The 87187-nt window shown below is 69.9% G+C and carries 84 protein-coding genes and 2 tRNA genes (1 of these 86 only partly in view); 59 read left to right on the top strand and 27 right to left on the bottom strand.

The window, feature by feature from the left end:
- The first annotated feature begins 237 nt into the window (after positions 1 to 237).
- Both ACH4TV_RS07600 and ACH4TV_RS07595 read left to right on the top strand, forming a co-directional pair.
- The gene (locus ACH4TV_RS07600; protein WP_398395155.1) at positions 238 to 2436 is read left to right on the top strand and encodes a polysaccharide deacetylase family protein; all 2199 of its coding nucleotides are present in this window, start codon (positions 238 to 240) and stop codon (positions 2434 to 2436) included.
- The gene (locus tag ACH4TV_RS07595; RefSeq protein ID WP_398395153.1) at positions 2433 to 3686 is read left to right on the top strand and encodes an acyltransferase; all 1254 of its coding nucleotides are present in this window, start codon (positions 2433 to 2435) and stop codon (positions 3684 to 3686) included. The genes ACH4TV_RS07600 and ACH4TV_RS07595 overlap by 4 nt, the downstream gene beginning before the upstream one ends.
- A gap of 71 nt (positions 3687 to 3757) precedes the next feature.
- Here ACH4TV_RS07595 and ACH4TV_RS07590 read toward each other — a convergent pair whose 3' ends face one another.
- Together ACH4TV_RS07590 and ACH4TV_RS07585 are read right to left on the bottom strand one after the other, a co-directional pair.
- Positions 3758 to 4561: a phosphatidate cytidylyltransferase gene (locus ACH4TV_RS07590; protein WP_398395151.1), complete on the bottom strand. Its 804-nt coding sequence runs from the start codon at positions 4559 to 4561 to the stop codon at positions 3758 to 3760.
- Positions 4558 to 6336 carry an aminotransferase class I/II-fold pyridoxal phosphate-dependent enzyme gene (locus ACH4TV_RS07585; protein WP_398395149.1) on the bottom strand — a complete coding sequence of 593 codons (1779 nt, stop codon included), beginning with the start codon at positions 6334 to 6336 and terminating at the stop codon, positions 4558 to 4560. The genes ACH4TV_RS07590 and ACH4TV_RS07585 overlap by 4 nt, the downstream gene beginning before the upstream one ends.
- A 402-nt stretch (positions 6337 to 6738) precedes the next feature.
- On the opposite strand from ACH4TV_RS07585, the gene ACH4TV_RS07580 reads away from it, so the two are divergent.
- The 8 genes from ACH4TV_RS07580 (at position 6739) to ACH4TV_RS07545 (ending at position 17262) form a co-directional block, all read left to right on the top strand.
- On the top strand, positions 6739 to 8121 hold the full coding sequence (locus tag ACH4TV_RS07580) for a nitrate/nitrite transporter (protein WP_398395147.1): 1383 nt from the start codon (positions 6739 to 6741) through the stop codon (positions 8119 to 8121).
- Positions 8122 to 8270: 149 nt separating this feature from the next.
- On the top strand, positions 8271 to 9428 hold the full coding sequence (locus ACH4TV_RS07575; protein WP_398395145.1) for a uroporphyrinogen-III synthase: 1158 nt from the start codon (positions 8271 to 8273) through the stop codon (positions 9426 to 9428).
- 693 nt (positions 9429 to 10121) lie between these two features.
- Complete coding sequence (locus tag ACH4TV_RS07570) at positions 10122 to 10721, top strand: CGNR zinc finger domain-containing protein (RefSeq protein WP_398395143.1); 600 nt, start codon at positions 10122 to 10124, stop codon at positions 10719 to 10721.
- 348 nt (positions 10722 to 11069) lie between these two features.
- Complete coding sequence (locus tag ACH4TV_RS07565; protein ID WP_044471680.1) at positions 11070 to 11591, top strand: sigma-70 family RNA polymerase sigma factor; 522 nt, start codon at positions 11070 to 11072, stop codon at positions 11589 to 11591.
- Positions 11592 to 11638: 47 nt separating this feature from the next.
- Entirely contained in the window at positions 11639 to 12427 is a 789-nt protein-coding gene (locus ACH4TV_RS07560) for an anti-sigma factor family protein (protein WP_398395141.1), read from the top strand.
- Between the two features lie 149 nt (positions 12428 to 12576).
- Positions 12577 to 14898: a HelD family protein gene (locus tag ACH4TV_RS07555; RefSeq protein ID WP_398395139.1), complete on the top strand. Its 2322-nt coding sequence runs from the start codon at positions 12577 to 12579 to the stop codon at positions 14896 to 14898.
- Between the two features lie 290 nt (positions 14899 to 15188).
- Complete coding sequence (locus tag ACH4TV_RS07550) at positions 15189 to 16619, top strand: NAD-dependent malic enzyme (protein WP_398395137.1); 1431 nt, start codon at positions 15189 to 15191, stop codon at positions 16617 to 16619.
- 361 nt (positions 16620 to 16980) lie between these two features.
- Complete coding sequence (locus ACH4TV_RS07545) at positions 16981 to 17262, top strand: HU family DNA-binding protein (protein ID WP_037692421.1); 282 nt, start codon at positions 16981 to 16983, stop codon at positions 17260 to 17262.
- A 165-nt stretch (positions 17263 to 17427) separates the two neighbouring features.
- On the opposite strand, the gene murA is transcribed toward ACH4TV_RS07545, so the two are convergent.
- Positions 17428 to 18774: a UDP-N-acetylglucosamine 1-carboxyvinyltransferase gene (murA, locus tag ACH4TV_RS07540; RefSeq protein ID WP_398395135.1), complete on the bottom strand. Its 1347-nt coding sequence runs from the start codon at positions 18772 to 18774 to the stop codon at positions 17428 to 17430.
- Between the two features lie 302 nt (positions 18775 to 19076).
- Here murA and ACH4TV_RS07535 point away from each other — a divergent pair, with 302 nt between their 5' ends.
- The 12 genes from ACH4TV_RS07535 to ACH4TV_RS07480 all read left to right on the top strand — a co-directional run bounded on the left by ACH4TV_RS07535 (position 19077) and on the right by ACH4TV_RS07480 (position 31845).
- Complete coding sequence (locus ACH4TV_RS07535) at positions 19077 to 19652, top strand: YqgE/AlgH family protein (RefSeq protein ID WP_398395133.1); 576 nt, start codon at positions 19077 to 19079, stop codon at positions 19650 to 19652.
- 30 nt (positions 19653 to 19682) lie between these two features.
- Entirely contained in the window at positions 19683 to 19979 is a 297-nt protein-coding gene (locus ACH4TV_RS07530; RefSeq protein WP_398395131.1) for a DUF3039 domain-containing protein, read from the top strand.
- 235 nt (positions 19980 to 20214) lie between these two features.
- Entirely contained in the window at positions 20215 to 21531 is a 1317-nt protein-coding gene (locus ACH4TV_RS07525) for an extracellular solute-binding protein (protein ID WP_398395129.1), read from the top strand.
- A 32-nt stretch (positions 21532 to 21563) separates the two neighbouring features.
- Positions 21564 to 22514, top strand: coding sequence for a carbohydrate ABC transporter permease (locus ACH4TV_RS07520; RefSeq protein ID WP_398395127.1), 951 nt, complete (start codon positions 21564 to 21566; stop codon positions 22512 to 22514).
- Positions 22514 to 23392: a carbohydrate ABC transporter permease gene (locus ACH4TV_RS07515; RefSeq protein WP_398395125.1), complete on the top strand. Its 879-nt coding sequence runs from the start codon at positions 22514 to 22516 to the stop codon at positions 23390 to 23392. Before ACH4TV_RS07520 ends, ACH4TV_RS07515 begins: the two co-directional genes overlap by 1 nt.
- Before the next feature lie 10 nt (positions 23393 to 23402).
- Positions 23403 to 25043, top strand: coding sequence for a beta-N-acetylhexosaminidase (locus ACH4TV_RS07510; RefSeq protein ID WP_398395416.1), 1641 nt, complete (start codon positions 23403 to 23405; stop codon positions 25041 to 25043).
- A gap of 281 nt (positions 25044 to 25324) precedes the next feature.
- A complete protein-coding gene (locus ACH4TV_RS07505) occupies positions 25325 to 26218 on the top strand; it encodes an FAD binding domain-containing protein (protein ID WP_398395123.1) in 894 nt (297 codons plus the stop codon).
- The gene (locus ACH4TV_RS07500; RefSeq protein ID WP_398395121.1) at positions 26215 to 27945 is read left to right on the top strand and encodes a 2Fe-2S iron-sulfur cluster-binding protein; all 1731 of its coding nucleotides are present in this window, start codon (positions 26215 to 26217) and stop codon (positions 27943 to 27945) included. The genes ACH4TV_RS07505 and ACH4TV_RS07500 overlap by 4 nt, the downstream gene beginning before the upstream one ends.
- Positions 27942 to 30251 carry a xanthine dehydrogenase family protein molybdopterin-binding subunit gene (locus ACH4TV_RS07495; RefSeq protein ID WP_398395119.1) on the top strand — a complete coding sequence of 770 codons (2310 nt, stop codon included), beginning with the start codon at positions 27942 to 27944 and terminating at the stop codon, positions 30249 to 30251. Before ACH4TV_RS07500 ends, ACH4TV_RS07495 begins: the two co-directional genes overlap by 4 nt.
- Entirely contained in the window at positions 30248 to 30391 is a 144-nt protein-coding gene (locus ACH4TV_RS07490) for a hypothetical protein (protein WP_398395117.1), read from the top strand. Before ACH4TV_RS07495 ends, ACH4TV_RS07490 begins: the two co-directional genes overlap by 4 nt.
- A 161-nt stretch (positions 30392 to 30552) precedes the next feature.
- Positions 30553 to 31362, top strand: a complete 810-nt coding sequence (locus ACH4TV_RS07485) for an SUKH-4 family immunity protein (protein ID WP_398395115.1) — start codon at positions 30553 to 30555, stop codon at positions 31360 to 31362.
- 75 nt (positions 31363 to 31437) lie between these two features.
- Positions 31438 to 31845 carry a hypothetical protein gene (locus ACH4TV_RS07480; protein ID WP_398395113.1) on the top strand — a complete coding sequence of 136 codons (408 nt, stop codon included), beginning with the start codon at positions 31438 to 31440 and terminating at the stop codon, positions 31843 to 31845.
- A gap of 106 nt (positions 31846 to 31951) precedes the next feature.
- Here ACH4TV_RS07480 and ACH4TV_RS07475 read toward each other — a convergent pair.
- Positions 31952 to 32026: transfer RNA gene (locus ACH4TV_RS07475), tRNA-Cys, on the bottom strand.
- A 209-nt stretch (positions 32027 to 32235) separates the two neighbouring features.
- Here ACH4TV_RS07475 and ACH4TV_RS07470 point away from each other — a divergent pair.
- The 6 genes from ACH4TV_RS07470 (at position 32236) to ACH4TV_RS07445 (ending at position 38091) form a co-directional block, all read left to right on the top strand.
- Positions 32236 to 33702 (top strand): MFS transporter, encoded by a 1467-nt coding sequence (locus ACH4TV_RS07470; RefSeq protein ID WP_398395111.1) that lies wholly within the window; start codon positions 32236 to 32238, stop codon positions 33700 to 33702.
- A 32-nt stretch (positions 33703 to 33734) separates the two neighbouring features.
- Entirely contained in the window at positions 33735 to 33932 is a 198-nt protein-coding gene (locus tag ACH4TV_RS07465; RefSeq protein WP_398395109.1) for a hypothetical protein, read from the top strand.
- Positions 33932 to 34300: a type II toxin-antitoxin system death-on-curing family toxin gene (locus tag ACH4TV_RS07460; RefSeq protein WP_398395107.1), complete on the top strand. Its 369-nt coding sequence runs from the start codon at positions 33932 to 33934 to the stop codon at positions 34298 to 34300. Before ACH4TV_RS07465 ends, ACH4TV_RS07460 begins: the two co-directional genes overlap by 1 nt.
- A gap of 164 nt (positions 34301 to 34464) precedes the next feature.
- Positions 34465 to 36264, top strand: a complete 1800-nt coding sequence (locus ACH4TV_RS07455; protein ID WP_398395105.1) for a DEAD/DEAH box helicase — start codon at positions 34465 to 34467, stop codon at positions 36262 to 36264.
- A 321-nt stretch (positions 36265 to 36585) separates the two neighbouring features.
- Positions 36586 to 37227, top strand: a complete 642-nt coding sequence (locus ACH4TV_RS07450; RefSeq protein ID WP_105974336.1) for an IclR family transcriptional regulator — start codon at positions 36586 to 36588, stop codon at positions 37225 to 37227.
- Positions 37228 to 37299: 72 nt separating this feature from the next.
- Positions 37300 to 38091 (top strand): S16 family serine protease, encoded by a 792-nt coding sequence (locus ACH4TV_RS07445; protein WP_398395103.1) that lies wholly within the window; start codon positions 37300 to 37302, stop codon positions 38089 to 38091.
- A 161-nt stretch (positions 38092 to 38252) separates the two neighbouring features.
- Here ACH4TV_RS07445 and ACH4TV_RS07440 read toward each other — a convergent pair whose 3' ends face one another.
- The gene (locus ACH4TV_RS07440; protein ID WP_398395101.1) at positions 38253 to 40058 is read right to left on the bottom strand and encodes an RICIN domain-containing protein; all 1806 of its coding nucleotides are present in this window, start codon (positions 40056 to 40058) and stop codon (positions 38253 to 38255) included.
- A gap of 201 nt (positions 40059 to 40259) precedes the next feature.
- Here ACH4TV_RS07440 and ACH4TV_RS07435 point away from each other — a divergent pair, with 201 nt between their 5' ends.
- Positions 40260 to 41297, top strand: a complete 1038-nt coding sequence (locus ACH4TV_RS07435) for a LacI family DNA-binding transcriptional regulator (protein WP_398395100.1) — start codon at positions 40260 to 40262, stop codon at positions 41295 to 41297.
- Between the two features lie 84 nt (positions 41298 to 41381).
- Here ACH4TV_RS07435 and ACH4TV_RS07430 read toward each other — a convergent pair whose 3' ends face one another.
- From ACH4TV_RS07430 to ACH4TV_RS07400, 7 genes are all read right to left on the bottom strand, one after another.
- A complete protein-coding gene (locus tag ACH4TV_RS07430) occupies positions 41382 to 41567 on the bottom strand; it encodes a hypothetical protein (RefSeq protein WP_398395098.1) in 186 nt (61 codons plus the stop codon).
- Positions 41568 to 41581: 14 nt separating this feature from the next.
- Positions 41582 to 42169, bottom strand: a complete 588-nt coding sequence (locus ACH4TV_RS07425) for an ArsR/SmtB family transcription factor (protein WP_398395096.1) — start codon at positions 42167 to 42169, stop codon at positions 41582 to 41584.
- 84 nt (positions 42170 to 42253) lie between these two features.
- Positions 42254 to 43213 (bottom strand): glycine betaine ABC transporter substrate-binding protein, encoded by a 960-nt coding sequence (locus ACH4TV_RS07420; protein ID WP_398395095.1) that lies wholly within the window; start codon positions 43211 to 43213, stop codon positions 42254 to 42256.
- Positions 43210 to 44004 (bottom strand): ABC transporter permease, encoded by a 795-nt coding sequence (locus tag ACH4TV_RS07415; protein ID WP_398395414.1) that lies wholly within the window; start codon positions 44002 to 44004, stop codon positions 43210 to 43212. Before ACH4TV_RS07415 ends, ACH4TV_RS07420 begins: the two co-directional genes overlap by 4 nt.
- Before the next feature lie 89 nt (positions 44005 to 44093).
- Positions 44094 to 45383, bottom strand: a complete 1290-nt coding sequence (locus ACH4TV_RS07410) for a betaine/proline/choline family ABC transporter ATP-binding protein (protein ID WP_398395093.1) — start codon at positions 45381 to 45383, stop codon at positions 44094 to 44096.
- Positions 45376 to 46023 carry an ABC transporter permease gene (locus tag ACH4TV_RS07405; protein WP_398395091.1) on the bottom strand — a complete coding sequence of 216 codons (648 nt, stop codon included), beginning with the start codon at positions 46021 to 46023 and terminating at the stop codon, positions 45376 to 45378. The genes ACH4TV_RS07410 and ACH4TV_RS07405 overlap by 8 nt, the downstream gene beginning before the upstream one ends.
- A gap of 28 nt (positions 46024 to 46051) precedes the next feature.
- Positions 46052 to 46528, bottom strand: coding sequence for an Lrp/AsnC family transcriptional regulator (locus ACH4TV_RS07400; protein WP_398395090.1), 477 nt, complete (start codon positions 46526 to 46528; stop codon positions 46052 to 46054).
- Positions 46529 to 46675: 147 nt separating this feature from the next.
- Between ACH4TV_RS07400 and hppD the strand changes: the two genes are divergently transcribed.
- Positions 46676 to 47821 (top strand): 4-hydroxyphenylpyruvate dioxygenase, encoded by a 1146-nt coding sequence (hppD, locus tag ACH4TV_RS07395; RefSeq protein ID WP_398395089.1) that lies wholly within the window; start codon positions 46676 to 46678, stop codon positions 47819 to 47821.
- Between the two features lie 32 nt (positions 47822 to 47853).
- Here the strand turns inward: hppD and ACH4TV_RS07390 are convergent, their stop codons facing one another.
- Complete coding sequence (locus ACH4TV_RS07390) at positions 47854 to 49236, bottom strand: tetratricopeptide repeat protein (protein WP_398395088.1); 1383 nt, start codon at positions 49234 to 49236, stop codon at positions 47854 to 47856.
- A gap of 92 nt (positions 49237 to 49328) precedes the next feature.
- On the opposite strand from ACH4TV_RS07390, the gene ACH4TV_RS07385 reads away from it, so the two are divergent.
- On the top strand, positions 49329 to 50735 hold the full coding sequence (locus ACH4TV_RS07385; RefSeq protein ID WP_398395087.1) for an FAD-binding oxidoreductase: 1407 nt from the start codon (positions 49329 to 49331) through the stop codon (positions 50733 to 50735).
- A 17-nt stretch (positions 50736 to 50752) separates the two neighbouring features.
- On the opposite strand, the gene ACH4TV_RS07380 is transcribed toward ACH4TV_RS07385, so the two are convergent.
- Positions 50753 to 51241 carry an SsgA family sporulation/cell division regulator gene (locus ACH4TV_RS07380; protein ID WP_398395412.1) on the bottom strand — a complete coding sequence of 163 codons (489 nt, stop codon included), beginning with the start codon at positions 51239 to 51241 and terminating at the stop codon, positions 50753 to 50755.
- 278 nt (positions 51242 to 51519) lie between these two features.
- On the opposite strand from ACH4TV_RS07380, the gene ACH4TV_RS07375 reads away from it, so the two are divergent.
- Both ACH4TV_RS07375 and ACH4TV_RS07370 read left to right on the top strand, forming a co-directional pair.
- Entirely contained in the window at positions 51520 to 52989 is a 1470-nt protein-coding gene (locus ACH4TV_RS07375) for an RDD family protein (protein ID WP_398395086.1), read from the top strand.
- A 132-nt stretch (positions 52990 to 53121) separates the two neighbouring features.
- A complete protein-coding gene (locus ACH4TV_RS07370; protein WP_398395085.1) occupies positions 53122 to 53757 on the top strand; it encodes an RDD family protein in 636 nt (211 codons plus the stop codon).
- Positions 53758 to 53855: 98 nt separating this feature from the next.
- On the opposite strand, the gene ACH4TV_RS07365 is transcribed toward ACH4TV_RS07370, so the two are convergent.
- Entirely contained in the window at positions 53856 to 54170 is a 315-nt protein-coding gene (locus tag ACH4TV_RS07365; RefSeq protein ID WP_398395084.1) for a hypothetical protein, read from the bottom strand.
- Between the two features lie 424 nt (positions 54171 to 54594).
- Here ACH4TV_RS07365 and ACH4TV_RS07360 point away from each other — a divergent pair, with 424 nt between their 5' ends.
- The 3 genes from ACH4TV_RS07360 (at position 54595) to ACH4TV_RS07350 (ending at position 57991) form a co-directional block, all read left to right on the top strand.
- Positions 54595 to 56940 carry an immune inhibitor A domain-containing protein gene (locus ACH4TV_RS07360; RefSeq protein WP_398395083.1) on the top strand — a complete coding sequence of 782 codons (2346 nt, stop codon included), beginning with the start codon at positions 54595 to 54597 and terminating at the stop codon, positions 56938 to 56940.
- Between the two features lie 121 nt (positions 56941 to 57061).
- On the top strand, positions 57062 to 57424 hold the full coding sequence (locus tag ACH4TV_RS07355; protein ID WP_398395082.1) for a hypothetical protein: 363 nt from the start codon (positions 57062 to 57064) through the stop codon (positions 57422 to 57424).
- An 81-nt stretch (positions 57425 to 57505) separates the two neighbouring features.
- Complete coding sequence (locus ACH4TV_RS07350) at positions 57506 to 57991, top strand: pyridoxamine 5'-phosphate oxidase family protein (RefSeq protein WP_398395080.1); 486 nt, start codon at positions 57506 to 57508, stop codon at positions 57989 to 57991.
- Between the two features lie 92 nt (positions 57992 to 58083).
- Here the strand turns inward: ACH4TV_RS07350 and ACH4TV_RS07345 are convergent, their stop codons facing one another.
- Together ACH4TV_RS07345 and ACH4TV_RS07340 are read right to left on the bottom strand one after the other, a co-directional pair.
- Positions 58084 to 58668 carry an isochorismatase family protein gene (locus tag ACH4TV_RS07345; protein ID WP_398395078.1) on the bottom strand — a complete coding sequence of 195 codons (585 nt, stop codon included), beginning with the start codon at positions 58666 to 58668 and terminating at the stop codon, positions 58084 to 58086.
- Between the two features lie 201 nt (positions 58669 to 58869).
- Positions 58870 to 60210: a nicotinate phosphoribosyltransferase gene (locus ACH4TV_RS07340; RefSeq protein ID WP_398395076.1), complete on the bottom strand. Its 1341-nt coding sequence runs from the start codon at positions 60208 to 60210 to the stop codon at positions 58870 to 58872.
- 101 nt (positions 60211 to 60311) lie between these two features.
- Between ACH4TV_RS07340 and clpS the strand changes: the two genes are divergently transcribed.
- From clpS to ACH4TV_RS07305, 7 genes are all read left to right on the top strand, one after another.
- Positions 60312 to 60629 carry an ATP-dependent Clp protease adapter ClpS gene (gene clpS / locus ACH4TV_RS07335; protein WP_398395074.1) on the top strand — a complete coding sequence of 106 codons (318 nt, stop codon included), beginning with the start codon at positions 60312 to 60314 and terminating at the stop codon, positions 60627 to 60629.
- Between the two features lie 12 nt (positions 60630 to 60641).
- Positions 60642 to 61247, top strand: coding sequence for a DUF2017 domain-containing protein (locus ACH4TV_RS07330; RefSeq protein ID WP_398395072.1), 606 nt, complete (start codon positions 60642 to 60644; stop codon positions 61245 to 61247).
- A gap of 279 nt (positions 61248 to 61526) precedes the next feature.
- Positions 61527 to 62960, top strand: a complete 1434-nt coding sequence (locus tag ACH4TV_RS07325; RefSeq protein ID WP_398395070.1) for an amino acid permease — start codon at positions 61527 to 61529, stop codon at positions 62958 to 62960.
- Positions 62961 to 63114: 154 nt separating this feature from the next.
- The gene (locus ACH4TV_RS07320) at positions 63115 to 63537 is read left to right on the top strand and encodes a Mov34/MPN/PAD-1 family protein (protein ID WP_398395068.1); all 423 of its coding nucleotides are present in this window, start codon (positions 63115 to 63117) and stop codon (positions 63535 to 63537) included.
- 79 nt (positions 63538 to 63616) lie between these two features.
- The gene (locus ACH4TV_RS07315) at positions 63617 to 63715 is read left to right on the top strand and encodes a putative leader peptide (RefSeq protein ID WP_330290648.1); all 99 of its coding nucleotides are present in this window, start codon (positions 63617 to 63619) and stop codon (positions 63713 to 63715) included.
- Between the two features lie 122 nt (positions 63716 to 63837).
- Positions 63838 to 64125 (top strand): MoaD/ThiS family protein, encoded by a 288-nt coding sequence (locus ACH4TV_RS07310; protein ID WP_398395066.1) that lies wholly within the window; start codon positions 63838 to 63840, stop codon positions 64123 to 64125.
- A 16-nt stretch (positions 64126 to 64141) separates the two neighbouring features.
- Positions 64142 to 65092: a cysteine synthase gene (locus ACH4TV_RS07305; protein WP_319090330.1), complete on the top strand. Its 951-nt coding sequence runs from the start codon at positions 64142 to 64144 to the stop codon at positions 65090 to 65092.
- 32 nt (positions 65093 to 65124) lie between these two features.
- Here the strand turns inward: ACH4TV_RS07305 and ACH4TV_RS07300 are convergent, their stop codons facing one another.
- Complete coding sequence (locus ACH4TV_RS07300; protein WP_398395064.1) at positions 65125 to 65592, bottom strand: type II toxin-antitoxin system PemK/MazF family toxin; 468 nt, start codon at positions 65590 to 65592, stop codon at positions 65125 to 65127.
- Positions 65593 to 65797: 205 nt separating this feature from the next.
- Here ACH4TV_RS07300 and ACH4TV_RS07295 point away from each other — a divergent pair, with 205 nt between their 5' ends.
- The gene (locus ACH4TV_RS07295; protein ID WP_398395062.1) at positions 65798 to 66550 is read left to right on the top strand and encodes an MBL fold metallo-hydrolase; all 753 of its coding nucleotides are present in this window, start codon (positions 65798 to 65800) and stop codon (positions 66548 to 66550) included.
- 76 nt (positions 66551 to 66626) lie between these two features.
- Here ACH4TV_RS07295 and ACH4TV_RS07290 read toward each other — a convergent pair whose 3' ends face one another.
- Positions 66627 to 67877 carry a PTS transporter subunit EIIC gene (locus ACH4TV_RS07290; protein ID WP_398395060.1) on the bottom strand — a complete coding sequence of 417 codons (1251 nt, stop codon included), beginning with the start codon at positions 67875 to 67877 and terminating at the stop codon, positions 66627 to 66629.
- A gap of 100 nt (positions 67878 to 67977) precedes the next feature.
- Between ACH4TV_RS07290 and ACH4TV_RS07285 the strand changes: the two genes are divergently transcribed.
- From ACH4TV_RS07285 to rdgB, 4 genes are all read left to right on the top strand, one after another.
- Complete coding sequence (locus tag ACH4TV_RS07285; RefSeq protein WP_398395058.1) at positions 67978 to 68316, top strand: glucose PTS transporter subunit EIIB; 339 nt, start codon at positions 67978 to 67980, stop codon at positions 68314 to 68316.
- A gap of 140 nt (positions 68317 to 68456) precedes the next feature.
- The gene (gene rph, locus ACH4TV_RS07280) at positions 68457 to 69194 is read left to right on the top strand and encodes a ribonuclease PH (RefSeq protein WP_398395057.1); all 738 of its coding nucleotides are present in this window, start codon (positions 68457 to 68459) and stop codon (positions 69192 to 69194) included.
- A 143-nt stretch (positions 69195 to 69337) separates the two neighbouring features.
- Positions 69338 to 69766: a hypothetical protein gene (locus tag ACH4TV_RS07275; protein WP_398395055.1), complete on the top strand. Its 429-nt coding sequence runs from the start codon at positions 69338 to 69340 to the stop codon at positions 69764 to 69766.
- A gap of 62 nt (positions 69767 to 69828) precedes the next feature.
- Positions 69829 to 70431 (top strand): RdgB/HAM1 family non-canonical purine NTP pyrophosphatase, encoded by a 603-nt coding sequence (gene rdgB, locus ACH4TV_RS07270; RefSeq protein ID WP_398395053.1) that lies wholly within the window; start codon positions 69829 to 69831, stop codon positions 70429 to 70431.
- Positions 70432 to 70486: 55 nt separating this feature from the next.
- On the opposite strand, the gene ACH4TV_RS07265 is transcribed toward rdgB, so the two are convergent.
- The 4 genes from ACH4TV_RS07265 to bcp form a co-directional block, all read right to left on the bottom strand.
- A tRNA-Leu gene (locus ACH4TV_RS07265) sits at positions 70487 to 70562 on the bottom strand.
- 10 nt (positions 70563 to 70572) lie between these two features.
- Positions 70573 to 71430 carry an HNH endonuclease signature motif containing protein gene (locus ACH4TV_RS07260; protein WP_398395051.1) on the bottom strand — a complete coding sequence of 286 codons (858 nt, stop codon included), beginning with the start codon at positions 71428 to 71430 and terminating at the stop codon, positions 70573 to 70575.
- The gene (locus ACH4TV_RS07255) at positions 71427 to 72053 is read right to left on the bottom strand and encodes an HNH endonuclease signature motif containing protein (RefSeq protein WP_398395049.1); all 627 of its coding nucleotides are present in this window, start codon (positions 72051 to 72053) and stop codon (positions 71427 to 71429) included. Before ACH4TV_RS07255 ends, ACH4TV_RS07260 begins: the two co-directional genes overlap by 4 nt.
- Before the next feature lie 164 nt (positions 72054 to 72217).
- A complete protein-coding gene (gene bcp, locus ACH4TV_RS07250) occupies positions 72218 to 72685 on the bottom strand; it encodes a thioredoxin-dependent thiol peroxidase (protein ID WP_398395048.1) in 468 nt (155 codons plus the stop codon).
- 160 nt (positions 72686 to 72845) lie between these two features.
- On the opposite strand from bcp, the gene ACH4TV_RS07245 reads away from it, so the two are divergent.
- Together ACH4TV_RS07245 and ACH4TV_RS07240 are read left to right on the top strand one after the other, a co-directional pair.
- Entirely contained in the window at positions 72846 to 73178 is a 333-nt protein-coding gene (locus ACH4TV_RS07245; protein WP_398395046.1) for a DUF3618 domain-containing protein, read from the top strand.
- Between the two features lie 21 nt (positions 73179 to 73199).
- Positions 73200 to 73556, top strand: a complete 357-nt coding sequence (locus tag ACH4TV_RS07240) for a GroES family chaperonin (RefSeq protein ID WP_398395044.1) — start codon at positions 73200 to 73202, stop codon at positions 73554 to 73556.
- Positions 73557 to 73664: 108 nt separating this feature from the next.
- On the opposite strand, the gene ACH4TV_RS07235 is transcribed toward ACH4TV_RS07240, so the two are convergent.
- Positions 73665 to 76124, bottom strand: a complete 2460-nt coding sequence (locus ACH4TV_RS07235) for a transglycosylase domain-containing protein (RefSeq protein WP_398395042.1) — start codon at positions 76122 to 76124, stop codon at positions 73665 to 73667.
- Between the two features lie 245 nt (positions 76125 to 76369).
- Between ACH4TV_RS07235 and ACH4TV_RS07230 the strand changes: the two genes are divergently transcribed.
- The 4 genes from ACH4TV_RS07230 to ACH4TV_RS07215 all read left to right on the top strand — a co-directional run bounded on the left by ACH4TV_RS07230 (position 76370) and on the right by ACH4TV_RS07215 (position 79839).
- A complete protein-coding gene (locus ACH4TV_RS07230) occupies positions 76370 to 77170 on the top strand; it encodes an ABC transporter permease (RefSeq protein ID WP_398395040.1) in 801 nt (266 codons plus the stop codon).
- A gap of 106 nt (positions 77171 to 77276) precedes the next feature.
- Positions 77277 to 78083, top strand: a complete 807-nt coding sequence (locus ACH4TV_RS07225; protein ID WP_398395410.1) for an ABC transporter permease — start codon at positions 77277 to 77279, stop codon at positions 78081 to 78083.
- Between the two features lie 5 nt (positions 78084 to 78088).
- Positions 78089 to 79078: an ATP-binding cassette domain-containing protein gene (locus ACH4TV_RS07220; RefSeq protein WP_398395038.1), complete on the top strand. Its 990-nt coding sequence runs from the start codon at positions 78089 to 78091 to the stop codon at positions 79076 to 79078.
- A 59-nt stretch (positions 79079 to 79137) separates the two neighbouring features.
- Positions 79138 to 79839, top strand: a complete 702-nt coding sequence (locus tag ACH4TV_RS07215; RefSeq protein ID WP_398395036.1) for a DUF1707 domain-containing protein — start codon at positions 79138 to 79140, stop codon at positions 79837 to 79839.
- A 272-nt stretch (positions 79840 to 80111) separates the two neighbouring features.
- On the opposite strand, the gene ACH4TV_RS07210 is transcribed toward ACH4TV_RS07215, so the two are convergent.
- Positions 80112 to 81458, bottom strand: a complete 1347-nt coding sequence (locus ACH4TV_RS07210; protein ID WP_398395034.1) for an SGNH/GDSL hydrolase family protein — start codon at positions 81456 to 81458, stop codon at positions 80112 to 80114.
- A gap of 207 nt (positions 81459 to 81665) precedes the next feature.
- Here ACH4TV_RS07210 and ACH4TV_RS07205 point away from each other — a divergent pair, with 207 nt between their 5' ends.
- Both ACH4TV_RS07205 and ACH4TV_RS07200 read left to right on the top strand, forming a co-directional pair.
- Entirely contained in the window at positions 81666 to 83024 is a 1359-nt protein-coding gene (locus ACH4TV_RS07205; RefSeq protein WP_398395033.1) for a DUF445 domain-containing protein, read from the top strand.
- Between the two features lie 62 nt (positions 83025 to 83086).
- Positions 83087 to 83566: a hypothetical protein gene (locus ACH4TV_RS07200; RefSeq protein WP_398395031.1), complete on the top strand. Its 480-nt coding sequence runs from the start codon at positions 83087 to 83089 to the stop codon at positions 83564 to 83566.
- Here ACH4TV_RS07200 and ACH4TV_RS07195 read toward each other — a convergent pair.
- Positions 83563 to 84075 carry a hypothetical protein gene (locus ACH4TV_RS07195; RefSeq protein WP_398395029.1) on the bottom strand — a complete coding sequence of 171 codons (513 nt, stop codon included), beginning with the start codon at positions 84073 to 84075 and terminating at the stop codon, positions 83563 to 83565. The genes ACH4TV_RS07200 and ACH4TV_RS07195 overlap by 4 nt on opposite strands.
- 102 nt (positions 84076 to 84177) lie before the next feature.
- On the opposite strand from ACH4TV_RS07195, the gene ACH4TV_RS07190 reads away from it, so the two are divergent.
- Positions 84178 to 85146, top strand: coding sequence for a GlxA family transcriptional regulator (locus ACH4TV_RS07190; protein ID WP_398395027.1), 969 nt, complete (start codon positions 84178 to 84180; stop codon positions 85144 to 85146).
- Here the strand turns inward: ACH4TV_RS07190 and ACH4TV_RS07185 are convergent.
- The gene (locus ACH4TV_RS07185; RefSeq protein ID WP_398395025.1) at positions 85143 to 85550 is read right to left on the bottom strand and encodes a hypothetical protein; all 408 of its coding nucleotides are present in this window, start codon (positions 85548 to 85550) and stop codon (positions 85143 to 85145) included. The two genes, ACH4TV_RS07190 and ACH4TV_RS07185, sit on opposite strands and share 4 nt — an antisense overlap.
- A 68-nt stretch (positions 85551 to 85618) precedes the next feature.
- Between ACH4TV_RS07185 and ACH4TV_RS07180 the strand changes: the two genes are divergently transcribed.
- Together ACH4TV_RS07180 and ACH4TV_RS07175 are read left to right on the top strand one after the other, a co-directional pair.
- Positions 85619 to 86320: an alpha/beta fold hydrolase gene (locus tag ACH4TV_RS07180; protein WP_398395023.1), complete on the top strand. Its 702-nt coding sequence runs from the start codon at positions 85619 to 85621 to the stop codon at positions 86318 to 86320.
- 43 nt (positions 86321 to 86363) lie between these two features.
- Positions 86364 to 87187 carry the 5' end (the start) of a flavin monoamine oxidase family protein gene (locus ACH4TV_RS07175; protein ID WP_398395021.1) on the top strand. 1180 nt of this gene lie beyond the right edge of the window, so the window shows 824 of its 2004 coding nt (coding positions 1-824); its start codon is at positions 86364 to 86366; its stop codon lies off the right edge, out of view.

Genomic DNA, 87187 nt, shown 5'->3' with positions numbered 1-87187 from the left:
CCCGCGGCCCCCCCGCCCCCCCCCCCCCGCCCCCCCCCCCCGCCGGCGGGGGGCCCCCCGTTGGGTGCGGGGGGGGCGCCCGCCGGGGGCCGGGCCGCCCGCCCGCGGGGCCCCCCGGCAGTGGCTTCAAGTGCCGTCAGCGGTGCCCTAGCTGAGCCCGGTCGCTCTGCCCGAGAGAACACCTTCTGATCCGTTCTGATCCCTTCTGATCTCCTCGTCCCCGGAGAACAACCACTGATGGCATCCCGCACCCGCCGCCACGGCGCCCCGAACGGCGCCGGGGGCGCCGCCCGGCGCCGACGGCTGCCCATGCGCCTGCTGCTTCCCTCGCTCATCCTGGTCGCCCTGATGGCGATGCTGATGCTGCGCGGGTACGTGCACAGCGAAATCCTCGCCGACCACCGCATCCAGACCGAGGCCTCCGCCGACCGGGTTCCGGAGAAGATCCTGGAGGGCGGCCCGGTCATCGACACCAGAAGCGGCAAGGCCACCAGCCTGCAGATGCCCGACCATCGAATCGTCCTCACGTTCGACGACGGGCCGGACCCCAAGTGGACCCCCAAGGTCCTGGACGTCCTCAAGCAGTACCGCGCGCACGCCGTCTTCTTCGTCACCGGCACCATGGCCTCGCGCTACCCGGATCTCGTACAGCGCATGGTGGACGAGGGCCACGAGGTGGGCCTGCACACCTTCAACCACCCCGACCTCTCCTTCCAGTCGAAGAAACGAATCGACTGGGAGCTGTCCCAGAACCAGCTGGCCCTCGCCGGTGCGGCGGGCATCCGCACCTCGCTGTTCCGGCCGCCGTACTCCTCCTTCGCCGAGGCCATGGACAACAAGTCGTGGCCGGTCACGGAGTACATCGGCGAGCGCGGCTACATCACCGTCGTCAACAACACGGACAGCGAGGACTGGCGCAAGCCCGGCGTCGACGCGATCATCCGCGAGGCCACCCCCAAGGGCGGCAAGGGCGCGATCGTCCTCATGCACGACTCCGGCGGTGACCGCCACCAGACCGTCGAGGCACTCGACCGCTTCCTGCCCGACATGAAGAAGCAGGGGTACGAGTTCCAGAACCTCACCGAGGCCCTTCACGCGCCCAGCGCGCACACACCGGTAGCCGGCGTGGAGCTGGCGAAGGGTCAGGCGTGGACCTTCCTGGTCCGGGCCTCCGACGGGATCACCTCCGTACTGGTCGTCGGTCTCGCGATCATCGGTGTCCTCGTGTTCGCCCGGTTCGGCCTGATGCTGCTGCTCTCCGTCCTCCACGCCCGCCGCACCCGCCGCCCCGACTTCAGCTGGGGCCCGCCGATCACCGAACCGGTCTCGGTGCTCGTCCCGGCGTACAACGAGGCCAAGTGCATCGAGGCCACCGTGCGGTCGCTGATGCGGAGCGAGCATCCCATCGAGGTGATCGTCATCGACGACGGGTCGAGCGACGGCACGGCCCGCATCGTCGAGAACATGGGCCTGCCGAACGTACGCGTCGTGCGCCAGCTCAACGCGGGCAAGCCCGCCGCCCTCAACAGGGGCGTGGCGAACGCCCGGTACAACCTCATCGTGATGATGGACGGCGACACGGTCTTCGAACCGGGCACCGTCCGCGAACTCGTCCAGCCGTTCGGCGACCCGCGCGTGGGCGCCGTCGCCGGCAACGCCAAGGTCGGCAACAAGGACTCCCTGATCGGCGCCTGGCAGCACATCGAGTACGTGATGGGCTTCAACCTGGACCGCCGTATGTACGACGTCCTGGGCTGCATGCCGACGATCCCGGGCGCGGTGGGCGCGTTCCGTCGGTCGGCCCTGAAGCGGGTCGGCGGGATGAGCGACGACACGCTCGCCGAGGACACCGACATCACGATGGCCCTGCACCGCGACGGCTGGCGGGTCGTGTACGCGGAGAACGCCCGCGCCTGGACCGAGGCCCCGGAATCCGTCCAGCAGCTGTGGTCCCAGCGCTACCGCTGGTCGTACGGCACCATGCAGGCGATCTGGAAGCACCGCCGCTCCGTCATCGAACGGGGTCCCTCGGGCCGCTTCGGCCGCGTGGGCCTGCCCTTCGTGTCCCTGTTCATGGTGGTGGCACCGCTCCTCGCCCCCCTGATCGACGTGTTCCTGCTCTACGGGCTGGTGTTCGGCCCGACGGAGAAGACCGTCTTCGCCTGGCTGGGCGTCCTCGCCATCCAACTGATCTGCGCGGCCTACGCGTTCCGTCTCGACCGCGAGAAGATGACCCACCTGATCTCGCTGCCGCTGCAACAGATCCTCTACCGCCAGCTCATGTACGTCGTGCTGCTCCAGTCCTGGATCACCGCGCTCACCGGCGGCCGCCTGCGCTGGCAGAAACTCCGGCGCACCGGCGTCGTCGGGTCGGCACCGGACGCCGTACCGGCCGCCCGGGCGGGCGCCGGCGGCGACAGGAGGCCCGTGGCATGACGCAGCGACCTACGGCGGCCGCGACGCCGGCCGACCCGACGAGCACACCCTCGTACGGCGTTCCGCAGCAGCCGGCGGCGCCCGAGCCACCCGCCGCACCTCGGGCCCCGAAGCCGGGCCGCGACCGCTATCTCGACCTGCTCCGCAGCGTCGCCCTGGTCCGTGTCGTCGTGTACCACCTGTTCGGGTGGGCGTGGCTGACCGTGCTGTTCCCGTCCATGGGCGTGATGTTCGCGCTCGCCGGCTCTCTGATGGCCCGCTCGCTGAAGCGCCCGGCACTCGGGGTGATCCGGGGCCGCATCCGGCGGCTGCTGCCCCCGCTGTGGGCGTTCAGCGCCGTGGCGCTGACGCTGATGTTCCTGGGCGGCTGGAACCCGGCCAAGGATCCCGACCACGGCGGCACCTGGGGCCTGGTCGGGCTCCTCAACTACCTCGTCCCGATCGGCGCCCCGCCCTACCCGTGGAGCATCGGCTCCGAGTCCGGGATCCTGGAGAACACCTGGGCGGTCCAGGCGGCGGGCCCGCTCTGGTACCTGCGGGCCTACCTGTGGTTCGTGATCGCCTCGCCGCTGCTGCTGTGGGCGTTCCGCCGGGTCCCGTGGGCGACCCTGCTCGCTCCGCTGGCCCTGACGGCGGTCGTCGGCACGGGCCTGGTGAAGATCCCCGGTGAAACCGGCAACGCGGTGACCGACTTCGCGGTGTACGGCAGTTGCTGGGTGCTGGGCTTCGCCCATCACGAGGGTCTGCTGAAGAAGATCCCGCGCTATATGTCCGTATCCTGTGCGGCCCTGATCATGGCCTTCGGCATCTGGTGGGCCTCTGGCCACAAGGGCCCCGACGGCTGGGACCTGAACGACATCCCGCTGGCCCAGGCGACCTGGTCCTTCGGGTTCGTGGTGATCCTGCTCCAGTACTCCCCGTCCTGGCAGGAGCTGCCGGGCCGCCTGGCGAAGTGGGACAAGCTGGTCACGCTCTCCAACAACCGAGCGGTCACGATCTACCTGTGGCACAACCTCCTGATCATGGCCACGGTCCCCTTGATAGACCGCCTCTACGGACTCCCGTTCATGACCGACGGGATGATGTCCGCGCTGGACTCGTCGTACACGGTGCTGATGTTCCTCCTGGTCTGGCCCCTGATCGGCCTGACGATCCTGACACTGGGCTGGATCGAGGACGTCGCGGCGAAGCGGAGCCCACGGCTGTGGCCGAACGGGGCGAAGCGCGGGGGAGGGCGACGGAAGGGCTGAGGGGCGGGGAGATGGCCGGCCCGGCACCTTGGTGGGTGCCGGGTCTCTGTGCGCGGTCTCCGGTACCCGGGTCAGCGCAGGAGAAGCAGGACGGCCAGCGCGACGAGCAGCGAGTCGATCCGGTCCAGCAGGCCGCCGGAGCCGGGCAGCCAGCGGCCCGCGTCCTTTGCCTGTGCCCCTCTTTTGACCATGGATTCGAGAAGGTCGCCCGCCGGCCCTCCGACCGCCACAGCCACCGCCATGGGCCAGCTGAGCGCGGACAGCACGGCGAGCACGCCGAGACCGGCCGCGGCTCCGGCCAGGGTCCCGCTCCACCGCTTGGCCGGTGACAGGGGCGACAGCCGCGGCCCGCCCAGCCCTCGACCGGCGAAGTACGCCGCGATGTCGGCGATCGAGACGGCCACGAACAGTGCGAGCGCGCTCGCCCCGAGCGGCACCAGCGCGGCCAGCACACCCAGCCAGGCGAGCCCGAGCAGACCGGCGCAGAGCCGACGCAGGCCGTGGTCGGCATCGCCGGCCAGGAGCGGCACCGCGGCCACCACGAGCGCCCCGATCGCGACCGTACGGAACACCTGTCCGGGCGCCAGCCAGGCGGCCAGCACGACGGCCGCCACCGCCGCGGCCAGCACCGCCCGGTCCAGCCGGCCCAGGAGCATCAGCCCGCCGAACTCCATCACCGCGATCACGCCGACCGCGATGGCGAGGGCCGCGGTGCCCGGTCGCCCCCACCAGAAGGCACCGGTGACCAGCGGCACCCCGACCGCCCAGGCGCACCACCGGACCATCAGCTCGCGGCGCCTAGAGGCCGCGACCGCGACGCCGCCGAGCACCAGCGCTCCACCGAGGTAGGGCGCCAGGGAGGCCACGGTGATCACCGGGCGGCTCCGGCGGCCGGAACGCTCTCGATCCGGGAACCGAGTGAGGCCGAACGTGGCCGCAGTACCTCCAGCGCGGCCTGAAAGGCGGCCACGATGCGCGCGTTCTCGGCGGTGTCCTTGACCGCGATGCGCACGGTACGGCCCTGGTACTCCGGCGACAACGGCGACAGGTCGCGCAGGTACACGTCGTGACGGCGGCACTCGGTCACCACTTGTGCGGCACTGGGCCCGCCGGACGGCAGGGTCACGGCGAGGAAGTTCGCCACGGACTCTTCGACCACCACCTCCCCGTCCAGCCCGGCCAGGTCGGAGGCCAACTGCCGACGCAGCGCGTGGGTACGAAGCCAGCGGTCGCTGTAGTACGCCGGGTCGCGCAGGGCCGCCACCGCGGAGAGCTGCGCGGGGAGGCTGACCGGCCAGGGCGGCGTCCATCGGCGTAGCTGCGCCGCGGTGGTCGGCTCGGCCACCAGGTACGCGGCCCGCATGCCGGACAGCGCGTACATCTTGGACAGTGAGGTGCAGACCACGACTCGCGGGTCCGTCGCGGCGAGGCCGGCGAGCGAGTCGGCCAGGTCCACGTAGCCCAGGTACGCCTCGTCGATCCACCAGCGCGTCCGGGCCGGGGCGGCGGCGATCAGCGAGCGCAACTCCGCGGCCGGCGCATGGCGTCCGGTCGGATTGTTCGGGTTGACCACCACCACGAGGTCGTAGCGACCGGCCCGGACGGCAGTTGCCAGCCGGGCGCGATCGATCCGCCAGCCTTCCTCACGGCGCAACCGGAACCGGTCGACCCGGCATCCGATCACTCTCTCCGTGACATGGGCGTACTCGCCGTAGCCCGGATCCATCAGGAGCACCCTGCTCTCCGGGGTCAGCCACCGGCCGAACGCCCTGAAGATCAGGTCGGACGAACCGGCGCCGACCGAGAGCGTCTCCTCCGGCAACCCCCGGGCTGCGGCGATTTCCGCCAGCAGGCCCTCGGCACCGGTCGGCGGCGAGGTCCGGGCGGCCCAGGCCGGATCCTCCGTGAGCGCCGCCCGCACCCCGGGGGCCGGCGGGAACCAGGCATCCAGCACGTCGGCCGCGACGACCTGATGGCGCCGGTGCAGACTGCGGAAGTCCGTGCCGACGGCGGTGAACGAGGCGCCGCCGTGCTCACAGCCGTCCGGGCGGGGTGCGAACGGCATGTCCAGCCGCCAGTCCACCTCGGAGCGCAGCCGCTCCAGGGTGGTGCGGTAACGGTCCATCGTGGCCACCGTCAGCTCACTCACGCTCCCGGCCAGCACCTCGAACGTCACCGCACCGCTGTGGACGGTACGGCCGACGGGGCGCAGACCGGCGGCCAGGTACATGTCGAGCAGCTCACTGCGCCCCATCGCGACCATCCGACGACCGCCCCGGGAGGCGATCCAGCGCAGCGCCGCGTACATCAGCAGCGGTGCCGCCGCGCAGGCCCGCCAGCGCGGTTCGACGGTGAGGATGCGCACCTCGAACAGATCGCCCTCGGTCAGCAGCGGCAACTCGTCGCGGGTGAGGTACTTGTCCAGCGCGTACCGCCCCACCCAGGGCGGAGTCAGGCTGACAAAGCCGATCCGGACCGCTCCTCGCGCCGCGACCAGGTAGACGTTGTCCCCATCGAGCCCGTCGCGAAGCCGCCCTGTCGGATCCGGCGCATGCTGGCCCAGCTCCTGGGCGTACACCCGATGACGCAGTTCGTGGATCCACTCGAGATCCTCCGGTGTGGCAACGCGCAGCTGCAGATCACGACGCATGAGCACCTCTCTTGACGGGCCTGGGCGCTCCATCGTGGGGAACACGGGCCGACCGCGTCAGAGGCGAGCGACTCAGCCGCTGTGAGTACGCGTACTCAGACCGCAGCCGGTACGACCGCGATCTGGGGCCTGCCGTTCCCTGCGTGGGGTCGGAGAGGGCAACGGGACCCGCCGCCCCAAGAGTGGCCCATCTCATCCCCGCCCCGCTGACCACCGCTGGGAGGAGTTCGTAACATACGTATACGGGACCTCTCATCCCGCCTCCTCGCGGGGTGAGAGCAAAGTTCCCTTCCGGTCACCCACAGCCACAGTGCGGAAACGCGCTCTGCCTACCTTCGGGACTCATCACCGCTCAGCACCCCGCAAAGAACGACCCGAGTCCCGGAGCACCGTGGAGGCGTCATGACAGCCCCTAGTACAGCCCCCGCACCTGGTAGGGGAGGCCGCTGGATCGAGCACTGGGATCCTGAGGACGAGGCCTTCTGGAACGAGACCGGCGAGAAGGTCGCCAGGCGGAACCTGCTCTTCTCCGTGCTCTCCGAGCACATCGGTTTCTCCATCTGGACGCTGTGGTCCGTGATGGTGCTGTTCATGGGACCGGAATACGGGCTCACCCCGGCCGACAAGTTCTTCATCGTGTCGATGGCGACAGCCGTCGGTGCCATCGTCCGCGTCCCCTACACCTTCGCCGTCGCCCTCTTCGGCGGGCGGAACTGGACGATCGTCTCCGCGTCGCTGCTGCTCATCCCCACGATCGCCGCGTTCATCGTCATGGAGCCGGGGACGTCCTTCAACACGTTCCTCATCTGCGCGATGCTCGCCGGTATCGGTGGCGGCAACTTCGCCTCCAGCATGACCAACATCAACGCCTTCTTCCCGCTCAAGAAGAAGGGGTGGGCTCTCGGGCTCAACGCCGGCGGCGGCAACATCGGCGTCCCGGTCGTGCAGCTCATCGGCCTCGCGGTCATCGGCGCGAGCGGCGGGCCCCGGGTGCTGCTCGGGATCTACATCCCGTTCATCATCATCGCCACCGTCCTCGCCGCGCTCTACATGGACAACATCGCGCACCTGAAGAACGACACCGGCGCCGCCAAGGACGCCGTCAAGGACGCGCACACCTGGATCATGTCCTTCCTCTACATCGGGACGTTCGGGTCGTTCATCGGCTACAGCTTCGCCTTCGGCCTCGTCCTGCAGACCCAGTTCGGCCGTACGCCGCTCGAGTCGGCGTACGTCACCTTCATCGGCCCGCTGCTCGGCTCGCTGATCCGGCCCGTGGGCGGCGCCCTCGCGGACCGCTTCGGCGGGGCGAAGATCACGCTGTACAACTACGTCGGCATGGCCGCCGCCACCGGTGTCATCGTCGCCGCGTCCATGGAGAAGTCGCTGCCGCTGTTCACCACGGCGTTCATCGCCCTCTTCGTCCTCACCGGCCTCGGTAACGGCTCGACGTTCAAGATGATCCCCGGCATCTTCCACGCCAAGGCCCTCGCCAAGGGCCTGGAGGGCGAGGAGGCGGCTGCCTACGGCCGTCGCCTGTCCGGTGCCTCCATGGGGCTCATCGGTGCGGTCGGCGCGCTCGGCGGCCTCGGTATCAACCTCTCCCTTCGCCAGTCGTTCCTGAGCGTCGGGTCCGGCACCGGTGCCTTCGTCGCCTTCCTCGCCTTCTACGGGGTCTGCTTCCTGGTCACCTGGGCCGTATACCTTCGCCGCCCGGCCGGTGCACAGGCCACGGAGTCCACGTCCTCCGAGGCGAAGCCGCAGCTCAGCTACGCCGAGGTGTGACCTTCAGCCAAAGCGGCTTAAGTAACACCAGCGACACAAATCCGAACCGAGCCTGTCATGCATCATTGACAGGCTCGATCGGCATGCAGGTACAGCTGCCGTTGTTGTACTGCATGCACGCACGACTACTCGACTGCGGGACGAGAGCCATGTTCGACGAAGAGCGACCAGAACGACCGGACCACGGCCCCCTCGCGGGGTTCACCGTGGGCGTCACGGCCGCGCGTCGGGCCGACGAACTAGGAGTACTGCTCCAGCGGCGGGGTGCCGCCGTCATACACGCGCCCGCTCTGCGGATCGTGCCGCTCTCCGACGACAGCGAGCTGCTTGCCGCCACCAAGCAGCTCATCGACCAGGCCCCGGACATCGTCATCGCCACCACGGCCATCGGGTTCCGGGGCTGGATCGAGGCCGCCGACGGCTGGGGCCTCGGCGAGGACCTGCTCGCGTGTCTCCGTGAGGTCGAGCTGCTGGCGCGCGGCCCCAAGGTCAAGGGGTCCGTCCGGGCGGCCGGCCTCACGGAGGAGTGGTCGCCGTCCTCCGAGTCCATGGCCGAGGTGCTCGACCGGCTCCTGGAGGAGGGTGTCGAGGGGCGCCGTATCGCCATCCAGCTGCACGGCGAGCCCCTGCCCGGCTTTGTCGAGTCGCTGCGGGCCGCGGGCGCCGAGGTCGTCGGGGTGCCCGTCTACCGGTGGATGCCGCCGGAGGACATCGGCCCCGTCGACCGGCTGCTCGACGCCACCGTCTCGCGCGGCCTGGACGCGCTCACCTTCACCAGCGCGCCCGCCGCCGCCTCCCTCCTCTCCCGGGCGGAGGAGCGGGGCCTGCTCCCGGAACTCCTCGCCGCCCTCCATCACGACGTCCTGCCTGCCTGCGTCGGCCCGGTCACCGCGCTGCCGCTCCAGGCCCAGGGCGTCGACACGGTGTCTCCGGAACGGTTCCGGCTCGGCCCCCTCGTCCAGCTGCTCTGCAAGGAACTCCCGGCGCGGGCACGGGCGTTGCCCATCGCCGGGCACCGGGTCGAGATCCGCGGACACGCCGTCCTCGTGGACGGCGCCCTGCGCCCCGTACCGCCCGCCGGAATGTCCCTGCTGCGGGCCCTGTCCCGCCGGCCGGGGTGGGTCGTCGCCCGCGCCGAACTCCTGCGCGCCCTGCCCGGAGCGGGCCGTGACGAGCACGCCGTGGAGACGGCGATGGCCCGCCTGCGCACCGCCCTCGGCGCACCCAAACTGATCCAGACGGTCGTCAAACGCGGCTACCGCCTGGCCCTGGACCCGGCCGCCGACGCCAAGTACTCCGACGAATAATCCCTTCCACCGACGAGACAGGCCGAAGCCGTCCCCGACGGCACGGCCTGTACGCCGTCCCGGCCGCCCGAGGGCCCCGGGCCTGCGCGCCCGGCGCCGGGACCGCCGCTCCGGTCCGGGTCGCGACCGGGACACCGGGCGTGCCCGGCCACGAGAAGGGCCGGCCTGTCCCCGAGGGCATGGGCCGTACGGTGTTTCCGGCCGTCCGAGGGTCCCGGGTCTTCGCGCGCTCGGCGCCGGGACGGGCGCTCCGGTCCGGGTCGCGACCGGCGCATCGGGCGTGCCCGGCCACGAGAAGGGCCGGCCTGTCCCCGAGGGCATGGGCCGTACGGTGTTTCCGGCCGTCCGAGGGTCCCGGGTCTTCGCGCGCTCGGCGCCGGGACGGGCGCTCCGGTCCGGGTCGCGACCGGCGCATCGGGCGTGCCCGCCCACGAGAAGGGCCGGGCCGTCCCCGACGGCACGGCCCGTACGCCGTTCTCGGCCATCCGCCGCGGGTCCCCGGATCCGGGCGCGCGGTCCCACAAGGGCGCGTCCGCGTGCGGGACCGCTCACACGTCACCGCTACGACTCGGTACGAGGGGTTCCGGCCGTGAGGGCGGGCAGGCACTGTAGGGAGAGGGCGCGGTTACCGGGCCCTCTCCCTGGCATCTCACCTGCCCCGTACGGCGGCAACTCCTAGGCGGTGACAGGCACATGGCATCGGATACCACCGTGGCCACAGCCTCGTACGAGCTGCGTTTCGACGCCGGGCGGATCTGCCTGGACCTGCTGGCGACCACCCATCCCGAGGAACGGCTCGGCGCGGTCGAGCCGCTCTGTGGCTGGATCGCCGGGTCCGGACTCGTTCCGGCGGGCACGTCCCTGCGGCACGCCGGTGCCTCCTGGGTCGTGGAGTTCCGCGAACTGCGGGACCTGGTCGGCCGGTTGGTGCACAGTCCGCCGGCCGCCGATCCACGTCCCCTCGACCACGCCCTCGTCCGCCTCAACGAACTCGCCCGCACCGCGCCCCCGGCCCCCCGAGCGGTCCGCGCCGAGGACGGCACGCTCGTACGGGTGCTGCACGGGCCGCCAGACTGCGCGGCCCTGCTCGGCACGGTCGCCCGGGACGCCGTGGAACTGCTCACCGACCCCGCCGCGCGCGCGAGTCTGCGCCAGTGCGAGGGTGACAACTGTCCGATCGTCTACCTGGACACGTCCCGGGGCAGGCGGCGCAGATGGTGTTCGAGTGAGATCTGCGGCAACCGGGAACGGGTCGCGAGGCACCGGCGGCGCGCCGCCACCGCTCGCGCGTAGACCGGTCACAGATCGCCCATAGTGGTCCTGTCGGGCGGAATCGGACCTGTCAACTCCCGCAGGTTGCAGTGACGTTAGTAACACGCGCGTTTCCAGTCGGCGCGCCGCGGGCATCGCCGGGATCTTGCCAATGTGGCGGAAATGTAAAGCACTTGCGGCGGGAATGTGCCCCCATGTCCCCCACGTCGCGTCCAGATAAAGAAAGTTGTGGTCGCACGTTGAACATCCCGCACGCCACTTCCGTACCTCGGGGGGAGCGACCGGCCGGGGGAACCCGGGACAGCGGAGGTGGGCGTGCGCAAGTATTCCGTCGTGGCCAATGAACAAGCACCGAGGGCCCGACATCGCATGTCCCAGCCCTCGGAGCCCGACGAGGACCTGATGCGTGCGCTGTACCGAGAGCACGCGGGGCCCCTGCTGGCGTACGTCCTCAGACTGGTCGCCGGAGACCGGCAACGAGCCGAGGACGTCGTGCAGGAGACACTTATCCGGGCCTGGAAGAACGCCGGTCAGCTCAATCGGGCAACCGGTTCGGTACGCCCCTGGCTGGTGACGGTCGCCCGGCGCATCGTCATCGACGGCCACCGCAGCCGGCAGGCCCGGCCGCAGGAGGTGGACCCGTCGCCGCTGGAGGTCATCCCCGCGGAGGACGAGATCGACAAGGCGTTGTGGCTGATGACGTTGTCGGACGCGCTCGACGACCTGACCCCTGCCCACCGGGAGGTCCTGGTCGAGACCTATTTCAAGGGGCGTACCGTGAACGAAGCCGCCGAAACGCTGGGCATACCCAGCGGAACGGTGCGCTCACGGGTGTTCTACGCCCTGCGTTCGATGAAGCTCGCACTGGAGGAGCGGGGGGTGACGGCATGAGCATTTACGGGGGGTTCGGAGCGGGTAGTCCTGGTTCCATGCGAGGAATGCAGGGTTCCCAAGGCCCGAACGAACACGAAACCGTAGGCGCCTACGCCCTCGGCATCCTCGACGACGCGGAGGCCACGGCCTTCGAGGTCCACCTCGCCGGCTGCGAATGGTGCGCCCAGCAGCTCGACGAGCTCGCCGGGATGGAACCGATGCTGGCCGCCCTCGCGGACCTGCCCGGCTCCCAGGGCAGCCCCGCCATCGGCGAGTCGCTGTCCGCCCGCCCGAGTCCACAGCTGGCGATCCGGCTGGTCGACGAGGTCGCGGAACGCCGGGCAGGCAAGCGCCGCAAGGGCTTCTACCTGGTCGCCGCCGCGGCAGCCCTGATCATCGGCGGACCCGTCACCGTGTTCGCGACGACGGGCGGCAACACCGGTACCGAGGCCGCTCCCCTGCCGTCGGCGTCGTCGTCGACGAAGTCCACCGGCTCCGCCAAGGAAGCCTTCGATCTCATGAGCGACAGGGTCTCCGCCACCGACCCCACCACCAAGGTCACCGCGACCGTGGCGATGCAGGCGAAGGGCTGGGGCGTCGGCGCGGTCCTGGAGCTGGCGAACGTCAAGGGCCCGCTGAAGTGCTCCCTCATCGTCGTCGGCAAGGACGGCTCACGGGAGACGATGTCCAACTGGTCCGTCCCGGACCGGGGTTACGGCATCAAGGACGCCGCGACCGCCGAAGCGCGCGCCCCGCTCTACATCCACGGCGGAACCGCCTTCAACACCGACGAGATCGACCACTTCGAGATCGTCACCGCCACCGGCAAACAGCTCGTCGAGGTCGACGCCTGACCCCGTCGGCAGCACCGACACCACGCTCGCAGACCGCCCCAGGACGACTCGTACGTAGACTCGTACGGTGTCCTGGGGCGGACGCGTAGCCTCCCGGCCCCCAGGTCGCGTACGGTTGACGGCTGCCCAGCACGTCAGAAGGGGGCCCGGTGGCCGCTCAGGCTCAGCAGGAAACGGCGCTCGTACCGGTCGAGGACTCCTCAGTACAGGACTCCGTCCGAGACCGCGAGATCAGCGTCGAACAGGAACACCTGGACCGGGTGTACCAGCGCCTTGAGGAGAAGATCAACGAGGCCGAGTTCCTCATGCACGACGCGGCCAAACGAGGCCAGGTCGGCACGCCCGGCGCGCTCGCCGAACGGGACGCCCAGGTGTTCCGGGCGGGCATCCACCTCAACAGGCTGAACAACGAGTTCGAGGACTTCCTCTTCGGCCGTATCGACCTGTTGCGGGGCATGGACGGCAAGAAGGGCCCGGACGGCGCGTACACGGCCGTGGAGCCCGCGGAAGGGGCCGTACGCCCCGACAGCACCGCCGACATCGCCGAGACCCTCCACATCGGCCGTATCGGCGTCCTGGACGAGGACTACTCGCCCCTCGTCATCGACTGGCGCGCCCCGGCCGCCGCGCCCTTCTACCGCTCGACCCCGGTCGACCCGGGCCGCGTGGTCAGGCGCCGCGTCATCCGCTCCAAGGGCCGGCGTGTCCTCGGCGTCGAGGACGACCTGATGCGCCCCGAGCTCAAGGCGTCCCTGGACGGCCGCGAGCTCGCGGTGATCGGCGACGGCGCCCTGATGGCCGCCCTCGGCCAGGCCCGCAGCCACACCATGCGGGACATCGTGTCGTCCATCCAGGCCGAACAGGACCTGGTGATCCGCGCCCCCGCCGCCTCCGTGACGTATGTCGAGGGCGGCCCGGGAACAGGAAAGACAGCCGTCGCGCTCCACCGCGCGGCCTACCTCCTCTACCAGGACCGCCGCCGGTACGCGGGCGGCATCCTGATCGTCTCCCCGACGCCCCTTCTGGTGGCGTACACGGAGGGCGTCCTGCCCTCCCTCGGCGAGGAGGGCCAGGTCGCCATCCGCTCCATCGGCTCCCTGGTCGACGGCGCCGAGGCGACCCTGTACGACGCCCCGGCGGTGGCCCGCGCCAAGGGCTCGTACCGCATGCTGGAGGTGCTGCGGAAGGCCGCGCGGGGCGCCCTGGAGCACTACGACTCGCCGACTCCGACCACCCGTCTCAGGGTCGTCGCCTTCGGCCGCCGTATCGAACTGGAGGCTCCCGAACTCGGCCGCATCCGGCAGTCGGCGCTCGGCGGCACGGCCCCCGTCAACCTGCTGCGCCCCCGCGCCCGCAAGCTGCTCCTGGACGCCCTGTGGGCCCGCTCGGGCTCCCAGGGCCGGCACACGGACCCGGAGCTGGCCGCGGAACTGCGCTCGTCCTTCGACGAGGACGTCACGTCCGAGGACGACTTCATCGCGTTCCTGGACGCCTGGTGGCCCGAACTGACCCCCGCGTCGGTCCTCGCCGCCATGTCCGACGAACGCCGCCTCGGCCGCTGGGCCCGCCGCATCCTGAACCCGGGCGAGGTCCGCCGGGTCGCCCGCTCCCTCAAGCGCGAGGGCCTCTCGGTCCACGACGTGGCCATGCTGGACGAACTCCAGGCGATCCTGGGCACCCCGGCCCGCCCCCGCAAGAGGCGCGACCTGGACCCCATGGACCAGCTCAGCGGCCTCGAAGAGCTCATGCCGGTACGGGAGGAGACGCAGCGCGAACGGGCCGAGCGGCTCGCCGAGGAGCGCACCGAGTACGCCCACGTCATCGTCGACGAGGCCCAGGACCTCACGCCGATGCAGTGGCGCATGGTCGGCCGCCGCGGCCGGCACGCCACCTGGACGGTCGTCGGCGACCCGGCCCAGTCCTCCTGGTCCGACCCCGACGAGGCGGCCCAGTCCCGTGACGAGGCCCTGGGCAGCCGCCCCCGCCGCCGCTTCACCCTCACCGTCAACTACCGCAACCCGGCCGAGATCGCCGACCTGGCCGCCAAGGTCCTGGCCCTGGCCATGCCGGGCTCGGAGTCCCCGAGGGCGGTCCGCTCGACGGGCGTGGAACCACGTTTCGTGGCCGTCCGGGGCTCCCTGGCCAAGTCCGTCCACGAGGAGGCCGCCCGCCTCCTGGACCTCGTCGACGGCACCGTGGGCGTCGTCGTGGCCATGAACCGCCGCGAGGAGGCCGCCCGCTGGCTGGCGGACCTGGGGGACCGCGTGGTGGCCCTGGGCAGCCTGGAGGCCAAGGGACTGGAGTACGACGCCACAGTGGTCGTCTCCCCGGCCGAGATCGCCGACGAGAGCCCGGCCGGCCTGCGTGTCCTGTACGTGGCCCTGACCCGGGCCACCCAGCAGCTCACGGTCGTCTCGGCGGACCGCGACGAGCCCGATACGCGAGGGGTGCCAGATCTTCTGCGCGACTGAGGGCGATGGGAATTGCCTTACGGGGATCGTTTGTTACCGTTGACGTGGCACCGGCTCGATCCAAGCCCCCGGGCCCAACCTTCGTCGCTACGAGCGACCACTTGCCGCGAGGCGAGCATGGCGGGTCGGTGCCACTGAACATCAAGAGGTCCACGTCACCTGGTGACGTGGACCTCTTTTGTTGAGAACAAAACGTTCGCAATCGAGGCCCCGCTACCAGCTACTCAACGGTAGGTGCGACGATCGGACGGCAAACCAAGCATCAGGGTGAAAGCAGAAGGAAGTCGGCCATGGCAACGGCGCCCAGCGTCTCCTACTCGATCACGGTCCGGTTGGAGGTGCCCGCGAGCGGAACCGCGGTCTCTCAGATCACCACGGCCGTGGAGTCCCACGGAGGCTCGGTGACCGGCCTCGACGTCACCGCTTCCGGCCACGAACTGCTCCGGATCGACGTCACCATCGCGGCGACCTCGACCGCGCACGCCGACGAGATCGTCCAGCAGCTGCGCGGCATCGAGGGTGTCACCCTCGGCAAGGTCTCGGACCGTACGTTCCTCATGCACCTCGGCGGCAAGATCGAGATGCAGTCCAAGCATCCCATCCGCAACCGTGACGACCTCTCGATGATCTACACCCCGGGCGTGGCCCGCGTGTGCATGGCGATCGCCGAGAACCCCGAGGACGCCCGCCGCCTGACCATCAAGCGCAACACCGTCGCGGTCGTCACCGACGGCTCCGCGGTGCTCGGCCTCGGCAACATCGGCCCGATGGCCGCCATGCCGGTCATGGAGGGCAAGGCGGCCCTCTTCAAGCGCTTCGCCGACATCGACGCCTGGCCGATCTGCCTGGACACCCAGGACACCGACGAGATCGTCACGATCGTCAAGGCGATCGCCCCGGGCTTCGCCGGCATCAACCTGGAAGACATCTCGGCCCCGCGCTGCTTCGAGATCGAGGCCCGCCTCCGTGAGGCCCTCGACATCCCCGTCTTCCACGACGACCAGCACGGCACCGCGATCGTCGTCCTCGCCGCCCTCACCAACGCCCTGCGCGTCACGGGCAAGGCGATCGGTGACATCCGGGTCGTCATGTCCGGCGCCGGCGCGGCCGGTACGGCCATCCTCAAGCTGCTCATCGCCGCGGGCGTCAAGACCGCCGTCGTCGCCGACATCCAGGGCGTCGTCCACGCGGACCGCGCCGACCTGGTGAACGCCGCCCCGGACTCCCCGCTGCGCTGGATCGCCGACAACACCAACCTGGAGGGCCTCACCGGCACCCTCAAGGAGGCCGTGCGCGGCGCCGACGTCTTCATCGGTGTCTCGGCCCCGAACGTCATCGACGGCGACGACGTGGCCGCGATGGCGGACGGCGCGATTGTATTCGCGCTCGCGAATCCCGACCCCGAGGTCGAGCCGACGATCGCCCGCCAGACGGCCGCTGTGGTGGCCACGGGCCGCTCGGACTTCCCGAACCAGATCAACAACGTGCTGGTCTTCCCGGGTGTCTTCCGAGGCCTGCTCGACGCGCAGTCCCGCACCGTCAACACCGAGATGATGCTCGCGGCGGCCACCGCACTCGCGAACGTCGTCACCGAGGACGAGCTCAACCCGAACTACATCGTGCCCAGCGTCTTCAACGACAAGGTCGCGGGCGCGGTGGCCGGAGCGGTGCGGGAAGCCGCGAAGGCGGCCGCGGCGGCCGACGCCTCCTCGGGCGCCTGAGCACCGGGCCGGCACCGGCCCCGTACGGCATATGTGACGGTTACCACGGCCCCCCGTACCGGCGCGTCGGGGGCACCCCGCCCCCGTACGGCCCTAGGGTGGCCGCCAGGCTCAGCCTGTCGGCCCCCGGCCGTGACGCTTTCCAGGTGACTCCCAAGGGTGTCCGTATGACTCCCAGGGGTGCCGGATTGGCTTTCCCGCCGCAGGTGGGGGCAGGATGCGTCTTCGGGCGCGAGGGTCCGCGACGGACCCGGGTCCGGGGACTCACCGAGGACCCTGGCAGCATCGGCTTCGCTGTGCCCACCACGCGGCTCCGCCGCGGGGCACGCCTCAACAGCAAGAAGAACACGGGAGTAACGACATGAACCGCAGTGAGCTGGTGGCCGCGCTGGCCGACCGCGCCGAGGTGACCCGCAAGGACGCCGACGCCGTCCTGGCCGCGCTCGCCGAGACCGTCGGCGAGATCGTCGCCAAGGGCGACGAGAAGGTCACCATCCCCGGCTTCCTGACCTTCGAGCGCACCCACCGTGCCGCTCGCACCGCGCGCAACCCGCAGACCGGTGACCCGATCGACATCCCCGCCGGCTACAGCGTGAAGGTCTCCGCGGGCAGCAAGCTCAAGGAAGCGGCCAAGGGTAAGTAAGGGCGCCTGTTCGCGGTCCTGGCTTGGCGCCGTGGGCGACTGCCGGCCTGTTGTGGCTGGTCGCGCAGTTCCCCGCGCCCCTTCAGGGCGCTTCAGTTGACGCCGATGGGGCGGGTCACCCAAATTTGGGTGACCCGCCCCATCGCGTTCGTACGACTGGTGCTGCTAGCCGAGCGCCTTGCCCGGCAGCTCCACCTTCGCGCCGAGCTCGACCAGCTTCTCCATGAAGTTCTCGTAGCCCCGGTTGATCAGGTCGATGCCGTGGACCCTGGAGGTCCCCTGGGCGGCCAGGGCGGCGATGAGGTACGAGAAGCCGCCCCGGAGGTCCGGGATGACCAGGTCGGCGCCCTGGAGGCGTGTGGGGCCCGACACGACCGCCGAGTGGAGGAAGTTGCGCTGCCCGAAGCGGCAGTGGGAGCCGCCGAGGCACTCGCGGTAGAGCTGGATGTGTGCGCCCATCTGGTTGAGCGCGGAGGTGAAGCCGAGCCGGGACTCGTACACCGTCTCGTGGACGATGGAGAGGCCTGTCGCCTGTGTGAGGGCGACCACCAAGGGCTGCTGCCAGTCCGTCTGGAAGCCCGGGTGTACGTCCGTCTCCAGCGCGATCGACTTCAGCTGGCCGCCGGGGTGCCAGAAGCGGATGCCCTCGTCGTCGATCTCGAAGGCACCGCCGACCTTCCGGTAGGTGTTCAGGAACGTCATCATCGAGCGCTGCTGGGCGCCCCGGACGTAGATGTTGCCCTCGGTCGCCAGTGCCGCGGATGCCCAGGAGGCGGCCTCCAGGCGGTCCGGGAGGGCCGCGTGGGTGTAGCCGCCGAGCTTGTCGACACCGGTGACACGGATCGTGCGGTCGGTGTCCATGGCGATGATCGCGCCCATCTTCTGCAGTACGCAGATGAGGTCCTCGATCTCGGGCTCCACGGCCGCGTTGGACAGCTCCGTGACGCCCTCCGCCAGTACCGCCGTCAGCAGCACCTGCTCGGTGGCGCCCACGGACGGGTACGGCAGTGCGATCTTCGTACCGCGCAGCCGCTGCGGAGCCTCCAGGTACTGCCCGTCCGCCCGCTTCTCGATCGTCGCGCCGAACTGCCGCAGCACCTCGAAGTGGAAGTCGATCGGCCGGCCGCCGATGTCGCAGCCGCCGAGACCCGGGATGAACGCGTGTCCGAGGCGGTGCAGGAGGGGACCGCAGAGGAGGATCGGGATGCGGCTCGACCCCGCGTGCGCGTCGATGTCGGCGACGTTCGCGCTCTCCACGTGCGACGGGTCCATCACCAGCTCGCCGGGTTCCTCACCCGGACGGACCGTCACCCCGTGCAGTTGCAGCAGCCCGCGTACGACACGGACGTCACGGATGTCGGGGACATTGCGCAGTCGACTTGGCGCACTGCCCAGCAGGGCGGCGACCATGGCCTTCGGTACGAGGTTCTTCGCACCGCGGACACGGATCTCGCCCTCCAGCGGGGTGCCGCCGTGGACAATCAGTACGTCGTCTGTGCCGTTGACCGTCATGTATCTCGCGTTCCGATGAGTTGGGCGGGGGGTGTTGGCGGGCCCGTCGTGCTGGACGCGGCCGTGCCGGCACGCGCCGGAGCCGAAGAGCAAGGGTAATCGCCGTACACCCCCCTTCTGTAAGCCCAAGGGCGGCCCAGCCGTGTCATAGGTTTGCCACAACACGAACCGTTGGCCGCCGGGCACATGGGGTCACTGGTGCGGGCGGGCACCCACTCTGCCCGTCCGCGCCCTGAGCTGCGTTCACTCCGGTACCCCGATTGGCTCCCCGTACGGGGGGAAGATGCGGGATCATGTCTGGCATGACCGAGGTGTCCTCGCTCACAGGGCGGCTGCTCGTGGCAACGCCGGCCCTGGCGGACCCGAACTTCGACCGAGCGGTGGTGCTCCTTCTCGACCACGACGCGAAGGGCTCCCTCGGTGTCGTCCTCAACCGGCCCACCCCGGTGGACGTCGAGGACATCCTGGAGGGCTGGGCGGCACTCGCCGGTGAACCCGGGGTCGTCTTCCAGGGCGGCCCGGTCGCGCTGGACTCGGCGCTCGGCGTGGCGGTCGTTCCCGGCGGCGCGGAGGCCGGTGAGCGCGCGCCCCTCGGCTGGCGGCGCGTGCACGGAGCGATCGGCCTCGTGGACCTGGAGGCGCCGCCGGAGCTGCTGGCCAAGGCGCTCGGGTCGTTGCGGATCTTCGCCGGGTACGCGGGCTGGGGGCCGGGGCAACTGGAGGACGAGCTGACGGACGGGGCCTGGTACGTCGTCGAGTCGGAGCCCGGAGACGTCTCCTCACCGGCCCCGGAACGCCTGTGGCGCGAGGTACTGCGGCGCCAGCGCAGCGAACTGGCGATGGTCGCGACGTACCCGGACGACCCTTCGCTCAACTGACGGGTGTGAGCTTCAGTACCCTTGGCGGTTATGAGCACTCTTGAGCCTGAGACCCAGCCCCAGCGCGGGACTGGTACGGGGACCCTCGTCGAACCGGCGCCGCAGACCTCGCACGGCGACGGCGACCACGAGCGCTTCGCCCACTACGTCCAGAAGGACAAGATCATGGCGAGCGCCCTCGACGGGACTCCCGTCGTGGCGCTGTGCGGCAAGGTCTGGGTACCGGGCCGCGACCCGAAGAAATACCCGGTGTGTCCCATGTGCAAGGAGATCTACGAGTCCATGGGCGCCGGCGGCGACGAGGGCAAGGGCGACGGCAAGAAGTAGGCCCGTGTGAGCCGGTCGTCCGGTTGAGCAAGGTCCTCCGGGTGCGTTTTGACGCGCCCTGGGGACCTTTGCGCGCTCTAGCGTTGCACAGGGTGCGTCGGCCGGTCACAGAGTGGTGGAGACGTGGTCAAGACCTCTTGTGGCCATGTCCCTGTAGTCCATAACCTCCGTGGTGTTGTGCAGAGCGAAACGTCCATTGCGTATGTTGCAACGCTTTCACCGGAGGAAACGCCAGATGAAGCTCCCTGTCCGATCTGCCCGACTGGTCGCCTCCGTGGCCGCTCTGGCTCTCGCCGGGCTCACCGCCACCGCTTGTGCCCCCGAGACCTCCGACAACTCCTCCTCCGGCCAGGACGAGCAGACCGGCACGTTGCGCGTCTGGCTCTTCCAGGAGGTCGGCAACACCCCCAAGGAGAAGGTCGTCACGTCGGTCGTCGACGCCTTCGAGAAGTCCCACAAGGGCGCCGACGTCAAGGTCGAGTACATACCCGTCGAGACCCGTGCCCAGCGCATCAAGGCCGCCTTCAACGACCCGAAGAGCGCCCCCGACGTCATCGAGTACGGCAACACGGACACCGCCGGTTACGTCCACGACGGCGGACTCCTCGACGTCAGCAAGGAGTTCGCGGCCTGGGACGAGGCGGCGGACACCGACCCGACCGCCCGTCAGTCCGTCACCGTCGACGGCAAGGTCTACGGCGCCCCCTTCTTCGTGGGCGTCCGGGCCCTCTACTACCGCACCGACATCTTCAAGGAACTCGGCCTCGAAGTCCCCAAGACCATGGCCGAGTTGACGGACACCGCCCACGAGATCCGCGCGGCCAAGCCCGACCTGTACGGGCTCGTGGTCGGCGGCGCCTTCACCTACGGCGCGATGCCCTTCGTCTGGGCCAACGGCGGCGAACTCGCCACCGGGCGGGGCGGTTCGTACGCCTCCGCCATCGACACCGCCGCCTCCCAGAAGGGCATCAAGGCCTACACCTCCCTCTTCGGCGACGACAACTGCCCCGCCGCCAAGTGCGCGGGCATGGGCGGCAACGACACGATCACCGCCTTCGCCGCGGGCAAGGCCGGTATGGCGATCGGCGGCGACTTCAACCACGCGGCGGTCGAGGCCGGGAAGGTGAAGGGCGACTACGCGGTCGTCCCGCTGCCCGGTGTCGAGGCCGGCTCGGTGGCACCGGCGTTCGCGGGCGGGAACAACCTCGGTGTGCTGAACAGCACTTCGCACCGCACGCTCGCCGTAGACCTCATGGAACAGCTCGCCTCGAAGCAGACACAGACCCAGCTCTTCGACGCCATGGGCTTCCTGCCGACGTTCAGCGACGTGCGTTCCGTCGTCGCCAAGAAGCAGCCGTATGTCGCGCCCTTCGTCGAGACCCTCGCCGCGGGCACCAAGTTCGTGCCGGCGTCGCCCGCGTGGGCCCAGATCGACTCCTCGCTGGTCCTGCCGACGATGCTTCAGGAGATCGTCAGCGGCAAGAAGGATGTCGCGGCGGCTTCTACGGAGGCGGCGAAGAAGATGGACGCGGCGTTTGGCAGCCTCGGGTGACGGCGCCTTCCCGGGTGGGGGGTGCGGATCGTGTGCGGGTGCGGGTGGGTGGGGGTTTGTCGCGCCCACGCGGCGGTAGCCGCAAATCCAGAACAGCCCCGCGCCCCTTTCGTCGGTCCAGTGCCCCTTGGTTGTATCTCGCCCCTGCTCTTGTCGTCCTTGGGGGGTTGCTCCTTTACCCCATTTATCAGCTCGGGTTGATCTCGTTCTTCGAGTACACGCAGGCGCAGGTCAGTGGTGGTAAGCCGACCACCTTTGAGGGGCTCGCCAACTATCGGGAGATCTTCTCCGACCGGCAGTTCTGGCAGGTGCTGCTGGCGACGGTCGTCTTTGCGGCGGCCTGTGTGGTGTCCACGCTCGGGGTCGGCTGTGCGCTCGCCGTTCTGCTGACTCGTGTCCGTGCCCTGCCCCGGCTGGCGTTGATGCTGGCGGCGCTCGGCGCGTGGGCGACTCCCGCGGTCACCGGGTCCACGGTCTGGCTGCTCCTCTTCGACCCCGACTTCGGGCCGGTCAACCGGGTACTGGGCCTGGGCGACCACTCATGGACGTACGGCCGGCTGAGCGCCTTCCTCCTCGTCCTGCTCGAAGTGGTGTGGTGCTCCTTCCCGTTCGTGATGGTCACGGTGTACGCGGGCATCCGCGCCGTCCCGTCCGAGGTGCTGGAGGCCGCGGCCCTGGACGGTGCCTCCCAACTGCGCATCTGGCGCTCGGTGCTGGCGCCGATGCTCCGGCCGATCCTGGTGGTCGTCACCATCCAGTCGGTCATCTGGGACTTCAAGGTCTTCACCCAGATCTACGTGATGACGAACGGGGGCGGCATCGCCGGCCAGAACCTCACCCTCAACGTGTACGCCTACCAACAGGCCTTCGCCTCCTCCCAGTACAGCCTCGGCTCGGCGATCGGGATCGTGATGCTGCTGATCCTGCTGGCCGTGACGCTCGTGTACCTGCGGTTGCTGCGCAGGCAGGGGGAGGAGCTGTGATGTCCGGCAACGTTGTCGAAGGTGGCCGAGGCGTCCGAGGGCTTCAGCGCTTCGTACGGCGGCCCTGGCGGCTGGCCGCCGAGGTGTCGGCGCTGCTGATCGCGGCCGTCGTCGCCTTCCCCCTCTACTGGATGGTGCTCAGCGCCTTCAAACCGGCCGGTGAGATCGAGTCGACCGAGCCGAGGCCCTGGACGCTGGACCCCTCCCTGGACTCCTTCCGGCGCGTCTTCGGGCAGCAGGAATTCGGCCGGTACTTTCTCAACAGCCTTGTGGTCGCCTGCTCGGTGGTCGTCGTCTCGGCGCTGATCGCGTTTCTCGCGGCGACCGCCGTGACCCGATTCCGGTTCCGTTTCCGGACCACCCTGCTGATCATGTTCCTGGTGGCCCAGATGGTGCCCGTGGAGGCGCTCACGATCCCGCTGTTCTTCCTCATGCGGGACTTCGGGCAGCTGAACACGCTGGGCGCCCTGATCCTGCCGCACATCGCCTTCTCGCTGCCCTTCGCGATCTGGATGCTGCGGGGCTTTGTGAAGGCCGTTCCGGAGGCGCTGGAGGAGGCCGCCTACATCGACGGGGCGAGCCGGTCGCGATTCCTGTGGCAGATCCTTTTCCCGCTGGTCTTCCCGGGGTTGGTGGCCACGAGCGTGTTCTCCTTCATCTCGGCCTGGAACGACTTCCTGTTCGCCAAGTCGTTCATCATCAGCGACACCTCCCAGTCGACGCTGCCGATGGCCCTGCTGGTCTTCTACAAGCCCGACGACCCGGACTGGGGCGGCGTGATGGCGGCCTCCACGGTGATGACGATTCCGGTGCTGGTGTTCTTCGTACTCGTACAGCGCCGACTGGTGTCGGGGCTCGGTGGAGCGGTAAAGGACTGACGTGACTGAGGTGGCTGACGTGAGTTCGACGACGGATGTGATTCCGGCGCCGCGGGCCGTGGAGGGTCCCATGCGCTGTGCTGTCGTGCTCGACCAGGACACCGCCCTGTGGGCGGCTCCCGGTACGGGCACCACGGAACGCTGGCTGCGCTCCACCCTCGGTCCGGCGCTCGGACTGCCGCTGCCGCCCGGGCCGCAGGAGAGCCGCAACTCTGTACGGCTGCGCCTCGACGACACCCTGGAACCGGAGGGGTACCGGCTCGACGTCATCATCAACCGGGGTGTCGAGATCCGGGGCGGCAGCGCTGCCGGAGTCTTCTGGGGGGCGCAGACGCTGCGTCAGCTGCTCGGTCCCGACGCCTTCCGGCGGGCTCCCGTACGGCCCGGCGTCACCCACGCAATCCCGCACCAGAGCATCGAGGACAGCCCTCGATTCCGCTGGCGCGGCCTCATGCTCGACGTGGCCCGGCACTTCATGCCCAAGGACGGCGTCCTGCGTTACCTGGACCTGATGGCCGCCCACAAACTCAACGTCTTCCACTTCCACTTGACGGACGACCAGGGCTGGCGCGTCGAGATCGAGCGGTACCCGAAGCTGACCGAGGTCGGTTCTTGGCGTGCACGCACCAAATTCGGCCACCGTGCCTCACCGCTCTGGGAGGAGAAGCCGCACGGGGGCTTCTACACCCAGGACGACATCCGCGAGATCGTCGCCTACGCCGCCGAGCGGCATATCAGCGTGGTCCCCGAAATCGACGTACCGGGGCACTCGCAGGCCGCCATCGCCGCGTATCCGGAACTCGGCAACACAGACGTCATCGACACGACCTCCCTCTCCGTCTGGGACACCTGGGGCATCAACAAAAACGTACTCGCCCCCACTGACAACACCCTGCGCTTCTACGAGGGCGTCTTCGAGGAAGTCCTCGGGCTGTTCCCGGGGGAGTTCATTCACGTCGGTGGCGACGAGTGTGCGAAGGAGCAGTGGCGGGAGTCGCCCACCGCTCAGGCCCGCATCAGGGAACTCGGGGTCGGCGACGAGGACGGGCTCCAGTCGTGGTTCATCGGGCACTTCGACAAGTGGCTCGCCGCGCGCGGGCGCCGGCTCATCGGCTGGGACGAGATCCTGGAGGGCGGACTCGCCCCCGGTGCGGCCGTGTCCTCGTGGCGCGGATACGCGGGCGGCATCACGGCCGCGCGCGCGGGTCACGACGTCGTCATGTGCCCCGAGCAGCAGGTGTACTTGGACCACCGTCAGCACGACGGTGCCGACGAACCCGTCCCTATCGGGTACGTCCGCACCCTTGAGGATGTCTTTCGCTTCGAGCCGGTTCCACCGGAGTTGGGCCCCGAGGAGGCGCGGCACGTCCTCGGCACCCAGGCCAACCTGTGGACCGAGGTGATGGAGGACGCCGGGCGCGTGGACTACCAGGCCTTCCCGCGCCTGGCCGCCTTCGCGGAGGTCGCCTGGAGTGCCCTGCCGGCGTCCGCCGAACGGGACTTCGCCGGCTTCGAACGCCGGATGACCGCCCATTACCGGCGACTTGACGCCCTCGGCGTCAGCTATCGGCCGCCCGCGGGACCACGTCCGTGGCAGCAGCGGCCGGGAGTTGCCGGACGCCCGATCGAGGGATCGCCCCCGAACGTGTGAGACGGCCCGGGAAGCGGCGTGTCCTTGCGCGCATGCCCCGGAACTCTGCCCCCACGAGGAAAAACGCACACAAGAGTTACCGAAGAGTGTCAAACGGAAGTGATCGGCGATGCCGTGCGAAAACGGACCATCCCCCTGGTGAGAGGGGCGAATGCCTCCTAGCGGACCCCTGCGTTCGGGTCTCGCGAGAATGTGCCAGAGTTGCCACGTCCGCCCTGTCAGCACGTACCGTACGGCAACACAGGTGGGACCAGGTGGGGCAGCGGGAAGGGGCAGCCGGTTTGACCACGCACGCACCGCAGGCGGCGCAGGCCGTGACGCTGCCCGCCTCGCTGGACGAGGCCGTCGCGGCGCTCGCCGCCATGCCGGCCGCCGTACCCGTGGCGGGCGGCACCGATCTCATGGCCACCGTCAACTCCGGGCAGCTCAGGCCCGCCGCGCTCGTCGGCCTCGGCCGGATCAGCGAGATCCGCGGCTGGCAGTACCAGGACGGCCACGCCCTGCTCGGCGCCGGCCTCACCCACGCGCGGATGGGCCGCCCCGACTTCGCCGCCCTGATCCCGGCCCTGGCCGCCTCCGCGCGTGCCGCGGGCCCGCCGCAGATCCGCAACGCCGGCACCCTGGGCGGCAACATCGCCACGGCCGCCCCCACCGGGGACGCGCTTCCCGTGCTGGCCGCCCTGGAGGCGACGCTGATCATCGCGGGCCCCGGTGGCGCCCGCCGCGAGATCCCGGTGTCGCACCTGCTGGCCGGCGTGGAACTGCTGCGCGCCGGTGAACTCATCGGCTTCGTGCGCGTGCCCCTGCTGCACGCGCCCCAGGTCTTCCTGAAGGCCACCGGACGGACCGGCCCCGGGCGCGCCCTCGCGTCCGTCGCCCTCGTCCTCGACCCCGCCCGGCGCGGAGTGAGGTGCGCCGTCGGTGCCATAGCGCCGATGCCGCTGCGCCCCCTGGACGCCGAGCAGTGGGTCGCCCGGCTCATCGACTGGGACAACAACCGCACGATCGTCCCGGAGGCACTGGGTGCCTTCGGGGAGTACGTCGCGGCGGCCTGCATCCCCGATCCGGCCCCTGAGGTGGACGGCTCCGTAACACCGCTTCCGCCCGCCGTACTGCACCTGCGGCGCACCGTCGCCGCACTGGCCCGACGAGCACTGGGGAGGGCACTTTCGTGACCGACGACCAGTACAGCGACGACCAGTACGGCGACCGGCGCGGGGGGCCACCCGACGACCCGGGCGCCGAGGGCGCCCCCCGTGGCGGAGGCCGCTGGGACCCGCTGCCCCAGGGTGACTACGACGACGGTGCCACCGCCTTCGTGAAGCTCCCCGAAGGGGGCATCGACGCGCTCCTGGCCTCCGTAGACAGCCCGCTGGCCGCGCCCGGACACGGGTACGTGCCCCCGCAGATAGCGGCAGCGCCGGGCCCGGAGGGCGAGATCCAGGGCGCGCCGGACGTCTGGGGGCCGCCGTCCGCGCCTCCCGGCGGCGCCCACTGGCCGGACCCGAACGCGGGACGCCAGGAGGCCCCGCAGTACGACGGGTTCACCTACGAGCAGAGCTCCACGGGACAGTGGAACTTCGACCAGCGAACCGGCGCCCCGGAGGCCGTGGCCCCGGAGGCCCCGGGCCGCGAGGTGACCGGGGAGTGGCGGATTCCCGTCGCCGGGGGTGACATCCCGGACGAATCCGGCGAGTTCAGTACGTCGGCCCTGGTCGAGCAGTGGGGCGGCACCCCGCCCGCCACGCTTCCCGGCGGCGCGCCCGCGCCCTGGGCGACGGAGGGGGCGGGCCAGTCCTGGGCGCCCGGACCCGAGCCGGAGCCCGCCCCGGAGCCAGGCGGAACGATGGGCGCGGGAACGACGTACGCGCCCGAAACCGCGCACGAAACGGGCGGCGCCGGTCGCACGGCCGACGGGATCGGTCACCCGGGCGACGACTCCGGTCACCCGGCAGCCGAAGCCGGTCACGTGGCCGCCGACGAGGACCAAGACCCCGCCGACCCCGCGCACGACCCCGCCGAAGGCCCTGACGGCCCCGCTGACGCCACCGCGGAGCCCGACCCGGCCACCGGCCCGGAAACCTCGCCGGAGGCCGCTGAGCAGCCTGTGGAGGGCGACGCGGGCGAGCCGGACGCGGACACCGAGGCACCCGGTGCCGCGGCGACCGAGGAGGCGCCCGGAGCGGCCGACGAGTCCGACCGGACCGACGACACCCCGGGCGTGCCCGGCGAGGAACACCCCCTCGCCTCCTACGTCCTGCGCGTCAACGGCTCCGACCGGCCCGTCACCGACGCCTGGATCGGCGAGTCGCTGCTCTACGTCCTGCGCGAACGGCTCGGCCTCGCCGGCGCCAAGGACGGCTGCTCCCAGGGCGAGTGCGGGGCCTGCAACGTCCAGGTGGACGGGCGGCTCGTCGCCTCCTGCCTGGTGCCCGCGGTCACCGCCGCCGGCAGCGAGGTGCGCACCGTGGAGGGCCTGGCCGCCGACGGACAGCCCTCGGACGTGCAGCGGGCGCTCGCCAAGTGCGGTGCGGTGCAGTGCGGTTTCTGCGTCCCCGGGATGGCGATGACCGTGCACGACCTCCTGGAGGGCAACCCCGCCCCGACCGACCTGGAGACACGCCAGGCCCTGTGCGGCAACCTGTGCCGCTGCTCCGGCTATCGGGGCGTCCTGGAGGCGGTCCGCGAGGTCGTCGCCGAGCGCGAGGCGCACGCCGCCGACGCCGACGCGGAGGACGGCGAGGCACGCATCCCGCACCAGGCCGGACCGGGCGCGGGCGGGGTCAACCCCTCCGCGTTCGACGCCCCGGGCTTCGAGCCCGCCCGCAACCACGACTCGCACGCCCATGACCAGGCGCACGCGAACGACCCGGCGTACGGCCAGGACGGAGGCCAGACGTGAGCAACGAAGCCGCCACCGCGACCACGGCCGCGGAGGCCGCCCCCGACGCGGAGGCACTCCCGCACGGCCTCGGCGTGTCGCTGCCGCCCGCCGACGCGCGCGCCAAGACGGAGGGCACGTTCCCGTACGCGGCCGACCTGTGGGCCGAGGGCCTGCTGTGGGCCGCCGTACTGAGATCACCGCACCCGCACGCGCGCATCCTCTCCATCGACACCGCCCACGCGCGTGAGATGCCCGGCGTACGGGCCGTCGTCACACACGAGGACGTGCCCGGCGTGGCGCTGCACGGGCGTGGCCGGGCCGACCGCCCGATGTTCGCCTCCGACGTCGTACGCCACCACGGGGAGCCCATCGCCGCGGTCGCCGCCGACCACCCGGACACCGCGCGCATGGCAGCGGCGGCGATCACCGTCGAGTACGAAGTACTCGACCCGGTGACCGACCCCGAGCAGGCCTTCGAGGCCGAACCGCTGCACCCCGACGGCAACCTGATCCGGCACATCCCGCTGCGCCACGGCGACCCGGAGGCGGCCGGCGAGATCGTCGTCGAGGGCCTCTACCGGATCGGCCGCCAGGACCCGGCCCCCATCGGCGCGGAGGCGGGCCTCGCGGTACCGCGTCCCGACGGCGGCGTGGAGCTGTACCTGGCGTCGACGGACCCGCACGGCGACCGTGACGCGGCTGCCGCCTGCTACGGCCTGGAGCCGGAGCGCGTGAAGGTGGTCGTCACGGGAGTCCCCGGCGCCACCGCCGACCGCGAGGACCAGGGCTTCCAGCTCCCGCTCGGCCTGCTCGCGTTGAAAACGGGCTGCCCGGTGAAACTGACGGCCACCCGTGAGGAGTCCTTCCTCGGCCACGTCCACCGCCACCCCACCCTCCTCCGCTACCGCCACCACGCGGACACCGACGGCAAGCTGGTGAAGGTCGAGGCGCAGATCCTGCTCGACGCGGGCGCGTACGCGGACACGTCGTCCGAGGCCCTCGCGGCGGCTGTCTCCTTCGCCTGCGGCCCCTACGTCGTCCCCAACGCCTTCATCGAGGGCTGGGCGGTCCGCACCAACAACCCCCCCTCCGGCCATGTGCGCGGCGAGGGCGCGATGCAGGTCTGCGCGGCCTACGAGGCCCAGATGGACAAGCTCGCGAAGAAACTCGGCGTCGACCCGGCCGAGCTGCGCCTGCGCAACGCGATGGCCACCGGCGACGTCCTGCCGACCGGCCAGTCCGTGACCTGCCCGGCCCCGGTCGCCGAACTCCTCCAGGCGGTACGGGACTTCCCGCTCCCCGCGCTGCCCAAGGACACCCCCGAGGACGAGTGGCTGCTCCCGGGCGGCCCGGAGGGAGCCGGTGAACCCGGCGCCGTCCGCAGGGGCGTCGGCTACGGCCTGGGCATGGTCCACATGCTCGGCGCCGAGGGCGCCGACGAGGTCTCGACGGCCACCGTCAAGGTCCACGACGGCATCGCCACGGTCCTGTGCGCGGCCGTGGAGACAGGCCAGGGCTTCACCACCCTGGCCCGCCAGATCGTCCAGGAGACGCTGGGCATCGACGAGGTCCACGTGGCCCCCGTCGACACCGACCAGCCCCCGGCCGGACCGGGCGCCCGCGGCCGCCACACCTGGGTGTCGGGCGGCGCGGTGGAACGCGCGGCGAAGATGGTCCGCACCCAGCTCCTCCAGCCCCTGGCGCACAAGTTCGGCATGTCCACGGAGCTCCTCCAGATCACCGACGGCAAGATCACCTCGTACGACGGTGTCCTGTCGACCACGGTGACGGAGGCGCTGGACGGCAAGGAACTGTGGGCCACCGCCCAGTGCCGCCCCCACCCCACGGAGCCGCTGGACGAGGCGGGCCAGGGCGACGCCTTCGTGGGCCTCGCCTTCTGCGCGATCCGCGCGGTGGTCGACGTCGACATCGAGCTGGGCTCGGTACGGGTGGTGGAGGTCGCGCTCGCCCAGGACGTGGGCCGGGTCCTGAACCCCGCGCAGCTGGCGGCCCGTATCGAGGCGGGCGTCACCCAGGGCGTCGGCATCGCGCTCACGGAGAACCTGCGCTCCGCACGCGGTGTGATCCGCCACCCCGACCTCACGGGCTACGCCCTCCCGACCGCCCTGGACGCCCCGGACATCCGCATCGTCAAGCTGGTCGAGGAACGGGACGTGGTCGCCCCCTTCGGCGCGAAGGCGGCGAGCGCGGTACCGGTGGTGACGTCCCCGGCGGCCATCGCCTCGGCGGTACGGGCGGCGACGGGCCGTCCGGTGAACCGGCTGCCGATCCGCCCGCAGGCGGCTGTGGTGACGGCGACATGACGACTCCGACTCCGGCCCCGACTCCGGAGGAACCGCCTCGCTTCGAACCCGGCCCGACTCCGGGCAAGGTGCTGGCGTGGGTGCTGCTGTTCGTGGTGGCGGCGGTCGTGGTGGTCGCGGGCGGCGTGTACTTCGGCTGAGCGGTGCGTGACTGAACGGCTGAGATCGGGTTTCGTCCCAGGTCAGGGGTCGTTGTCAGTGGTGCCGCGTAGTGTTCTTTGTAGTGGGAGGGCCTGCCGGGCAGCGGACGTTTTCGACGTTGCGCCCGGGGGACCGTGAACAACCATGCGCGGGGGAAACCATGAGCACGACGATCACTCTGACCAGGAACGAGTCGCTGACGCGCGTGGGGCTGCCGGCAGGCAAGGGCATGGTGAGGTTCGGCGCGCTGCGCAGCGCGATTCCGCGGACGGTTCTGGACTCGACGGGCGCGAAGAAGGCTTCGGTTCCGCTCGACGGCGCGATGGGAGAGACGCCCACGACGTACTTCCTGCACGACCGCCCCACCTCGACGGAGGGGCGCCCGGCGGCCCCGTCCCTGGAGGCCCTGCTGCGGTTCGCGGCGGCGACGGAGGAGATGGCCGCGGCGCGCGGTCAACTCGCTTCCCCCGAGGTCCGGTTCGGTTCACAGACCCGGACGGCCCGCCCCGGCACGGGGTCGGGGCTGGCCCTGGAGCTGCCCGCCCGGCTCCTGGAGCGGGAGTTCGGCCACGGCAAGGTGGCCCGCTTCGAGGACGTCGACTTCCCGGCACCGCTCACCCATGAGCCGACCCGCCGCTTCCTGAGCGGCACGGGGCTCCCGGAGGACGGTTTCCTCTTCCAAACGGACACGGACATACCCCTGCCGACGCTCGCGGAGTACTGCGCGGACGAGTACATGGCAGCCGAACTCCCGCAGGGGGCAGGCGACTTGATCCGACTGGGCCGGGTGGGCCGGAGCGCCGAGGACAACAGCCTGGTGCTGGACGGCACAACGGGCGCGATCCTCACGTGGAACGAGCCCGAGGCCAAGCTCTACCCACTGACCGCGGACGTCTCGACCCTCGCCTTCGCCCTGTGGCTCCTGAACCGCGAGAAGACGATCGGCAAGGAGACCGGCGGGGTGCTGTAACTGCGGGGTGCTGCGACTCAGGAGAGCGAATACGCTGGTCGCAGGGGTCGACTTCATTCGACCGAGGAGCCTTCCATGAGGAAGAACAGAAAGGGCGCCTGGCGCGCGACGGGAATCGTCACCGCACTCGCCACGGCTGCCGCGATCGCCTCCGTCACCCCGGTTCAGGCCCAGACCACCGCCGACCTGTCCGCATGGATCACCGACGGCTGGGGCGGCGGAACCGTCACCAGCCAGCCCGCCGGTATCGACTGCCACACGACGGCGTGGGACCCGTACACGACCACCGATCCGCCACCGAACCCGACCGGTGCCTGTACCGCGAGCTTCGAGGTCGGAACGACGGTCACCTTCACCGCGACACCCGACCCGGGGTCCTACCTCAACGACGGCCCGACGCCGAATCCCGTGACCGTCCGAGCCGGCTACAACTTCACGTGGGCGATGTTCTGCCCCGCTGACGGCCTCTGTTCCGCGGGTTAGGGCCGGGTCGGCGAACGGTTGTCCTTGCCAAAAGGGCGACACCCCAGAAGGGGTGCCGCCCTTTCGTTTTCGTTCTGCTCGTTTTCGTTCTGCCTGGTCAAGCGCGTGGAGGCCGTGGCGGGAATCGAACCCGCGTAATTCGCTTTGCAGGCGAATCCCTGAACCACTCGGGCACACGGCCGGGTCTGGAGCGGAGTGGGTCCGTTCCGAACTTGGTGACTTGACCGTATGGGTGAGGCGCGCGGGGGAACAAGGGAACCGGGCGGGCTGCAATAGGACTGCCACACGCCGTTCATGAACCAGGGGTCGGTGGGCGTACGGCCAAGGTCTCGGTTGGGCCCCTCCCTCCGACAGGGGTCAAGGTCGGTGATGACCCTTACGCTGGCCTTCATGACCACCCTGGAACCGGGCGACACCGGCGTCGCCGCCGACCCTGCCGACGCGGAGATCCCTACGGCCGCCGTACCCGACGAGGGAGTGGTGGGGCGGTCCTATCGAGCGCTCAGTATCGGGATCGTCTCCGTCGTGCTGCTGATCGCCTTCGAGGCGACCGCCGTGGGGACGGCGATGCCGGTTGCCGCGCGGGAGCTGGACGGGGTGTCGCTGTACGCGTTCGCGTTCTCCGGGTACTTCACGACCAGCCTCTTCGGCATGGTGCTCGCCGGGCAGTGGTCCGACCGCAGGGGGCCGCTGGGGCCGCTGACCACGGGGATCGCCGCCTTCGCGGCAGGGCTGGTGCTGTCCGGGACCGCCGGGGTCATGTGGCTGTTCATCGCCGGGCGGGCCGTGCAGGGGCTGGGCGGCGGTCTGGTGATCGTTTCCCTGTACGTCGTCGTCGGGCGGGCCTATCCGGATCGGTTGCGGGCCGCGATCATGGCCGCGTTCGCCGCCAGTTGGGTTGTTCCGTCCGTTGTCGGGCCGCTTGCTGCCGGTGCCGTCACCGAACAGCTCGGCTGGCGGTGGGTGTTCGTCGGGATTCCGGTGCTCGTCGTCTTTCCACTGGCCCTCGCGCTGCCCCAGATACGGCGGCTGGCCGGCGGGGCCGTGAAGGAGGGGGAGCGGGACGAACAGGGGGACCGGCGGCGTATTCGGCTTGCCCTCGGGATCTCCCTCGGTGCCGGGCTGCTTCAGTACGCCGCCCAGGATCTGAAGTGGTTCTCGCTCCTACCCGGGCTCCTCGGGGTCTCGCTGCTCGTGCCGGCCGTGCTCGGGCTGCTTCCCCGGGGGACGTATCGGGCCGCGCGCGGGTTGCCGTCCGTCGTCCTGTTGCGTGGGGTCGCCGCGGGGTCCTTCATCGCCGCCGAGTCCTTCATCCCGTTGATGCTGGTCACGCAGCGGGGGCTGTCGCCGACGCTGGCCGGTTTCTCCCTCGCGGCGGGCGGGGTGACCTGGGCGTTCGGGTCGTCCCTGCAGGCGCGGGCGCGGATGGAGCCGTACCGGGAGCGGCTGATGACGTACGGGATGGTGCTGGTCGCCGCCTCGATCGCGGGGGCGCCCGCCGTGTTGATCGACGCGGTGCCGGTGTGGACGCTCGCTGTGGTGTGGGCGTTCGGGTGCTTCGGGATGGGGCTGGTGATCTCCAGTACCAGCGTGCTGCTGCTTCACCTCTCCGCCCCCGAGGAGGCCGGCGCGAACTCCGCCGCCCTGCAGATCTCCGACGGGCTGTCCAACGTGGTGCTGCTGGCGGGTGGGGGTGCGGCCTTCGCCGCGCTGGGCGGGGGGACGGTGGCCCATGCCTCCGCCGCGTCGGGCGGCGGCTCCCATCCGGCCGCCTTCGCCGCCGTGTTCTTGCCGATGGCGGGGGTGGCGTTGGTGGGGGCTTGGGTGACTACGCGGCTGCGGGTGGAATCGCGGTGACACCAGCTGGTACCGCTTAGTACCGTTGCGGCATGGCTGGACTGAACCTGCGGTTTTCGGATGAGGAACTTGACGCGCTGCGCGAGCGTTCGGCAGCGGAGGGGCGCAGCATGCAGGCGTTCGCTCACGACGCGGTGATCGCGGCCGTAAACGAGCATTCGAGGCTGTTCAACGAGGCCGCTGACCACGTACTGAAGGCCAGCGGCGAGTTGAACCGGAGGCTCGCCTGATGCACTACCTGACGCTGCCCGAGTTGCTGAACCTTGCGAAGCGGCTCGGGGCGGACGACGTGCGCGATTTCGGGCTCCTGGACTCTGCCCTCGCGCGCCCTCAGTCGAGTGTGTTCGGGCAGGACGCCTATCCGGACGTCTGGCAGAAGGCCGCGGCGCTGATGGAGTCCAACGCCCGCAACCACGGACTTATCGACGGCAACAAGCGCATCGCCTGGTATGCGACCTGGGTCTTCCTGCACATGAACGGGCATCCGCTGGACGCGGAGTTCGACGTGGACGAGGACGAGGCGTTCGTCTTCGACGTCTGCCAAGGTGCCCTGGATGTGCCGAAGATCGCCGCTCAGCTGCCGCGCTTCGCGCGCTGACCCTCACGGCCTCTGTGAGCTGAGTCGCATCCCCGGCTCCCCCCGCGTCGTACGCACGTTGACAGCACCGGGCCGCCGGTAGGGTGGCCCGGTTGTCATACGTAGCCCCAGCCGTCGCTGTGGTTGCAACCGCCGCAGAGCCGCCCGACCCACCACCGGAGACCGTGACTACCACCGCCACGACTGCCGCCTCGAACCATCACCTCTCACCCGCCTTCCCGGGCCGTGCCCCCTGGGGTACCGCCAGCAAGCTGCGCGCCTGGCAGCAGAAGGCGATGGAGAGGTACCTCCAGGAGCAACCGCGCGACTTTCTCGCGGTCGCCACCCCTGGCGCCGGCAAGACGACGTTCGCGCTGACTCTCGCCTCCTGGCTGCTGCACCACCATGTCGTGCAGCAGGTGACCGTGGTCGCGCCCACCGAGCATCTGAAGAAGCAGTGGGCCGAGGCGGCGGCGCGGATAGGGATCAAGCTCGATCCCGAGTACAGCGCCGGGCCGGTCAGCAAGGAGTACCAGGGCGTCGCCGTGACCTATGCGGGCGTGGGCGTGCGGCCCATGCTGCATCGCAATCGCGTCGAGCAGCGCAAGACGCTCGTCATCCTCGACGAGATCCACCATGCCGGGGACTCCAAGTCCTGGGGCGAGGCCTGTCTTGAGGCCTTCGAGCCCGCGACCCGGCGCCTCGCGCTCACCGGTACGCCGTTCCGTTCCGACACCAACCCCATCCCCTTCGTGGCGTACGAGGAGGGGAACGACGGGATCCGGCGGTCCGCCGCCGACTACACCTACGGCTACGGGAACGCGCTGGCCGACCATGTCGTGCGGCCTGTCATCTTCCTCTCCTACAGCGGGCAGATGCGGTGGCGGACCAAGGCCGGCGACGAGATCGCCGCCCGGCTCGGCGAGCCGATGACCAAGGACGCCGTCTCGCAGGCCTGGCGTACCGCGCTCGATCCGCGCGGCGAGTGGATGCCCAGTGTGCTGCGCGCCGCCGACAAGCGGCTGACCGAGGTGCGGAAAGGCATCCCGGACGCGGGGGCGCTCGTCATCGCCACCGACCAGGAGAAGGCCCGCGCCTACGCCAAGCTGATCCGCGACATCACGGGGACCAAGGCGACCGTCGTCCTCTCCGACGACACCGGGGCCTCCGACCGCATCGATGAGTTCGCCCACAACGACTCCCGCTGGATGGTCGCCGTCCGCATGGTGTCCGAGGGGGTCGACGTGCCCCGGCTGGCTGTCGGGGTCTACGCCACCACCATCTCCACGCCCCTCTTCTTCGCCCAGGCCGTCGGACGTTTCGTGCGCTCCCGGCGGCGCGGCGAGACCGCCTCCGTGTTCCTCCCCACGGTCCCCGACCTCCTCACCTTCGCCAACGAGATGGAGGTCGAGCGCGACCACGCCCTCGACAAGCCCAAGAAAGAGGGCGAGGAGGACCCGTACGCCGAATCCGAGAAGGAGATGGAGGAGGCGAACCGGGAGGAGGACGAGGACACCGGGGAGCAGGAGCAGTTCTCCTTCGAGGCGCTGGAGTCCGACGCCGTCTTCGACCGGGTGCTGTACGACGGTGCCGAGTTCGGCATGCAGGCGCACCCGGGGAGCGAGGAGGAGCAGGACTACCTCGGGATTCCGGGGCTGCTGGAGCCTGACCAGGTGCAGCTGCTGCTCCAGAAGCGGCAGGCCCGGCAGATCGCGCACAGCCGTAAGAAGCCCGACGACGAGGCCGATCTCCTCGAACTGCCTGCCGAGCGGCGGCCTGTGGTCTCCCACAAGGAGATGCTGGAGCTGCGCAAGCAGCTCAACACCATGGTCTCGGCCTATACCCATCAGAGCGGCAAGCCGCACGGGGTGATCCACACCGAGCTGCGGCGTGTGTGTGGCGGGCCGCCGAGCGCCGAGGCCACCGCAGGGCAGTTGCGGCAGCGCATCGCCAAGGTGCAGGAGTGGGCCACCCGGATGCGGTGACGGGCGTCACCTGCGTCCGGTGAGGGGGCGTGGGGTGCCGTACACACGCCGTGCATTTCGGGAGGAAGCGCGGCAGTCCGTACCGAGGAGTGACCGGATTCTGGACGTGGCCTTCCGCTGAGCGAACCGCCTTCGCTACTGTCCCCGCAACGCACACGCCCCGTGGCAGCGCCGCCGCGGAGCGCAGTCGTGAAGCGATCGTGTCCGGAACAGCCCGGGCCGCCGCCGACCGGCCGCCTCTGAACGCGCGTCGCCCACGGGACCGGCGACGCATCCGCCGCCAGGGAGCTGCCTACCTCACCACGTGAAGGAGTGGGCGTCGTGACCGCGGAGACCTCCCAGACGCTCGACCGGGGACTACGCGTCCTCAAGCTGCTCGCCGACACCGACCACGGGCTGACCGTCACCGAGCTCTCGACCCGGCTCGGGGTCAACCGGACGGTCGTGTACCGGCTCCTCGCCACCCTCGAACAGCACGCCCTCGTACGCCGTGACCTGGGCGGACGTGCCCGCGTCGGGCTGGGGGTGCTGCGGCTCGGACGGCAGGTGCATCCCCTCGTACGGGAGGCAGCGCTCCCCGCGCTCAGATCGCTGGCCGAGGACATAGGCGCGACCGCCCACCTGACCCTGGTCGACGGGACGGAGGCGCTCGCCGTCGCCGTCGTCGAGCCGACCTGGACCGACTACCACGTGGCCTACCGCGCCGGTTTCCGCCACCCTCTGGAGCGCGGCGCGGCCGGCAAGGCCATCCTCTCCGCCCGGCAGCAGCCCGCCACCGACCCCGGATACACCCTCACGCACGGGGAGCTGGAGGCCGGCGCGAGCGGGGCCGCGGCTCCGCTGATCGGCGTGACGGGCGTCGAGGGGAGCGTGGGGGTCGTCATGCTCGCCGACGCGGTGCCCGAGCGGGTGGGGCCGCGGGTCATGGACGCGGCCCGGGAAGTGTCCGAGGCGCTGCGCTGAGGGTCCCGCCGGGGGAGCGGCGGTAGGACAGCCGCCCCTGGCCGGAATCCGGCCCCACGTTAGATTGACCTCGTGCTCTCTCGCCTCACGCGCCCCCGGGCCGTCGCCGTCTGTGCCCTGCCCGTCGTGGCCCTGCTCGCCACGGCGGCGTTCGCGCCGCTGCCGTTCGCCGTGGCCCAGCCCGGTATGACGGCGAACGTTCTCGGCGCGAACGACGGCGACCCGGTCATCACGATCACCGGCGCGACGACCCGCAAGACGCGCGGCGAGCTGCGGATGACGACCATCGAGGCGACCGGCCCGGCCACCCACGTGCGCCTCGGTGACGTACTCGACGGCTGGTTCCGTACCGACCAGGCCGTGATGCCGCGCGACTCGGTCTACCCGAGCGGCGACAGCACCAAGGAGATCGAGGAGCACAACGCGGCCGAGATGAAGAAGTCCCAGGACACGGCGGCCGAGGCGGCCCTGAAGTACCTGGACGAGGACTCCGGCACAATCAAGGTCACCCTCAAGCTCTCCGACGTCGGCGGGCCCAGCGCGGGTCTTCTCTTCTCCCTCGGCATCGTCGACAAGCTCGACGGCGACGGGAACGGGGGCGACCTGACCGGCGGGCGTTCCATCGCCGGTACGGGGACGATCGACGCGGACGGGACGGTCGGGGCGGTGGGGGGCGTCGCGTTGAAGACGCAGGCCGCTCGGCGTGACGGGGCGACCGTCTTCCTGGTGCCGGAGGCGGAGTGCTCGGACGCGGAGTCGGAGCTTCCGAAGGGGCTGCGGTTGATTCCGGTGACGACGCTCAAGGGTGCGGTGAGTGCGTTGGTGGCGTTGGAGACGGGGCGGGGGTCGGTGCCGAGCTGTTGAGGCTGTTTTCGGCTGCGGGCGGGTGGGGGCTTGTCGCGCCCCGCGGCGGAGCCGCTGATAGATACAGCCCCGCGCCCCTATCGGGGCTCGTTACCGCGCCGGAGTCAGTCCCTTCCGTGTAGACAGCCGCCGAGCCCCCGGCCCCGCCCCCGTCTGTCACCTCACCTGACCAGTTCCCAGTCCTGCGAGCCGTCCGTCGCCGCGGTCTGCAGGGTCAGCGGGGCGCCGTTGGTCGCGCCGGTCAGGTACACGTTCGTGTTCTTGGCCGCCTGCAGTTTGTAGAAGCCGTCGTCGGTCTTGACGAGGTTCCAGCTGCCGGTGGCGCTGTTGTCGACCCACTGGCCGATCTGCTGGCCGACCGTCGCGTTCCCGGTCCAGATGGCCGCCGCGCGTCCGCCCGACTTGTTCAGCAGCGTCGTGCCGCCGTTCGGCGCGGTCACCACGTGCCAGTACTGGGTGTCCGGGTTCGCCGCCGAACCGGGGGCCTCCAGACGGACGTCGGGAACGTCTCCGTTGCCGAGGTTCGCGTCGTTGGTGTGGTTCCCGGTGCCGATCACCTGGTTGGTCTTGCGGTTCACCAACTGGTAGTAGGCGCCCGCCGACTTGCCCAGGTCGACCTCCGCGAACGCGATGACCGAGGTGCCCTGGTTGTTGAGGATCGAGACGCGACCAGTGCCCTCGACGTACTGCAGGTTGCGGCTGTACGCACCCGGCGAGGTCGTCTGGTACTCCTTCCACTGGCCGTTGCTGCGCCCGCTCTCGTTGACCCAGACGCTGCCGCTGTTACTGGCGTTGTAGACCAGCCGCCCACCGGGAAGCTGGATGACGACCGGGCTGCCACCGGTCGCGAGCGGACGCGAACCCGTGTCGACCGGCAGTGAGGTGACGGGGTTGCCCGAGGAGCCGAGGAAGAACTTCAGCGGGTCGTCGGCGAGCACGTACCGCGTGTTGACTCCGCCGCCCCAGTACTCGTACGGGAGAAGCCACTTGCCGTCCGTCGTCCGGACGACGTTCGCCATGCCGGGCCGGCCGCCGCCGATCTCCGTCTTGCCGCCACCCATGGTGTCGGTCAGACCCGCGACGTCGACGACGGGGGCGCTCCACGCCGTCGTACTGCGGCCGTTCCACGTCTTGTGGGCGAGTATCTGGCCGTGCGAGTCCGTGGCGGTGTCGTTCGCGGGGTCCAGGGTCGGAACGCCGGTGACCGGGTCGAAACCGAGGTAGTCGTTCTCGTCGGAGTAGTAGCAGACGAGCTTGCCCTTGTGGACCATCAGGTACGGCTCCCAGAGGGGGTCCACCTGCTTGTTCGTGTTGGCGGCGGCGATGTTCGTCCCGACCGCCCCCGCACTGCCGCCCTGCCAGCCACCCTTCGCGACGACGTTCTCGACCTTCCAGGTCGCGCCGTCATCGGTGCTGGAGTACAGGGCGATCGCGATGTCGCTGCGGTCCCCGTCGTTGGACGGTACCCAGTTCGGGTCGGCCGCCTTGTGCTCCTTGTAGTAGGCGTCGTCGCCCGACACGACGGTCGCCAGGAGCAGCGTGCCCTGCTTCAGGTTCCCGACGTCCTGGGGGAGCGCGTAGAGGTAGGGGTTCGTCCAGTTGCTCTTGTACTTGGCGTACTGGGGATCACTGGAGAGGTACGCGGGAGCCTTGACCTCCGCGAGCGGCTGCCACGAGGTCCCGTCGTCGTCGCTCTTGTAGACCGGGAGGGTCTCCCTGTCGGCGCTGCCCGTCGCCGTCACTACGGTGGCCTTCTCGAACGCCGCGACCAGCCGCCCGCTCGGCAGCTGCGCCGACTTCGGGTAGACCGCGCAGTTGAACCGGCCCTTCAGACACGGTTCGTTGCCGAGCTGGTAGATGATCCCGCCCGTCGGGTTGTACGCCTGCGCGCTGGCCATGGGTACCGCCAGCAGCGCGCCTGCCGCGACAACACTTCCCAGTGCCTTCGCCAACCTTCTTCTCCGCATAACCCCTCCGATTGCCTGCCTGACTCCCACATGACTGCGTAGTCAGGCCGGAGTCTGTGTCCCGTTCCGCGCCGACGTCAATACTCGTGTCGCTTCTGTTTCCTGTGGGTTTCTGCGGCGATTGACGATCACGAGGAGAAACCCGCACACTGATATCAACGGATTCCTGACTGCGTAGTCCGTGAAACGGGAGGGGCTTCAGTGACCGGCACCCACGGTCGTGGCATCGCCGCACGACCCGCGAGCACCGATGTCGCGCGGCTCGCCGGCGTCTCCCAGAAGACGGTCTCGCGGGTGATGAACAACGAGCCGTACGTCCGCGAAGAACTCCGGGAACGTGTCCTCCGGGCGGCGCAGCAACTCGGCTACCGGCCCAACGGCGCGGCACGCAGCCTCACTTCGGGACGGAACCGGCGACTGGGTGTCATCTCGCTCGGCACCCGCCTCTACGGCCCGATGACCATGCTCGTCGCCATCGAACGTTCGGCGCGCCGGCTCGGCTACTCGGTCAGCGTCGCCCACACCACCGAGGACGACGAGCACAGCACCGCCGAGGCCATCGACAGCCTCCTGGAGCAGGGCGTGGACGGCATCGTGCTGTCGGAGGCGATCGACGAGGGCAGCCCGGTCAAGGTCTGGCTGGACGTCCCCATCCTCACCATCGGCCGCTTCCCGGGGCTGGTCGCCGCGCGGCGCATCCGCTCGGCGGAGAAGTCGGACCGCAGCGGATACGTGGCGACCCGGCACCTCATCGACCTGGGGCACACCGAGATCCGTCATGTCTCGGGCCCCCGCCAGTGGTGGGCGTCCCGCGACCGTGCGGACGGCTGGCGCTCGGCGCTGACCGAGGCGGACCTCCCCGTGGCCGATCCCGTGGCGGGCGACTGGTCCTGCGCGAGCGGTTACGAGGCGGGCCTGCGACTGGCGGACGACGAGGCGATGACCGCGGTCTTCGTGGCGAACGACGACATGGCGATCGGGCTGGTCAGGGCGCTGCACGAGCGGGGCCGCCGGGTCCCGGACGACGTGAGCGTCGTGGGCATGGACGACATCCCGGCCGCCCGCTTCCAGCAGCCCGCGCTGACGACGGTGGCGCAGGACTTCGACGCGGTGGCGACGGAGGGGGTGGGGTTGCTGGTGGAGGAGATTGCGAACCCGGGGTCTGCGGAGCGGGTTCTGCATGAGGTGGATCCGCCGTTGCTGGTGCGGGAGTCTAGCCGACGGCTACGGGTGGGCTGAGCGCCGCGAAGGTTGGCGGTTTGCTGCGGCGCCGTTGTGGCTGGTCGCGCAGTTCCCCGCGCCCCTGGAGGGGCCTGCGGCCCCTCAGGTGAGCTGCGGCTTCGGGGGTGCCGACGCCAGACGCAGGCCGACCTCTACGAGGGTCCAGCCGACGCGGGTGCGCAGGGCCTGCGGGCGCTTGGCGGCGAGGGCGAGGCGGTGGGCGTCGGCTTCGGCGCGGAGGTCGGCGGCGCGGAGGGTGTGCGGGGCGAGGTAGGGCTCGGGGTGCATCGGGCGGCAGCCTCTCAGTCCGTGTGGATGGGGAAGACGTGGGTGTGGACGCGCACTGTCTCGGTATCCGGGGTGCCGTCGGCCGGGGCCTGGGCGCGGTAGCTGTCGACGAGTTCGTGCATGCGGTGGATCAGTTCCAGGGCACGCTCGGGTGTCAGTCGTAGCGTCATGTCACTCAGGTCCGAGGAGCGGTTCCAGTCGTCGGACCAGTCGGTCGGATTGCCGAGCCAGGTCGAGAGCTCCCGGGTGTGGGCGTTCGCGACCTCGTGGATGAACAGGTCGGCGGCACCCCGGACGGCGGGGTCGGGGTCCTTGAGCAGGGCGTCGTTGAACTCAACGCCCTCGTGGGACGACTTCCACCAGCGCTCCCGCCCCTTGCCGTGCCCGGGTGCGTCCTCCACGAACCCGTGCGCTGCGAGCTGGCGCAGGTGGTAGCTGGTCGCGCCGCTCGACTCGCCCAGTTTCGCCGCCAGTTGGGAGGCGGTGGCGGGTCCGCTGCGCCGCAGCGCGGTCAGCAGCTGCATCCGCAGCGGATGGGCGAGACCGCGCAATGAGCGGGCGTTGAGTACATGAGGGGTCAGTGGTTCGGGCTGTTCCGGCATGCGTACAAAGATAGTGTTGCAAATGAATGGTTGCAAGGATTTCTTTGCAACCACTTCTTTGCAAGTTGCCCCTGCTCGAACCGCCTACTTCACGAACCCCTCCGCCCTCATCCAGTCCAGCGCCACCTGATGCGGATCCTCGCCCTCCACATCCACCTTGGCGTTCAGCTCCCGCGCCACCGCGTTGGTCAGCTTCGCTGTCACCGGGTCGAGGATCTCGGCGATCGCCGGCCACTTCTTCAGGGCCTTCGAGTTGATCTCCGGGGCCGCGTTGTAGTTGGGGAAGAACTTTCGGTCGTCCGCCATCACCGCGAGGTTCATGGACTTGATGCGGCCGTCCGTCGTGAAGACCTCCCCGTACGTGCAACTGCCCTCCGCCACCTGCGTGTAGATGATCCCGGTGTCCATCTGTGTGATGTTCCCGGCGGGCAGACTCATGCCGTACGCCTTCTCCATGCCCGGCAGGCCGTCCGCGCGGTTGGCGAACTCGCCCTCCACACACACCGTCACCGCCTTCGGCCGGCCCTGCGCCAGTTCGGCCACGTCGGAGAGGTTCTTCGTGCCGTACTTCCTGAAGTCCTCCTGGTTCATCGCCAGGGCGTAGGTGTTGTTCAGGGCCGACGGGGACAGCCACGTCAGGCCGCTTTTCAGGTCCGCGTCCCGTACCGCCCGCCACTGCGCGCGCGGGTCGGCGATCGGTTCGCTGTTGCCCTGGTACGTGATCCACGCGGTGCCCGTGTACTCGTACATGCCGTCCGCGTCGCCCTTGTGCACCGCCTCGCGCGCGCCGAACGAACCCTGGATGCCCGTACGGTCGAGCACGTCCGCGCCGGCCGCCTGGAAGGCGATGCCCATCATCGCGCCGAGGATCAGGTTCTCGGTGAACGACTTCGACGTCACCGTCAGCCGGGCGCCCTCCAGCGGCTTCCCCCTGCCGATCGAGCCCGGTTCGACGTCGTCGACCATCGGGGAACCGCTCGTCAGACCACAGGCCGAGGCGAGCAGCAGGGCCCCGGCCGGCAGCAGAGCCGTACGGCGACTCATGTCCCCGTCTCCAACCCCCGTGGCTGCAGCAGCAGTTCGGCCAGGGAGGCCAGCCAGTCCACCAGCAGCGCCAGTACGACGGTCAAAATCGAGCCCAGCATCAGCACCGGCATCCGCTGGTTGGTGATCCCGGTCGTGATCAGCACCCCCAGTCCACCGCCCCCACCGAACGTGGCCAGCGTCGCCGTGCCCACGTTCAGTACCAGCGCCGTACGCACCCCCGCGAGGATCAGCGGCACCGCCAGCGGGAGTTCGACTCTGGCCAGCACCCCGAGCTGTGACATGCCGATGCCCCGCGCGGCCTCCAGGAGGGTCGGGTCGTTGGCCTTCAGGCCGGCGATCGTGTTCGACAGGACGGGCAGGACCGCGTACGCCACGATGCCGATCAGGGCCGCCTTCCGGCCGATGCCCAGCCAGATCACCAGCAGCGCCAGCAGACCGATCGCCGGGGTCGCCTGTCCCATGTTGGCGACCGCCATCACCACCGGGGTCGCCCGGCGGAACGCCCGCCGGGTCAGCAGGACACCCAGCGGGATCGCGATGACGAGGACGAAGAAGGTGGAGATCACCGTCAGCTCCACATGCTGACGCAGGGCCTTCGACACCTGCCCGTTCGACAGCGCGTTGTCGGAGATCGCGTCCAGGTCGGCCTGCCGGAACCACAGCCAGGTCGCGAGCAGCACGGCGAGGAGGGCGACGGGCAGGAGCGTCAGCTGCTGCCAACTCAGCCGAGTGGTGCGGGACTTGGCGGCAGGCGTCGGAGTCGCGTCGGTCCCGGTCTCCGTATCCACGTACGCATCCGTGTCCGCACCCGTACCCGTGTCCGCATCCGCACCTGCACCCGTATCCGCGTCCGTGTTCGTGTCCACCGTCGGAGTCCTCACGCCCGCACCTCCGCGACCTCTCCGGCGTCGCCCTCCTGCTCGGCGTGCGTGCGGTCCGCGCGGGCCTCCTCCAGTTCGTGCGGTGCCGCCAGCGCCTCCAGCCGGTCGGCCTCCAGGAGTTCCTGCACGGAGTTCATCAGCGTCTCCATGTCGACGACGCCCTCGTACTCGCCCCGCCGTCCGGTCACCGCGACGCGCCCCGCGTTGTCCGTCAGCACCGCCTCCAGCGCGTCCCGCAGGGTGGCGTCCCGGGGCACCGTGTCGGAGACCGGCGTCCCGGCCCGCGCCAGTGAACCCCTGGCACGCATCAGGTCGCCGCGCCGCAGCCACCTGTAGGGACGGCGCTGCTTGTCGAGCAGCAGGATCTCGTTCGTACCGCTGGACCGGAGCTTGTTGAAGATCTCCTGGAGCGGGTCGTCGACGGCCACCGTCGGGTAGTCGCGGATCTCCACATTCCGTACGCGGGTGAGGTTCAGCCGCTTCAGCGCCGCCCCGGCGCCCACGAAACCGGACACGAAGTCGTCGGCGGGGTTGGTCAGGATCGCCTCGGGGGTGTCGAACTGGGCGATGTGCGAGCGCTCGCGCAGGACCGCGATCCGGTCGCCCAGCTTGATCGCCTCGTCGAAGTCATGGGTGACGAAGACGATCGTCCTGTGCAGCTCGTGCTGGAGCCGGATCAGCTCGTCCTGGAGGTGGTCGCGGGTGATCGGGTCGACGGCACCGAACGGCTCGTCCATCAGCAGGACGGGCGGGTCGGCCGCCAACGCCCTTGCCACGCCCACCCGTTGCTGCTGACCGCCGGACAGCTGGCGGGGATAACGGTCGTGGAACTCGCCGGGGTCCAGGCCGACCAGGTCGAGCATCTCCTCCACCCGCGCCTTGATCCGTGCCGCCGGCCAGCCCGTCATCCTCGGGACGAGCGCGATGTTCTGGGCGACCGTCATGTGCGGGAAGAGACCGGACGACTGGATCGCGTACCCGATCCTGCGGCGCAGCTTCACCGGGTCCATGTCGGTGACGTCCTCGCCGCCGATGCGGATCCGGCCGCCGGTCGGCTCGATCAGCCGGTTGATCATCTTGAGAGTCGTCGACTTGCCGCAGCCCGACGGGCCCACGAACACGACGAGTTCGCCCGCCTTGATCTCCATCGAGACGTTGTCGACGGCGGGCTGGGCACTGCCCGGGTAACGCTTGGTCAGGCTCTCCAGCTCGATGGTCGCGCCGGTGGACGTGGACCTGGTCGCAGACGTCGTAGTGGATGTGGTCGTGGACGTGGGCTCAGGCACGGATCCCCCTCGGAATCGTCAGGCGTCCCACGAGCACGTACGCCGCGTCGAACAGCAGGGCGAGCACGATGATCCCGAGCGTGCCCGCGAGGACCTGGTTCAGGGCGTTCTTGCTGCCCAGCGAGGCGATGCCGCGGAAGATCTCGTTGCCGAGACCGGGGCCGGAGGCGTAGGCGGCGACGGCCGCGATGCCCATCAGCATCTGCGTCGAGACCCGGATGCCCGTCAGGATCGGCGGCCAGGCCAGCGGCAGCTCCACGCGGGCCAGCCGGGCCACCCGGGACATGCCGATGCCCTTCGCCGCGTCGACGAGGGACGGGTCGACCCCGCGCAGGCCCACGATCGCGTTGCGCACGATCGGGAGGAGGCCGTAGAGGGTGAGGGCGATGACCGTCGGGGGCACGCCCAGGCCCACGACCGGGATCAGCAGGCCGATCATCGCGAGCGACGGGATCGTCAGGATCGTCGACGTGGCCGTGGTCGCGAGGCTGCCCGCCCAGTCGCTCCGGTAGGTGACGACGCCGAGCGCCACGCCGACGACCGTCGCCACGACCATGCACTGGAAGACGGCACTGGCGTGCTGGAAGGCGTCCGAGAGCAGCTGCTGATGGCGGTTTCCGAGGTACTCCCAGAAGCTCACCCGCCATCACCCTCCGGTTCGGTCCAGCTCAGTCACCGTGCTCCAGGGCCGCCTGTTCCACGAGCGGGATGATCCGCAGCGGAACCGGGTTCTCCATGACGATCGTGGTGGCGGCCCGGACGATGCCATCAAAACCGACGACCCGGTCGATCACCCGCTGGAGATCGGCGTTCGAGCGGGCCACCAGCCGGCACAGCATGTCCCCGCTGCCGGTGGTCGTGTGCAGCTCCAGCACCTCGGGCACGGACGCCAAGTGGGTCCGTACGTCCGGCCCTTGCCCCTGCCGGATCTGGAGCGTCGCGAAGGCGGTGACCGGGTAGCCGAGGGCCGCCGGGTCCACCTGCGGGCCGAATCCCCGGATGACGCCATTCGACTGAAGCCGGTCGAGCCGCGCCTGCGCCGTCCCCCGCGCCACCCCGAGCCGCCGGGACATCTCCAGCACCCCGATCCGCGGCTCCCGCGCGAGCAGCACCAGGATCCGCCCGTCCAGCTCGTCGATCGCCACAACAGCCTCCCGAAGCCCTGGTCACCCTCGACAGCGGATGGTCATCGTGTACACAAAGCCCGCATGTACGGACGTTCAGCTGAGCAGATTGTCCAGCGGTAACGCAAACTGTTGCGCACCTTGCCGCAGCGGGACCACTCTGCCGGTATGACGCAGACCACACACCACACTCCCGACACCGCCCGGCAGGCAGACCCCTTCCCGGTCAAGGGAATGGACGCGGTCGTCTTCGCCGTGGGCAACGCCAAGCAGGCGGCGCACTACTACTCCACGGCCTTCGGCATGCGGCTCGTCGCCTACTCCGGACCGGAGACGGGCAGCCGCGAGACGGCGTCGTACGTCCTGGAGAACGGCTCCGCCCGGTTCGTGTTCACCTCGGTCGTCCGGCCCGCCACCCCCTGGGGCCACTTCCTCGCCGGACACGTGGCCGAGCACGGCGACGGCGTGGTCGACCTCGCCATCGAGGTCCCGGACGCCCGCGCCGCATACGAGTACGCCGTCGAACACGGCGCCCGCTCGCTGGCCGAACCGTACGAACTGAAGGACGAGCACGGCACCGTCGTCCTCGCCGCGATCGCCACGTACGGCCAGACCCGCCACACCCTCGTCGAGCGGACCGGGTACGACGGCCCCTATCTCCCGGGGTTCGTCGCCGCGGACCCGCTCGTCGAACCGCCCGCCCGCCGCACCTTCCAGGCGATCGACCACTGCGTGGGCAACGTCGAACTCGGCCACATGAACGAATGGGTCGGCTTCTACAACAAGGTCATGGGCTTCACGAACATGAAGGAGTTCGTGGGCGACGACATCGCCACCGAGTACAGCGCGCTGATGTCGAAGGTCGTCGCCGACGGGACACTGAAGGTCAAGTTCCCGATCAACGAGCCCGCCCTCGCCAAGAAGAAGTCCCAGATCGACGAGTACCTGGAGTTCTACGGCGGCGCGGGCGTCCAGCACATCGCGCTCAACTCCAACGACATCGTCGAGACGGTACGGACCATGCGGGCGGCCGGGGTCCGGTTCCTCGACACCCCGGACTCGTACTACGACACCCTGGGGGAGTGGGTCGGCGACACCCGCGTCCCCGTCGAGACCCTCCGCGAACTGAAGATCCTCGCCGACCGCGACGAGGACGGCTACCTGCTCCAGATCTTCACCAAGCCGGTCCAGGACAAGCCGACCGTCTTCTTCGAGATCATCGAACGCCATGGGTCGATGGGCTTCGGCAAGGGCAACTTCAAGGCCCTCTTCGAAGCGATCGAGCGCGAGCAGGAGAAGCGCGGCAACTTGTAGAAGTCACGGGGCAGTTGGGCGGGCCGCACGGGTTACGGCTCGCCCAGCGTCCCGAGCGCCTCCTTCGCCGCCGGTACTGCGAGCGGCGAGAAGTACGGGCTGATCCGCAGCGCCTCCTCCAGATGCCGGCGCGCGGGCCCCGTCAGCCCCAACTGCCGCTCGATCATGCCCCGGTGGTACGCGTACAGCGCGCTGCGCACCTCGCCGCCGTGCTCCTTGTCCGTGGCCCGCCTCGCCCAGCCGAGCGCCTCCTCGCTCCTCCCCGCCCGGTGCAGCGCCCAGCCCAGCGCGTCCGCGACATCGAGGCCCGGCTGCCGCGCCCACTCCGCCTGCAACCGCCGTACGGCCGACCGCGCGTCGCCGTGGTCCGCCTCGAACCGGCCGAGCAGCAGCTCGCCGTCGACCCCGCCGGCCCGCTCCTTCTCGACCCGCGCCCGCAGCACGCCGTATGCCACCCGCGCCTCCTCGGACCGGCCCAGGGACTCGTACAACTCGCCCAGTTCCAGGGCGTATTGAGGGGAGGGCTGGTTGGCCAGAGCGGCCCGGTACGCGCTCACCGACTCCTCTGTGCGCCCCAGCGCCGCCAACGCCCGTCCCTGGCCCGCCCGCGCGGCCCACAGTTCGGGGTCGAGGCGCCGGGCGGAGTCGAAGTGCCGTAGCGCGTCGGCCGGTTCGCCGCGTTCCCAGGCCAACTCGCCTCCCTGCCGCAGCCGTTCGGCCTGCTCGGCCGGGGTCGCCGCCCGTGCCGCCGCGTCCGCGAGCGCCGCCTGCGCGTCCTCGCGCCGTCCCTCGTCCCGGTACACGCCCGCCGCCCGCGCCATGACCGCCGGCACCCCCGTCCCGGAACGCAGCCCCTGGAGCCGCTCCAGCGTGTGCCGGGCCGCCTTGTAGTCGCCGAGGCCGGTGTACGCGTCGAGCAGCGCCGGATACGACGTCCAGCGCTTCGGCGCCTGCCGTAGCGCCGCCTCGCCCCACTTCCGGGCGGCCGGGAAGTCACGGCGCGCGTTCGCCAGCGCGGCCAGGCCGCCGAGCGCCTCCGCGTTCTGTCCCGGGCGGGCCCTCATCGACGTACGCAGCGCCCGTTCGGCCCTCGGGAAGTCGGCGGCATCCGCTGTCCGCCGGCCGCGCTCCACATAGGCCGAGCCGAGCTGCGCCCAGGCCTGCCCGTCACGCGGATGGGTGCGTACGTATGCCTCGCGGTCGCCGATGAGCGCCGCCAGGTCGGGCAGCGCGGCCGGCACTCCGGCGCTCACCGCCAGTTCCGCCCGGGCCGCGGGACCCGGCGCCGGTGCGGGCGCGGAGGACGGGCGGTCCGGGGGCAGCAGCATCAGGGCGCCGCCGAGTACCGCACACCCCGCGAGTGCGGCGATCAACGGGCGCGGGAGGACGCTGCCGGGAACTCTCTCCATCTCCATGGCGCTCACTGTGCGTCAATACGACGACCGGATTCCCGTACCGAAAGCGCCTCGCAGACGGGGTTCACACCGATGGCCCCGGGTGCGACGCTGTGATCATGAGCCGTATCCAAGCCGCACCCGACGAAGCCCAGGGAAACCTCACGGACCGGCTGCTCGCGGAGCTGCCGGCCGAGGCCGTGCTCACCGATCCCGACGTCACGGCCGCCTACGCGAACGACATGGCGAGCTTCTGCGAGGCCGGAATCCCGGCCGTGGTCGTGCTCCCACGCACGGTCGAGCAGGTCCAGCACGTCATGCGCGTCGCCACCGAACTGCGCGTCCCGGTCGTCCCGCAGGGCGCCCGCACCGGCCTGTCCGGCGCGGCCAACGCGTCCGAGGGCTGCATCGTGCTGTCCCTCGTCAAGATGGACCGGATCCTGGAGATCAACCCCGTCGACCGCATCGCCGTCGTCGAGCCCGGCGTCATCAACGCCACCCTCTCCCGCGCGGTCAACGAACACGGCCTGTACTACCCCCCGGACCCCTCCAGCTGGGAGATGTGCACGATCGGCGGCAACATCGGCACCGCGTCGGGCGGGCTGTGCTGCGTGAAGTACGGCGTCACGGCCGAGTACGTCCTCGGGCTGGACGTGGTGCTCGCCGACGGGCGGCTGATGTCCACCGGGCGGCGCACCGCGAAGGGCGTCGCCGGATACGACCTCACCCGGCTGTTCGTCGGCTCGGAGGGCTCGCTCGGCATCGTCGTACGGGCGGTCCTCGCCCTGAAGCCGCAGCCGCCCCAACAGCTCGTACTGGCCGCCGAGTTCGGGTCGGCAGCCGCCGCCTGCGACGCCGTGTGCCGGATCATGGCGGGCGGTCACGTGCCGTCCCTCCTCGAACTGATGGACCGTACGACCGTCAAGGCCGTCAACGACCTGGCGAACATGGGCCTGCCGGAGACGACCGAGGCCCTGCTGCTCTGCGCCTTCGACACCCACGACCCCGCCGCCGACCTGGCCGCCGTCGGCGCGCTGTGCGAGGCGGCCGGGGCGACCCAGGTGGTGCCCGCCGACGATGCCGCCGAGTCCGAACTCCTCCTCCAGGCGCGGCGGTTGTGCCTCGTCGCGCTCGAAGCGGTCAAGGGCACGACGATGATCGACGACGTGTGCGTACCCCGCTCGCGGCTCGCCGAGCTGCTGGAGGGGGTGGAGCGCATCGCCGAGAAGTACCAGCTGACCATCGGGGTCTGCGCCCACGCCGGCGACGGCAACACCCACCCCACGGTCTGCTTCGACGCCCAGGACGCCGACGAGTCCCGGCGGGCCCGCGAGTCCTTCGACGAGATCATGGCCCTCGGCCTGGAACTGGGCGGCACGATCACTGGGGAGCACGGCGTCGGCATCCTCAAGAAGGAGTGGCTGGCGCGCGAGCTCGGCCCCGTGGGCGTGGAGATGCAGCGGGCGGTGAAGGCCACCTTCGACCCGCTGGGCATCCTGAACCCGGGCAAGCTGTTCTGACCGACCGGCGGTACGTGTCATACGTATCCCTCTCCCTCCTGCGACTCGTCCGAGGGCCACGGGTCGCGCAGCCACAGCTCGTCGTGACAGCCCGGGGCGGGTGCGAGCAGTTCGGCGAGGCCGTCGTCGATACCGAGCTGCTCGACCTCAGAGCCCGGAGGGACCGCCCGCAGGGTGCGCTCCAGCCACGCCGACACCTGAGCGGTGGGTGCCTCAAGGAGGGCGTCTCCGGCGGGTGAACTCAGCGCCATCAGGACGACGCTGCGCCCGTCGACTTTCGTCGGCCACACCCGCACATCACCGTGCCCGCACGGCCGGAACACCCCCTCGACCAGCAGTTCGCGGGCGAACGTCCAGTTCACGGGGTTCTCGGAGCCGATGTGGAAGGCGATGTGGACGGCGAACGGATCGTTGGTCCGGTAGCTGAGCCGCGCCGGCACGGGGATGCTCCGCTCCGGCGACAGGATGAGTTTCAGCTCCAGTTCCCGTTCCACCACGGTGTTCATGACGTGAGTCATGGCGGGCACTTCCTCTCTCGTCGAACGTGTCACACGGGACCTGCGGCGGGCCCGTACGAGGAGAGAGCGCGGGAAGGCGTCAGCATTACGCGGGTTCCGAAAGGTTTTTCGGAGAAGTTTTTGCGAACGGTGTCGGAGCGGTCGCGACGGATGGCAGAAGCTGTCACGAAGGGAGTAGGAAGGGCGGGAGGGGCATCGAGGTGTGCGCCGGTCTGATAGATGTGGGGCACCCCAAATGACCCCCGAGCAGATACGGGACCCCGGACATGAGCGCCCCAACCCCGGCCCCCGGTGACGACAGGCCCCGCGAAGGGTATTACCCGGATCCTTCCATTCCTGGATATGTCCGGTTCTGGAACGGCGCCGCCTGGGTGCCGGGCACCAGTCGGCCGGCGCCCTCCGACGGTGTGCTGTCCGCGTCCGCCGTCGCGCCGGTCGAGGAGACCGGGCCGCACTTCTTCGACGAGGAACCGCGCCGGGCGACCCCGGCGGAGACCCAGCACGGCAGCCGGCCCGAACCGGCGTCCGCCTGGGGCGCCGACCGTTCCCATCAGGCCGGCTTCGGCGGCGAGCGGGACCGCCATGTCTCCTGGGGCTCACCGGCGCAGGCGGCCGACCCCGGGACGGCCGACCCGAGAGTGCCGAGCGAACCCCCGGTCCAGCCCGACGGCCGGTCGGCCCGCACGGACGGCACGGCGACGATCCCGCCGGCGGAACGGGACGCCGCCGACGTGCCCGAGCCGGGCAACAACACATTCGTGTTCCGCCGGCCGACCCCGGGTCCGGCGGCGGGGCCCGCCCCGGGCGCGGAGGGAAGCGTTCCCGGCACCCGTGGCCCCGTGCCCTCCGAGAGCACCATGACCTTCCGCGCGCTCTCCCCGCGCACGGGGCGCGAGGGCGGCGCGGGCGGCGCGCAGCCGGGGGGCACGGGCTCGCCGGAGGGCGTGCAGGGTCCGGTCACGGCGCCCGCGCCCGGTTCCGGCGGCGGCTTCGGCGCCGGAAAGGCCGCGGCGGCCCGTGCGGCGGCCGCGCAGGGCGCGAACCCCGCCCACTCGCCCGCCGCCCCGGCCGTCCCGCAGCAGGCCGGTACCCCCGGCGGCCGGGCCATGGCCCCGGGCACCGGCGGCGGCCAGCCCTCCTGGGCCCAGCAGGTGCACCGCCTGGCCGGGCCCGAGGAGGGCGGAGAACAGCGCGTCGCGCCCTGGAAGCCGCCCGTCGAGGATGTGTTCCAGGCCGCCGCCCGCAGGCAGTCGGAGGCCCGTCCGGCGGGCCTCGGCAAGCGGCTGGCCGCCCGGCTCGTGGACACCCTGGTCCTCGCCGCCCTCACCGCCGCGGCCGCCGTACCGCTGGGCACCATGGCCGTCGACCACATCACCGGGAAGATCGACGCGGCCAAGCTCTCCGGCGAGACCGTGACGGTCTGGCTGCTGGACGGCACGACCGGCCTGTACCTGGGCATCGTGCTGGCCGTCCTGCTGCTGGCCGGGGTCCTCTCCGAGGCATGGCCCACCGCCAAGTGGGGCCGCACCCTCGGCAAGAAGCTCGTCGGCCTGGAGGTCCGCGACATCGAGGGCCACCAGCCGCCGTCGTTCGGCGGGGCCCTGCGCCGCTGGCTCGTGTACGCCGTCCCGGGGCTGCTCGGCATCGGCGTCGTGGGTGTCCTGTGGTGCCTGTTCGACCGGCCGTGGCGCCAGTGCTGGCACGACAAGGCCGCCCACACGTTCGTGGCAGGCTGAGCACACCCGGACGTACAGCGGCCATACGTTCGATGTGGGCCGCCCGGGTACGACGTGCGAATCACCCGATTTAGTCCCCCGGACGGCCCCTCGCCGGATGCGGATCCGGGGGGTTCGCGGTCGACTCGGGCCATGAGCAGTGAACCGCCCCCCGGCTCCGGTCAGCAGCCACCGGAAGACGACCCGTTCAGGAAGCAGCCCCCGCCTCCGCCGTCCGGCGCGGGCGATCCGTACGGCACCACACCCCCGCCCGGCGGCGGCTCGCCGTACGGGGGAGGCGGCGGTGATCCGTACGGCGGCGCCGCCGACCCCCTCGCGGGCATGCCCCCGCTCGCCGACAGCGGCAAGCGCGTGCTCGCCCGCCTCATCGACATGCTCCTCGTCGGTGTCGTCGTCTGGCTGCTCACCTGGGGTTTCAACGTCAACGAGTACGACGTCAGCGGCGACGACATGGAGTACGGCCGCTCGCTCGGCCAGTCGCTCATCGCCGCCATCCTCTACATCGCGTACGACACGATCATGATCGCCCGGACCGGCCAGACGCTCGGCAAGAAGTGGCTCAGGCTGCGGGTGGCCAACCTCGACAACGGCTCCACGCCCTCCGTGCAGACCGGGCTGATCCGGTCGGTCGTGCTCTGGATCCCGTTCGCGTTCTGCTGCGCCTGTATCTGGACGGCGATCACGGGCGGCTGGAGCTTCTTCGACAAGCCGTACAAGCAGGGGCTGCACGACAAGGCGGCCAAGACGGTGGTGGTCAGCACCGGTTGACCCTCCCGGGGTGCGAACTCCGGGGCAGACAACAGCGGTTGGGTGGGGCCTGCGTCACACAGGCCCCACCCAACCGCTGTTGGCACGAAGAAGAGGGTTCAGTCCTGTACCGAGGCCTGTACCGGGACGCGTTCCTCCGTGATCCGGGGGAGTTCGCGTGGTGCTGGGGCAGCCGACGAGGCGACGACCTGGGAGGTCGTACGGGCCGGCTTGGGCACAGGCACCGTCATGGCGACGAGCAGCCCCAGGACGAGTCCCGCGAGGGCGATCAGCGCTACCCCCGGGCCCGAACTCGTCTGAGACAGCAGCAGCATGGCGAGCGTCGAGAGAATCACGGTGCACGAACCGTAGGCGAGCTGTGCGGCGGTCGGACGAGGCGCGTTCGGACGAGTCAGACGAGTCAGACGAGGCATGGCAATCGAGTCCTCGTTGGATTCGGGGGTGAGGGGAGCGTGTCGGCCTGGTTTTCCACCGGACATCCGGCGTTCCGCCAACCGACTCTAATCGCGTCAATGCCCGAGTGGAACGCGCAGTAAGCGTGACCTAACCCACGGCTCCGGAGCACAGGGGGCGCACGGGTTCATGACGTCCATCAAGTGGACGCGCCCGCGCGCCGGTTGGGGGACAGATCCGGCGTACCTCCGATGTCCGTATAGCGAACGTCTGCCGGGCTTCACGTCCGCATAATGCACTTGACTAGCTCAAGTCAAGATCTGTCTTTTCTTCCCAAACTCTAGTCAAATTGCGTCACTTGACTACACGCGTATACCGCGCGCGGACACCTTCCGAACCAGGAACCCCCCATCCGCGCGGACGGGCGCGGGGGAGGACCCTCAAGTGACCAGCAGACCCTGGACGTTCAGATCCGCGGCGGTCGGCGTAGCACTCGCCACAGCAGCCGCCACCTTCTCGACCTTCGCGATCGCGGAGGCCGACACGGGCGCCGCGGCCGCGCCGGCCGTGGACCGGCACGACCCCGCCGAGCACGACCACGCGGAGCACGACCTCGACGGCCCGCTCAGCAAGACGCAGGAGGCCCAGCGCGAGGAAGCCCTGGGCCAGGTCATCTCCGGCGAAGCCAAGGCCACGAACCGCAACGGCTCACAGGTCGTGCAGCTGAAGAGCGGCAAGGGCAAGGGCAAGTACGTCGAACTGGGCCGGGAGAAGACCGACAAGATCTTCACGATCCTCGTCGAGTTCGGCGACCAGATCGACAGCCGCTACGGCGGCACGGTCGGCCCGCTCCACAACCAGATAGCCGAGCCGGACCGCACCCAGGACAACAGCACCGCCTGGCAGGCGGACTACAACACCGAGCACTTCCAGGACCTCTACTTCGGCACCGGCAAGAACACCGAGTCGATGAAGAAGTACTACGAGAAGCAGTCCTCGGGCCGCTACTCGATCGAGGGCACGGTCTCGGACTGGGTCAAGGTCCCCTACAACGAGGCCCGTTACGGCTCCAACCTGGCCAACGACGGCGCCTGGTACGCCGTCCAGGACGGCGTCACCGCATGGGTCGCGGCGCAGGAGGCAGCAGGCGCGACCGACGCGGAGATCAAGGCCCAGCTGGCCGAGTACGACCAGTGGGACCGCTACGACTTCGACGCCGACGGCAACTTCAACGAGTCCGACGGCTACATCGACCACTTCCAGATCGTGCACGCCGGTGAGGACGAGTCCGCGGGCGGCGGCGCCCAGGGCGAGGACGCCATCTGGGCCCACCGCTGGTACGCGTTCGGCACCGACGCCGGTTCCACCGGCCCCGAGGGCAACCGGCTCGGCGGCGCGCAGATCGGCGACTCCGGCATCTGGGTCGGCGACTACACCATCCAGCCCGAGAACGGCGGACTCGGCGTCTTCGCCCACGAGTACGGCCACGACCTCGGTCTGCCGGACCACTACGACACCACCAACTCCGGTGAGAACTCGACCGGTTACTGGACCCTGATGTCGTCCGGCTCCTGGCTCGGCACCGGCGGCGACAACATCGGCAACCTGCCCGGTGACATGACCGCCTGGGACAAGCTCCAGCTGGGCTGGCTCGACTACGACACGGCGAAGGCCGCGACGAAGTCGAAGCACACCCTGGGCGTCGCCGAGTACAACACCAAGAACGCGCAGGCGCTCGTCGTCGAACTGCCCGCCAAGACGGTCAGCACCGAGGTCGTCACCCCGGCGCAGGGCGCCACCCAGTGGTGGAGCGGCAGCGACAACAACCTCTCCAACACGCTGACCCGTTCGGTCGACCTCACCGGCAAGTCCTCGGCCACCCTGACCCTGGACGGCTGGTACGACATCGAGGCCGACTACGACTACCTCTACACCGAGGTCTCCACCGACGGCGGCGCCACCTACACGCCCCTCGACGGCACGGTCGACGGCGCGGCCATCCCGCGCGACGGCAGCAACAAGCCGGCCCTCACCGGCACGGTCGACGCGTACAAGAAGCTCGCGTACCCCCTGGACGCCTACGCGGGCCAGAAGTTCGACCTGCGCTTCCGCTACACGTCCGACGGCGGTGTCTCCCAGAAGGGCTTCACGGCCGACGGGATCACCGTGACCGCCGACGGCGCGACGGTCTTCTCCGACGACGCGGAGAGCGCGGACGCGGCCTGGACGACGAAGGGCTTCTCGCGCATCGGCGCGGCCATCACGGACGACTACCCGCAGTACTACATCGCCGAGAACCGCCAGTACGTGTCGTACGACAAGACCCTCAAGGTCGGCCCGTACAACTTCGGCTTCTCGACGACCCGTCCGTCCTGGGTCGAGCACTTCCCGTACCAGAACGGCCTGTTGATCTGGAAGTGGGACACCTCCCAGAGGGACAACAACGTCACCCAGCACCCGGGCGCCGGTCTGCTCCTCCCGGTGGACGCGCACCCGACCCCGCTGAAGTGGGCGGACGGCACGCTGATGCGCAGCCGCATCCAGTCCTACGACTCCCCGTTCAGCCTGTACCGCACGGACGCGCTCCGGCTCCACAAGGCGGACGTGCTCACGAAGGTCGCCTCCCAGAAGGGCGTGTCGACCTTCAACGACCACACCTCCACGTACTACGACGCGGCGACCCCGCTCGCGGGTGTGAACATCACTGACACCAACACCAAGATCAAGATCGTCCACGAGGCCCTCGACGGCTCGACGATCTCGCTCCAGGTGGGCCCCGCGGTGAAGTAACCCACATATCTGCAGGTCAGAGCATGATCGGCCGTGACCCCCTGGCGGGTCGCGGCCGATCGTGTTTAGGTGCGTCCTGTGAGTTTCTTATTGACACCGCGTCCCACGGGGGTGTGACCGCATGGCCGCAGGAGGTTTCTGCAAGCTGCCCAGTGGCAGCGTGGTGGTGGCGTTGACCCTGCCCAGCCCCACCGCCCCGACCAGTGCGACCACGGGCCCCGGCCTGGGCTGCGTACGCGTCCTCGTGCTGGCCCAGAACCGGGCCCGCGCCCTGACCCGGCTGCGCAACCTCGGCCTGCGCGCGGTCTACCTCCGCGGCAACGCGGCCCCGCCCACCCCGGACGAGATCACGGCGGTCCTGCACCACCCGGACGGCCTGATATGGCGCACGGCACCCGACAACGGTGTCCCGTCGGCGCTGCAGCGGACCGAGCTGTGGCATCCGATCAGATCGCTGCTGCGGAGACCCGCGGCCCGGGCGTGACGGCTGCCCGGGGGGCCTCCGTCCCGCGACCTAGTCCCATCGCCGGATGTGACGGGACGCCGTACGCCATAGCCTCACCGCATGACCGCAGCTGACTCTTCCCCCGGCGGACCCCGAAGCACCGAGCAGCGCAGACGCGAGGCGCTGGAACGGCTCGACCGGGACATCGACGTATGGGTCGCCACGGCGGACGCCACCGGTGAGCCGACCCTCGTTCCGCTGGCCTACTGGTGGGACGGCGAGGCGGTGTGGCTGGCCACCCGCGACACCAACCCGACCGGCCGCAATCTGATCGCCTCGGGCCGGGTCCGGCTCTGCTTCGGCCACACCCGGGACGTGGTCCTGATGCACGGGACGGCCGTCACGCTGACCCGCGAGGAGCTGCCCGCCGGCGTGGGCGACGCCTTCACCGCGAAGGACGGCTGGGACCCGAGAAAGGACCACGCCTCGTACGTCTGGTTCCGGGTCACGCCGGAGGTGATCCAGGCGTGGGGGACCGCCCCCGAGATGACCGGCCGGGACCTGATGCGCGACGGAAAGTGGCTCCCCAGCCCGTCCGGCGTTTGAGGACAAGGCCCGTTCAGGGCCGTAAGGGGGGTCTGGGGGCGCAGCCCCCAGGGATGGGTACGGGTAGGGGCGGCGGGGGCGAAGAAACCGGGCTACACCACCGGCTTCCCCGACAGCTCCACCCCCGCCTCCCGCAGCTCCTCCAGCGCCCGCTCCGTCGTCTCCTCGGCCACCCCGGCCGTGAGGTCCAGCAGCACCTGCGTACGGAAGCCCTCGCGGGCCGCGTCCAGGGCGGTCGCCCGGACACAGTGGTCGGTCGCGATGCCGACCACGTCCACCTCGTCGATCTCCCGGGCCCGCAGCCAGTCGCCCAGCGTGACCCCGTTCTCGTCGGCGCCCTCGAAGCCGCTGTAGGCCGCCGCGTACGCGCCCTTGTCGAAGACGGCGTCGATCGCGCCGGAGGCGACCACCGGGGCGAAGTTCGGATGGAAACCGACGCCCTCCGTGCCGGCCACACAGTGCGCGGGCCAGGAGTGCCGGAAGTCGGGGTTGTCGGCGAAATGGCCGCCGGGGGCGATGTGATGGTCGCGGGTCGCCACGACGTGGCGGTATCCGGCGGGGGCCTGCCCGATCAGCTCAGTGATCGCGGCGGCCACGTCGGCACCCCCGGCCACCGCGAGACTGCCTCCTTCGCAGAAGTCGTTCTGCACGTCTACGACGATCAGGGCGCGGCGCATGGTCGGTGTCCTTCGACTGTCAGGGGTGCGGGCCTGGCCGGTACGAATATGTGAACACCGAGCCTAGAGACTTAGGGACCGCAGTGGGAGGGGGCATTCGGGGCAACCGGCGGGTAGGAGCGGCCGTTGCCCCTGCGGTCACGCCCGCCCAGGGGTGGCCCCGGGGTGTCCTGGGGTTCGGCCGGGCGGGGTCGGACCCGGTCAGGGGCGCGCGGGGAGGTACTCCGTCGGAATGACCGCCTCGCCGCGCGACAGCTGGGTCGCCGACAGCGGCAGGTTGGCGCGCGCGGCGGCATGCCGGTCGCGTACGACGTCCAGCGCCTCGCGGGCGACGACCTGACCGCCCTTGACCAGCTCGACCAGCAGCTGCTGGTCCGCCAGCTCGCCCGGCACCGGTCCCGTGCCGATCACCTCGGCCTCCGCGATTCCCTCCCGGTCCAGCCGCCGGGCCGCCCACTTCCGGCCGCCGACGGACGTCTTGCCGCCGCTCGACTTCTTCGCCACCGGGACGAGGGGAGCCTTCAGGTCGGCGGATTCCGCGCGGGCGACCAGCTTGTAGACCATCGAACACGTGGGGTGGCCGGAACCCGTCACCAGCTGCGTACCGACGCCGTACGCGTCCACGGGCGCCGCCGCCAGCGAGGCGATCGCGTACTCGTCGAGGTCCGAGGTCACGATGATCCGCGTCGTCTGAGCCCCCAGCGCGTCCAGCTGCTGCCGCACCCGGTGTGCGACCAGCAGCAGGTCCCCGGAGTCGATGCGCACCGCCCCCAGCTCGGGCCCGGCGACCTCCACGGCCGCCCGTACCGCCTCGGCGACGTCGTACGTGTCCACCAGCAGCGTCGTGTTCCGGCCCAGCGAGTTCACCTGGGCCTGGAAGGCGTCCCGCTCGCGGTCGTGCAGCAGGGTGAACGCGTGGGCGCTCGTCCCGACGGTCGGGATGCCGTAGCGGAAACCGGCGGCCAGGTCGGACGTGGTCGCGAAACCGCCGACGTACGCGGCCCGGGAGGCGGCCACCGCGGCCAGCTCGTGGGTGCGCCGGGCGCCCATCTCGATCAGCGGGCGGTCACCGGCGGCCGAGGCCATCCGGGACGCGGCCGCCGCGATGGCCGAGTCGTGGTTGAGGATCGAGAGGATCACCGTCTCCAGCAGCACACACTCCGCGAAGGAGCCCTCGACCCGCAGGATCGGCGAGCCCGGGAAGTAGACCTCGCCCTCGGGATAGCCCCAGATGTCCCCGGCGAACCGGTACGAGGCCAGCCACTGCAGGGTCTCCTCGTTGACGACCTGGCGCTCGCGCAGGAAGCCGAGAACGTCCGCGTCGAAACGGAAGTTCTCCACCGCGTCGAGCACCCGCCCGGTGCCCGCGACGACGCCGTAGCGGCGCCCCTCGGGCAGTCGCCGCGTGAAGACCTCGAAGACCGACCGCCGGTCGGCCGTGCCCGCCTTCAGGGCGGCCTGGAGCATCGTCAGCTCGTAGTGATCCGTGAAGAGCGCCGTAGACGGAACATCCACCGGCAGCCCGAGGTCCGCTGTGTTCATGAGAGGCGATGCTACCCCCATCTCGTCACTTTGACGATTTGTGGTCGTCAGGGGTCTTCCGCTCCGCCCCGTTTGGCCCGAGACCCCCTTGTGGTGGCAGCATGGGCCGTGTGACGTCACCCGCTCCCGTAGAGATCGAACGCACCGAGCCGGCGGAGGAGGCCTTCGCCGTACCCGAGCCCGACGTCCCCTGGGTCACCATCGTCCACAACGACCCGGTCAACCTCATGAGCTATGTGACGTACGTCTTCCAGACGTACTTCGGCTACCCGAAGGACAAGGCCACGAAGCTCATGATGGACGTCCACCACAAGGGCCGGGCGGTCGTCTCCAGCGGCAGCCGCGAGGAGATGGAACGCGACGTGCAGGCCATGCACGGCTACGGTCTGTGGGCCACCATGCAGCAGGACCGGAAGTAGCGAACTCACTCCATGCCAGGACACTTCGAACCGCTCCCCGGCGGCGGCGCGGCCGTCGCGCTCGACGACGTCGAGATCTCCATCATCCGGTCGCTGGCCGTCCAGCTCCTGGAGCTGATCGGGCCCGGCCCCGCCGAGGACGTCTCCGACGACCCGCTCGCCGAGCTGTTCGCCGAGGGCCCGAGCGAACCCCCGTCCGACCCGGTGCTCCGGCGCCTGTTCCCGGACGCCTACAGCGACCCCGAGGACGTACCCACCTCGCCCGAACAGGCCGAGGAGCAGCGGGCGTACTCGTCGGAGTTCCGCCGCTTCACCGAGAACGACCTGCGGGCCGGCAAGCGGGAGAGCGCCCTCGCGGTGATCCGCTCACTGGACTCGCTGACGCCGGCCGGTGACGGGGGCGCGGTGCTCAAGCTGTCGCACGAGGAGTCCCGGCAGTGGCTCGGGACGCTCAACGACCTGCGCCTGGCGATCGGCTCCCGGCTGGACGTCATCGACGAGGAGGACACCGACCTCCTCTACCGACTGCCGGACGAGGACCCGCGCAAGCCGATGGTGATGGCGTACCTGTGGCTGGGAGGCCTCCAGGAGACCCTCGTCTCCACACTCATGCCATGACATGCATCCCCGTGCATCCATCCCCATGTATCCATCGTCTTACCGCTTTACTCCCCTTATGTGACGGTTCTGTGTTCGCTCAGCGGACGCTCAAATCCGGATAACGATCGCGTCACTGTCGTCGCCGACTGTGTCCCTTCCGTGCGCTGTTTGACCCCTTCTCCCTGTGGTGTGCGCCACACATCGCCCCGGTGATCAACGGTGCGGCCGTGATAGATCTTCACGCTGCACCAGTCCGGGGGGACAGATCCGGGGGGACAGAGACGAAAGGCGCACCACATGACCTCCGCTCAGGTCGGCGGCGACCCGGCGAAGACCTCCAAAGAGTCCGTAGAACCCGAAGAGTCCGAAGAGGGATACGAGCGAGGACTCGGCAGCCGCCAGGTCCAGATGATCGCGATCGGCGGCGCCATCGGCGTCGGCCTCTTCCTGGGAGCCGGGGCGAACATCGCCAAGGCCGGCCCCAGCCTCATCTTCATGTACGCCCTCGCCGGCGTGATCGTCTTCTTCATCATGCGGGCGCTCGGCGAACTGCTCCTCTACCGCCCGGTGTCGGGCTCCTTCGCCGAGTACTCACGGGAGTTCCTCGGCCCGTTCTTCGGCTACTTCACCGGCTGGACGTACTGGCTGATGTGGGTGGTCACCGGCATGGCCGAACTCACAGCCGCCGCCATCTACGTCCACTACTGGGCCCCCGGCGTCCCCCAATGGGTGACGGCCCTGGTCTTCCTGGTGATCCTCTTCGGCCTGAACCTGATCTCCGTGAAGGTCTTCGGCGAGCTCGAGTTCTGGTTCTCGATGGTCAAGGTCACCGCCCTCATCGGCATGATCGTGATCGGCCTCGGCGTCCTCACCTTCGGCTTCAGCTCCGCCGGAGACACGGCCGCCGTCTCCAACCTCTGGGCCTTCGACGGCTTCTTCCCCAAGGGCATCGGCTCGTCCCTGATGACCCTTCAGGGCGTCATGTTCGCCTACCTCGCCGTCGAACTGGTCGGCGTCACCGCCGGCGAGTCCGAGAACCCCGAGAAGACCCTCCCCAAGGCCATCAACACCCTCCCCTGGCGCATCGCTCTCTTCTACGTCGGCGCCCTCACCGTCATCCTCTGCGTCGTGAAGTGGACCGAGTTCGCCCCGGGCGTCAGCCCGTTCGTCGAGGCGTTCGCGAGGATCGGCATCCCGGCGGGCGCCGGCATCGTCAACTTCGTGGTGCTGACGGCGGCCCTCTCCTCCTGCAACTCGGGCATGTACTCCACGGGCCGCATGCTGCGCACCCTCGCGGACAACGGCGAGGCCCCCAGGATCTTCAGCAAGCTGTCCACGACCAAAACCCCGGCCTTCGGCATCGCGATCTCCGTCGCCTTCATGGGCATCGGCGTCGTCCTCAACTACGTCGTCCCGGAAAAGGCCTTCGGCTACGTCATGTCGGTCGCCACCGCCGCCGGCATCTGGACCTGGCTCATGATCCTGATCAGCCACGTCATCTACCGCCGCGGCGTCGTCGCCGGCCGCCTCCCCGCCTCGTCCTTCCCGGCACCGGGCGGCTCCAAGTGCAGCTGGGTCGCCATCGCCTTCCTGCTCTTCGTCACCGGCCTCATCGCCTACGACCCCGACTCCCGCGTCTGCCTCTACGTGATGGCCGGCTGGGCAGCAGCCCTGGGCATCGGCTGGACGGTCATGAAGACCCGCAACCCGCAGGTAGCGACGCGCACCTGAGCGCCCCGATAGGGGCGCGGGGAACTGCGCGACAAGCCCCCACCGGCCTGCGGCAAACGAACAACCGAAGAAATCCCGGCATGTGGGCAGTCCCGTACCACCCCTCGGTACAGGACTGCCCACAGGCCTGCCACCGTTGCTTATCCTGACGAACATGCTGACCATCACCCAGGCCCTCGTCGACCAGATCGTCGCCCACGCGCGCAAGGACCACCCCGACGAGGCATGCGGCGTCATCGCAGGACCGGCGGGCTCGGACCGCCCCGAACGCTTCATCCCGATGCTGAACGCGGCCATGTCACCCACGTTCTACGAGTTCGACTCCGGGGATCTGCTGAAGCTGTACCGCGAGATGGACGACCGCGACGAGGAACCGGTGGTCGTCTACCACTCCCACACGGCGACCGAGGCTCACCCCTCCCGCACGGACATCTCGCTCGCGCAGGAGCCGAACGCGCACTACGTCCTCGTCTCCACCAGGGACACCGACGGGCTCGGCGACTTCCAGTTCCGCTCGTTCCAGATCCGGGAAGGCGAGGTCACAGAGGAAGAGGTCAAGGTCGTGGAAACGTACTGATCTCATCTGTCGACCCGAAAATGTCCACAATGCGGGATACCACTCCGGGATCCGGACCGGGAATCGATACGATGAGCCCATGGTTTCCTACGACGTGAGCGAGAAGACGCCGGGCACCCTGCTGCTCGTGGCGCGGCTGCACGTCGACCTGTGCAGGCTGGCAAGCGCCATCTGTTGATGCTGCCCTCTGCTGCCGTACGGCCGTGAGCCGCGGCGCCTCACACGCATGACCTGCTCAAACCGCATACTCGCGCCGCCGCGCGCCCATCGACCTACCACTTCCGACAGGAGCCCCGAGCCATGGCCATCGAGGTCCGCATCCCGACCATCCTCCGCACCTACACCGCCGGCGAGAAGGCCGTCCCGGGTGCCGGGGAGACCCTCGCCGAGCTGTTCGCCGACCTCGAAACCCGGCACACGGGCGTCAAGGCCCGCATCGTGGACGAGGAGAAGGGCGGCCAGCTGCGCCGCTTCGTCAACGTCTACCTCAACGACGAGGACGTCCGCTTCCTCGACGGCATCAACACCAAGCTCGCCGACGGCGACACCGTGACGATCCTGCCGGCCGTGGCCGGCGGCATGGCCTGATAGGCCCCTGGCACCCATGCGCTACGACTCGCCACTGGCCGCGGTAGGCAACACCCCCCTGGTGCGCCTGCCGCGGCTGTCGCCGTCCGCCGACGTACGGATCTGGGCCAAGCTGGAGGACCGCAACCCCACCGGCTCCGTCAAAGACCGCCCCGCCCTGCACATGGTCGAGCAGGCCGAGAAGGACGGCCGGCTCACCCCCGGCTGCACGATCCTGGAGCCCACCTCCGGCAACACCGGCATCTCGCTCGCCATGGCGGCCAAACTCAAGGGCTACCGCATGGTCTGCGTGATGCCCGAGAACACCTCGCAGGAACGGCGCGAACTGCTCGCCATGTGGGGCGCCGAGATCATCCCCAGCCCCGCCGCAGGCGGCTCCAACACCGCCGTACGCGTCGCCAAGGAACTCGCCGCCGAGCACCCGGACTGGGTCATGCTCTACCAGTACGGCAACCCGGACAACGCGGGCGCCCACTACGCCACCACCGGCCCGGAGATCCTCACCGACCTCCCCTCCATCACCCACTTCGTCGCCGGCCTCGGCACGACGGGCACCCTGATGGGCGTCGGCCGCTACCTCCGCGAACACAAGCCCGACGTGAAGATCGTCGCCGCCGAGCCGCGCTACGACGACCTCGTGTACGGCCTGCGCAACCTCGACGAGGGCTTCGTACCCGAGCTCTACGACGCCTCGGTCCTGACGACCCGCTTCTCGGTCGGCTCGGCGGACGCGGTGACCCGCACCCGTGAACTCCTCCAGCAGGAGGGCATCTTCGCGGGCGTCTCCACCGGCGCCGCACTGCACGCCGCGATCGGCGTCGGCAACAAGGCCGTCAAGGCGGGCGAGAGCGCGGACATCGTCTTCGTGGTCGCCGACGGTGGCTGGAAATACCTCTCGACAGGCGTCTACACGGCGGCCACGACAGAGGAAGCCATCGAGACACTGCAGGGCCAGCTCTGGGCGTAAAGCCCGCAATGCGCGCAAAGAATTCTCGTGGTTCAGCCGGCGAGGTGTCGGACCTGGTCCCACAGGGCCGGGTCCACCACCCCCACCCGCCGCCGGAACTCGCCCACGTGCAGTTTCCGCAGCTCGTCCGTCTCCAGGAAGCTCGGCCGGCCCTGTGTGTCGCCCACCGCACCCGGCGGGAGCGGGATCACCCCGGACCGCTCGCCGTGATACTTGCTGGTGATCTTCGCGACGGTCGCCCGCCGCCCGCGCACCGAGAGCACCAGACACGGCCGGTCCTTGCCCCCGGGGCCGTCCTCGAAGGGCACGTTCGCCCACCAGATCTCCGCAGGCCGCGGCCGCACGGCCCGCCCCCGCTGCCCTTTCGGCCCCTCCGCCCGACCCGGCGGCCTGCCCCCGCGCGCCCGGGGCCGATGCCCGCGTCCCCAGCCGTCCACCAGCGCCGCGACCAGCGCGAGCAGCACGACGGCCGCCAGGGCGAGCCACCATGACGTGTCCATACCGACGACGGTACCGGCGCGCTCCCCGCACCGCTCCCGCTACCGGCCCTCTACGTCCAGCCGAACCGGTGACAGCACAGGTGAGTTCGCCCACAACAGCCCTTGGCGGAGGAGCGACGGGGGGTTTTGCGCCTTACGCTCGACGGACCGCAAGAACCCCGTCACGTTCGTTTTGACGCTCCCCGCCCGCGGAGGTTTCTGCTTTATGAAGCTCACCGTCGTCGGCTGCTCGGGGTCGTTCCCGTCCGCGGAATCGGCCTGTTCGAGCTACCTCGTAGAGGCCGACGGCTTCCGGCTGCTTCTCGACATGGGCAACGGTGCCCTTGGAGAGTTGCAGCGCCACTGTGGTCTCTACGACCTCGACGCCATCTTTCTCAGCCATCTGCACGCCGACCACTGCATCGACATGTGCGCGTACTTCGTCGCCCGCTACTACCGGCACGACGGAGGCCGCTGCGACCCGATCCCCGTCTACGGACCCGAGGGCACGGAACAGCGCCTCACCACCGCCTACGCCGACACCCCCACCGCCTCCTCCATGAGCGAGGTCTTCGACTTCCACACGGTCAAGCCGAGCACCTTCGACATCGGCCCGTTCACCGTCCACACCGAGCGGGTGCGCCACCCCGTGGAGGCGTACGGCATCCGCGTAGAGCACGCCGGGAAGTCCCTCACATACTCCGGCGACACCGGCGTCAGCGACGCGCTGACCCAACTCGCCCGTGGCACCGACCTGTTCCTCTGCGAGGCCGCGTTCACGCACGGCAAGGAGAACATCCCGGACCTGCACCTCAACGGCCGCGAGGCAGGCGAGACGGCGAACCGCGCGGGCGCGCGCAAGCTCGTACTGACCCACATCCCCCCGTGGACGGACCCCCAGGTCAACCTCGCCGACGCCCGCGAGGTGTTCCGAGGCCCGGTGGAACTGGCGACGCCGAGGGTGTCGTACGTGATCTAGGTCTACGACGTGACGAAGGCCCCCGGAACTCACCAGTTCCGGGGGCCTTCGTCATGGGATGGGGTACGGCGGGTCCTCACGCCTTGGTGAGGTCCTCGACCTCCTCGTCGGGCTCGCGGCCGGGGGTGGGGAGGTTGAACTTGGTGATCGCGAAGCGGAAGGTGAAGTAATAGATCGCGGCGAAGACGAGCCCGATCGGGATGATCAGCCAGGGCTTCGTCGCGAGGTTCCAGTTCAGGGCGTAGTCGATGAAGCCCGCTGAGAAGTTGAAGCCCGCATGAACCCCCAGCCCCCAGGTGACGGCCATGGACAAGGCGGTCAGCAGCGCGTGGAGCACATAGAGGAGCGGGGCGATGAACATGAACGAGAACTCGATCGGCTCGGTCACACCCGTCACGAAGGACGTCAGGGCGAGCGAGATCATCATGCCGGTCACGGCCTTGCGGCGCTCGGGCCGAGCGGTGTGCGCGATGGCGAGCGCGGCGGCGGGCAAGCCGAACATCATGATGGGGAAGAAGCCGGACATGAACATTCCGGCGGACGGGTCGCCGGCCAGGAAGCGGCTGTAGTCGCCGTGGACGACCACGCCGGCGGAGTCCGTGAAGTCGCCGAGCTGGAACCACGCCACCGTGTTCACGAACTGGTGCATGCCGACGGGGATGAGCGCGCGGTTGATCGCGCCGAAGAGCGCGGCGCCGAACGAGCCGAGACCGGTCATCCACTCGCCGAAGTTGGAGATGCCCTCACCGATCGGCTCCCAGACCAGCCCGAAGAAGACACCGACTGCGACACCTACGAAGGCCATGATGATCGGGACGAGACGCCGGCCGTTGAAGAAGCCGAGCCAGTCCACCAGCTTCTTGCGGTGGTACCGCTGCCACAGGACCGCCGAGAGCAGGCCCATGATGATGCCGCCGAGCACTCCGGGGTTGTTGTAGCTCGCGGCTATGTCCGCACCCTTGGTGATCTTGGCCTCGGTGACCGGGAACGACTCAAGGACCTTGCTGTAGACCAGGAAGCCCACCAGCGCGGCGAGAGCCGTCGAGCCGTCGGCCTTCTTGGCGAAGCCGATGGCGACACCGATACAGAAGAGCATCGGGAGGCTGCCGGTGATGGCGCCGCCCGCGTTGTCGAACACCGAGGCGACCTTGTCCCAGCCGAGGCCGTCCTTGCCGAAGACGTCGGGCTGGCCGAGCCGGACCAGCAGGCCCGCCGCCGGAAGTACGGCGATCGGGAGCTGCAGGCTGCGGCCGACCTTCTGCAGGCCCTGGATCAGGCCGGATCCCCTCTTCTTCGCGGGGACCGCCGCGGCGGTGGCGGTGCTCATACTTCCTCCAACGGGTGGAACGTGGTCTACACCAGTCAGTGGTGTAGACCATGTTGTAGCACGGTGAAGGCCGCATAAGGAACCCACGATTTCACAACGGATGACAACTGGTGTAGACCAGTCGGCGAACAGTGCACAGACCGCTCGCGAAGACCGGTCAACTGTGGGTTACTGCGACAAAGTGGCTCGGACCAGGGAGTACGACATGTCCACCAAGGCAGAGAAGATCGTCGCCGGGCTCGGCGGCCTCGACAACATCGAAGAGGTCGAGGGCTGCATCACCCGCCTCCGCTGCGAGGTCAACGACCCCTCACTGGTCGACGACGCCGCCCTCAAGGCCGCCGGCGCCCACGGCGTCGTCAAGATGGGCACCGCGATCCAGGTCGTCATCGGCACGGACGCCGACCCGATCGCGGGGGAGATCGAGGACATGATGTAGACCCCGGATCTGAACCCGGATCTGAACCCGGATCTGAACTCGGATCCGAACCCCCGTACCCAGTACGGACGTTCACTCCTCAGGGGCCCATTCCCGCCACGGGAAGGGCCCCTTCCGCCGTAACGGCTAGGCTCGTCGCCATGTCACGTATCGACGGCCGCACCCCCGAACAGCTCCGCCCCGTCACCATCGAACGAGGGTGGAGCAAGCACGCCGAGGGCTCCGTCCTCGTCTCCTTCGGCGACACGAAGGTCTTCTGCACCGCCTCCGTCACCGAGGGCGTCCCGCGTTGGCGCAAGGGCAGCGGCGAGGGCTGGGTCACCGCCGAATACTCGATGCTCCCGCGCGCCACCAACACCCGCGGCGACCGCGAATCCGTCCGCGGCAAGATCGGCGGCCGTACGCACGAGATCAGCCGCCTCATCGGCCGCTCCCTGCGCGCGGTCATCGACTACAAGGCGCTCGGCGAGAACACCATCGTCCTCGACTGTGACGTCCTCCAGGCCGACGGCGGCACCCGCACGGCGGCCATCACCGGCGCGTACGTCGCCCTCGCCGACGCGATCACCTGGGCACAGGCAAAGAAGCTGATCCGGGCCAACCGCCAGCCCCTCACCGGCACGGTGAGCGCGGTATCGGTGGGCATCGTAGGCGGAGTCCCCCTCCTCGACCTCTGCTACGAGGAGGACGTACGCGCGGAGACGGACATGAACGTCGTCTGCACCGGCGACGGCCGCTTCGTCGAGGTCCAGGGCACAGCAGAGGCGGAGCCCTTTGCCCGCGACGAACTGAACTCCCTCCTCGACCTCGCGGTCGCCGGCTGCACCGACCTGGCGGCACTCCAGCGCAAGGCACTGGACACCGCCCTGGAAAGGTAAAAGGCGCACCAAATAAGGTGGAGGTCGCGGGCAACCGCACCACTGATCCACCGCGTCTCCAGAGACACGCGCCAGTACGCGGGAACACGGGCGTACGACACACCGCCGTACGCCCGACCCGTCAACCGGAGGGAACCCCAACCATGCCCGTCAGTCGCCGAATCCGAAACGCACGAGGACTCGGACAGGGGCGCCGTGTCAGCACCGTCGCCGCCACCCTGGCGGCCGTCGCGCTGACCGCCGGGCTCACCACCGGATGCGACGCCGTCAACAAGGCCCTGGACTGCGTCCAGACCGCCGACGCCATCGCCACCAGCGTCTCCGACCTGCAGAACGCCGTCGAGAACGCGGCGAACGACCCGACGCAGGCGAGCGAGGCCCTGGAGTCGATCGACAAGAACCTCACCGACATCGGCGACAAGACGGACAACGCCGACGTCAACAAGGCGGTCGACGACCTCAACGCGGCCGTGGACAACGTCCGTACGGCCATCGACAAGGGCGACGCGACCCCGGACATCAGCGGCGTCACCGGCGCGGCGAGCGAACTGACGAAGGTCTGCACGTCGTAACGCGTCGTAAGGCGTCGTAAACGGCATGAGCGACCACCGGCGGGCCCGGGATACTGGACGCCATGACACGCCTGATCCTCGCCACCCGCAACGCCGGAAAGATCACTGAACTGAGGTCGATCCTCGCCGACGCGGCCCTCCCCATGGACCTGGTCGGCGCGGACGCCTACCCCGACATCCCCGACGTCAAGGAAACGGGCGTCACCTTCGCCGAGAACGCCCTGCTGAAGGCCCACGCCCTGGCCCAGGCAACAGGCCTCCCGGCGGTGGCCGACGACTCGGGCCTGTGCGTCGACGTCCTCAATGGCGCCCCGGGCATCTTCTCCGCCCGCTGGGCAGGAAAACACGGCGACGACAGAGCCAACCTGGAGCTCCTCCTGGCCCAGCTGTCGGACATCGCCGACGAACACCGCGGCGCCCACTTCGCCTGCGCGGCGGCACTCGCCCTGCCGGACGGCACGGAGCGGGTCGTCGAGGGCCGGATGAGGGGCGTACTGCGACACACACCGGTGGGGTCGGGTGGCTTCGGCTACGACCCGATCCTGCAGCCGGAGGGCGAGACACGAACCTGCGCCCAGCTGACCGCTGCGGAGAAGAACGGGATCAGCCACCGGGGGCAGGCGTTCCGGGGGTTGGTGCCGGTGGTTCGGGAGTTGTTGGGCTGACTTCACGAAAAGGCCCCGCACCTACGAATCGAAGGTGCGGGGCCGATTTTCCCTGTGGGCCCGGTGGGACTCGAACCCACGACACACCGGACCTAAACCGGCGCCCTCATAGCCAGCTGGGGTACGGGCCCGCAGCGCCACCTACTCTACTGCGCGTCGCGGTGAGGGCAGACGGTGAGATCGATTCGCGAAGGTCTTCGTCTGACTATGGCAGGACGGGCACAGGTATCGCAGGTTCTCCTGCCGGTTGTCCAGCCGGTCTCCGTTGATGTGGTCGATCTCCAGCACGAGTCGTTTGCCCTGCCAGACGTCCCCAACACCGCAGGTGTCGCAGGTGCGAGGGACGCCCAGGTCATCGAGTGCTCGTCTCAGGTGCACCGTCTTGGCGCGGGAACAGCCCGGCTCCAGCCGCACCAGGATCTCGGCTGCGGACTTGCGGTTCTTGCTCGGAACGCCGCGACCGTGACCCTGGCCGACGAAGTGGCCGGTCGACAGGTTGTGAGCTTCCATGCTCCGTTTGACGCGTGCGCGTCCCGCCCCGTTGTCGACGATACCGAGCAGCTTCAGGACACCCGCGATGCTCCGAGAGGCAGCGACAGCGGGTGCGAGCTGGTCGTGCCGCAGGATTCCCGGACCGTATCTGCGCCCGCTGTTGAAGTGCGAGGTGTCGATCCCGAATTGGTCGAGCTTCTTGCGAATGTGACTGTACGGGCTGTCGCGCGGATCGAAGCCCATGTACTCCAGCATCTCTCGGATGCTGGACGACTGAGCCGCTGCCTCCTGCAGAACCTCTTTCGAGTAGCTTCGCCGCTCTCGTTCGGGCATCGGCTCGTCGACGAAATGCGAGGTGTCGATCCCGTAGTGCTCAAGCCGCTTGAGCAGGTAGCCGCGTGGCCCGCTGCCCATCGGAGCGTTCAGTCTGCGCATCAGATCGGTCAGGCTTGTGGAAGCAACTGCGGTACGGGCCAGCAGGTCGACCGTGTACTTCGTGGTACTCATCCCTGAGCCCTCCGCTTGCGCCCCCGGTAAGTGTCCGTTACTGAGTGGCAGTTGGGGCAGAGCAACTGGAGGTTCTCCGGACGGTTGTCCCACCAGTCACCGTTGATGTGGTCCACCTCAAGGCGGAGCGGCCGACCGTTCCGTTCCGGCCCGGTGCCGCACATCGTGCAGCGCTCCTCGACTCCGGCTTGGAGCAGTGCGCGGCGCAGGCGGTCGCCAGGCACTCGTCCGTCCTTGGCGGAGCGGAGGCAGAGAGTGCCCCCGAGTGAACCTTTGGGGCGCCTTTGTCGTGCCGGTCCGAAGTGGCTCGTGTCGATTCCGAGCGTGGCGATACGGCGGCTGATGTGAGTCTGGTTTCCGCCGACCTGGTTGATCCCGAGGTGTCGTACGACGTCTTTGATGCTGGTCGATACCGCCACGGCGGCGCGCAATCGTTCTTCGGTATGTCGAATCTGGTTCGTCGCGAAATGCGAGATGTCGATAGCTGCTTCCGCCATCTTCTGGCGCAGATAGCGCCTGCTGCCGGGTGTGGGGTTGCCCCCGCACCATCGGACGGCGTCATCGATGTGCGCCGTCCCGTGAGCGGCCTCTTCCAATAACTCGCGGGTGTACCGAACAGCCACGTTCCCCTCCGAAACCGACCACCCGTTCGTGGCCTCGTACGGAGTAACGAACCGTTTATCGGACAGTCACGCCCGAAATGCAAAAGGCGGCCCGTGCCGGAGTGAAACCGGTACGGGCCGCCCGTCGAAACGTGAGCGGGGAGCGGGGAGCGGGGAGCGGGGCCTCAGACGCCCAGGTCCTTGATGATCTTCGCTACGTGGCCGGTCGCCCGGACGTTGTACAGGGCCCGTTCGACCTTGCCCTCCTCGTCCACGATGATCGTGGAGCGGATGACGCCGAGGTACGTCTTGCCGTAGTTCATCTTTTCGCCGAAGGCGGCGTAGGCCTCCAGGACCGTCTTGCCCTGGTCGCCGAGCAGGGTGACCTTCAGGTTCTCCTTCTCGCGGAACTTGGCGAGCTTCTCCGGCTTGTCGGGGGAGATGCCGATCACGTCGTAGCCGGCGCCGGCCAGGAGGTCGAGGTTGTCCGTGAAGTCGCAGGCCTGCTTGGTGCAGCCGGGGGTCAGGGCGGCCGGGTAGAAGTAGACGATGACCTTGCGGCCCTTGTGGTCGGCCAGCGACACCTCGTTGCCGTCGGCGTCGGGCAGGGTGAAGGCCGGGGCCACGTCACCGGGCTGGAGTCGCTCGCTCATCGGTCTGGTCTCCTCGTACGTTCTCGTGCGCCCATGTACGTCCACGTGCGTCCTTGAAAGGTGCCGGTCCGAGCCTAACCGGGGGTGCTGACATGGCGGTCCGGGGTGGAGCTGACAGACTGTCCGGAACACAGCATCGGCAGACTTCGGAGGGCGTACGGTGGCGGACACCTCGGACAGCAGCAGAACCCCGGCGCAGATCGAGGCGGACATCAAGCGTCGTCGCGAGACGCTGGCCGAGACGCTCGACGAGATCGGGGTGCGGGTGCACCCGAAGACGATCGTCGGCGATGCCAAGGCCAAGGTCGTCTCGAACATCGACCACACCCTCGGGCGGGCCTACGTCGGCGTCAACCGCGTTGTCGGGGACGTCAGGGGGCAGTTCGTCCGGGAGGACGGGGCGCCCCGGCTGGAGCGGATCGTGCCCGTCGCCCTTGTTGTCGTGGGGCTCGTGGGGCTGCTCGCTCTGGGCACCCGGCGGCGCAAGGGCTGAAGAGGCAGGTAGGTTCGGAGTGTGAGCGCCAAAAGCAACGAGCAGAGCACCCATCACGACAAGTTGCCCATCCGGATGCTGCACGACCGTGTGCTCGTGCGGCAGGACGCCGGCGAGGGCGAGCGGCGTTCGGGCGGCGGCATCCTGATCCCCGCCACCGCGGCCGTGGGGCGCCGGCTGGCCTGGGCCGAGGTCGTCGCCGTCGGGCAGAACGTACGGACGGTGGGGCCCGGCGACCGTGTTCTGTACGACCCGGAGGACCTCGCCGAGGTCGAGGTGCGCGGGGTCGCCTACGTGCTCATGCGCGAGCGTGATCTGCACGCCGTGGCGGCGGATCGGTTCGAGGGGTCCGAGGACTCGACCGGGCTGTATCTCTGAATCAGTACCTGAAGTACCTGGTAAAACGGGGGTACGAGCGGTACAGGTGTTAAAAGGGGCTGGTGACCATCGTCACCAGCCCCTTTCCCGTAGGCGTCGGCGTCGGTGTCAGTCCCGTCCCGACGTGGTCAGCCCTCCGGTCGTGAACCCGGGTGTCCCCGTGGTCCCGCCCGTGTCCGTCGTACCGCCGGAGTCCGTGGTCCCGCCGTCGGTCGTGGTCCCGCCGGTGTCCGTCGTACCGCCGTCCGTCGTCGTGCCGCCCGTGTCCGTTGTGCCGCCGGTGTCGGTGGTCCCGCCGGTGTCCGTCGTTCCGCCGGTCGTTGTGGTGCCGCCGGTGGCGGTTGTCCCGTCCGTGGTCGTGCCGTCGGTCGGGGCGGAAGGCGTTCCGGTCGTCGCGTCCGGGGTTTCCTGGCCGCCGTCGGCGCCGTCCGTGGTGCCGCCGTTGTCCTGGCCGGCGTCGGTGCCGGGGTCGGGCTGCTGGTCGGCGGGCGGGAGCTGCTGTTCTTCGGCGCCCTCCTGGAGCTGGAGGTCGAACTCCTTGGCCTCCTTGCCCTTCAGGGCCGCCTTGGTGAACTGGGTCCAGATCTCGGCCGGGGCGCCGCCGCCGTTGATGCGGTCGAGGCCCATCGCGCCGTACAGCGACTTGTGCTTGCCGGTGACGGGGTCCTGGCCCATCACGGAGACGACCGTCGCGAGGTCGGGGGTGTAGCCGGCGAACCAGGCCGCCGTGTCCTCCTCGGCCGTGCCGGTCTTGCCGGCCACCGGGCGGTCGGCCGCCTGGGCGGCTGTCGCCGTGCCGCTCTCGACCACGCTCTGGAGGAGCGCGGTGGTCGTGTCGGCGGCCTCCCGTGTCACCACCTGCTTGGTTTTCTGCTTCGGGAGGGTCACCGCACCCTCCTCGCCGTCCTTCGTGATCTTCTCGACGATCGTGTACGTGCCGTGCTTGCCGTGGTTCGCGAGTGTGGCGTACGCCTCCGCCATGTCGAGGACGCTGGCCGTCGACGTGCCGAGTGCGATGGAGGGGTACGGGTTGAGGTCGGGGGTGTCGGAGGGGAGGCCCAGGTCGATCGCCGTCTGTTTGACCTTCTCGGGGCCTACGTCGACGGCCATCTGCGCGTACACCGAGTTCACGGACTTGTCGGTCGCCGTACGGACCGTGACCTGGCCGTACTCGCCCTGGTCCTCGTTCTCGGGGGCGTACTCGTCGCCGTTCCAGCCCTGGACGGGGCGTTTGTTGGTGCCGTCGTAGTACGTGTTCGGGGTGATCGTCCGGCCGTCCTGGGTCACCGAGCCGTTCTGGACGGCCGAGGTGAACACGAACGGCTTGAAGGTGGAGCCGTCCTGGTAGTCGCGGCGGGTGGCGTTGTTGACGTACTGCTTGGTGTAGTCGATGCCGCCGTACATCGCGAGGACCTTGCCGGAGGCCGGGTCGATGGCGACGCCGCCCGCGCGGACGTAGTTGTCGACCTTGTTGTTCTTCTTGTCGAGCTTCTTCATCACCTGGTCGTTGACGGCCTTCACGAAGGCGTCCTGCTTGGGCTTCTGCAGGGTGGTGGTGATGCGGTAGCCGCCGGCCTGGAGTTCGTCCTCGGTGAGGATCTTGTTGTCGAAGAGGTAGTCGTTGACGGCCTTGACCAGGTAGCCGCGCTGGCCGGACATGCCGGTCGAGACGATCGACTGCTTGGGCTCGGGGAAGGTGGTGGCGTCGCGCGCGGACTGGGTCAGCCAGCCCTTCTTGACCATGCCGTCGAGGACGTAGGCCCAGCGGGCGAGTGCGGCCGGCCTGTTCTCGGGGTGGGCGATCACGTCGTACTCGCTGGGCGCGTTCAGCAGTGCGGCGAGGTAGGCGCCCTGGCCGGCGGTCAGGTCGACGGCGTCGACGCCGTAGTAGGCCTGGGCGGCGGCCTGGAGGCCGTACGAGTTGCGGCCGGCGTAGCTGGTGTTGAGGTAGCCCTCCAGGATCTCGTTCTTCGTTTTCACCTGGTCGAGCTTGATGGCGATGAAGAACTCCTTCATCTTTCGGGTGACGGTCTGTTCCTGCGCGAGGTAGTAGTTCTTCACGTACTGCTGGGTGATCGTCGAGCCGGACTGCTTGCCCTTGCCGGTCGCCGTGTTCCAGGCGGCGCGGAGCATCGCCTTGGGGTCGACGGCGGACTCGGTGTAGAAGTCGCGGTCCTCGGCGGCGAGGACGGCGTGCTGGGCGTCCTTGGAGATCTGTGCCAGGGTCACGTTCTCGCGGTTGACCTCGCCGTCGCGGGCGAGCTGGCTGCCGTCGGCGTAGAGGTAGACGTTGCTCTGTTTGGTGGCCGCGGCGTTCGCCGCCGGGATGTTCACCATGTAGTAGCCGAGCGCGAACAGGCCGACGACCAGCATGATCCCGAGCACGAACGTGCTGAGCACGAGCCGCCAGGTCGGGACCAGCCGACGCCATCCGGTGCGTCTGGGCCGCTTGGGCTTCTTGGGTTTCCCGGCGTTCGCGGGGTTCTCGGGCTGCTCGCCCCCCGCCCCTTCTGGGTCTGTCGGTGTCCAGCCCTGCGTCGGCTGCTGCGGCTCTGGCTGGTCGCTCATGTCGTGCACGGACTCCTGTTTCGCGTCGTACGTTCCCGTACGACCTCTTTCACCACTTCAAACGTTTTCTGCGCCCCCTGTTGAAGACTGTCGCACCCGGCTATCAGTTCCCTGACCCCGGCACGCGTCCTGCCCGAAAATGCGTGGCGGGCGGGGAACGGCGAGGACTAGGCTCCTGCGCTTCGGTCCGAATCAGGTCCGAATCGGCCCGAAGAGGGTCGGACGGGTTCGGGAGGGCTGGTGCCGTGGGTACTGCGCGGTTGTACGCGGCCGTCGCGGCGGGGGGTTTCCGACGCTATGCCACTTATCGGGTGGCCACGCTGGCGGGGGTGTTCACCAACACCGTCTTCGGCGTGATCCTGGCCTACACGTACATCGCTCTGTGGGACGAGAGACCGCACCTGGGCGGGTACGACCAGTCCCAGGCCCTCACCTTCGTGTGGCTGGGCCAGGCGCTGCTGATGACGATGTGCGTGATGGGCGCGGGCTTCGAGGAGGAGCTGATCGAGCGTATCCGTACGGGGGACATCGCGATCGACCTGTACCGGCCGGTGGACCTCCAGCTGTGGTGGCTGGCCCAGGACATGGGCCGGGCCCTGTTCCATCTGCTGGGCCGGGGGCTGATTCCGGTGGCGTTCGGCGCGTGGGTGTTCGACCTGACGTTCCCGACGTCCGGGGTGACCTGGCTGGCGTTTTTGGGCGCGGTCGTGCTGGGGATGGTGGTCAGTTATTCGATCCGGTTTCTGGCGTCCATGGCCGCGTTCTGGCTTCTCGACGGTGCGGGCATCATGCAGATGGTGTGGCTCGCGGGGGTCTTCTGCTCGGGCATGGTGCTGCCGCTGAACGTCTTCCCGGGGGTGCTCGGTGAGGTCGTACGGGCTCTGCCGTGGGCGGCGCTGATCCAGGCGCCGGCGGACGTTCTGCTGGGGGAGGCTGATCCGTTGGGTACGTATGCCTTCCAGGCCGGGTGGGCGGTGGCGCTGCTGGGGGCCGGGCGCGCGGTGCAGGTGGTCGCTACTCGGCGGGTGGTGGTTCAGGGTGGGTGACGTGGGAGTCGCCGGGCTGGTGAAGACCGGTGACGGTGTCGGCTCCGGTGCCGAGGGCGGTGTCCGGGGTGGCTGGGACGACGGGCCGCTCAGCCGTACCGGGCGGGTGCTTGACGGCGTACGAGCGTATCGGCTGATCGTCGCGATGTGGATCCGGTCCACGATGGCCTACCGGGCCTCCTTCGCGATGACCACCCTCGGGAACTTCGTGGCGACCGGCCTCGACTTCCTGACGATCGTGCTGATGTTCTCCCAGGTCGACAGCCTCGGCGGCTACTCGCTCCCCGAGATCGCGCTGCTGTACGGGCTGTCGTCGACCGCGTTCGGGATCGCCGACCTCGTCGTCGGGTCGATGGACCGGCTGGGGCGCCGGATCCGCGACGGCACCCTGGACACGCTGCTCGTGCGGCCGGCGCCGGTGCTCGCGCAGGTCTCCGCGGACCGGTTCGCGCTGCGCCGCCTCGGCCGGATCACCCAGGGCCTGATGGTGCTCGGTTACGCCCTCGTCGTCCTCGACGACGTCCACTGGACGGCGCTCAAGGTGCTGCTGATCCCGGTGACGGTGATCAGCGGTGGGGCGATCTTCTGCGCGGTGTTCGTCGGGGGCGCGGCCTTCCAGTTCGTGGCGCGGGACGCCTCCGAGGTGCAGAGCGCGTTCACGTACGGCGGCGCCACGCTGTTGCAGTACCCGCCGGGCCTCTTCGCGCAGGACCTGGTGCGCGGGGTGACGTTCGTCTTCCCGCTGGCCTTCGTCAACTGGCTGCCCGCGCTGTATGTGCTGGGCCGCCCCTATCCGCTCGACCTGCCTCAGTGGGTGGCGTTCCTGCCGCCGCTGGTGGCGGCGGGCTGCTGCGCGGTCGCCGGGCTGGCCTGGCGTGCGGGACTTCGTTCGTACCGGAGCACGGGGAGTTAGGGCGCGTGGAGAAGCAGGCAGACGGTTCCCTCAACGAGTCCTTCATTGAGCTGGACCGGGTGGAGAAGGTCTTCGACGTGCGCAAGAAGACCGGGTTCATGAGGAGTGAGCGGCGGGAGGTGCGGGCGGTCGACTCGATCTCGTTCCGGGTGGCGCGTGGGGAGATGGTCGGCTACATCGGCCCCAACGGCGCCGGGAAGTCGACGACCATCAAGATGCTGACGGGCATCCTCACCCCCAGTGGCGGCCGGCTGCGCGTCGCCGGTATCGATCCGTCCCGTGAGCGCACCCGTCTCGCGCGGCGTATCGGGGTGGTGTTCGGGCAGCGTACGACGCTGTGGTGGGACCTCCCGCTGATCGACTCGTACCGTCTGATGCACCGCATGTACCGCATCCCTGACGCCCGTTACCGGGAGAACCTCGACCGGTGCGTCGAACTCCTCGAACTGGGCGACCTGTTGGACGTGCCGGTCCGTCAACTGTCCCTCGGTCAGCGGATGCGCGGTGACATCGCGGCGGCGCTGCTGCACGATCCCGAGGTGCTGTATCTCGACGAGCCGACGATCGGTCTGGACGTGATCTCGAAGGCCCGGGTCCGTGAGTTTCTGCGTGACCTGAACGCCGAGCGTGGCACGACGGTCCTGCTCACCACGCACGACCTCCAGGACATCGAGCAGCTGTGCTCACGGGTGATGGTCATCGACCACGGCCGGATGATGTACGACGGCCCGTTGACCGGCCTGCACGAGGTGAACGACAGCGAGCGGACCCTCGTCGTCGACCTGGAGCGCGAGCTGCCCCCGATCGAGGTGCCCTCCGCACGGGTCGTACGGGTGGAGGGCCCGCGTCAGTGGCTGGCCTTCCCGGCGTCGGAGTCGGCGGCTCCGCTGGTCGCGCGGATCGCGGCGGAGTATCCGCTGGTGGACCTGGCGGTGCGGGAGCCGGACATCGAGGCCGTGATCGCCAAGATGTACGCGGAGAGGGCCGCGTCGTAGGGCCTGGGGGTGCGCGCGTTGGCGTAGTGCCGGGGGCGGGGACCTCGTAGGCTGCTTGTATGACGGACGACCTTCCGGAGCTGCGCGCTTCCGACGCCGATCGTGAACGAGTCGCCGAGGTACTGCGGGACGCCCTCGCGGAGGGCCGGCTCGACATGACCGAGTTCGAGGAGCGCCTGGATGCGACGTATCAGGCGCGTACGTACGGTGAGTTGACGCCGATCACCCGTGATCTGCCCGGGGCCGGGGTGAGCGCGCCCGCTGTGGACATGGTCAAGCGGCCTGTGGGGAGCGGGAGTTGGCCGGACCGGATCGTCGGGGGTGAGGGTTCCTCGCGGTGGGGTGTCGCCGTCATGGGCGGGTTCCAGCGCAGGGGGCACTGGACGATGCCGAGGCGGTTCAACTCGTTCGCGTTCTGGGGCGGCGGTGAACTCGACCTGCGTGACGCGAACTTCGCGGACCGTGAGGTGGTCGTCAACTGCGTCGCGATCATGGGCGGTATGAACGTGGTCGTGCCGCCCGGCGTCGAGGTCGTCGTACGGGGCATCGGCATCATGGGCGGCTTCGACCACAGCCAGGAGGGCGTCCTGGGCGACCCGGGCGCCCCCCGCGTCATCATCCAGGGCTTCGCCTTCTGGGGCGGCGTCGGCGTCACCCGCAAACTGTCGAAAACGGAGCGCGAGCGGCTGAAGGAGGAACGGCGCCAGGAGAAACTGCACCGCCGCGAATCCCGACACGAACTGCACGGCTCGGACGACTGAAGCGCGGGGCTGCTGCTGGGGGTGGGTCGCGCAGCCCGGCGCTGATACGGGGTGCCGCTCTCGGTGGGACGGGTGCCGCCCCTAGCGGCACGCATGCCCGCAGCTGGGCGGGTGGGACGGGCGCGAAGCGCCCTCCTAGGGGCGCGGGGAACTGCGCGACAAGCCCCCACCGGGCCGCACCCGCAAACGCACCCCGCACCCGCAAACGCACCCCGCACCCGCAAACGCACCCCGCACCCGCACCCGCACCCCGCACCCGCACCCTGCACCCGCTAAAGCACCGCCGGCGCAGCCCCCTTCAGCTCCGCCAGGTCGAACACCTCCGCCATCCGCGCATACCCCTTGTCGCTGGGATGCAGGTGGTCCCCGGAGTTGTAGTCCGCCCGGAACCGCGAGGGATCGGCCGGATCCCGCAGCGCCTTGTCGAAGTCGGTGTACGCGTCGTACACCTTCCCTGCCCGGATCTCGGCGTTCACCGCCTGCCGCAGAGACTCCGTCGCAGCCGAGTAGCCGTGGAAGCCCCCGAACGGCATCAGCGTCGCCCCCACCACCTTCAGGCCCCGCGCATGCGCCTCGGCCACCAGTTCACGCAGCCCTGCGGTGATCGAGGACGCCTTCAGGTTCTTGGGGTTGTAGGCGCGCAGGATGTCGTTGACGCCCAGGTCGATGACGACGACCTTGACGTTCGGACGGCCGAGGACGTCCCGGCCGAACCGTGTCAGTCCGCTGGCGTTGGGCGCCGGCACGCCGGCCCCGCCGGGCAGCAGGACGCGGTTGCCGCCTATGCCCTCGTTGACGACGCCGTAGCGGGGCACGTCCGCGCCGGACGCGGCCGCCGCGTGCAGCCGGTCGGCGAGGACGTCGGGCCAGCGGCTGTTGGTGCCCACGCTGGACGTGCTGCCGGCGGTGAGCGAGTCGCCGAAGACGACGACCGTGCCGTCGGAGCTGTGGTTGAAGACGTCCAGGGCGGTGACGTACCGCCAGGCCTCGGTCTGCTCGGTGTAGGCCGTGGCGGTGGGGTCCTCGGTGCGGTCGCCCAGGGCGGCGTACGACATCTGCCGGGCGCGCGGGTGGTAGGTGACCGGGCCGGACGGGATCGCGGAGAACGTGGTCACCAGGACGTCGCTGTCGCGCGGGACGACGACGCGCACGGCGTCGCTGACGATCTGCTGCCCGGCCGGAATGGTCACCGAGGGGCCGCCGCCGAAGGTCAGCAGCCGCATGGTGCCGGCGTCGGCGGCGGCGCTGTTCTCGGCGGCGGCGACGGCGATCGAGGCGTGCGTGATGGTCAGCGGCTTCTTGCCGTAGAGGTTGGACAGGGTGACGCGGGCACTCGTACCGCCGACCGCGGTGTGCAGGACGTTGCGCAGGGAGTGGCCGGCCAGGCCCTTCTCGTCGGTGCCGGGTTCGCCGTCGACCGGGGAGGCGGACCAGGTGCCGACCCAGGCGCCGGTGGAGGCGGGGCTGATGGCGTTGTTCGGGCCGGGTTTGCTGCGGGTGACGGCCTTGTTGGGCGGGGTGCCGTCGTCGGGGCTCGCTCCGACGTATATCCCGCCGGACACGGTCACGACGAGCGTGACCATCGCGGCGAGCAGGCCATAACCGTGGCGCGTGGTCATGGGGTGTGCGACTCCTAGGTACGGAGGGGAGCGTGGGGGCTCCGGTGGGCTGCGCTCATGATGCGGGATGGGCCTGTGAGAACCGGCTGAATCCTGTGGGCCGACCCCCTCCGGATATACGTGGGGAACTCTTGTTCCGTTCCAGGAGTCGGTCAGGAAGGGACAATGTGTGAGGGATCACTGAACGGGTGGAGCACGGTGGAGCGCATGGAACGTACGAAATCGGGATCAGAGGACCGTACCGGCGGCGACGGCGGGCGGCAGTCCCGTGCCGCGCCCGCGGGGGCGGTCCCCGGCCGTGCCATGACCTCCTTCAGCGCCGCCGACGAGGAACGCATGCGCGGGGTGCGCCGCATGAAGCTCACCGCGGTCGGGCTGCTCCTCTTCGTCGCTGTCGTGTACGTCCTCGCCAAGTGGGCCGGTGAGCAGGGTGCCGGCGCCTGGGCGGGCTATGTCGCCGCGGCGGCCGAGGCGGGCATGGTGGGCGCGATGGCCGACTGGTTCGCGGTCACCGCCCTCTTCCGCCACCCGCTCGGCCTGCCCATCCCGCACACCGCGATCATCCCCACCAAGAAGGACCAACTGGGCGTCTCCCTGGGTGAGTTCGTCGGCGAGAACTTCCTGTCCCAGGATGTCGTACGGCAGCGGCTGCGCGCGGTGGGCATCGGCAGCCGGCTGGGTGCGTGGCTCGCCGAGCCGGAACACGCGGACCGGGTCACCGCCGAACTGGCGACCGCCCTGCGCGGCGCGCTCACCGTGCTGCGCGACTCCGACGTCCAGGCGGTGGTCGGCGAGGCCATCACCCGGCGGGCCGACGCCCAGGAGATCGCGCCCGGCATCGGCAAGATGCTGGAGAAGGTCGTCGCCGACGGCGGCCACCGGAGGGCCGTCGACCTGATCTGCGTACGCGCCCACGACTGGCTCGTCCTGCACGAGGACGAGGTCATGGGCGCCGTGCAGGGCGGCGCGCCCGGCTGGACGCCCAAGTTCGTCGACAAGAGGGTCGGTGAGCGCGTCTACAAGGAGCTGCTGCGCTTCGTCACCGAGATGCGCGACGCCCCCTCCCACCCGGCGCGCGGTGCGCTCGACCGCTTCCTCACGGACTTCGCCTCCGACCTCCAGTCCGACACGGACACCCGGGCGCGCGTGGAACGCCTCAAGGGTGAGGTCCTGGGGCGCGGCGAGGTCCAGGACCTGATCGCCTCCGCCTGGACGGCCGTACGCTCGATGATCGTCTCCGCCGCCGAGGACGAGCGCAGCGAACTGCGGCTGCGGGTGCGGGCGTCGCTGCTGTCGCTGGGGGCCCGGATGGCTGTCGACGACAGGCTGCAGAACAAGGTGGACGGGTGGCTGGAGGGTGCGGCGGTGTACGTCGTGACGACCTACCAGGACGAGATCACGTCCCTGATCACGGACACGGTCGCGGGCTGGGACGCCGAGCACACGACGAGGAAGATCGAGGCGCACATCGGCCGCGACCTCCAGTTCATCCGGATCAACGGCACGGTGGTCGGCTCGCTGGTGGGGCTGCTGATCTACACGGTGTCGCGGGCGCTGGGCGCATAGGTACGGGTACCTGAGTACGCGTACTCTGTCGGACCGCCGGCGGACAGGTGACCCTCGTACGTATGACCGAGATGACTGGGAACACCGGGAAGCTGCTCACGCCGCTGCGGACACGTCCCTGGGTCGAGCGCTGGCTGACCCGCGCACTCGGCGCGGCCGTCGCCTGGGCCGCGTACCTCGTCTGTGTCCCCTGGGATCTGCGCAACCGGGTCGAGACCCCGGGGTCGACGGACGAGACGACCCCGGTGACGGGCGCCGGTGTCGTCGCCCTGGGGGTCGTACTGCTGCTCCTGGCGGCCTACTTCGGGTACCGGGACGGCCGGGGCTGGCCGCTGCTGCTGGTGGCGGTGCCCCCCGCGGCGCTCATGTACGTCTCCCTGCGCACGCATCCGGGACCGCCGGACGGATTCGCCAGCGCCTGGCCTCTGACGTGGGCCTTCTTCACGCTGGTGATCGCGGCGGGGGTGCTGGTCGCGGCCGGGGTGGGGCGTTCGTTCCGGGTGGAGGAGGAGTCGACGGAGGGACTGGTGTCGGCCCGTTAGGCGCCGGTGGTGGAGCCCGGGCGGACGATCATCAGGACCGTCACGGTGGCCCACAGGAGGTTGAAGACGCCGGTGAACATGGCGAGTTGGACGGTTGCCGCCCGGTCGCCCGAGCCACCTTCGACGACCTTCTCCGGGATCGACACCTGGCTCGACACCTGACTCGACTCCTGGATCGTCTCCTGAAGCGTTTCCTGGCGGGGCAGCACCAGTACGACCAGGACGATCGCCGCCGCCACGGTCAGCGCCATGGACACGATCAGCCAGGCGTCGCCCATCACACCCATGCTGGTCGCCGTGGCGATCCCGAAGACGGGCACGGCGATGCCGATCCCGGCGTACACCCGGCAGATCCGGTGCAGGAGCCCTACGGTCTCCAGCGCCCCGGGGTCGTCGGGCGCCGCGAGTGCCTTGCGGGCGCTGGGCGGGAACATGCTGGCCGCGACGGTGACGGGGCCGATGGCGATGATCGCGACGAGGACATGGAGGGCGAGCAGAAACTTGGTCACGGGGTGACGCTAGGCGGGGGGCGGGGCGCGCAGAAGTGGCGGTTCTGCCACAGGTCAACGGATTCTCGCCAGCGGATTCCTTCGGACGCCTAGGCTCTCGTCATGCATACCGTGGCCGTACTGGCCCTTGAGGGCGTCATCCCGTTCGATCTCTCGGCGCCGATCGACGCCTTCGGCTGGGCGCGGCTGCCGGACGGGCGGGAGGCGTACCGCGTCCGGGTCTGCTCGGTGGGCGTGGGGACCGAGGTGAGCGCGGGGCCGTTCAGCGTGCGGGCGCCGTACGGGCTCGACGCGCTCGCGGACGCCGACACGATCGTCCTGCCGGGCACCGCCGACCCGACGGTGCCGTTGCCGCCGGGCGTCGCGGAGGCGCTGTGCGCGGCGGCGGCGAACGGGACGCGCATCGCCTCGGTCTGCGTCGGCGCGTTCCTCTTCGCGGCGACGGGCCTGCTGGACGGGCTGCGCGCGACCACGCACTGGATCGCCGCCCAGGATCTCGCGGACATGTATCCGAAGGTGACCGTCGACCCGAACGTCCTCTACGTCGACAACGGGCAGTTCCTCACCTCGGCGGGCGCGGCGGCGGCCATGGACATGTGCCTGCACATGATCCGCAACGACCACGGCTCGACGGTCGCCGCGCAGGCCGCCCGGATGTGCGTGATGCCCCTCGAACGGGAGGGCGGCCAGGCCCAGTTCATCGTGCAGGCCCAGCCGCCGGCCCCGGCGGGCGCGACGATGGAACCGGTGCTGCGCTGGCTGGAGGAGCACGCGGACAGCGGCGACCTGACACTGGCGGACATCGCGGCGCGGGCGGGCATGAGCACCCGTACGCTGAACCGCCGTTTCCGCGAACAGACCGGTACGACGCCGTTGCAGTGGCTGCACCGGGCGCGGGTGCGGCGGGCGCAGCACCTGCTGGAGACGACGACGTATCCGGTCGAACGGATCGCCGTCCAGACGGGGTTCGGCTCCCCGACGGCGTTCCGGGACCGCTTCAAACGGGTGGTCGGGACAAGCCCGTACGCGTACCGGAGGGCGTTCCAGGGGCCCTTGCGGGAGGCCGGCTAACTCGTGGGCCCGGGCTTCCCGTCGACCGGGGCGGCTGCGGCCCGGCGGGCGCGCAACTCGGCCTCGTACCCGGCGCCGACGGCGAGCAGTGCCCCGGCCAGCACGAACCCGAACGCGCCGGGATTGACATACCCCGGCACGTCGTCGGTGACGTAACTCCCGCCGTCCTTGGTCTCGCACACGAACCGCAATGGGACGTAGTCGGCGCGGTAGTCGACGGGCTCGACCCCACTCCGTGCCGTAAGGCACGGCCGCACCGGCGACGAGTTCGCACCGCCGTCCTCCGCGTCCAGTACGGCGCCGAGGAGGTGCAGCAGCCCCCAGCCGTACAGCGCGAGCGCGAGGCCGCAGGAGAACAGCGCGAGCCCACGAAGCAGGGGGCCGCGATCCAGGAGGAAATTCAAGGCCAAGTCCCGTCAGGTGATTATTCTGATCGACTATGCCCATTCTGTGGACGGTTGACGGTACAACTTTGGCATACGAGGTTCACAACCCGTCCACATTTGGGGAAGGCCCGCCCCTCCTTCTTCTGCACGGCCTGGCCGGTCACCAGGGCGAATGGGACGACCTGCGCGCCCTGTTGCTGTCGGACGGGCACCGCGTGATCACGTACGACGCCCGGGGTCACGGAGGCAGCACGCGCAGCCCGCGGGACATGAGTCGGGCGGCGAACGTACGGGACGCGGTGACCGTGATCCGTGAACTGGCCCTGGCGCCGGTCGTGTTGGTGGGCCAGTCCCTGGGCGGCCTGACGGCACTGCTGACGGCGGCGGCGCACCCGGACCTGGTGGGGTCCCTGGTGCTGGTGGAGGCGGGCCCGGGGGGCCCGAGCCCCAACCTGCCGTCGGACATCGGGAGTTGGCTGGACCGCTGCCCGACTCCGCTGAGTGTGGACCGGGACAGGATGATCGCGGCGGTCGAGGAACTGGCCACGCACGACTACTGGGCCGAGTGGAGCCGGGTGCTCTGCCCGACGCTGGTGGTGCGGGGCGGGACGGGCACGATGCCCGAGCAGGAGCCGGGGGAGATGAGGAGGCGCCGGCCGGGGAAGGAGACCGTGACGGTCACTGTTCCGGGTGCGGGACATGACGTGCATCTGGATCAGCCAGGACGCTTGTACGACGCCATGAACCGGCTCAGTGGTTCGAGTGGTTTGGGGTCCTCTTTCGGGTGAATGCGCTTACTGCGTATGGCTCATGCACCAAAAGTTATAGGTGATGAGTACACAGAACCCGAGCACTCCCGTTGTCTCCCAGTCCTCACCACCGTCGCCCCAGGTGCCACCACCCTCGCGTCGTGCCGTGGTCGCCGCGACCGGTGCCTCGGCGCTCGCCGTCGGGCTCGCCGGCGCCTCCGCCGCACCCGCGACCGCGCTGAGCCCCGCCCTCGCACCCTCGGCCTCGCCGCCCGGCATCGACCACGGGGCGTACCGGACGGTCGCCCGCGCCATCGCCGTCTACGACGAGCACGACAACTCCCTTGTCCCCGGCTACCTCAGAACCATCGAGAACGGTCTGCCCACCGGCCGGGCGAAGACCACGAAACGCGTGCTGGTCATCGGCGCCGGACCGGCCGGTCTGCTCGCCGCCGACCTGCTCAACCGGGCGGGCCACGAGGTCGTCGTGATCGAGGCCAACGGCAACCGCGTCGGCGGCCGTATCAAGACGTTCCGCAAGGGCGGTCACGAGAACGGGGAGCAGCCGTTCGCCGACCCCAAGCAGTATGCCGAGGCCGGGGCCATGCGGCTGCCCGACAGCCACCCGCTCCTCATGGCGCTGCTCAAGAAGTACGAGATCCCGCGCCAGGAGTTCTACCTCGTGGACGTGGAGGTCGAGAACCCCGACCGGAAGGCCAACCGCACCTGGATCCACGTCAACGGCATCCACATGCGCCGCGCCGACTACGAGAAGCACCCCGAGAAGATCAACGACTCCTTCGGCGTCACCGGACCGAACCGCACGAAGACCGCCGCCGCGATCCTCACCGAGGCCCTCGCGCCCGCCCGCCGGCTGGTCCAGGACAAGGAGGGAACCGCCCTCGT

This window comes from Streptomyces sp. NPDC020898, from assembly GCF_044333925.1.
Classification (GTDB): Bacteria; Actinomycetota; Actinomycetes; order Streptomycetales; family Streptomycetaceae; genus Streptomyces.
This window is presented reverse-complemented; position numbering and strand designations above follow the sequence as displayed.

Excerpts from the sequence above, each read along its gene's own strand:
- ACH4TV_RS07600 (WP_398395155.1), top strand. The coding sequence starts at position 238 with ATGGCATCCCGCACCCGCCGCCACGGCGCCCCGAACGGCGCCGGGGGC.
- ACH4TV_RS07595 (WP_398395153.1), top strand. The coding sequence starts at position 2,433 with ATGACGCAGCGACCTACGGCGGCCGCGACGCCGGCCGACCCGACGAGC.
- ACH4TV_RS07585 (WP_398395149.1), bottom strand. The coding sequence starts at position 6,336 with ATGCGTCGTGATCTGCAGCTGCGCGTTGCCACACCGGAGGATCTCGAG.
- ACH4TV_RS07580 (WP_398395147.1), top strand. The coding sequence starts at position 6,739 with ATGACAGCCCCTAGTACAGCCCCCGCACCTGGTAGGGGAGGCCGCTGG.
- ACH4TV_RS07575 (WP_398395145.1), top strand. The coding sequence starts at position 8,271 with ATGTTCGACGAAGAGCGACCAGAACGACCGGACCACGGCCCCCTCGCG.
- ACH4TV_RS07570 (WP_398395143.1), top strand. The coding sequence starts at position 10,122 with ATGGCATCGGATACCACCGTGGCCACAGCCTCGTACGAGCTGCGTTTC.
- ACH4TV_RS07565 (WP_044471680.1), top strand. The coding sequence starts at position 11,070 with ATGTCCCAGCCCTCGGAGCCCGACGAGGACCTGATGCGTGCGCTGTAC.
- ACH4TV_RS07560 (WP_398395141.1), top strand. The coding sequence starts at position 11,639 with ATGCAGGGTTCCCAAGGCCCGAACGAACACGAAACCGTAGGCGCCTAC.
- ACH4TV_RS07550 (WP_398395137.1), top strand. The coding sequence starts at position 15,189 with ATGGCAACGGCGCCCAGCGTCTCCTACTCGATCACGGTCCGGTTGGAG.
- ACH4TV_RS07545 (WP_037692421.1), top strand. The coding sequence starts at position 16,981 with ATGAACCGCAGTGAGCTGGTGGCCGCGCTGGCCGACCGCGCCGAGGTG.
- murA (WP_398395135.1), bottom strand. The coding sequence starts at position 18,774 with ATGACGGTCAACGGCACAGACGACGTACTGATTGTCCACGGCGGCACC.
- ACH4TV_RS07535 (WP_398395133.1), top strand. The coding sequence starts at position 19,077 with ATGACCGAGGTGTCCTCGCTCACAGGGCGGCTGCTCGTGGCAACGCCG.
- ACH4TV_RS07530 (WP_398395131.1), top strand. The coding sequence starts at position 19,683 with ATGAGCACTCTTGAGCCTGAGACCCAGCCCCAGCGCGGGACTGGTACG.
- ACH4TV_RS07525 (WP_398395129.1), top strand. The coding sequence starts at position 20,215 with ATGAAGCTCCCTGTCCGATCTGCCCGACTGGTCGCCTCCGTGGCCGCT.
- ACH4TV_RS07515 (WP_398395125.1), top strand. The coding sequence starts at position 22,514 with ATGTCCGGCAACGTTGTCGAAGGTGGCCGAGGCGTCCGAGGGCTTCAG.
- ACH4TV_RS07490 (WP_398395117.1), top strand. The coding sequence starts at position 30,248 with ATGACGACTCCGACTCCGGCCCCGACTCCGGAGGAACCGCCTCGCTTC.
- ACH4TV_RS07485 (WP_398395115.1), top strand. The coding sequence starts at position 30,553 with ATGAGCACGACGATCACTCTGACCAGGAACGAGTCGCTGACGCGCGTG.
- ACH4TV_RS07480 (WP_398395113.1), top strand. The coding sequence starts at position 31,438 with ATGAGGAAGAACAGAAAGGGCGCCTGGCGCGCGACGGGAATCGTCACC.
- ACH4TV_RS07470 (WP_398395111.1), top strand. The coding sequence starts at position 32,236 with ATGACCACCCTGGAACCGGGCGACACCGGCGTCGCCGCCGACCCTGCC.
- ACH4TV_RS07465 (WP_398395109.1), top strand. The coding sequence starts at position 33,735 with ATGGCTGGACTGAACCTGCGGTTTTCGGATGAGGAACTTGACGCGCTG.
- ACH4TV_RS07460 (WP_398395107.1), top strand. The coding sequence starts at position 33,932 with ATGCACTACCTGACGCTGCCCGAGTTGCTGAACCTTGCGAAGCGGCTC.
- ACH4TV_RS07440 (WP_398395101.1), bottom strand. The coding sequence starts at position 40,058 with ATGCGGAGAAGAAGGTTGGCGAAGGCACTGGGAAGTGTTGTCGCGGCA.
- ACH4TV_RS07430 (WP_398395098.1), bottom strand. The coding sequence starts at position 41,567 with ATGCACCCCGAGCCCTACCTCGCCCCGCACACCCTCCGCGCCGCCGAC.
- ACH4TV_RS07425 (WP_398395096.1), bottom strand. The coding sequence starts at position 42,169 with ATGCCGGAACAGCCCGAACCACTGACCCCTCATGTACTCAACGCCCGC.
- ACH4TV_RS07420 (WP_398395095.1), bottom strand. The coding sequence starts at position 43,213 with ATGAGTCGCCGTACGGCTCTGCTGCCGGCCGGGGCCCTGCTGCTCGCC.
- hppD (WP_398395089.1), top strand. The coding sequence starts at position 46,676 with ATGACGCAGACCACACACCACACTCCCGACACCGCCCGGCAGGCAGAC.
- ACH4TV_RS07390 (WP_398395088.1), bottom strand. The coding sequence starts at position 49,236 with ATGGAGATGGAGAGAGTTCCCGGCAGCGTCCTCCCGCGCCCGTTGATC.
- ACH4TV_RS07380 (WP_398395412.1), bottom strand. The coding sequence starts at position 51,241 with ATGAACACCGTGGTGGAACGGGAACTGGAGCTGAAACTCATCCTGTCG.
- ACH4TV_RS07375 (WP_398395086.1), top strand. The coding sequence starts at position 51,520 with ATGAGCGCCCCAACCCCGGCCCCCGGTGACGACAGGCCCCGCGAAGGG.
- ACH4TV_RS07370 (WP_398395085.1), top strand. The coding sequence starts at position 53,122 with ATGAGCAGTGAACCGCCCCCCGGCTCCGGTCAGCAGCCACCGGAAGAC.
- ACH4TV_RS07365 (WP_398395084.1), bottom strand. The coding sequence starts at position 54,170 with ATGCCTCGTCTGACTCGTCTGACTCGTCCGAACGCGCCTCGTCCGACC.
- ACH4TV_RS07355 (WP_398395082.1), top strand. The coding sequence starts at position 57,062 with ATGGCCGCAGGAGGTTTCTGCAAGCTGCCCAGTGGCAGCGTGGTGGTG.
- ACH4TV_RS07350 (WP_398395080.1), top strand. The coding sequence starts at position 57,506 with ATGACCGCAGCTGACTCTTCCCCCGGCGGACCCCGAAGCACCGAGCAG.
- ACH4TV_RS07345 (WP_398395078.1), bottom strand. The coding sequence starts at position 58,668 with ATGCGCCGCGCCCTGATCGTCGTAGACGTGCAGAACGACTTCTGCGAA.
- ACH4TV_RS07340 (WP_398395076.1), bottom strand. The coding sequence starts at position 60,210 with ATGAACACAGCGGACCTCGGGCTGCCGGTGGATGTTCCGTCTACGGCG.
- clpS (WP_398395074.1), top strand. The coding sequence starts at position 60,312 with ATGGGCCGTGTGACGTCACCCGCTCCCGTAGAGATCGAACGCACCGAG.
- ACH4TV_RS07330 (WP_398395072.1), top strand. The coding sequence starts at position 60,642 with ATGCCAGGACACTTCGAACCGCTCCCCGGCGGCGGCGCGGCCGTCGCG.
- ACH4TV_RS07325 (WP_398395070.1), top strand. The coding sequence starts at position 61,527 with ATGACCTCCGCTCAGGTCGGCGGCGACCCGGCGAAGACCTCCAAAGAG.
- ACH4TV_RS07320 (WP_398395068.1), top strand. The coding sequence starts at position 63,115 with ATGCTGACCATCACCCAGGCCCTCGTCGACCAGATCGTCGCCCACGCG.
- ACH4TV_RS07315 (WP_330290648.1), top strand. The coding sequence starts at position 63,617 with ATGGTTTCCTACGACGTGAGCGAGAAGACGCCGGGCACCCTGCTGCTC.
- ACH4TV_RS07310 (WP_398395066.1), top strand. The coding sequence starts at position 63,838 with ATGGCCATCGAGGTCCGCATCCCGACCATCCTCCGCACCTACACCGCC.
- ACH4TV_RS07305 (WP_319090330.1), top strand. The coding sequence starts at position 64,142 with ATGCGCTACGACTCGCCACTGGCCGCGGTAGGCAACACCCCCCTGGTG.
- ACH4TV_RS07300 (WP_398395064.1), bottom strand. The coding sequence starts at position 65,592 with ATGGACACGTCATGGTGGCTCGCCCTGGCGGCCGTCGTGCTGCTCGCG.
- ACH4TV_RS07295 (WP_398395062.1), top strand. The coding sequence starts at position 65,798 with ATGAAGCTCACCGTCGTCGGCTGCTCGGGGTCGTTCCCGTCCGCGGAA.
- ACH4TV_RS07290 (WP_398395060.1), bottom strand. The coding sequence starts at position 67,877 with ATGAGCACCGCCACCGCCGCGGCGGTCCCCGCGAAGAAGAGGGGATCC.
- ACH4TV_RS07285 (WP_398395058.1), top strand. The coding sequence starts at position 67,978 with ATGACAACTGGTGTAGACCAGTCGGCGAACAGTGCACAGACCGCTCGC.
- rph (WP_398395057.1), top strand. The coding sequence starts at position 68,457 with ATGTCACGTATCGACGGCCGCACCCCCGAACAGCTCCGCCCCGTCACC.
- ACH4TV_RS07275 (WP_398395055.1), top strand. The coding sequence starts at position 69,338 with ATGCCCGTCAGTCGCCGAATCCGAAACGCACGAGGACTCGGACAGGGG.
- rdgB (WP_398395053.1), top strand. The coding sequence starts at position 69,829 with ATGACACGCCTGATCCTCGCCACCCGCAACGCCGGAAAGATCACTGAA.
- ACH4TV_RS07260 (WP_398395051.1), bottom strand. The coding sequence starts at position 71,430 with ATGAGTACCACGAAGTACACGGTCGACCTGCTGGCCCGTACCGCAGTT.
- bcp (WP_398395048.1), bottom strand. The coding sequence starts at position 72,685 with ATGAGCGAGCGACTCCAGCCCGGTGACGTGGCCCCGGCCTTCACCCTG.
- ACH4TV_RS07235 (WP_398395042.1), bottom strand. The coding sequence starts at position 76,124 with ATGAGCGACCAGCCAGAGCCGCAGCAGCCGACGCAGGGCTGGACACCG.
- ACH4TV_RS07215 (WP_398395036.1), top strand. The coding sequence starts at position 79,138 with ATGACGGACGACCTTCCGGAGCTGCGCGCTTCCGACGCCGATCGTGAA.
- ACH4TV_RS07210 (WP_398395034.1), bottom strand. The coding sequence starts at position 81,458 with ATGACCACGCGCCACGGTTATGGCCTGCTCGCCGCGATGGTCACGCTC.
- ACH4TV_RS07205 (WP_398395033.1), top strand. The coding sequence starts at position 81,666 with ATGGAACGTACGAAATCGGGATCAGAGGACCGTACCGGCGGCGACGGC.
- ACH4TV_RS07200 (WP_398395031.1), top strand. The coding sequence starts at position 83,087 with ATGACCGAGATGACTGGGAACACCGGGAAGCTGCTCACGCCGCTGCGG.
- ACH4TV_RS07190 (WP_398395027.1), top strand. The coding sequence starts at position 84,178 with ATGCATACCGTGGCCGTACTGGCCCTTGAGGGCGTCATCCCGTTCGAT.